Here is a 103,593-nt window from a genome sequence, read left to right on the forward strand (position 1 = left end):
CCATCTTGAACTCTTGCCAGAGCTCAGTGAAGAAAGAAAAGAAATATACAGGCGATCACTGTCTGGTGAAACCCAGGAGATTGAGGAAGACAGCTTTGTTCGAAATGATGGAAGGCTGAAGTGGATCAAATGGGCCGTGAGACCTTGGTATTCATCCGCAGACGATATTGGCGGTATTGTTATCTTTTCCGAAGACATAACGCAAAAAAAACTAGCAACAGAGGCATTGACTGAGCAATCATCGCTGCTGGTCCAGGCGGAAAGCATCGGTAATGTGGGGTCTTGGAAGCTCGACCATGTAAGCGGAAGTTCCCGTGTATCTGATCAGGTACTCCGAATGTTGGATATTCAGAAGGGTGACAATAAGTTTGGATTCCGAACCTTCTTGCGTGCCGTTCATCCCGACGACAGAAAGCGATTCCTTAAAGAGATTAAGAGCTCTATTGGCCGGAAAGAAGGGACCGTCAACATCACGCAGCGAATTTTGACTAAACGGGGCATTCGCTTTCTTGGTGAGCGGTTTCAGCATGAATATGACCAATCCGGTGAGCTCTATAGCACTACTGGAATCGTCTATGATATCACCGCAGAGGTTGAGCGTTCCCAGAGCATATCGTTGGAAAATGAGCGGGTCCAAAAGCAGAAGGAAGCCATAACTGAACTTACGTTCAATATCCTTTCAAGTCAAAAGGGTATGCAAGAAAAGCTATATGCCATCGCCGCTGCCGCCAGCAACGTCCTCCAAGTATCTCGCGCTAGCATCTGGATATTCTCAGATGACCGTAAAGTTATGGACTGTTATACGCTGGTTGAGCATGGTAACAACGTTGATGATTTACCAAATGCTCTGGTGCTTGACGACTATCCCATCTATTTTCAATCGCTCCGTGAGTCCACGCGCATTGATGTTGAAGATACACAGTCAGATCGCCGTGTGTCTGAATTGCTCCACGCCTATCTACTACCTCTCGGGATTCGTTCGATGTTGGATGTTCCCATCACGCGAGATGCAAAAATGGCCGGAGTCTTATGTCTTGAGCATAAACACGATGTGAGAAAGTGGCTTGCAGATGAGGCGTTGTTCGTTAATACCCTCGCCGTACTTACTGGCCAGACGCTCGAAGCTCAAGATCGATCTGATTATATGATGCGCCTTATCAAGCAAGATGAGGATAGAGAAAAAATCATCAACGCCATGGTCGACGCTGTGATCACGATCAATGATCAAGGAAGGATACTCTCTGCCAATGAGTCGACGGCGAGACAGTTTGGATATGCTGTGTCCGACCTTATCGGTGGTAGTGTCAACCAGATTATGTCAAACGAAACTGCTAAGAATCATGATTCCTATCTCCATAATTACATCACAACAGGGGAGGCGAAGGTCATTGGCGTTGGGCGCGAGGTTATGGGGAAAAAGAAAAATGGAGAAGAATTTCCAGTCCGTTTGTCCGTAGCAGAACTCAGTTCCACAGATGAAGACGAGCGAATTTTTGTCGGCACATTACATGACCTCACCGTTGAGAGAAAGCAGCAGGAGCAGATTCAGAGAACACAGAAAATGGATGCGTTAGGACAGCTTACTGGCGGCATTGCTCATGACTTTAATAATATCTTGGGGATAATGCTCGGATACACGGAAATGCTTCTTGAGTTTATACCTGAATCTGAGAAAGATTTGATCAATTACGCCAATCAAATTGACAAAGCCGGGGAGCGCGCAAGAACACTGATTCAGAAGTTAAGGGCATTCTCCAAAAAGGACACAGGAGCTCAAGAGCCGGTAGTGATCAATGAACTGCTGGAAGATCAGAGGCTCATGCTTGAGAAAGCAGTTACATCCAAGAATCGAGTTGTCTTTGAGCTTGGGGCAGACCTCTGGAAGGCTTCTATTGATGAATCCGACTTTGAAAACGGCATCCTAAATCTCTGCGTTAATGCGATGCATGCCATGCCTTCTGGCGGAACAATTGACATTGCCACAAACAACACAATCCTCAGTTCGGAAGACGCCGATACTCTCGGTGTGCATCCTGGAAAATATGTTCTCCTGGAAGTGGAGGATGAAGGAAAAGGGATGGATGAGTCCACCTTGAGTCGAATCTTTGAACCCTTTTTCTCGACAAAAGGGGACAAAGGGACAGGACTGGGCTTGTCGCAACTTTACGGATTTATCAAGCGATCCCATGGCGCAATACAAGTTGAATCTGAGCTGGATGGGGGGTCGAAGTTCAGAATCTACTTTCCCAAAGCAGAGGAAAAGATAATTCCCCTGATAATAGAGAGTAAAGCAGATGAAAACCCTGGCGAGTCATCCAGTTGCAGTGTACTAGTTGTAGACGATGAGGCACAGTTGAGGGAACTACTGTGTGAGAAATTACGCCTAAAGGGCTTCCGTGCCATAGCCGCCTCCGATGGAAAAGAAGCGATGTTGATTCTTGAAAAAGAATCCGTGAATGTCGTTCTTTCCGATATCATCATGCCCAATATGGATGGTGTGGAGCTGAGTAATCAAATAGCGCGAGATTTTCCGGATATTGAAATTCAACTGATGAGTGGTTTTAGTGACCAGTTTCAAAGTCGATTAAAAGATCAAAACCTATTTGTCAATCGACTGATCAAACCGTTCAGTTTCTCTGACCTCGAAGAACGGATTTTTGGTCTCCTGGCTAAAGCACGCGAGACGGAAAGTCGCGATAACTGATTCGAAACGAAAGAAATCGCTGACCCCGAAGGTAATATGTGGAGTTTGACAATGAACGGATCCAAAGGGGATCGAAATCCATTTAATACTCAATCAAACGTTGATGATGGTGGATTGGTGGGTATGCCCGGAGGTGTGACTATTTCAATACTGCTGATGATTGTATTACTGATGTCAACGTCAGCCACTACGGTTTCCGAAGAGCTGATTCTAGTCGCCGACGAATGGTGCCCCTATAATTGTGCCCCTGGATCAGACAGGCCCGGGTTTATGGTAGAGATCGCCCAACATGCTCTGGCGAAAGAAGGTCATACCGTTGTTTACAAGACGGTACCATGGGCGCGAGCAATTGCGAATGCACGCCTGGGTCTATATCAGGGAATCATTGGAGCCGGCCGCGAGGAAACCCCAGACTTTGTCTTTCCGGAAATCGAGTCTGGTCATTCCACACATACCTTCTATGTCAAAAGGGGAAATGCATGGCGATTTGAGGGATTGGAGTCGCTAGAGTCAGTTAACTTGGGTGCGATTATTCATTACTCTTATGGCGGCCTTTTTAGCGACTATATACTTCCCAATAAGGATAAGCAAAATGTCCAGGTGATAGGAGGGGAGAACACACTAGGTCGAAACATCAAGAAGCTGATAACCGGAAGAATCGATGTTTTGATTGAGGATAAGGCTGTATTTCAACATCATCTATTCATCACCAGTACACTGGATCAATTTCAGGTAGCAGGAGTTTCTCAGAAAGAGAAGGTATATATCGCATTCTCTCCCAATAATGGTAAGTCGAAACACTATGCACAAATCATAAATAGCGGGATGAAAGAACTTCGAGAATCCGGTCGCCTCAAGCGAATTCTGGAGAAATATGGTGTTTCTGATTGGCGATGAAATTCAGACTGGTTATCAGTGATACAATACTAGAATCAACTCCAGATCATTGCTCCTAATCAAGAGCTTTTTGAGGGAGGCGATTCAGGCCTTTATTAGGCATTAACATTTTTTGTTATTGCTGATGCGTTACACCATACGCGAACCTTCCCGAGGGTTTTCAGAGAAGCTTCTACGGGGCAATCCTACAACGGGCCACTTATCAAAGAAAGTATTCAGGTACAACAGCGGCATAAGCAGCGAAAATTGACCCGCCAAAATTCCCAATGCAGGAACCCCCAGGCCTAGATCGTTCGCACCAAATGGTAAGTATGTATAGATTTGAAGCCATACCAATCCCCAAACGGTCCCACCCACTAACCAGATAGAGATTCGAGCGCCAATTCGTCTGGCCTGATTGGAAACCCGCTGCTGGTTGGGATAATCATCAAACAGGTGATGCCAGGCGAGCATAAACACGATAACAGACAACTCCAGCGAAGCCACGACTACATCTGGTGGTACCCCTGGCAGGATATCAAGCGGGATAATGATCATCTTCATTAGTGGGGGGACAGTTAATCCCGCAAACACGGCTATTGCAAAACCAGTGAGCCCCATAAGGGGTTGTCTCTTGGAAATTAATTTCATTGGATAGTTCTCGCCACCTTCAACCGGCAGGATGGCAAAAATTATGTATGCCTGACAGAAGGCGATAAAGGCGGGCCAGCGGCCAAACGGAGGTGTTACAACGCCTTTGCCTGCAAGAGAAAGATCCATCCAACTTGGAACGATCAGAGCCATCCAAACTATCCAGGTAACAGCGGTTCCCAAGGAGAGTACGCCGATACTATCGTAAGGCGGCTCAGCGTTGCCTCCAAATGGCCATTTATGAAACAGGGAAACCAGTGGGATTTGGGCGATGATTACCGCTAATGCGTAGAAATTGGCCGTATCCCAGGCCAAAATTGCCAACCGTATTTGGGCCTCATTCGCTGGAGTAAACATGGTGGCGAGATTAAAAGGATGCCACCAAATACCCAGAAAGCTAATCAGTATCAAGAATGCAACAACCCCCAAAACCCAGCTACACAGCGTGTACCAAATTCCAGCGATCGGTTGCTTGTCGGTAAAAAGGTTCTTACCCGGGTTTCCCAGTACCAGCGTAAGCCAGATCCAGCTATTGATCATCATCCAGAAAAAAGTTCCTTCAGATACCACTTTGATCAGCTGCGATACAAGAGAAGGTTCAACGGTTGTAAGGACATCTCCGGCAATTTGAAAATAAATTGACTTGACGGATAAAGCCCATATGGGCCAAAGGGCACACGCAATACTGAAACCAAGTAGTGTTAAGGAGATTCCCACAATAAGTGGGTGGCGTGAGAGTCTTTTGGATTTATTCGATTGCATTCAAAATACCTGACGGGTGCACGACATTGAAATCTTATTATTGATTTGCACAGGAGATCCCAGCAAAAACAAAGCTGCCAAATCAAATCTGGTAAAGAGGTTGAAGTCTCAACCGGATCGGAGTTTGAAACGCTGGATTTTCCCAGTCGCCGTTTTTGGTAGCTCGCTGATAAATTCAATCAACCTCGGGTATTTGTAGGGGGCCAGTCGCTCTTTGGTGAATGACTTCAGCTCTTCTTGCGACACACTTTGCCCCGGCTTACAGACCACGTAAGCTTTGGTTTTTGTCAGCCCTGCATCGTCTTCGACCCCCACAACAGCTGCTTCGAGCACGGCGGGGTGTTCCATAACAGTGGCTTCCACTTCAAACGGAGACACGTAAATACCGCTCACTTTGAGCATATCGTCGCTGCGTCCAGCGTAGGTGTAGGTACCTTCCGGGTTATGAATGTATTTGTCGCCGCTTTTTACCCACCGCCCCTGAAAGGTATCTCGGGTCTTTGCACGATTACCCCAGTACATCATAGCTGCGGAAGGCCCAGAGATATAAAGATCACCAGGCTCACCATCTTCAACAGACTCGCCATCGGGTCCGCGTAGCTCGACTTGGTAACCCTCGACCGGGTGGCCGGTGGTGCCATAATGGACATCACCCGGGCGGTTGGACAGAAAAATGTGCAGCATTTCCGTTGAGCCAATACCATCAATGATGTCTACGCCAAAGTGCTCGGAAAAACGCTTGCCAAGCTCTGGTGGCAGAGCCTCACCCGCCGAAGATACAAGACGCAGTTCCACTTCAGATCGATCAGGCAAATTGGTTGATGCGAGCATGCCGGCAAAACCGGTGGGTGCGCCGTAGAAAATGGTAGGTTTACCGGACGGTGTTGAGTTTGTCAGACGCTCGAAGACCGCCTCGGGTGTCGGCCTCTCAGCCATCAGAATCGAGGTAGCGCCAACTCCCATCGGGAAGGTCAGACCATTACCAAGGCCATAGGCAAAAAAGAGTTTTGCCGCCGAGAAGCACACATCGTTTTGGGTAAGATTGAGTACTCCCTTTGCGTAGTGTTCAATGGTCCAATAAGGATTGGCGTGGCTATGAACAGTACCTTTTGGGCGTCCGGTAGAGCCGGAGGAATACAGCCAAAAACCCGGTGAATCACCGGTGGTTTTGGTTGGTTTGGATTGTTCTTGACTGTTTTCGACAAAGGGCTGCATGTCGATCTCGGACGGGTGAAGAGGGCTTTCGGGTCGAGAAACCACCACTTTCTGCACAGAGTGATCGGCCCGTGCGAGGGCAGAGTTAAGGGTGGGCAAAATGCCGCCACTCACGATCAGGGCGCGAGCGCCACTGTGCTCAAGCATATAGGCGTAGTCGTCAGCGGTCAGCAGGGTATTTACGGCCACCGGTACTATGCCGGCGTACATGGCGCCCAGAAAGGCCAAAGGAAAGTCGATGCTATCTTGCAATACCAGCAAAATCCGCTCTTCACGTCTAACGCCAAGGCTTTGGAGCCCTGCCGCTACACGACGAATACCCTGAAACAGCTCGCCATAAGAGATTTGGCGAACGTCATCGATAAAGGCTGTTTTGTCGAATCGCCCCTGATTGATCTCCATCAGGTAGTTGGCGAAGTTGAATGCTTCGCTGGTGTTGACCATTGTTTGTACCCCTTTCCAATTATTCTTGTATGAGCAGGACGGCATAATACTGCATTTGATTTTTATCAAATGTAATATAGTGCATGTCTCGGGTCAAGACATTCGCCTGTTTTTGCTAATTTTGCTCTAACTTTAGCCCATTGAACCCCGCATGGAGTTTGAAGAGAATCTTTTCTATTCGCAGTGAACGATCAACGTTGACCGTTAACGCCGGTCCTTTTTGTTCAGTACATGGCAAAAGCGGCTGAAATTTTATAAATTAACCCAGTTAGGTAAAGCTATGTCCTATATTCCTGAGATTCCCTATGGTGCCTATTGGTCAACACCGTTCACCAAGTGGCAGGGCAGTCTGGCGCATTGTCATTCGATTGAGCTTGCCGCCCACGTCGCCAAGCTCGAACTGGAAAAAAGAAATATATTACCTGCTGATTTTGACCACGGTGTCTTGGGAACCACGGTGCCTCAAAAGAGTGTCTTTTACGGTACGCCATGGTTGATGTCTATGCTGGGAGCGAATCAGGCAACGGGCCCAATGATTGGACAAGCCTGTGCGACAGGCATTCGCTCTGTTTCCAATGCGGTACAAGAAATCTCTGCCGGGCTGGCCACATGCTCGCTGGTTGTAACCGCCGATCGTTGCTCCAATGGAGCTCATCTCTACTACCCCAACCCGACGGCTCCTGGTGGGACCGGAGACCACGAGGATTGGGTGATGGACAACTTTAATTGTGATCCGGTGGGTCGACACGCCATGATCAATACAGCGGAAAATGTTGCCAAAAAACACGATATCAGTACCACGCAGCAACATGATGTTGTGTTGATGCGCCAAGAGCAGTACGCCATGGCTCTCTCCAAAGATCATGCTTTCCAAAAGCGATATATGACATTGCCTTTTGATATTCCAACGGCCAATTTCAAAAAGACGCGGGGCCAATTGAGCAGAGATGAAGGTGTTGTCCAGTCTAGCGCTGAAGGACTGCAGAAGCTGCGTCCTGTGTTGCCGGAGGGTACGGTTACTTTCGGTGGTCAAACCCACCCTGCCGATGGCAATGCCGGCATGATCGTGACGACCCCGGAAAAAGCCCGAGAAATGAGTTCAGACAACAATGTTCGCATCCGCCTGCTAGGATTCGGGTCTGCGAGGGTCGAGCTAGCTCATATGCCGGAAGCCACGGTGCCTGCCGCCAAGCAGGCACTGGCTCAGGCCGGTGTTGCTATTAAGGAAATCGATGCCGTTAAGTCACACAACCCGTTTGCCGTAAACGATATTCTTTTCTCAAAACAGACCGGTGTCGCACTGGAACAAATGAATAACTACGGTTGTTCACTGATTTGGGGACACCCTCAGGGGCCGACCGCTCTACGTTCGCTGATAGAGCTCATTGAAGAATTGACCTTGCGTGGAGGCGGTAAAGGCTTGTTCCAGGGGTGCGCGGCCGGCGACAGCGCCATGGCGGTAGTGGTATCGGTCGAGGTCAGCGACTAGCCCGCCTGACTCGACGTTAATCCATAATTTGAATTGGTGAATTCTATGTCTAACACGTTTTCCACACCTATTACCAAGGTGGCTGTTATTGGCGCCGGCACGATGGGTGCCGCGATTGCCCAGCATTTTTTAATGAAAAATCTGGACGTGGTCCTGATTGATGTTCAACAGCAAGGCCTGGAACGCGGGGTCAGCAACATCAGCGAATCCCTGGATGCTGCTGTGCAACGCAAAATACTCAGCGCTGAGCGCAAAGAAGCCATGATGCGCGGACTGAAGGCCAGCACCGATTACGAGACGCTCGCGGATCGACACTATGTGGTAGAAGCGGTGTTCGAAAACAAAGAGGTGAAGCAAAAGGTCTTCAAGAGTGTCGAGGCACAGGTCAGCGACAGCTGCTTGATCGCATCCAATACGTCCTCGTTTTCCGTGACTGAGCTTGGATCGGTACTGAAACATCAGAACCGCTTTGTTGGCGCACATTATTTCTACCATGCCGCCAAGAACAAGCTGATTGAATTGATCCCAGGTGCCAATACCCGTCCTGAAGCCATTGATGCCTTGACCAAATTCTACTATGAAAACGACAAAGCCCCCATTACCGTGGGCGATGTCTACGGGTTTGCGGTAAACCGTTTCTTTGTCCCGTGGCTCAATGAAGCGGTGCGCCTGTACGAAGAAGGCCTTGGCAGCATCGCTTTTATCGACGAAGTGGCCGTAGATGTTTTTAAGGTTGGCATGGGGCCGTTTGCGCTTATGAACGCAACGGGTGTGCCCATTACCTTGCACGCTTCACGCACGCTGGAAGAAAACTTCGGGCCCATGTACGCCCCGGCGGGGCGTTTGATCGAAACGGTTGACGCCGCGCAGCAGTGGGATTTGTCCGACGAGACCAGCCCTAAGAACGACCGCGAAGCGGTAACTAACCGTCTGTTGGCCATGTCGCTGGGTGTGGCCGCGCAAATGGTCAGCGAAGGTGTCACCGGGGTGACGGAAACGGATTTGGGCGCGCGCTTGGGACTGCGTTGGCCGATTGGTCCCTTCGAGCTGATCAATCAGCTTGGGGTAACGACAGTCAAAGATATTGTCTGTCACGAGTTTGGGAAGTACGATCAAAAAGTACCTGCCATTTTCGAACAGGCCGACCTGGATCAAGGTTTTGCTGTAGAGCACGTGCGTGCTCATGTGGTGAACGGTGCGGGATTGATAGAGTTTAATCGCCCCGATGCCATGAATGCACTGAACCCCGCAGTGATGGTCAGTCTGGAAAAGGCGATTGACACCCTCGAAGATAACCCCGCCATTGATAAAATCGTTCTGTTTGGTCGAGGTAAGGCATTTATTGCCGGAGCGGATATCAAATTTTTTATTGACAATATCAAAGCCCAAGCGTTGGAGAAGGTACAGTCTTTTACCGCGTACGGGCATCAGGTACTTAGCAAACTGGCCACATCGAAGAAGCAAACCATCGCCTTTATTGACGGTTTGGCGCTGGGTGGGGGATTGGAACTGGCCTTGGCTTGCCAAAACCGAGTCGCCAGCCCTCGAATGGTAGCCGCGCTTCCGGAAACCGGCATTGGAATTTACCCTGGCCTCGGCGGAACACAACGCAGCAGCCGTGTGATGGGAAAGGCGAGAGCCAAGTATCTGGTGGCAACCGGTAAGCAACTTAATGCCGAGCAAGCTCTGGCTTTTGGCTTAGTGGATAAAGTGGTCGATTCGTCCAGTGATATGCAGGAAATTGCGACTATCTCTGTTGACAGAAGTCACTCACAATCTGCTTCTGCGGCAAGCGCAACGATTGCTGAGGCCCACTTTGAGCACTTTGATGGCGACATCTCCTCAGTGCTAAGCCAAACCGCGGACTTCGAGCCCCATCGAAAGGTGCTGAGCCGAAAGGCCCCTTTGGCATTGCGCAAAGCGATGCAGTTGATCGATGAGGGCTATGACCTATCCTTGGAAGAGGGCTTGGCGATGGAACTGGAGGCACTGCAAGGCATCTTCTCCACTGACGACGCCCTCAGCGGTCTGGAATCTGTGAGCGGTGGGGCCGCCGCGCAGTTTCAGGGGCGGTAGTTGAAGCGAAAATCATCCGATACCAGTTCATCTCCTATGGTGGTCTGGTGCCGGTGCAAACAACATCTTCCAAAAGTATCGGATCAGTTTTCAGTAGCGCCAAGGGGATAATCATGAATAAGCAACCGTCGTCGCTCTTTTTAGCACCGGATATATCTTTCAGAAAAGGGAAAGAGGGCACCTATTATCTGGAATCGAATACGCCATTGCCGCAAGCACCGGCCTCAGTACTCGCGTATCTGGAACGATGGGCCAAAGACACACCCGACAGCGTTTTTTTGGCGGAAAAAAGCCAACAGCGTGACCAGGGGTGGGAAACGATCAGCTACGCTGAGTTTCGAAACAAGGCGCTTCGCCTGGCGGCGGGGTTGCAACCTCTGGGATTATCGGTCGATAAACCCCTTATGCTGGTCAGTGGCAACAGTATCGCCAACGCGCTGATCATCTTTGCTTGCTACTATCTGGGTGTTCCTGCCGTACCTGTATCTCCCTCTTATTCGTTATTGTCCAAGCGATATGAAAAGGTTCACTATATTCAGGAGTTGACGGGTTCAAGTGTGGTCTTTGCACAAACCTATCAAGCTTTTGCGGGTGTCTTGGAGGCGCTGGCAAGCAAGGGAGTCAGCGTCATTACCGCCGACGAGACACCTTGCGAGACGGGACAGAGGACAATAGATCAGCTAGTTACAGCTGGTGTCGATGCAGCCTTTGAACCCACAGATCCGAAGCCGGATTCGATAGCAAAAATACTGTTTACCTCTGGATCCACCGGCATGCCAAAAGGGGTAATCAATACCCACCAAATGCTCACTTGCAATCAGGAGGCCATGGCAACCATTTGGCCATTCTTGAACCAACAGAAACATGTACTGCTCGATTGGCTGCCGTGGCACCATACGTTTGGAGGAAATCACAATTTCAACATGGTGTTGCGCAACGGAGCGTCACTCTATATTGACGACGGTAAACCGACGCCAGAGGGTATCGTCCAAACACTGGAGAACCTGAAGACCGTCTCGCCGACCATCTCTTTTAATGTGGCCATGGGTTATGATCTTCTGGCGACTGCGTTGGAACAAGACGCGGACGCCGCAAGGCGGTTCTTCAGAGAACTCCGCTTGATTTTCTTTGCCGCCGCTGCCTTACCGGAATCCATATGGAAACGGTTGGAAGCGTTAATAGAGGTTTATGCCAAGGAGCCAGTTCCCATTACCAGCAGCTGGGGGCAGACGGAAACTGCGCCAGTGTGCACGTCGGTGTATTTTGGTAATCGGGTGTCAAATAATATTGGTTTGCCGATTCCTGGTACGAGCGTCAAGTTGACACCGGTTGGTGGGTTAATGGAGCTGCGAGTCAAGGGGCCGAATATCATGCCCGGTTACTATAACCAGGCGGATAAGACCCTGGACGCGTTTGACGATGAAGGCTATTTGCGTAGCGGAGACGCTGTCGAGTTATACGATGTCAGCCAACCCGAACTTGGGTTGGTATTTAAAGGCAGAGTGAGCGAAAACTTCAAGCTGTTGTCCGGCACTTGGGTAAATGTTGGGGATCTTCGGGTGGCATTGATCGCCAGATTGTCTCCACTGGTCAGCGATATTGTAGTTTGTGGCCACAATGAAAAGTTCATTGGCATACTGATGTTTCCTAACAAACAGGCTTGCGAAGAGTTTGTGGGCGAGCCGATTACCGGCAATGATGCCTTCTCTCACACCGGTCTGACGGACAAACTTCGTCAAGCGTTGCAGGCACATAACTTGGAAAACGGGGCTTCTTCCAAACGGGTGGCAAAAGCGCTGTTGCTGGCCACTCCGCCATCTTTCGAACACAGTGAAATCACTGACAAAGGTTACTTAAATCAACGGGGTGTCATCTCCAACAGGAAGGCAGAGGTTGATAAGCTCTATGCGGGTACCGATATGCCCGGTGTGATAAGCCTGTAACCTGCTAACCTGTCATTAAGCGATAGACATATTATGAATGAATACACACCCCCTCTTGAAGATATTAAGTTTGTGATCGATGGCTTGCACGATTACTCCGCCATCACAGAACTGCCTCCATTCCAGGAGTACAGCAAGGACATCGTGGATGCCGTTTTGGAAGAGGGAGGACGGATGCTTTCCCAGGTATTGGCGCCCCTTAACCGGGCGGGTGATATTGAGGGCTTGCGTCTGAAAGAATCGTCGGTAACCATGCCAAAGGGTTTTTCTGAGGCCTATTCGCAACTGGTTGAAGGCGGATGGTTGTCAGTGGGGTTTCCCACCGAATTAGGTGGTCAAGGCTTTCCCACAGCAGTGGCATTGGGGCTGACAGAAATGATGCAGTCGGCCAATCTGGCATTCAGCATGTGTCCAACCCTGTCCGTTGGGGCGGTACATACGTTACATAAATTCGCCCATGAAGCCATCTCTTCAGTCTATGTGCCAAAGCTGGTCAGTGGCGAATGGACCGCAACCATGGCATTGACAGAACCCCAGGCGGGCTCTGATCTGTCGCTGATCAAGACCAAAGCGGTGAGAAAGAACGATCACTATCTTCTGAAGGGGCAGAAGATATTTATCAGCTTTGGTGATCATGACATGGCGGAGAACATTGCTCACTTGGTATTGGCGAGATTGGATGGTGCACCGGAAGGCGTCAAGGGGATTTCACTGTTTGTGGTGCCCAAATATTTGCCGTCTCCTGAAGGCGAGTACAAAGTGCTGAACGACGTCAAGGTGATATCCATTGAACATAAGCTCGGGTTGCATGCCAGCCCGACCTGCACACTGAACTTTGGAGACGAAGACGGCGCCGTTGGCTATTTGGTCGGTGAGGAGAACAAAGGCTTGGCCTATATGTTCACAATGATGAACCATGCGCGGCTACAGGTGGGACTCCAAGGCGTTGCCTTGACGGAACGAGCTTATCAGGATGCCCTTAACTACGCCAAAGAACGGATCCAAGGCAATCGAGAGGGCCGGGCGGTGGCAATCGCGGAGCACCCGGACGTGCAAAGAATGCTACGTCTGATGAAATCGGGCAAAGACGCCATGAGAGCAATGGCCTACAGTGTGGGCGTCTCGATGGATCTGGCGGATCATAGCGAAGATGAATCAACCCGACATTTGCACCAGGTGAGAGTCGACTTGTTAACGCCGGTGGTCAAGGGATGGTCCACAGAGTTGACCCAGGAATTGGTGCGGCTCTCTGTACAGATTCATGGTGGTCTGGGGTTCGTGGAAGAAACGGGTGTGGCGCAATATGTGCGTGATGCGGGCATTATTACCATTTACGAGGGCACCACCGCCATACAGGCTATGGATTTGCTGCAACGGAAGTTGCTTCGGGACGAGGGCACGGCATACAGGACGTTAGTCAGCGACATAGAGCAATCGCTGAATAAGTGCAGAGATCGGGGTGAAGAGATCACCGTGTTGGCAAATCGTGTGACGGAGTCACTCACCTGCTTGAAGCAAGCCGTTGATCATGTCTTCAGTGTCGCCGACGACGGTAACAGGCTGGAAGCGATTGCCTATGATTTTATGATGCTGTTCGGGTATGTCACAGGTGCTTGGTATCTGTTGCAGTCGGCATTGGCGGCTCAAAAATTGACCTCTGACCAGCAGCGACCATTCTGCCGTACAACGTTAAACACGGCGAAATTTTATATGAGTTTTCTGTTGCCTCGCAGTTCTGCACATCTGCAAGCGGTGTTAGCAGGCTCCGCCGTTGGCACGCTCGAGGTTGATCAACTCTAAGACCGCCGGTATTGACCGGGCGGCACGCCGGTCCAACCTTTAAAGGCCCTGACGAAATCTCCCGGTTCGGAGTAACCCACCTTGAGGGCGATTTCGCCGACACTGATGGGTGGCACCTGGGTCAGGAAGTAAATCGCCATGTCACGGCGCACAATGTTTTTGATCTTTTGATAGGAAGTGCCTTCCTCTTTGAGCCGTTGCCGCAGCGCATATTTACTCATCCCGAGAACGCCGGCAACGGCGTCCAGGCCCGGCATACTGTGACTGGCATGAGGCTCCAGGACTTGTCGGACGCGAGTGGCCAGGCTGTTATCTTGACGATACAGTACAAACAAATTCGTTGGACAGCCTGCGATAAAGGCTTTTAGCGATTCGTGCGATTGCACCACCGGCCTCTCCAGATAACCGGGGTTGAAACTGAAGCTGTTGACGGCTTGATCAAAGCGGTGAATACAGGGGAACAGGTATCGATACTCGTCGACCCTCGAAGGAGCAGGATAGGAAAAGCGGGTTTCCTTTAGTACGATTTGCTCGTCAATTAGCCAGCTGGCAATTCGGTGCCAGGTCAGTATCAGCAGTTCAGTTAACAGGTTATCCTCATCTAACTCCGGTCGTTTTAGATCCACCTGGATCGTTGCCGTTTCGTCCGTTTCTTTGAGTGTGATCTGAAAATCATCCTGGACCAACCGATAGTACTCTATGCCTCTATGCAGTGCTTTGCCCAGTGTGGGAGCGTGAACACAGAGCTTGCCCATCATATGAAAATTACCGGGCTTAATGGGGTGTGAGCTGAGTCCCATGTTTTCGTCGTTCAGCCCACTCCAGATCAAATGAACCAGGGCTGAGACTTTCTCGGTCGGAACGCGGGCACGTGCCGCGTTTAGTAGGTCGGGGGCAATCCCGGCAAGTTCCAGCAGTTGATCCGCATCCAGTCCTTTGCGCGAGGCAAGGGCATACAGGCAGGAAACATAGTGATTGCTGGAGGTAAACTTGGCCACACAAAGCCCGGCTATGTTTCAGTGCTTATCGCCCACAGAGTCATCACGACAAGGACGCTTCTGCAGAGTTCATTAGTGTGGTCTGCTGTTGTACGAGCGCAAGCAACTCCGTGTAGGATTGCTCCACCGTTTTCCCGGAGGTATCGAGCACGGCATGGGCTTTTTCGTAGTAAGGCGTGCGCTCTTCGAGGATCCGGCGCAGGTCCGCCATGGAATCATCGTTATTGGCCATGGGGCGCATATCACCCTGGGCAACAACGCGCCCCATGTGCTCCTCCGGTGACGCCTTGACCCAGATGACCAGACAGGTGGTTAACAATAGATTCAATTCTTTCAGTTCAGAAACAATACTGCCGCCGGTCTCAATGCAGACGGATTCATAATCGTTCAGTGTTTTGAACAGCGCTTTTTCTTCCAGGCGACGGTACCCCGCCTGGCCGGAAAGCGCCAGTATCTCAGAGACTGCCATGCCACCAATGGTTTCGATTTCATCGACCAGGCGGACAAAGGGTAACTGCTGACGCTCTTGCAGCAGGTGACCCAAAGTGGATTTGCCGGCGCCCCTGAGGCCGACAAACGCGATCCGGGTGCGTTGCCCTCCCAAGCTTGAAAACTCCTGATGAAGCAGTTGTAGAGCCTTCTGCTGCTCCTCACGGGTCAGGCGACCCACAAATTCGTTGATGAGCGATTGTTCTGGCGTCTGTTGATGGCCACTGGGCAACAGCTCTCCCAGGTCAGCCCTTAAGGCGCCTGCCACCTTGCGCAGTAAGCTGATGGAGATATTACCCTTACCCTGTTCCAGGTTGGCGAGATAGCGCTCCGACACCGAAGAGTCATTGGCCAGCATTTTACGGCTCATGCCTCGGCTCGCTCGCAATCCCCTGACTCGATTGCCCACCTGTTGCAAAAAGGCTTCGTTGGATTGGGTAATGTCTTCCTGATTTTCCTGCATAATTCACTCTATCGGACACATTCAGCACGCCATTCATCCAACCGGACAGTGGGTACTTACAGTGAGTACTATAGTGCAGTCAGCGGTGACGACAATGGTTTTATCTTACCACATGACTACAAAAAACCGCTTATACTACTTCAGAGTGAACAAAAATGCAGCCCTCCCCTAAAAAGGCTAGGGCTGCCAATCCCCTATGCAACTGTTAGAAGAGGTACTTGAGGCTTAAGGACCACTCACGGCCCCTGGCGTAGGTGACCTCTGAGTAAGACGAGGCCTCCCGGATTGCGGTATTACCTGCCAGACGATACAGCTCGTCAGTCACATTACTCACGGATGCGGCCACCCGCCAGGACTCCGAGGGGGAATCCCAGATCAGGGACGCGTTGACAATATCGTAGGCTTCCTGAGCGATTTCCTCTGAATTTAAGGCATCGAACACCACATCGTCTCGGTAGGACCAATCAATTCGAGGCGTAATCACGCCGGCATCCCCCAGGTTGAAACTATAGGCGACACCCAGGTTGGCACTCAGTTTGGGCACGTGAGGCATGTCGTTGTTCAGGGAAACACCGCCGCTCTGGAGTACATCACTCAGCTCTTTGTATTCAGCGTCGACAAAACCGATTCCCCCCACGACTTGAATGTCGGGGGTGGGTACCCAGGTCCACTCCAGTTCTACGCCGTCGATCTGAGCTTCACCGGCGTTAAAGATAATGGGGGCAAAGTCTTCACGAATCACAAACTGTAGGTCGGTATAGTCGGTGGTAAATATCGCACCGTTCAGACGTAAGGTGTTGTCGAACAGCTCCGCCTTGAACCCCAGTTCAAACGTTTCTGCGGTTTCCGGCTCAAACGATCGAACGGCAGCACCGGGCTTGATGTTGCGGGCATTAAAACCGCCGCTTTTAAAGCCTTCGGAGTAACTGGCGTAGAGCATGATGTCTTCATCTAACTGGTAGGACAGGTTGACCATGGGGGTGGTGTCGGAATAGGTTTCATCCTGCCATACCTGAGGGAAGAACAGCGTGCCCGCCGGAACAATGGCTGTCGTGCCTCCACCACCCAGGGTGGGGTAAGTATTGCCATCAAAGGGGTGGACGTAGCCCGCCAGGCCGTCAGATTCGCCTGGCGTAATGGGGAACAGGTATTGAGTTTCCGCAAACTGCAAGGGCTTGAACGCTTTGTTCTCTTCAGTCCAACGCAAACCAAGGGTCAGGCTGAGGTCATGGGTCAGATCGTAGCTGAGTTGGCCAAATACCGCTTTTGAGTCGTTCTCAACCAGTCCGCCGGAGTTAAAGGTGCCCACGGCAACGGGAACAAAGTAATCGTCCGAGGCGCTTTCTTCAAAATAGTAGAGCCCCAACAGCCAGTTGAGCCGGTCGTCAAACCCGGTGCCGGAGAACTGAAACTCCTGGCTGAACTGATCTTGCGTATCATCATTACGCGTGTGCAGAATCGTCAACGGTGTGTTGTCCGCATCTCGGGAGCCGGTCCATTCCATATCACGATAAGCGGTTATGGATTTAATGCTAAATGCCTCCAAATCCCATTTAACCGTCAGGCTGCTGCCCCAGCTCTCAAAGTAGGAATCCACCGCAAAGGTGCCGTAGTTGGCGTAGGGCCCGGCGTCCCAATCCCGAGAGGCGCAGCGCGCTTGCAGCGACGGATCGAGACCACCACAGCCGCTGCCGACCAAAACGCCACCCGCGGCGAGATTGGCAAACAGGTTCGGCGCGAGACCATTAAAACTGATGGGGGCGCCGTTCTCTTCTTCTTTGACATAATCGGCGGCGAAATAGACCTCAATGTTGTTGGTGGCATTCCATTCGAGAGCCACGCGACCACCCATGCTGTCGTCGTTGCCGAGATCGGTGCCGTCCAGAACACGAGTGACGTATCCATCGCGCTTTCTGGAGCCGACGGATACTGCCGTACGGAGCGTATCGCTGATGGGCATATCCAGCGATGCCTGTACATCCAGACGATCATCGGTACCAAGCTTGACCTCAAGGCTACCGCCAAATTCTTCCGCGGGGCGTCGGGTGGTCAGGTTGATGGCACCCCCGATGGTGTTTCGTCCAAACAGGGTTCCCTGGGGACCTCGAAGAATTTCTATCTGTGCCAGGTCCACAAAGTTCAGTGTGGCACCGACGGAGCGGGCCATGTACACCTCATCAATGTAGAGGCCGACGCCTGGATCGGTGGACGGCAGAAATTCCGTCTGACCGATGCCTCGGATAAAAATTTGGGAGGAGGCATTGTTTCCCGCCGAGGGTGCGTGGGATGAAAACGACAAATTGGGGGTTACCTGAGTTAACTGATCCGATGAGTCGATTTGGCGATTGCTCAGATCATCGGCCGTAAATGCGGCCACAGAGATGGGGGTGTCCTGCAGACTCTCTTCCCGCTTTCGTGCGGTAACGACTACCTCTTCGATGGCAAAACCGGTCTTCGCGGCCTGGACTCCGGCAACGGGCAACATTGCTGGAATCAGGACGCTGGACAAGGTCGCCACCCGGCTGCTACGGCCGAGAGCATCAAATTTTTGGAGTAGTGTCATGAATAGACCTCACTTAAAGGTACGCCCATGGTCAGGGCGGGTTGGGTTTCTTAATTATTGGAGTTATTTTTCTAAAGTGCAATATAATGCACTTAATAATGAAAGATACACCCATCTATAAGTAAGTTCAATTCATTTTTCTACCGTTTATGGATAATAAACTGCATTTTTATGCGTTATTTGGATGAGAAAATTTTGCAGAGTTGATCCAAATCAAGTTCGAAACTAGGCATATGCACTATATTGCATATTCCGATAGGGTGAGTTTAACGCAATGAGGAGCTTCAACATGGGAGCAATTGAACAAAAAGACGTCGTCTTCGAAGTGAATTACGAGGATCGTATCCCCAACAACATCAATTTGTCTGAAGACAAGCAATTACAACGAGCACTTGAAGCCTGGCAGCCCAACTACCTGGATTGGTGGCGGGACATGGGTCCGGAAGGGTTTCAGGAAGCGGATGTCTATTTGCGCACAGCGGTGGGTGTGGACCCGGATGGCTGGGCGGTGTTTGATCACGTCAAAATGCCGGACTATCGCTGGGGAATTCTGCTGGCACCAAAAGAAGAGGGAAGGACGATTCCCTGTGGTAAGCATAAGGGAGAGCCCGCCTGGCAAGAAGTACCCGGTGAGTACCGGGCGCTGTTGCGTCGTTTAATTGTGGTTCAAGCCGATACCGAGCCGGCGTCCGTAGAGCAGCAGCGATACTTGGGTAAGACCGCGCCTTCACAATACGACATGCGCAACCTGTTTCAGGTCAATGTGGAAGAAGGACGCCACCTATGGGCCATGGTGTACCTATTGGTGAAGTACTTCGGTCGCGATGGCCGCGAAGAGGCGCAAATGCTGTTGGAGCGCCGTTCCGCTGATGAGGACAAGCCACGAATCCTGGGGGCATTCAATGAGGAAACCCCAGATTGGTTGTCGTTCTTCATGTTTACCTACTTTACCGACAGGGATGGAAAAATGCAGCTGGCGGCCTTGGCGCAGTCCGGGTTCGACCCACTGTCACGCAGTTGCCGCTTTATGTTGATGGAAGAAGCACATCATTTGTTTGTGGGAGAGACCGGAGTGGGCCGGACTATCGAAGCGACATGTGCGGCGATGAACAAGGCGGGCATTACTGATCCCTACGACATCGAGGCCATTCGAAAGCTTGGCGTGGTGGACTTGCCGACGCTGCAGAAAAAGGCAAATTTCCATATGTCAGTGACCCGTGATTTGTTTGGATCTGAAATATCAACGAACGGTGCCAATGCATTCACTGCGGGTCTGAAGGGGCGATATGAAGAAACCAAGCTGGAGGATGATCACCAGCTGCATGACGATACTTACCCAGTGATGCAGGTAGAAGACGGTACCTTGGTGATTAACGAGGTTCCTGCACTCAGCGCCATCAACAGCCGCTTGCTCGATGATTATATTGCCGATTGCCAGGGTGGCATCAACCGCTGGAATAAAATTATCGAAAAAGCCGGCATTGATTTTACGTTGCAGCAGCCGCACAAAGGTTTTAATCGCAAAATCGGCGAGTTCGGTGAGTACCACATTACCCCGGAAGGCGAGCTGGTGAGCGAGACGCAATGGCAGCAGAATAAAGACAATTGGTTACCCAGTGCCGCAGACTATGAATTTATTCATCAATTGATGCAGCCTTGTGCCGAGGCGGGTCAATACGCCAGCTGGATTGCTCCACCACGGGTTGGGATTAATCAGCAGCCGGGGGATTTTGAATACGTAAAACTAGGCTGAATAACGCGCATTCCCCGAAGGTAATCGGGGAGTGCCGTTGCGCATTGTCAAGAACTAAAGCACACAGTCAGGATCGAAATTGGCCGCGCGTTTATCTTTGGTGGCACTCAGGCCTTCTTTTATGTCCGGCAGGCGAAAACCGAGCATTTCCAACGCCAGCGAATTGTCGAAGGTCGGCCCCATCATGCGCAGCCAGTTGTTCAATGCGTGCTTGGTCCAGCGCACAGCCGATGGGCTGGACGCCGACAACTCGACCGCAATCTCCAATGCCGTTTCATACAGGTCTTCTTCATCAACGCAAAGAGAGACCAGCCCCAGGCGCTCTGCCTCCTGACCGTCGATGGGGCGACCGGTCAGAAGGTGGTATTTGGCTTTTGCCATGCCGCAAAGGATGGGCCAGATGATTGCGGCAAAGTCCCCGGCGGCAACGCCTAGCTTCGTGTGACTGTCGATGAGTTTGGCTCTTCTGGCGGCGACGGAAATATCCGCCAGTAGCGCCACTGCCAAGCCGGCCCCCACGGCAGCACCGTGTATGGCGGAGACTACCGGTTTGGAGCAGTTGATCATGTTATAGACCAGATCTTTGCCTTCCTTCCAAACACTGAGCAGTGCTTCGTCGCTGTCGATCATGGTATTGACAAGTTCAAAGTCTCCGCCGGCGCAGAAGCCCTTGCCCGCTCCTCGCACCAACACTGAGCGCACGCTCTTATCGCGATCAATGTCGTTCCAGACGTAGGCGGTTTCCCGATGCATCGACGCATTCATGGGATTCATTGAGGTGCCGGTGTCAAAAATCACTTCCAGTACGCCGTCGGAAGGGGTTTCAAAACAGAGGCTACTGAATGTTTCTCGGTAGTGTTCGATATTCATAGCAACAGGTAACCCATAGAAAGTAGGTAATGGAAAATGTTATTGACGGGTAAACTCGATCTCGCCCTGGGGTAATAAATAGAGCACCAGGGCTTTTCCTTGTGTGACAGTAGGGCTGTGTGCACTGCCGGGGCCGTAGACCAGCCATCCGGCGCTGCGATTGTCGAATTGCGCCTGCGCATCGATCGGCATAATCAAATCGATTTCACCTTTTGGATGGGTGTGATGAGGGCCGGCAACCGATTCCATATCAACAACATCGACACTGTAACCCTGCAACCCTGCGTTAGGCTTAATGACGCGGCCATACTTGATGCCACCGGCTTCGTATTTGCAGAGATCGCCGCTTTCAATGCCGGCAATACAGCAGTTACGAATCGCCTCGAAGTGTTCACCATCGGCGGGAAAAAGCCGATTGAGTTTGTCTTCCAGTGACTGGTTCAGGGCGTTGTCTTTGATAACGTCAGTAACGGTTTGCAGAAGAGACTGAAAGTGATCGAGAGTAAAGTTGCTCATCATCGGGACCCTTAGTGGTTAAGAGCGAGGCATTATAATTCTGGACCTCATTGATCTCAATCAGATATTGCAATATAGTGCATTTTTGAGATTATTCGAGAATATGTTGTTGGATTGACTAAATGTTGCCAAATGCCTTACCCACCCCCTTTATCCATTGGCGAATGGTGTTGTTCGGTGATACCGATTCCGCCTCCATTGTCTATACGCCACGGTTTTCCCATTTCTGCATGGAGGCTGCTGAGCTCTGGTTTCGCGACTGTGTAGGGTTCGACTGGTATCAAATGAACGTTGAGGAGGGTAGAGGCACACCAGTGGTTCATATGGAAACCGATTTTGTTGCCCCGCTTCGGGGTGGCGATCGGTTGGGGGTGATCGTTCGTGTTGAGCGGCTGGGCCGATCCACCGTGACGCTGCTGTTTGAGGGGATCAGGCAGAATCCGTCCGATGATACACACCTCACGACCTTTACGGCCCGTTTCATATTTTGCTTTACGGATCAATCCCAAGGTGGCGCCGTGCCCATCAACGATACGCAACGGGAATTAATAGAAGCCTATAGAGAGGCTTGTAGTCCTGAATAAACCATAGCAAATCAAAGGTAATGACATTGAAACTGCAAAACTATATCTGTGGCGATTGGGTGGAAGGCCAGGGGCAAGGTGCCGCGCTGACCAATCCGGTTAATGGTGAGGTGTTGGCTTATGCCGGGTCTGAAGGCGTGGATTTGGGGGCTGCTCTGGCTTACGCTCGTGACCAAGGCCGTAGCGGATTACAAGCGCTGAACTATGGTGAACGAGCGCAACTGCTTGAGAGCATGGCTCAAGTCCTGCAGGAAAACCGCGAAAAATACTATCAGATCGCCTACCAAAACTCTGGCAATACCAAAGTCGACGCAGCCATTGATGTCGATGGCGGTATCGGCACTCTGAAGTATTACGCTGTCATGGGCAAAACTCTGGGAGATGCCCATTTCCTGTGTGAACCAGGCACCGACCGCCTGGCAAAGGACAAGGCGTTTCAGGCTCTGCATATCCTGACACCACTCACCGGTGTGGCGATTCACATCAATGCGTTTAATTTCCCGTCTTGGGGGCTGTGGGAGAAGGCGGCAGGTTCTCTCTTGGCTGGTGTGCCTGTTTTTGCCAAACCGGCGACGGCTACCTCGTTGTTAACGCAAACCATGATCAGAGATCTTGTGAACGCTGACATCTTGCCCAATGGCAGTCTGTCGATCATCTGCGGCGGTGGCCACGACCTGATGGATTACGTTCAAACCGGAGACGTCGTCCTGTTTACCGGCTCGGCGGACACGGCTCAAAAGTTGCGTACCCACCCCAGGGTGATCGAAACCGGTATCCGCTTCAATGTCGAAGCGGACAGCCTCAATATGGCGCTGTTGGCCGAGGACGTAACAACGGACTCACCCTTGTTCGAGGCGTTTGTCAAAGAAGTCGCCAAAGAAATGACCACCAAAGCCGGGCAGAAATGTACCGCCATCCGGCGCATTCTAGTGCCGGCGGCTTCCATTGATGCGGTCGCGGATGCCTTGACGGCGCGTTTGGCCAAAACGGTGATCGGTGATCCGGCCAGCGACGGTGTTCGTATGGGGCCACTGGTCAACCGGGCTCAACAGCAGGCGGCTTGGGAGGGCATAGACATCTTATCGCGGGAGGCGGAGATTATTTTCGGCGGTGACCGCCAATTCGCTGTTCAGGGTGGTGATGTTGATTCTGGGTGTTTTGTGCAGCCGACGTTGTTGCGTTGTAACAAGCCAATGAACGCAGAAAGAATTCACGACACTGAAGTGTTTGGCCCGGTCGCCACCCTGATGCCCTATAGCGATGAGGCGTCCATTTGGGCTCTGGCCAGTTTCGGTGGTGGCTCTTTGGCCGGATCGGTATTCACCAATGACGAGGGCTTCTTTGCCAGGGCGGCGGTGACGCTGGCGGCGCATCACGGACGACTGCTGATGGTCGATGAGACGGTCATGAATGGCCATACCGGCCACGGCATAGCCATGCCGCAATGCGTGCACGGCGGGCCGGGTCGAGCTGGCGGGGGCGAAGAGCTGGGGGGACTGCGCGGTTTGCGGATCTACCATCAGCGCACGGCCATCCAGGCCAATATATCGCAGCTGGAAAATTTGCGAGCAGCAACGGTGGATTTTTCGTCCTGATAGAGCGGCGCCTGGAATCTTCTCTCACAATCCAATGTGAAAAGCCCGACTCGTGACTGAGTCGGGCTTTTTTGTGCATGAGCCGCCGTCCTTGGGGCAACTTCATAAGCGTTTGCGCTTGATCAATGCTAAATGGGTAGAGTGAATTATATTGCAGTATGGGGTTGTATTCCTGTTTATGTGCATTATAATTCACTTCATGCAATAAATAACCTTCCCAACGCAGGTGACCAAGCAATGATTGATTTTCAGACCAGCCCCGATAACTACAAGCATTGGAAGCTGTCTTTCGATGGCTCCGTAGCCACTCTTACAATGGATGTGGACCCCTCAGCCACTTTGTTTGATGGCTATGAGCTCAAGCTGAACTCCTATGACTTGGGTGTCGATATTGAGCTTTACGACGCGGTACAGCGCCTGCGCTTCGAGCATCCGGAAGTCAAAACCGTGATCATGAACTCCGCTAAAGATAAAGTGTTCTGCGCTGGGGCCAATATTCGCATGTTGGGTGGGGCCGCCCATGCCCACAAGGTGAACTTCTGTAAATTTACCAATGAGACCCGCAACTCCATTGAAGATGCCAGTGACAATTCTCAGCAGCGTTATCTCTGTGCGGTAAGCGGTACCGCTGCAGGGGGTGGCTACGAGCTGGCCTTGGCCACCGACTACATCATGATGGCCGATGACGGTAACTCAGCGGTATCTCTTCCTGAGGTACCTTTACTGGCCGTATTGCCCGGCACCGGTGGTTTGACCCGTGTTGTGGACAAACGCAAAGTGCGTCGTGATCACGCCGATGTCTTTTGTACGATCGAAGAGGGGGTTCGTGGTCAGCGCGCAGTGGACTGGCGATTGGTGGACGAAGTGGTGCCCGGTTCCAAGTTCAATGAGGCTGTACTGGTTCGTGCCCAGGAAATCGCAGCGACCTCGGATCGCCCGGATAATGCCAAGGGCATTACTCTGCCTGAACTGCAAAAAGATCTGCAGGCTGACAGCTTGACCTATGATTTTGTAGACGTGCAGATTGACCGTAATAACCGTGTCGCCACCGTCACCGTGAAGGCCTCGGAGACGGCAAATCCGGCCGGTATGTCCGTTGAAGAAGCGGAAAGCCTCGGCGCTGATTTCTGGCCGCTGGCCGCTTGTCGTCAGCTCGATGATGCTATCTTGCACCTGCGGTTCAACGAGATGGAAATGGGCACCCTGATCTTTAAGACCGAGGGTGATGCGGACATCGTTGAAGCCTACGACGAGTTTGTCAATAAAAACCAAAACAACTGGCTGATGCGTGAAATCGCTCTCTACTGGCGTCGTACGCTCAAGCGCGTTGACTTAACTTCGCGCACCTTGTTGGCTTTTGTTGAGCCCGGCAGTTGTTTTGTGGGCGTACTGGCGGAATTGTTGTTTGCTGTCGATCGCTGCTACATGCTCGAAGGCCAGTTCGAGAATGACAGCCGACCCGCACCCACGGTTCGCCTGACGGCCTCTAACTTTGGGCCCTACCCAATGTCCAATGGTATCACCCGTTTGCAAACCCGTTTCCTGGGTGAGCCGGAATCCGTCGATACCTGTGAAAATGCCAAGGGACAACGCCTCGACGCCAAGGCTTGTGAAGAGCTTGGGCTGACGACCTACTGCCTGGACTTTATCGATTGGGACGATGAGACCCGAGTCTTCCTGGAGGAGCGTGCGAGTTTCTCTCCGGACTGTCTCACCGGTATGGAAGCCAACCTCCGCTTTGCCGGTCCAGAGACCATGGAAACCAAGATCTTTGGTCGCCTGACAGCCTGGCAGAACTGGATTTTCCAGCGCCCCAATGCGGTAGCGGAAAAGGGCGCTTTGCAGCTGTATGGTACCGGTGCTCGTCCAGAGTACGACCTCAAACGTGTATAAGCCGACTGACTAAACAGAGAAATTAAGGATTTGGATATGAGCAGCGTAGAAGATGCCATTGTAGAAGTGAACTACGACGAACTGATTCCCAACAACGTAGACCTGGCCAACGATGCCCGACTCAAAAAGGCGCTGGAGAGCTGGCACCCAAAGTATATCGACTGGTGGAATGAAGCCGGACCGGAAGACACCCAGGAACTGGAAGTGTATTTACGTACTGCCGTCGGGGTTGACCCTAAAGGCTGGGCCAAGTTTGGTCACGTTAAAATGCCAGAGTACCGCTGGGGTATTCTGTTGGCGCCAAAAGAAGAGGGGCGGACTATCCCCTTTGGTAAACACAAGGGCGAGCCCGCTTGGCAGGAAGTGCCCGGTGAATACCGAGCTATGCTGCGTCGTTTAATTGTGGTGCAGGGAGATACTGAGCCAGCTTCAGTGGAGCAGCAGCGTTATCTCAGTAAAACCGCGCCTTCGCTTTATGACATGCGCAACCTGTTTCAGGTCAATGTGGAAGAGGGTCGCCATCTGTGGGCCATGGTCTACCTGCTGGTGAAATACTTTGGCCGTGACGGTCGCGAAGAAGCCGAAGCCATGCTGGAGCGTCGTTCTGCCAACGAAGATAAGCCGCGTATCCTGGGGGCGTTTAATGAAGAAACGCCCGATTGGCTGTCGTTCTTTATGTTTACCTATTTCACGGATCGCGACGGAAAAATGCAGTTGGAGTCTCTGGCGCAATCTGGCTTTGATCCTCTGTCTCGCAGCTGCCGTTTTATGCTGACCGAGGAAGCGCACCATATGTTCGTCGGCGAAACCGGTGTCGGCCGTGTGATTCAGCGTACCTGCGACGCGATGAACGAAGCGGGTATCACTGACGCCAATGATATCGAAGCGGTTCGCAAGCTGGGTGTCATTGATTTGCCGACGTTGCAAAAGAAAGTCAACTTCCACGCGAGCGTAACCTACGATCTGTTTGGCGCTGAGGTGTCCACTAATGCGGCGGCAGCGTTTACCGCTGGCATCAAAGGGCGTTTTAACGAGAATAAGCTGGACGATGATCACGTATTGACCGATGCGGTCTATTCAGTAGATCGTATCGTGGACGGAAAGTTAGTCGTGGAGGAAGAGCCTGCTTTGAATGCTATCAACGGTCGCCTGCTGGATGACTATATCAAGGATGCCACCGGGGGTGTTGGACGCTGGAACAAGATCATTCAAAAATCTGGAATTGATTTCGAGCTTAAGCTACCTCACAAGGGCTTTAACCGAAAAATCGGTGAATTCTCCGAAAATTCTGTAACCCCGACCGGCGAGGTGATCAGTGAAAGTGAATGGTCAAGCAATGAATACGAGTGGCTCTGCTCCGAGGCCGATGGCGACTATATCAACTCGCTGATGGTGGCTTGCAGAGAGAAGGGTCAATATGCGGGCTGGATTGCCGAACCTCGTGTTGGTATCAACAATCAGTCCAGTGATTTTGAGTACGTTAAAATCAACTAAGCCTGGATAGCGGGTGTCTGCCCAGAAGTAAGCTCTGTGGATGCTTTTGGATGGGCACCAGCTAGTTGAGCCTCCGCTGCACTGCGGTGTCAATCCGCTTTTCCGAAACTGGCAAGGTTCTCTCCAGGGCGCCAGTTTCGGCTTTTTATGAACTTTCCATGGTTAGCTGCTATGAATTTAATACGCCAACACCTTATAGATCCAGAGATCTGCATTCGCTGCAATACCTGCGAAGAAACCTGTCCCGTTGATGCCATCACACACGATGATACGAACTATGTCGTTGATATGGCCAAGTGCGATATGTGCATGGATTGTATTTCTCCCTGTCCTACGGGGTCGATTGATAACTGGCGTATGGTGAGTGAAGCCTATTCCGTTGAAGAGCAATTGTCTTGGGAAGAGTTGCCAGACGAAATTGGCCATGGCGAAGTCGCGCAGGAGCCCGTCCAGCAGGAAGCCAACGAACTGGAGGCCAGCGCCATTTTGGAAGTTGCCCATTCAGGGCAGGGTGGCAAGGTGTTACCCCCTTATTCCGCGGCACACCCATACATTAATCTTTATAACCGTGATAGCCCAATTACCGCACGAGTGGCGGGTAACTACCGTATCACCGATACGGATTCTGAATCCGATATCCACCATATTGTTCTGGATTTCGGCGCTCAGACGTTTCCGGTTCTGGAGGGGCAAAGTATTGGGATCATTCCGCCTGGAGAAGACGATAAAGGTCGCCCCCACCTTGTTCGCTTGTACTCGGTAGCCAGCCCCCGCGACGGTGAACGTCCTAGCACCAACAATCTGTCGTTAACAGTCAAACGGGTTCAATTTGAAGAAAACGGGGACACCGTGTTGGGTGTGGGTTCCAACTACGTCTGTGATCTCAAGAAAGGTGATGAAGTGGCTGTGACAGGTCCCTTTGGTTCGACCTTCTTAATGCCCAACCACGCAGAAGCAAACATTATTATGATTTGCACGGGGACGGGCGCGGCGCCTTTTCGAGCAATGACCGAATATCGCCGCCGGTTTATGCCCGAGACAACTGGCAAGCTCAAGCTCTATTTCGGTGCGCGTACACCGGGAGAACTGCCGTATTTTGGTCCCCTCAAGAAACTGAGCGACGACTTTATCGATAAACAACTGGTGTTTTCTCGACTGCCGGATCAGCCCAAAGAGTATGTGCAGCACCGAATGCTTCAGCAATCTGACGAATTAGCGGCGTTGATGACGTCGGAAGAGACCTATGTATATATCTGCGGCTTAAAGGAGATGGAGCAAGGCGTCGAGGAGTCCTTCGAGAAAATCTGCAATCAAGGTGGACTGTCGTGGGATGAGATCAAAACCGCCATGAAGAAGTCTGGGCGCTATCACGTGGAAACTTATTAAGATTAGTCTATGCCTTACGACCACAATTACGAAACGATCGATTTCCGCATTGAAGAAGATGTGGCAACTATCGTACTAACGCGGCCGAAACGTTTTAATAGCTTTACCGAGCAGATGCATATAGAACTGAAGTCCGTATTGAAGCGGATTTCGGCTGACCGACAACTGCGTTGTTTGGTCATTACTGGTTCAGGACAAGGGTTTTGCACGGGGCAGGATCTCAATGACCGGTACCAATCGGTAGCGCAGGAAAACGCCAATCTAGGGGCTTCTTTAGAGAAGCATTACAACCCGTTGGTACGATCGCTTAAGTCACTCGATATTCCCGTGATCTGTGCCGTCAATGGCGTAGCTGCCGGGGCAGGCGTCAGTCTGGCGCTCGCTTGCGACATTGTTATTGCGGCTCAATCGGCTTCTTTTGTCTTTGCCTTCTCCAAGGTAGGATTGGTTCCGGATGCCGGGGCGACCTGGTCTTTGGTAAAGGCGGTTGGTCTGCCCAGGGCTAATGCGATGGCATTGATGGGGGAGTCGATGCCAGCTTCAGAAGCGCAGAAAATCGGGTTGATTTGGAAATGTGTCGCCGACGAAGATATTGAAACGGAGACGGCGTCTGTCGTCGAGCGTCTGAGTTCAAACCCGGCCCAGGGCTTGACGCTTACCAAACGGGCGCTCCAGAAAGCGGCTGACAGCGAATTTCACGAACAGCTTACCAACGAGGCGCACTATCAAACCCTTGCTGGCCGTAATCCGGACTATAAGGAAGCGGTATGCGCCTTTGTTGAAAAAAGAACTCCTGACTTCAGTCATCAGTTTCACGTGCATTGGGGGGAATAATGTTGGAACCGGGATTCGGGTTATGACCATTGCACAAACACTAGACAATGTACAAAGTGAGACTTCGTTTCTCAAGGTTGACGGGGCTACGCTAGAGGTCAAATCGATAATGGGGCGTAACATCGATGCGCCAACCCTGATATTCTTGCATGAGGGACTAGGGTGCACAGATCTCTGGCACGATTTTCCGGAAAAGCTCGCCGCCGCAACGGGGTGTTCCGCTTTGTTGTATAGCCGCAAAGGCTATGGTCGTTCAGCTCCCTGCGATGTGCCTAGACCGCTCAACTATATGCATATCGAAGCCATTGAGGTGTTACCCAAATTACTTAAAGCAGTATCTTTCGATGAGCATATTCTTGTGGGGCATTCCGACGGAGGTTCCATCGCGCTGATCTATGCCGGGGCTTGCGCAGAGCCGGGGTTAAAGGGTCTAATCACCATGGCACCTCATGTGTTTTGCGAAGAGCTTACGGTAAATTCGATTGCACAAACCAACAGCGCTTTCGAAGGTGGCAAACTGCGAGAGGGACTCGCGAAATACCATCATGACAACGTTGACTGCGCTTTTTGGGGATGGAATAAAGCCTGGTTGGACCCCGAATTCCGCAACTGGAACCTTGAAGAGTTCCTTCCCGGGATTCAAGTGCCTCATCTCTTACTGCAAGGCCTGGAAGACCAATATGGGACCGTTGCTCAGGTCGAATCTGTGCAAGCAAATTCCAGTGGGCGTGTTGAAGTGCAAATGCTGGAAGAATGTGGGCACTCACCCTACAAAGAGCAGGAAGGTCAGACTTTAATCGCAGCAAGACGGTTTATAAATGATATCCTTTCGCTCTGATATCGAGGTGAGTGGGATGAGCAATGAACAAAAGACAGTATTGTCTGGATCGCATGTACAGAGTGGTTCGCGATCAAGTGGGCTTTACGAGCGCAGACTGGCGATTATTTGCGCCCTTTTTGAACATTAGGGAAGTTGATTCGAGGCATATCCTGCAGGCGACGGGGGAGTCAGCGAATAATCACCATTTTGTTGTCCGGGGGCTGGTTCGATTCTTCTACATCACTCAAGAAGGTAAAGAGCTTAACAAGGGTTTTTACGGTGAAGATTATATTGTAGGTAGTCTAAGCTCCGTCATTCTCAATGAACCCAGTCGGTTTTCCATTGCAACTCTTGAGCCTTGCACCCTGGTAGAGCTACGTTTGGATCAGCTACAGAAGCTGCAAGGCCGCTGTGCCAGTTGGGATCGGTTGTTTGAATATTGCTGTCAGATGATGCTGGTACGTAACGAAAGGCGAGAAGCAGAATTACTGACCTTATCGGCGAAGGAGCGATTTCAGCGATTTGTGCACAATTTTCCGGGTTATATTCAGCGAATTCCTCAATATCATATCGCCACCTACTTGGGTATAACGCCTGAGGCGCTGTCTCGGTTCAAAAAGCAATGGTTGAGTGAGGATCGAGGAAATTGACCTAGTTTAATGACACTCCTTCGCCAGATTACTAGTCTAGTGACCTTGTATCTAATCTTTGTCGAATATCCTATCTTGGAGTACCTGCATGTCGGAGAAGAATCAATATTCCCTCTTATTTGAACCCCTGGATCTGGGTTTTACACGTCTCAAGAACCGTATATTGATGGGTTCAATGCATACCGGGCTCGAACACGACGGCGATGAGGGCTACCAGCGCTTGGCAGCCTATTATGCCGAACGCGCCAAGGGCGGTGTGGCAATGATCATTACCGGCGGAACTTCGCCCAACATGGCTGGAATGGCTGGCGGAGATGCGGCTGAGGTATTCAACTCGCCGCAGCAGGTGCCAAACCATCGTTTGGTCACTAATGCGGTCAAGGCCGCTGATCCCGACTGCAAAATATGCTTGCAAATCCTTCATGCCGGGCGTTACGCGCCGACACCGGATCTGGTGGCTCCGTCACCGATCAAGTCGCCGGTTATCACGCCCTACCCACCAAAAGAATTAAGTACAGAGGAGGTCGAACAGACCATCGACGACTTCGTCAACTGTGCACAGCTTGCCAAGCAAGCGGGCTACACGGGCGTAGAGGTTATTGGTTCTGCGGGCTATTTAGTCAGTTCGTTCTTGCTGGAAAAGACCAACAAACGTACAGATGAGTGGGGCGGCAGTTATGAGAAGCGCATGCGGTTTGCCGTCGAAATCGTCAGACGCATCCGCGAGCGGGTGGGCAAAGACTTTATCGTTATCTACCGCATTGCTGCCATGGAAATGATGGAGGATGGCAGCTCTTGGGAAGAGGTGGTGACTCTCGCCAAAGCCATCGAAGACGCCGGTGCCACCATTATCAGTACTCACTTTACCTGGCACGAGGCCCGAGTTCCAACCATCGCCACCCGTGTTCCAAGAGCTGCTTTTGCGCAGGTGACCGGTAAACTGCGTAAACACCTGTCGATACCGGTGATTACCAGTAACCGCATCAATATGCCGGATGTGGCTGAAAAGGTACTGGCAGAGGGCTGTGCGGATATCGTCTCCATGGGGCGCCCAATGTTGGCTGATCCGGAGTTCGCCAACAAGGCCAAACAGGGTCGCGAAGATGAGATCAACACCTGCATTGCTTGTAATCAGGCTTGTTTGGATCATCACTTCAAACATAAACAGGTGACCTGCCTGGTAAATCCACGGGCCTGCAACGAAACAGAGCTTAATTACTTACCAACAAAGGCGCCCAAAAATATCGCAGTGGTAGGTGCTGGACCGGCCGGTCTGGCATTTTCTGTCACTGCTGCTCAACGGGGGCACAATGTCACTCTTTTCGAAAGCAACATGGAAATTGGTGGGCATTTCAACCTGGCAAAACTGATCCCGGGAAAAGAGGAATTCTACGAAACGCTTCGTTATTACCGTCGCCAAATAGAGCTACACAACGTTGATCTCAGGCTTGGTCAAAAAGTTACGAAGGAGCAGCTGCAGATCGGCGACTGGGACGAAGTAGTGATCTCCACTGGTATTACTCCTCGGATTCCAGCAATAGAAGGCGTTGGCCATACCAAGGTACTCAACTACCGCGAAGCGATCCTGGGCGAGAAACCGATTGGCAAAAGAGTGGCCATTATTGGTGCGGGCGGTATAGGGTTTGACGTAGCGGAACTGATTACCCATAGTGGTCGATCCGCAAGCCTGGACGTTAACGTGTTCGCTAGAGAGTGGGGCATTGATTTTGAAAATCACCCCCGGGGTGGTGTACAGGGCATTCAGCCAAAGTTAGAAGTGGCCGATAGAGAGGTATTTTTGTTGCAGCGTAAAGCCACTTCTCTGGGCCGTGGTTTAGGTGTGACGACAGGATGGGCACATAAACTTAGTCTCCAGCGCAAAGGGGTTCACATGATCGCGGGGGTAAACTACCAGGGTATTGACAGCGACGGATTGCATATTACGGTCAATAACGAACCAAGAACCCTTAATGTTGACACGGTGATTATCTGTGCGGGACAGGAGAGCCTGCGAACGATTTACGATGAACTCAATGAGTCAATTGAGAATCTGCACTTGATTGGCGGTGCAGAGGTTGCCATGGAGATTGATGCCAGACGAGCGATTGATCAGGGTTGTCGATTAGCGGCGAGTCTTTAATCACTGATTGATTTTGCTTGAATGGCATAGTTTCTCCCAGTTGATTATTCCATATTCACGGTTAACGCCCTTCATAAGAAAATTTGTTTCCGAGGGGCTGCTGTAGATGAGCGCTATTTCACTTGAAGGCAGGTGTTTTTTCGGTCAGTCATCGCGAGGCTGACTGCAATGCTCCATCAGCAACGCTTTAAGCCACTGATGGGCCGGATCACGATCCTTGCTATTATGCCAGGCTAGGCTCAAATTCAGTAATATGGGCAGGGGGCCTTCTTCTACAATGGCGATAGGCATATAACGTTGCATATAGCGGGCGATCTTACGAGGCAGTATAGCAGCACACCCTGTTTCTATAGCGACCACCGGCAGCAGGCTGAATTGTTGTATTTGCATGACCGGTTTGTGGCCCTGTGGGCTCTTACCACTAAGCGTGTTGAGTAGATTGTTATCGACCGGAACCATTGCTGGGTAGTAAGTGATGTAGTCCTCCGCCAGCAGTTCTTCCCGTGAAGGATTTTTATTGGATGCCAAGGGATGCTCTTTGGACACTACAGTCACAAAATCGTCCTGAATAAACGGTGTCGAACTCAGCGTTGGGTGGGCACCGGCACTGAATACAGTCTCCGGGACAATAAAAAAATCGGCGCGGTTCAATTCAGGGTTCCACCCCAAAAGCCTGATCCCGTTCAAAAATTGGACAGGCTGACCGATTTGCAGTCGGTATCCATGAGGTAAAATGCTAGATTGTTATCCTGATTAACGGAACAACCGACTGTGAATATTGCTCTCTCCTCAATGGCCCTCGCGAGTGCCAAACCGATGCCTTCGAACCAAAAGAAGCGCGTTGCACTCGATGCGATTGGCGGCGAAAAAACTATAACGCACATTGCCCGGGAGAATAACACCAGTCGCAAGTTCGTTCGTCGACAGGCCCGGATTCTGCAAACGGCACTGGATAAGGAATTCACGTCAGTAAGTAGGTCTCCCGACGACGTCATATACCATTTGCCCGTCACTAAACACTGGATAGAGCAGCTGGTGTTATCATTGATGTTGGTTGCTCACGCTTCCTATCGCAATATCATGACGATATTGAAGGATGTGCTGGACTACAACCTGTCGTTGGGTTCAATCCACAATATTTTCCGCAGCGCGGTCGAGAAAGCCAAGGAGATTCATGTAGCAGAAAACCTATCCGGTATCGAGGTCACCGCCAATGACGAGTTGTTTCACCGCAATAAGCCCATCTTGTCAGGCATCGACAGTCGATCACTCTACTGTTACTTGCTATCAGCAGAAGACCGCCGAGATGAAGAAACCTGGGCTATTCACTTATTGGATGCGCAAGACAAAGGGCTATGTCCGTACAGAACAATTGGCGACGATGCCAGCGGGCTGGTGTCAGGCCACTCTATGGTGTTTCCGTACACTGATTTCGAATATGACAATTTCCATCTTTCCCGGGCACTGAAGGATCTTCGACGATATTACCGCAATCGATTGAAGTCTACGATTACTGAGCGAAACGCTTGTGAGGCCATGACGCGAAAGAGAGTTGGAGACCTGGATTGTGTTGATAAAGCACTGTTAGCACGGTCGGAAGAAAAGAGAATTCGACATATTTCTTCAACAATAGATACTTTAGTAAGCTGGTTGGAGCACGATATTCTGAACAAGGCAGGACCAACACCCGATGATCGTCGCGAGCTGTACGATTTCGTGGTTCTGGAATTCAGAAATCTTGAAAAGATTGAGACACACCGAATCAAGTCCGTTCGCATCACTCTCGAAAACAAGCGCGACGTGGTGCTACGTTTCAGTGATGCACTGGCTGAAAAGTTCGAAAAGATCAGTCAACGATATAACCTTCCGATCGAGATCGTATGGGCGATGTGCCGTTTGCAGCGATGTGATGCCGGTGGCGATCAGTACTTCTTCCGGTCGTTGCCGCTCCAGGAATCGTTGAGAGATCGTTATGACGATATCGAAGAAGCGGTGATAGAGTCCATGGACAAGACAGAAAGAACCAGCTCCATGGTGGAAAACCTCAACGGTCGGGTGCGAGTCCACATCAGACATCGTCAGGAAATCGGTTCGGGTTATCTGGACTTGTTGCGATTCTTTATGAACCACAGTCCGCTTGTTCGCAGCGCCAGAGTCGAGAGACAAGGTAAGTCACCGGCTGAGATCCTGTCGGGTAAGCCTCACCGGCATTGGCTCGAGATGTTGGGTTACCAGCGGTTTCATCGCGTCGCTTAAACTGAACTATTGATCAAGATTTATAGGCACTGATGCCCAGGCCGGCGGAGGTGGGTAAAAACTCGTCAATTGGAACCCAAAACCCCTGGTTTTTGAACCGTGCCAATCATCACGATTTCACCCTCTAAATCATCAACATAGTCGATACTCTGTCAACTATATGGCGTTGAAATACGGAATATGATATTTGGTATTAAGTACCTCAATAATTTGATTGGGCAAAATCATCGATAAATCAAGCGAATTACGAAGCCGATTCTTGGGTTCAAGAATTTCTTTTCTGCAGAGTGAACTTTAGCTGGTATTGAGGTGGTCCGTAGGATCAAGAAGCATCAGATGAAAAACAGGCGGGAGTATCACAAAACTCCCGTCGAGTCGTTCTATAGTCTGTCACTCTAGAGTTTAAGATAGATTGGGTATGTCTCGCCTCGGGGAAAGGCTGCAACAAAACCGATAAAAGACTGGCTCACTCCTGCCAGCTCGAAAAATGGGAAACCAAAAAATTGATGGCAAGCCGCGCCCGCATCGGCAGAAAACGACGGTTCTGATATACAATCCAACTGCCTGATCCTCTGCCCCAGAAAGGCTTCAGCACCGGCTCCAATTTCCCCGATTCCAGCGCCTCTTTGAAAGTGCTCCGGGGCAAATAAGCAATGCCAAGCCCCCGTTCACAAGCTTGTATTACGGCGTTGCCGTTATTGCTTTTCCAGCGACCACTGACACGCACACTGAAGGGCTGTTGGCCCACTGCTTCAAACAGCCAATTGTTATTGTTGGCGACGATACAACTGTGATTGCGCAGCTGCTGTGGATTTGTGGGCTCACCGTATTGTTCTAAATAGGCGCGGCTCGCGGCTGCCGCCATGGGTCTATCAACCAGCTTTCGAGCCACCAAGCCTGAAGTCTCGAGGTTGCCATAGCGGATGGCAAAATCGATCCCGTCTTCGACAAAGTTCACCATCTTGGAGGTGAAATCTATTTCAACACTTAACTCCGGATAGCCCTGGGCAAACTCAATTAACGCCGGTACCACATACTTCTCCGAAAAGGCCCCGGCGGCACTTACTCGAAGGGTGCCACTCAGTTGTATTTGCTCCTCGTTCAAGTGCTCATTGGCGATCTGCAGACCCGTGACCAACTCTTTACAGCGCTCGTAATAGGCTTGCCCCGGCTCGGTCAGGCTGACCAGACGCGTAGTACGGGCAAACAGAGCCACGCCCAAGCGTTGCTCCAGGCGCGAGACTTGCCGGCTCACATGACTGGTGCTGCAACGAAGCTGAGTCGCGGCAGTGGAAAACCCCTTTGTCTCAGCCACTGCCACAAACTCGATAATGCCTTCAAAACTGTCCAACCCCACAACCTTTGCTAATTAGCAATAATGTTTTCCTATTTTAGCCAATTATCGCCATATGGAAAATAAACTACTATTTGGCCATTCACAGCAGCTCACCAGATCGAGGTAACGCAATGAAAAAGATACTGATTCCCGTCACCAACCACGCCACCCTTGGTACCACCGAACAGGCCAATGGTACCTACGCACCGGAACTGACCCACGCCCTTAAGGAAATTATCACAGCGGGATTTGACTACGAGATCGCATCCGTTGAGGGCGGTCAGGCCCCACTCTACGGAACAGATATCGAGGAAGATGCGGTAAACGCCGAGATTTTGGCCAGTGAAGACTTCCAGAACCGCATCAAAAACACCATCCCGGTCCAGGAAATCAACGCGGATGACTACGACGCCATATTCTACCCCGGCGGCTTTGGCCTGCTGTCAGACTTGGCTGCGAACCGGGACTTTGCGGCCATTGCGGCACAACACTATGAAAAAGGAGGCGTCATCGGTGCTGTCTGCCATGGACCCGGTGCCCTGTTGCCCATTACCCTGAGCAGTGGCGATGCTCTGCTAGCAACAAAATCCATCACCGGATTTACCCGAGAGGAGGAGATCGACTTCGGCACCATCAACGATATCCCCTTCCTGCTGGAAGAAGCCTTGGCTCGCAAGGCGGCGCGATACTCTAAAGTTCAACCCTGGCAGGAACTGGTTATTGTGGACGAGCGTCTGGTCACCGGGCAAAACCCGGCCAGCGCTCATGGTGTGGGCAAAGCCATTTTAGAGTTACTGGGTAGCGGTGAATAATATTAACGATTAAGACTAGTAGCCCACAAAAGCCACAATCATTAAAGGCTTTTGTGGGGTTGCCAGCGGCAGTCTACTGATTACCTAGCCTTAGCTTCCACTCTTCAAAACCGCCGTCCACACTGTAGGACATCTTGAAGCCCATATTGTAGAAATACTCCGCTGCGTTTTTACTGCTATTGCCGTGGTAACAGTAGATGATCAACGGCTTGGACTTATCCGCGGTATTGATGATTGTCTCAACATTGTCATTGGTGACATGAATGGAATTCTCAACATTCCCCTGCGAGAAGGACTCCGGATCTCTGATATCCAGAATGGTGGCTCCACCTTGGTCGATTATCTCTGTGGCTTGGTCAATGGAAATACACTGATAGGTCATATCTGTTCGCTTTCTAATCCAGCGGGCTGTTAACTGTATACTAGCATTTTGCCTATAACAGTCCTCAATACTTTTTATTCAAGACACCGCGTTCAATGACAAAGGTTGGCACCGGCTCCATTTAAAGCAGCTGACGGTACTACGTTTCAGCGGCGAGCTCGCGGAGAAGTCTGAAGACATTCATCGAAGTTACGACCCTCCGATTGAGTCCGTATGGGTGATGTACCGCTTAGGATTCAATGTGCTTCCTGTGTTCAATGTACGCTTTGCGGTATTGAGGCCCTCATTTGGCAAAGCAACGGCTTGGTATTTAAATTACTCCATCCTGCTGACAATGAAAATAGTGGATAGGGATGGCTGTGATGTCCGCAATCTTATCGTGTGGGACAAGGCGTGGGCGAGCCCCTAAGTATTCCCCATAGGAAGCTATCTTCTGGATACCGGCAAAAAGGTCTTCAAGATATCGATCGGCTTGTTGATCAAAAATCAATCTTTCGCGCCGCTTCTTTATTCCGACCTTCCTGCTGCCGCGCATAGATCCGGGTGGTATTGATGTCCGAATGCCCAGCCATTGACGCCACTGTGCCTATATCCACGCCTTCGTTGAGTAAGTAAGTGATGAAACTGCGGCGCAGGTCGTGGGGGGAGGCAGCCCCGATCCCAGCCTGTGCGACCCGTTTTTTGACGATATTGTAGACTGCACGATCGGTTAAGCGCTGATTTCCCAGGTTGCCCCAGCGATCAATCCGAACGAATAGGGGGCCATCATGATCGCCACGTTCTCGCAGCCAGAACTCCAAGGTTTCCTTGGTTCTGGACGGCAGTTCCAGCTGACGTTCTTTAGCGCCCTTGCCGACGACTCGTATTTCACCCCGTCCCAGGTTCACACCACCGATATCAATGCTCACCAGCTCTGAGCGTCGAGGACCACAGCCAAAAAGGAGGGCAAGAATGGCGGCGTCGCGAACCCCGGCAGGACCATCCTGGCACAGACAATGATCCATCAGCTCGCCGATTTCTTTGAGGGCCAGATCTCGGCCCTTGGGCAGGCGATGAACCGATACCGACTTCACCAGGCGAATGCGCTCGTAGTCATCAGACGACAGCTGTTTGGAGAGGTACGCCTCTTTAGCGACACCTTTGATGGCGGCCAGGTAAAGATTGCGGGTGCTTTCCGAACGGCCTTCATGGATCAGGGTTTGCAGAATCCGGAACACAGATTCCCGACGTAACAGCGACCAATCCACGGCATACAGATCCTTCTGACCGGTCATCTTGGCCACCTGATTGAGTACACGCCTCATGGTCTGTTGGCTTTTGGGGGACTGGAGGGCGGTCAAGTAAAGCACTGCAGCATTGGTACCTCGGGCGAACTCGTCCGCAGAGGTGCCGTGGTCGAATAGGGCTAGGGCATGGGCGGGTTTGGAGGTCAGTTCTAGAGTCATGTTTTAAGTATGATGTTCCGGATTTCTTTAGTCAAATATCGTAAAGACGTATTTACGGAAGTTAGAAAACCGATTTTTCGCTGTTTGTTACGTACCGTTTTGTTCCGTTTCGATATATACTTTATCCACAATCTTTGGAGAAACCCCATGGCACGATCTGGCAATTCCGAATATCGCGTTCACAAAGCAGCCGAAGAATTGAAGGCCCAAGGTATTGAGCCCACGGTGCGTAAAGTGCGATCTATGATTGGGGGCGGAACGGAACTGATCATGCAGCACCTACGTACCTGGCGGGAGCGCCAGCCACAGGTGTTGGCGGATGAGCCTAACGCGGACCCCATTCAGCTGGCGGTGTCAGCGGTATACGATCAGATCTTGAACCAAGTGCGGGAAGAGCTGCTCAAGCTAGGCGCGGAACAGGATCTAGAGTTGACGAATGCCGGCGAGCGACTGGAAGCTGCCTCACTGTCTATGGCTGATGCACAGACACAGATCACCGACCTTCAAGATCGCCTTAATGCAGAAACGGCGCACGTCGTCGACCTCCAGACCCAATTGATCGAATCAGATAAACAGCTGGCAGTCGCGCGTACACAGATCAATTCTCTTGAAAAGGTGAGGGTCCAGCTGGAAGAGCGAGAATTCGAAAAACGGGAACTGATCAGTTCACTTGATGGTGAGAAATCCAAAATTCGGGACCTGGAACAGCAAAACTCCAGGCAGCGGGAACAAATGTCCGAACGGGTAGCGGACAGCAGGCTTTTGCAAGTCCGGATCGATCGATTGACAGAGGAATCCGACTTGCGTCAATCCTCAGTTCAAAAACTTGAGGCGGAAAATGAGCGTCTGCAACTGCAGCTTTCGGAAATGGAGATACGTCTGGCCGAGGGATCTCAAAATTATCAAGCTGACCGTGAACTCTGGCAGCAGAAAAACGCTCAACTCCAAGCAGAACAGGCGCTGCATGTGCAAACCATAGCGCAGCACGAAGCGTCCTTGTTGAACAAGAGCGCCGAGATCGAACAGCTCACACAGAGGCTTGCAAATCAGGCGCAGCAATCTGAAAGATCACAGGCAGCCCAATTGGAAAACCTGGCAGATACCGTTGCCGGTCTGTCTCAGCAACTTTCAGTCCTCGGAGAAAGCCGGAACCATCAGGTCGTGGATGAAGACAGCGCCGACAATGCGACCTAATTGGGGCGATATACACCTGGATCACATTAGGTCGAGGTAGAAACCCGTGAATGACGTGGGATGGAACAGCATCAGCTGGAAGCTGGTTGATTCCTAAAGCAATAACTTTTTCTTCTACCCAGAATTCCTTGGAGTTGCAGGGTAGTCACTCAAAGAGAGCTGACTCCACCAAATCTGCCATGAACCTAGTGAAGGGTGAAATTTCTTGGTGAACACTCGCTGCCTCCAGTGCCTGCATATATTCCTCTCGACGCTCGACGGGAATCACGGTCCAGGGATAACCGTCATTAAATCAATGAGTTAGGGCAATTTTAGAGAGTTCTGTCAAAATCCCGGCCACCCTCTAGTAGTATTTTGCCTAAATTTTCCATGCTGTGTATAATTATCCGCCATATGGAAAATTTAGGAAAGTTCTCCGTGCCCAGTACTAAAGCTTCCCCCATTGATTGGCACTATGCCCGCCCCGAATTGGCACAAACTTACCTGACCAGTGTCACTCAGGGCATTATGACCCGCATGGCTCTATTGGGCGTGCGCCGGGTAGGTAAAACCGAATTTCTGTTGCGTGACTTCTGCCCAGTAGCGCTCGACAACGGATACCTTCCCATTTATATGAATCTTTGGTCGGAGCCCGAGCAGCCACACCTCACGGTCCTGCAGGCCCTGCAATCGACCCTGGCCGCAGAGGGCACTGATAAAATCAAACAGGTCCTAAGCACCGAAGTACGAAAGCTGGAGCTGGGCAATAGTCTCCTGGGAAAGGTCGGAATGGAGTTTGCCGGTTCGGCAGAAAAGGCCAGTTCTCAGGAACTACTGACAATCGGCACTTGCATCGCCGAGCTGGTTGAGGCTCCCAAACTCACCCCGGTTCTGGTGATTGATGAGGTCCAGCATCTGGCTGAGAATGAAGCATTCTTACCTCTGCAGAGTGCGCTCCGCACTGCCTTCGATACAGCCGGGCGAGAGCTGGCCGTCGTTTACGCCGGTTCTTCACGCAACGGCATCCGTGCTATGTTCTCGGATAGTAACAAACCATTCTACAACTCCGCCTACATGGCCGAGTTCCCGGTGCTGGGGCGGGAATTCACTGACCACTGTTGCCAGATCTTGCGTGAGCGCTTCAATCTGCACTACGACCCCCTAGAAGTGTACGATGTGTTTCGTCAACGCTTCGACGATTCACCCTTTTGGATGACCAAGTTGATCCAGCATCTTCTGGTGCATCAATGTAGTGTGCAAGAGGCTGTGGAGGTAGTGCGTGATCAACTGGCGCTGGATGGCGACTTTATGGGTATTGCCAAGGCCTTGAACAAAACCGATAAAACCATTCTGCTGCTTATTAAAGCGCGGGCGGGGAAGCTGTACTCTGACCAAACGCAGGCAGACGTAAAGGCACGCTTTGGATTGACCCTGACGGCAAGCAAAATCAACGCCTCCTTGAAAAAGCTCCAGCGCCACCAGCTAATCACCAAATCTGGCCGCAGTGATTACCTGATCGAGAATGCGGGCTTTGCTGACTTCTTGCAGGAAGAAGTTAACTTGTAGGTACTGGCCGACTTCATCTGCTGTACGTGCTGAGGCTTGAATAGACATTCAGAAGTCGTTCGTCCTGTCTATCCGTACCGGCGAAAGTGACTGCTAATTGCCTATGTAAGTCGCCAGAGCCTCCGCCGTGATAACACCCTCACGAACCCCTTGCCCAATCTCAGCGAGGTCTCCCAAAAACTGATCGATCACGATCTCGTCAACGGGTTCGGCCGAAGGGTGGACGTACATCGGGTCAAACGTTCCCCAGGGGAAATAACCACGTTCCACCAGACCCCCAAAGACATTGAGCATCTCCAGGCTGTTTGAACGGAATGGCACCAGCAGTGATTCATTACGAAGTACCTTAAAATCTTCAATGCTTTCAATGCCCGCGATCATTTTTTCCTTAATGGCGAAGGTTTGGCGAGTGATATCCATGTAGCCCTCTTCACCCAGGTAACTCATTACCGCCCAAGCAGCGGCAACGGCCGAGCCTGGTCGGCTACCGACCACACCGTGGGATTTGTACATGCCGCACTGCCAGTTATCGATGGCAACGCCCGTATTGTGGTATTTCTGTAGGGCTTCTGAGCGGTAAGAGACGGTCGAGGCAGGTTTTGCCGCAAAGCCATGCTTGTGCAAATCGGCAGAGATTGAACTTACTGCTTCAAGGCGAAAATCAAATACCGGCAGCGTCATGCCAAGGCGTTCCATAAACGGCAGAAGAAACCCCCCGACACAGCAATCCACATGCATCCACAGACCGTGTTTTTCAGCAACGGAGGCGATCTCCGGGATAGGGTCCACCAGGCCAAATCCCCAGCAAGGTGCAGAGCCCACAATCATAATAGTGTTCGGCGTAACCGCGCTATCGAGCGCATCCACATCGGCCCTGAAGTCGCTGCCGGCCGCAATGCGGTTCATCTTGAGCCCAAGGTAGTGTGCGGCTTTGTCGAACGCAGCGTGTGCTGTGCGAGGCATAACGATTTCATAAGGTTCTTTGGCATTGGGCAGGTTCTCACGTGCCCACTCTCTGGCGGCGTGTACCGCACAAAATATGCTCTCGCTGCCGCCGACCATCATATTGGCTCGCCCTTCCGCACCCCCGTTCAGCAGGCCCACCGTCCAGCGCAAGACGTCGTTTTGCATTTGGCCAAGGCCCTGTTCCATATCCGCCAGTACGGCGTTGGTGTGAAAGTACTCGTTGTAGGCCGCGCGGCATACCTCGTGAACTTGCTGACTGCCTTTATGGATGCCAGTCATCAGCCGGTTGTTGGGTTTGGTGCACATATCCAGGCTCTTGAATTGTCTGATGTCGGCTTCTACTTCATGTCGTGTGCGTCTCAATTTGGGAAAAGATGTTGAGCCGGTCATAGAGGGGTCCCTCGAAAGTGGTTGCAGTATCTGTGAGTCGATCACCATGATTAAAGTGATAAATTATCACAATAAAGTGATACTTAATCATATAATGGTTCGGTCGTCAATTCTGCGATTCAAATTGTGATATTTCCTCATCTTTTGCTGACATTACTATCGAGCTGGTTTAATATGCTTTATTCATAGACACACGGAATATGGCTTATTGGAATGTCGGCTGAATTATTACAGGGGCGTGAGCCTCGTCAGAAGCGCGCTATTGAGCGGGTTAAACTCATTCTTGATACTGCGGTAGAGATGATACTGGAAGGGGATGTCAACTCCCTGAAGTTAAATGATCTTGCGGATCGAGCGGGCATCCCCGTGGGATCGGTATATCAGTATTTTCCCTCTAAGAGTGCCGTCATCAAACGCTTGATGGATGATCAGTTCGAAGAGGTGAGGGCGATGGCCCGTGAAAACTACGAGCGGATTACCAGTAAAAAGGGGTTTGTAGGGGCCATCGTCGCTGGTATTCAAGCGATCTACAAATCAAAACGTGATGATCGCCTGATTCAGGAAATTTGGGCGGGATCACAGGCGGATGGGCTTATCCGCCACTTGCATGACGAGGACAACCAGTATCATGCCGATCTCATGTTTGAGAAGGCCACAGAGATCATGCCCGATATTCCGGCTGAAGATCTGAAGACCCGATGCCTGCTCTGTTCGGTGTTGGTCGATAGTGTCATCCGTATGGCCATCAATATGGATGAGAAGCAAGGCCAGTCCTTGGTGGACGGGTCTGTTCGTATGGTGATGCGAGAACTCGGTCTTACTCGGTATTTATAATTTCTTTACCTGGCTAACTCCATTGGTTGCTTCGCCCTTGGGGTCGGCATTTTCCTGCCTATTTTGATCTAATATTTTTCAGCGCTGCCTTATCCGTTTGGCCAACTCGCGCACATAATATTCTCACGTCTGAACACCAAATCCTTAACCCGCAGTGCCTTCTTAAACTTCGTTTTAGGTTGCAGGCCAGTCTTGTCTGCCTGTTGACATCAAAAAATGATGGTATATCATATTTAAAGTGATTAATTATCACATACGTAATGGGCCCGCGCTCATTCTATGTAGATGGTTCCAGCATGAATAATAAGTCCACACCTCAGAGGTAGGAGAGCAATATGAACAACGCTACTTATATCAAGCGGTTGTTACCGGCCGTGATTGCCATAAACACCTGTATGGTTACTCAGGCAAAGGACGATCTGGGATTTGTGTTAGAAGAGGTAATCATTACTGCGCAGAAACGCGAACAGAGTTTGCAAGAGGTGGGCGTTGCGGTTAGCGCCTTTACCGGTGAGTCGCTCGAAAATCAAGGCATTACCCAGTCCAACCAGGTGGGGGCTCAGGTGCCCAACTTGACAATCGCCACCAATGGCGGGCACGACGGTGCACCGGTATTCTACATCCGTGGGGTAGGCCTTAATGACTTTTCAGTTGCAAACAGTGGCCCTGTGGGTGTTTACCAGGACGAGGTTTATATCAAAAACCTGTGGGCCCAAAACTTTACGATGTTTGATCTGGCCCAGGTTGAAGTCTTGCGAGGGCCACAAGGCACTTTGTTTGGTCGCAATACGACTGCGGGCGCAATGTTGTTTCACTCACGCATGCCGACGGAAGAGCTTGAAGGGCGCCTAAGGTTAGAGGCGGGGAGTTTTGACACTTATACCAGCGATGTTGCGATTGGGGGCGCCCTCGCTGAGGGAGTCTCAGGCAGACTGGCATTGCAGCATCTAAGCACTGAAGGCTATCTCGATAATAAAACGACTGACCGACGTTCACCCAGAACAGAAAAATGGTCGTACCGGGGTACTCTGCAGTTCGATATCAGCGACACGCTAACAGCCAGAGTGAAATATCAAGGAGGCACCAAGCAGGGCGTTTCGGTGGCCACTAAAGCGCGCGGTATGTTGGACCCGCTGAGAGGAACCCCTTGTGAGCTCGATAGAATAGACCATTATCAGTGCGCCAATGCACTGGGTACGGTTAACCTCAATGATGATATCACTGAGGCACACAACGACTTCGAGCCTAAGCTGGATACCGAATACAATGCCTTGATGACACGGTTTGACTGGGACATATCAGACAGCGTGACATTAACCGCTATCAGTTCCTTTGATAAAACAGAGAGCCATCTTGGGGCGGACAGTGACGGTGCCAGCGACGATATTCTTACCATCATGTTTGACGATGAGTCAAAACAGTTCTCTCAGGAATTTCGTGTGTCTGGTGAAGGGCAGGATAGCAATTGGGTCGTTGGCGTTTATTATCTTAACGATGAAATCGATGGCTTAACCCATGCGTCGCTATTAGGCCAGCTTGCACCTGTTGTGGCACTGCCTGAAGAACTCACGGGTATTAGTGATGCAAGTGCGTTGAGTGTGGTATCGGCCACCTCTACTTTTCAGCAAGAGACAGTATCCTACGCTGTCTTTGGTCAATATGAGAAAGACCTCACTGACGACTTGCACCTTACGTTGGGTCTTCGGTATACCAAAGAGGAGAGTGATCTGAATAACTACCAAACACTTGGGGATTTCGCTGGATTTCCGGTGGCACCAGGCATGCGGGTGCCATTGAGCGGTGTTCCGTTGGTGATCTACGATGACTCACTTGAGGACGATAACCTATCCGGGAAAATAGGCCTGGATTACCACCTCACCAATGACATTATGCTCTACGGCCATGTGAGTACGGCATTTAAGGCTGGTGGATTTAACAGCGCCATATTGACCGATCAATTTCAGGCGAAGCCTTATGAGCCGGAAACCAGCACCGCCTACGAGTTGGGTGTTAAGGCAACGCTCTGGGGTGATCGCCTTCAGCTTAATGCGGCGAGCTTCTTTTACGATTATAACGACGCCCAAGTGTTTACCAATATCAGTTCGTCGACTGGCAGTCCGGCGAGGGTGTTAACAAACGCGCCCGAATCAGAAATGAAGGGGTTTGAGGCAGAACTTTTAATACTGCCTATGGAGGGTTTAACGGTTCAGCTTGGATTGGGTTATGTGGATTCAGAGTTGAAAGACTTCCGCACCGAAGAGGTCCTGTTGGGCGGTGATCTTCTGGTGACGGATTTGTCTGGCAATACCACACCGGTAACGCCCCAGTGGACCTACAACATTCTGGTGAGTTACGAATGGCGTTTGACACAAGGAGATGCGCTTTTTCAGGTGGACTACAACTGGCAAGACGACATATTTTTCAGTAGCGAAAACATTGAACCCGTCAGTCAGAAAGCTTATGGCATTGTTAACGCAAGATTGGGTTTTGTCAGTGCCGATGAGCAATGGCAGATGGCGCTCTGGGGGCGTAACCTGGCCGATCAGGAGCATCGCATTTTTGTTTCCGATCTTTCAGACTTTGGCACCTTTACTGATGATCACGGAGCACCTCGGAGCTTTGGTGTCGAATTTACTTATCATCTTTAATGATATCCAGAGGTCAATCCATGTTAGGTAACTTATCCGGTAAAGTGGCTATCGTGACTGGAGCCGGTCGAGGCATCGGCAGGTCTATTGCTCTGCGTTTGGCACAGGCAGGAGCAGCTGTCGTTATCGCCAACCGAAGTGAAGACCACGGCCTGAACACACTGTCTCTCATTGAAAGACATGGAGGAACAGGTGTATTTCAACAAACGGATGTTGCGATTAAATCGGATATCGACGAACTCGTTAATTTGGCCGCCGAGAGATTTGGGCGCCTTGATATCTTGGTGCATAACGCCGGCATATTTCCAGAGCAGCTCATTGACGAACTTGAAGAGGAGGTGTTGGAACTGACACTGTCCGTCAATCTAAAATCCGCTTTTTGGCTTGCCAAGGCTTGCGCCCCGCATTTTCGCCAAGTAGGGCAGGGCCGCCTGCTGTATACCTCGTCCGTGACCGGGCCTAAGGTGTCCTTGCCAGGGCTTGCTCACTATGCGGCCTCTAAGGCAGGCTTGAATGGCTTTATTCGCACGGCAGCGCTGGAATACGCCCGAGACAACATAACAGTTAATGGTGTAGAGCCGGGTTTTATCGCTACCCCGGAAATCGAAGCGCTTTTGTCTCCGGAAATGTTGAAAGACATCGTACGCGTAATACCCAACGGCAGATCGGGAATGGGGGAAGACATCGCCAATGCGATGTTGTTCCTCGCTTCAGACGAATCGGGCTATATCAATGGGCAAACCATCACTGTCGACGGTGGAATCACATTGCCGGAATTCCCTGCGATGACCACGCAGTTTTACGAGTCACGCAACCCTGACCAAGCGCACCGATAGAAGGAAACAATTATGAAGAACGTCATGACCGTATGTGGCCCGATTGCGCCGGATGCTCTCGGCTTTACGTCGATGCATGAGCACGTGCTGACCAACTGTGACTTCTATATGGAGGACTTTGTGCCGATGCTGGGTGATCCACCAGCGCAAGTATTTCCAGCTCCGCCGCAAGCGCCGATAGAGTTAAAAGACCTTGCCTATATGAATCATGGCTATTTTGTACGTCATCCCGACGTTTGGGACTTAACTGACGAAACCCTGATGGCGGCAGAAGTCAGTGATTTTCACGCTTGCGGAGGACGGGCTATTCTCGAATGCAGTGCCCCGGGTATTCGAGGCGACGTAGAGGGCTTGAAGCGAATATCTGAAGCCACTGGCGTCCACATTATTGCGAGCACGGGTCTTTACGCAGAGAAATCCTGGCCTGAGCGATTTCAGGCGATGAGTATGCACCAGTTTACTGATTATTTGCTCGATGAAATCAATAACGGGATGGAGGGTACGCGCGTTAAGCCAGGCCAAATCAAGGTTGCCTCCAACGGCAATACCCAGCGCCAACTGGATTTTCTCAGTGCTGCCTCTCATGCATCGAAAGAGACAGGCATTATGGTGACTGCGCATCTGGGGGTTGGCACCGGTCAGGAGGACAGTCGTGTTGTTTACCAGACCTTGTTGGAAAACGGTATGTCGCCCGATCGGTTGTTGATGTGCCACATTCAAAGTCACGTGCAGATCACGAGCCTTGAGGCATTGTTGGATAACCCTTGCGCCTGGGCGCCACAATTGGACTACATTCGCGAAGTTTTGGACCAAGGCGTTAATGTTTGTTTTGACTGCTTCGGGATGACCTGGGACACCGAAGCGATCGGATCGGTGAAGGATTCCGATACCTACAAGATTGCTGCCATTTATCAGCTATTGAGAGAGGGCTACAGTGATCAGATTGTTGTCGGCACGGATGTGTTCGTAAAGAACATGACTCGCCGTTACGGTGGACACGGGTACGTCCGTCTGCAGAACTATGTCGTCCCGACCTTGCAACGCATTGGTGTGGAGGATGGCTTAATTGCTAAGCTTGTGGAGAAAACCCCGGCGCGGTTGTTGGCGTTTTAGATGTATCACCCCAGCATCAAAGTGCTGATGGTGAGGCGCCGCCATTTAACTCCAGACCCGCCAGAGAATATTGCCAACGATCACACAAACAATGCATTTGTACGCAAGTCGATAGACCGATGCATTGACTGCGCCGGCCAATTGCCTGCCCACATATGACGCTGGTATGGCGCCACAGGCGGTAACCAAAATGATGCCCAAGTAGGGCCCGTAGTTAAAACCAAGCAGAGAATAGGATGTGATTTTCATGAGCTCCAGCGCCAGGAAACAACTGGCCAGAGTGGCGGTAATCTGTTGGTTGCTCAAAGGTGTGCGCATCATGGTTGCCTGGAACAGACCGCCGTATCCAAATAAGGTCGATAGAAATGCGTGCAGCTTCCCGACCCAGTAAAACGGATAGCGGATTTTCCACTGTAGTCGGTTTACCGGGGTCAGGAGTGTGGCGAGGATCAGTAGAGAAAGCCCGGTGCCAATGACCTTTTCTGACAGAGAGACAAACAGCAGAGATCCGGCGATCACACCAACAATACTTCCCGGCACGAAACTGCGAATGGTCTCGGTGTGGATGTGGTGGCGGAAAGCCAGGGTGCGACTGACATCGATACAGGCAAGCACGACTGCGAGCACAGGCACTAATGTGGTGGTCGGCAGCAACGCCGAGAGTATCCCCAAAATGATAAAACCGCCACCGACGCCAAGCAGGGAGCCCGCGAGAGTCGCCAGGGCGCTGCCACCTAACAGCAGCAGATAATGATCCAGGGTAAATTCCATGATCACAGTCACCGGGTCAAGGATAAAGGTTATAAGAGCTGTTTAATCTGCTCAATAAACTCCAGCGTCGGTTGAGACACAATGGTGTTTTCTCTCTGGATCACGTAGAGGGGCCAGTGAATGCGTTCTGTGTTTACGGCCACAACCTGAAGTTCAGACAACGTTTGCTCAAAACAACTGGGGTGATACGGGATCGCTGCCAGATAAGACCCCTGATCCAGTAGTGAAAAAGTGATCTGGCGGTTGGCAATGGTCAGGGCATTGTGTGGTATCCGTGCGTTGACCCGGCGGAACGCTGCGCGTATCAGCTGATAAGGCAGGCCGCCCTGGCCGGGCAACAGCCAATCGTATTCCTCGAGTTCCTTAAGGCTGGGCTGTTGCAGCTGCAAGGCCGGATGGCCTTTACTGGCGACAAAGATGACTTCAATCTCCATCAGTTTTTCGTAGCTGACACCCAAAAGACCTTCGTTTTCGTTGAGGACGGTAAACAACAGATCGTATTCGCCGTCGAGAAGCGCGGTGATCTTGTTCTTCGGGTCGTCTTCGAGCAGGCCGGCCAGTTCGACGTGGGTATCGGGGTGGCTGCTCTTAAACAGATTGATGGCCTTCGGGATCAGTTTAGGCAGCAATGCCGGAGAGCAGTTGAATTTGAGGCTGTTCTTGTCGTACCGACTCATCAGGTGGATTTCTTCCCTCGCTCGCTGCAGCTCCGCTTTGGCCGCCTTTGCGCGCCTGAGCAAAATGGCTCCGTTGCGGTTCAACACCAGTCGATTACGTGAGCGATCAAACAGCGGGGCTCCAAGATCCTCCTCCAGGTTGCTGATGCTCTTGGTGATCGCCGGCTGGGTCAAACAGAGCCGCTCCGCTGCGCCGACCACCCCATTTCCCTCGGCGGTGGCGATAAACGCCTCTAACTGATTGAATTTCATGAGCTTATCTCCGAACAAAGGCACCACAGAGGCGTGGGGTGGTGGCCGTGATTGAGCCTTGGGGCATGATAATTCCTTCAGAGTATGACTAATAGTTATGCGAATATCAAAAAATATAAATATTATTTTATTTGGGGCTGATCTACTCTGCCTACTGTTCCAACAGTTAATAACAAACAGCGGGCGCCCTGAGCCCCCTATGGAGAGCATCAATGAAATTACCCAGTCTGAATTCCATGGCAAGTGCCCTGGTCGTGATGTCGGTGGCGGCGCCCGCAGCCTATGCCTTTGAACTGGAGGAGGTTGTCGTTACCGTCAATAAGCGCGAGGAAAGCCTGCTGGACGTTGCCGGTTCCGTCAGCGTTATGGGTGCGGAGACCTTGAGTGATTTCAAGTTGGACGACATGGACGCCGTTATCGACTTCGTCCCCAATGCCACCTTCAATGCGGCACCGAGCGGAACCCCAGTGCTGGCCATCCGGGGGATAGGCACGAGGGCCGGCGGTGCCATGCTGGAACAGGACGTGGGCCTGTTTGTGGATGGCGTCTGGGCGGGGCGTAACAACCAACTGCAAGCGGCAATGTTTGACCTCGATCGAATCGAGGTGCTTAAAGGCACCCAAGCCAGCCTCTACGGCCGCAATACGCTGGTGGGGGCCGTGAGCGCCACCACCCGCAAACCCGGCGACACCCTTGAGGGTTATCTCAGTCTCGGTTACGAGTTCGAGTATGACTCCTCGACTCTTGAAGGTGCCATCAGCATTCCGGTTACCGATCAGTTCTCACTGCGCCTCGCGGCTATGTACGAAGATGCAGGAGGCTGGGTAGAGAACCAGGGCGTCAATCGAGATGAGGCGCAATCGGAGAACAGTGCCTTTCGCCTCACCGGTGTATACAACACCGACAACGATTGGGTTATTACAGCAAAGGCACAGGTGACCAGCCAGGAACGTGAGGGCAACAGTTTTGTGCGCCTGCTCGAAGGGTCTTTCAGCGAGTATGACGGCACCGACGAATTTACCCCCGCACCCCCACCGGCATCGGCGGCACTGGGTTACGATGAGGTCGCCTTTGGTACCCGTTTTCAGGTGCCGGTGCTAACCAATGAAGACATCGGTTCTGAGCGGGACTTTAACGACTTCTCGCTACAGATCGATATCCCCATTGGCGATCACACCCTGACATCGGTGAGTGGCTACAGTGACATGGATTACCAATCTGTGTTTGATCCCAGCATTCTGAGCGGACCGAGAGTGGTGACCTGGTACGACGAAGATTACGAGCAGTTCTCCCAAGAGTTGCGTTTGACCTCTCCGGCGGGAGAAGCGTTCGACTATATCGTCGGTCTCTACTACGTTACGCAGGACATTGACCGCCTGAATTTTCAGTACCTGAACGACGACAAGCGTTTCTGGTACGGCGAGCAGCAAATGGACGCCGCGTCTGTCTTTGGCAGCGGCACTTGGTCCCTGAGCGATACCTTGCGGCTGATTGTCGGTGCACGCTATACCGATGAAGAAAAGGAAGCGGACATTATCGTGCTGGGCAGCAATGAAGATCCTGATTTGATTGAGGCGGCCAGTGACCGAGTGGATGAACAAACCCTGGATGGCTCTATCACCTTCGAGTGGGACGCCACAGACACCGCATTGGTGTTTGCCGGCATCGCCAAGGGTTCCAAAAAACCCGGCCTTGCCAGTGGTAATCCGGTCAACAACGCGGACTTTGTGGGTGCCGAGTCGCTGTTTATTCCCCTGGAGAAAATTGTCACCTTGGAGGCCGGCGTCAAGTACGAGTTGGAAAATGGCTATATCAATGCCACGATCTTCAACATGGATATCTCCGATTTTCAGAATGCCTCCTTTACCAATGGCAATTTGTTGATCAGCTCCTTTGATGTCACCAGCCAGGGCATCGAGGTGGATGCCTTTATGCATCTGAGTGACGAGTTCAGCCTGACCGTGGGACTGGGTGTGATGGAGGTTGAAAACGACGATGCGGGTCCCGGGCAAAATGCTGAGGTGTCGGGTGCGCCGGAGTTCTCCCTCAACAGCACACTGACCTACGAATCAGAAGGGCTTATCAAGGGGTTTGCCTCTCGCGTCAGCCTGAATCTCAATCATAAGTCAGCCCATTGGCTTAATGCCACCTCCGGTGCCGCTAATAGGTACAACGAAATCGATGCGGTCACGCTGCTCAATACCAATCTGTCCCTGACGCATCTGGATTCCGGTTTCAAGGTGGCGCTGATTGCAAAAAATCTCACCGATGAGGAATACGCGGATTTCTCCTACAACGCTCCGGGGCGCAACAACGACTATATGTACAGCGTGGCTCATGGGCGTACGTTCGGGCTGGAGGCCAGCTACAGCTTCTGAGTTAATGCCTCATGGGGGAGCCCTTAGGGCTTTCCCCTTGCTCCACTCACCAACAATTCGCAGTACCAGCTTGCAGAGGTCTTAATGTCCAGCGGCATGACTTTTTCCCATTTTCATTTTCGTGTGTTACTCGGGCTGCAGCTACTGTTACTGACGTCCTGGGTGCAGGCACGAGATGTGCCGAGTGAACGGCCCAATATTTTACTGATTGTGGCCGATGACATGGCCTATACCGACATCGGAGCGTTTGGCGGTGGCGACATCCAGACCCCGAATCTTGATGAGTTGGCGAACCGAGGGATGGTGTTTTCCAGATTCTATGCCGGCGCTTCCTGCTCCACAACACGATCCATGCTTCTGACCAGTGTCGACAATCATCGTGCCGGTCTGGGTACCATGGTGGGGGCTTACGCCCGACCCGCGCCCAATCAAGAAGGGCAACCCGGCTACGAGGGACATTTGCGCGATGATGTGGTGACGGTGGCGAGCTTGCTTCAGGCATCGGGTTATCACACCTATATGACGGGCAAGTGGCATCTGGGGGCCAGCGCTCACAACCGCCCCAGTCGCCGCGGCTTCGACAAAACTTTTGCGATTCAACAAAACAGCGATTACTTCGACGATCAAATCGGTTCCTTCGGTTTTGGCAAACGCGACTATTGGCGCGACGGGCAAGTGGTTGAGCAGCTTCCGGAAAATTTTTACCAAACCCGCGCCTTCGCCGATGAGATGATTCAGTACATTGACAGCCACAAAGATGACGGCCAGCCGTTCTTCGGGTATTTGGCGTTCACCGCACCTCACTACCCGCTGCAGGCGCCAGAGGACATTATCGACAGTTACCAGGGGCGCTATGACGAGGGCTATGACGTTCTGCGCCAGAAGCGAGGACAGGCGCTGCTGCAATCGGGGCTGATTGGCGCGGCAGCGAGCTACAGTGCCGAGAGGGCGGATGTCCAACCCTGGGAGAGCCTGACGCAACAGGAGCAGGCAGTATCCGCCCGCGCGATGGAAATCTACGCCGCTATGGTCGACGAAATGGACCGAAACATCGGCAAGGTGCTGGCCTATCTAAAACACAACAATCTTTATGACAATACCCTGGTCGTTTTCCTGTCCGACAACGGTGCTGAGGGTGCCTCGGCCACCCGCGGCCACGCACCGGCGCTGTTGCCCCTGGCCAGGAATATCGATAATCGCCTGCAAAATATGGGACGCCGAGGCTCCGTGGTGCTTTATTCGCATACTTGGGCGACAGCCGGGCAGGGGGTGTTCCGCGATTATAAATTTTCCGGGGCCGAAGGTGGTGTCCGAGTGCCAGCGATCATCAGTTGGCCCGCCGCAGGTCTCAAACCCGGGATCAGTCATGCCATTACCAGTGTTCTGGATTTTCTGCCCACGGTCGCAGAGCTGGCGGACGTTCAACATCCGGCTCATGGCCAGCAAGATTCGCCTTATCAGGCCCCCGAAGGCAAGTCGCTACTCCCCCTGCTGAGTGGAGCAGTCGACGCCGTCAGGTCTGAACACGATTACCTGGGGTTTGAGCTCTGGTCCGGGCGCGGCGTGGTGGCGGGAGACTGGAAATTGACCGGAGGCTATAACCAGGATCTGGGGCAGATCGAGCCGTGGCAACTGTTCAACCTGGCGCAAGATCCCGGCGAACAGCACGATCTGTCTGATCAGGAACCGGCGGTATTTCAACGTATGCTGGGGTATTGGCTGGACTATGTGGAGCGCAATGGCGTTGTTATCGCCGCGCCCGATGTGCCCGCGCTGAGAAAACCCGCCGTCAGCGTATCATCCAGGCATCCGTAGGGGGCGCAGCATGAATCCATTTAAGAGCAGGTGGTTGCTGGTCGGCCTGATGATGGTAACCGGCTACTGTCTGGCTACCGAAAGCCGGCGGCCCAACATTCTTCTTATTGTTGCCGATGACCTGGGTTATTCTGACCTTGGTGTCTTCGGCGGTGAAATCAGCACCCCCAGACTCGATGCGCTGGCGCAGGGCGGGGTGCAATTCACCAACTTCTACGCCGCTCCCACCTGCTCCCCCAGCCGTGCCATGCTGCTGTCCGGCACGGACAATCACCTGGTGGGGCTGGGTACGCAAAAGTACTATTGGTCCGAGGAGCAAAAAGGCCGACCCGGGTATGAAGGTCAACTTAACCGGCGTTTTGTGACCGTCGCCACCCGTCTCAGGGACAGTGGCTACCACACCTATATGGCCGGCAAGTGGCATCTGGGCTATGACCAAGACAGCTACCCCTCGGCCCGGGGATTTGAGCAAACTTATGCCTTGCTCGAAGGCGGTGCCAGTCATCTGGATCAGCGCGGAGTGATTCCCAAGGCGCCCACAGCCAATTATCGTCGCAATGGCCAAGCGGTGAATCTGCCTGAGCCGTTTTTTTCCTCCCGTTTTTTTACCGATGTGCTGATTGACAATATCGAAAGCAATCGCGAAGACGGTAAACCCTTTTTTGCCTACGCGGCCTATACCGCCCCCCATTGGCCACTGCAGGCACCGCAAGCCTTTATCGAACGCTACCGGGGGCGTTACGACGCGGGATACGAATCCACCGCTGCCGCCCGGCTTCACAAAATGAAGCGACTCGGCGTGGTGTCGGCGGACGTAGGCCTGGGTTCTCCACCTGGGTTCTATCCGCTCTGGAACCAGTTGTCGAACGAGCAGCAGGTGCGCGAGTCTCGACTGATGGAGATCTACGCGGCCATGGTGGAGGCCTTGGATTTTCATATCGGTCGCCTTGTCGACTATCTGAACGAGATTGGCCAGCTGGAAAATACGCTGATCGTCTTTATGTCGGACAACGGTGCCGAAGGCAGTAACCCGCTGGATATTCACGCCGGCTCGATCCCAAATGCCCAATGGATACCGGAAAATTTTGATAACCGCTTGGAAAATCTGGGTAAGGTGGACTCCTACGTTTCCGTCGGACCCGGTTGGGCTCGGGTGAGCAGCACGCCCTACCGATTGCAGAAAGGATTCACCACGGAGGGCGGGCTGAAAGTTCCAGCGCTTATCCATTACCCGGCCATAACGCCCATGAGTGGACTCTCCCATGAATTTATCACCGTTAGAGACATCGCTCCCACTGTGATGGAGATAGCGGGTCTGGATCCATCGGATCAACACCATCGCGGACGAAGGGTGCTGCCGATGACCGGCAAAAGCCTGCTGCCTTATCTGCAAGGCAAGGATTTATCCGTCCACGGCGAGGGTTTTACGGCCGGCTGGGAGTTGTTCGGGCGCAGAGCGATTCGCCACGACGACTGGAAACTGCTGTGGTTGAACAAACCCTGGGGGAAACAACGCTGGGAACTCTACAACTTGGCGACGGATGTGGGGGAAACTCAGGATCTGGCTTCCCGGCGACCGGACCTGGTTCGCAAACTCGATGCCCATTGGCAAGAGTACGTCAGGCAGAACGAAATGGTGGTGGTGGACAAAGTGGACATTCTCTACACCAACGGCACATCCCATTATCAGGACGGGGTCGAGCGCCCATAGTCTATGCAGAGGAAAATCCATGACATCCAATTTGATTGAGCGATTGCAAAACGACCCCGACTTTCATGTCTTGTCCAGGGAACGGCATAAATCCCGAGTGTTTATGGCGGGGGCCATGATACTGGTGCTGGCATTTTATTTGATTTGCTGGGCGTATTTTCCCGCTCTGATCAATGCGCGAATTCCGGCGCAGAGCAGCGTCAGTCTGGGTGTCTGGTTTACGGTAGCGGTTGTTCTGATCAGTATTGGGCTCTCTGGCTACTACACCTTGGTAGTGGGGCGACGTCATGATCAACTGAATCAAAAGCTGTTAGGTGAGGAGCGCCCATGAACGCCGTGAACAGACGTCGATTGATCAGCCGTAGCCTGGCCCTGTGGGGGCTTATTCCCGCAGCCGTGGCTCCCGGCCTGGCTGTCGCTGCAGGCAGTGTGTCCGGAAGTGTCGAAACTCAGCCGCTCAATCTGTCGGCCATTGTTATTTTCCTGATGTTTGTGGTGGTGACCTTGGGTATTACCTATTGGGCCGCGTCGCGAACGCGCTCACGCAGTGATTTTTATTCCGCAGGCGGCGGCATTCCTGCGTGGCAAAATGGTGTGGCGATATCCGGTGATTTTCTGTCTGCCGCCACGCTGTTGGGGATCACCAGCAGCATCTATAGTATGGGCGTCGACGGTTTAACGATCATTGCCGGTACCCTCGGAGCCTGGCCCATTGTTTTGTTCCTTATCGCCGAGCGCCTACGCAATCTGGGTCGTTTTACCTTTATTGATGTGGTGTCTTTCCGTCTTTCCGCCAAGTCCATTCGGCCGGTGGCGGCGGTGGCCTCTCTGTTTGTCCTTGTCTTCTACCTCATTGCGCAGCTGGTGGGTGCCGGCAAGTTAATTCAGCTTCTGTTCGGTCTCGACTACATTCTGGCAATCGTTTCTGTCAGTCTGCTGATGGTGTTCTATGTTGCCTTTGGCGGCATGCTCGCCGCTACCTGGGTACAATTTATCAAAGCGGTTCTGTTGGTGGTGGGCGGCACACTGATGGCGCTGCTGTTATTGAATCATTTCGATTTCAACATGAGTAGGATATTTACACGCGCAACAGAAATACACCCCATGAAAGACGGTTTGATGGAGGCTGGAGCCTGGCTGAAAAGCCCCGGCTCGGTCTTATCCGTAGGCTTGACTCTGTTGTTTGGTTTTATCGGCTTGCCTCATATTCTGATGAGACTGTTCACGGTAAAAGACGCCGCCAGCTCCAGGAAATCCGCGTTCTATGCCATCTCCATCATTGGCTATTTTCAGTTGCTGATTATCCTGATCGGGTTTGGTGCGGTGGCGTTGATCATGGGCAATGACACTTACCATGATGCCCAAGGTTCCATGATCGGTGGTGGCAATATGGTGGTGCTTCATGTCACCCACTATCTGGGGGGTGATCTGTTGCTGGGCTTTATCGCCGCCGTCACCTTCGCGACGATTCTGGCCGTGGTATCGGGACTGACCATCTCGGCTGCTGCAACCATTGCACACGACCTCTACGCCGAATCCATTGCCAAAGGCAAGGTATCGGAGCAGTCGGAAATGCTGGTGTCGAAAATGGCGGTCATCGGTATGGGGGTGATTGCGATTGTATTTGGCATTATCTTTGAACATCAGAATGTGGTCTTTATCTCCAATCTCGCCATGGCCATCGCCGCCAGCGCCAATGCACCGGTGCTGTTAATGGCCATGTACTGGAAAGGCCTGACCACACGTGGCGCCCTGGCGGGAATCCTGGTGGGGCTGATTTCCTCTGTAGTCTTTATTTTACTGGGGCCTCAAGTGATGGTCGACATCATGGGAATGGAAGCACCGCTGTTTCCCTATGCCTATCCGACGGTGATTTCCGTGCCGCTGGCTTTCGCATCACTGTGGTACTTCTCAGTGACGGACGTGAGTGTTCGTGGCGTCAAGGAGAAGGAAGCATTCAATGAACAGATGGTGTTGTCCGAGACGGGTATTGGCGTCAGTGAGGCGGTTTCTCACTAGGCTCCGTTGTTTGACAGGTTGCCTGGGGATCCCGATCTTCATTATTTTTGGCGTGATTGTCATGCCTGGTTGAGTCGGTGTAGTATTCTTCCCCCCAGGCCTCCGACCGGAACCAAACCCATGACTGCCACTCTTTACTATGTTCACGATCCCATGTGCTCCTGGTGTTGGGCCTTTCGTCCGGTGTGGGATCAGGTCAAGCAGGCTCTACCCACTGCCGTCAAAATAGAAAATGTCACTGGTGGCCTGGCACGGGATTGTGACAACCCTATGCCCATGGAAATGCAGCAAACCATTCAGGGTTACTGGAGGGAGATCCAGGCACAATTGGGTACCGAATTCAACTTCGATTTTTGGACGTTAAATCAACCCCGTCGCTCCACCTACTTATCCTGCCGCGCGACCATTGCCGCTGGCATGCAATCGACAGAGCCCGCCACGGGCCAGGATCGTATGATTGATGCAATTCAACGCGCCTATTACCTTCGAGCCATGAATCCATCGGAGACCAGCGTTTTGGTGCAACTGTCCAAGGAGCTGGGGCTGGACCCTCTACGCTTTGAGAAAGACCTGTGCTCGGAATCGGTGGAATCGGAATTCCGCCGCCAGCATCGACTGGCCCGCCAACTGCCCATTGACGGCTTTCCCTCCCTGGTATTGAAGACCGAAACTCAAACCAAACGGTTGGTGCGGGAATACCAGCATCCCCAAACCATTGTTCAAGACCTGCTCAGCAGTTTGGAATAGAGGGGCATTGAGGCGTTCGATTTCGATGCCCGTTCTCTCAAAATATCATCGTCAACGGTGGTGGTGATGTCATCCTGGAACCGAATAGATTCACCCAGACGGCGGGATATTTTGATTTGCATTCTGGCAATCTGCAAAGCCCCAAAAAACCATTGCCCGGAACGTTACTGGTGTAACCCTTGGGTATTAACGCAAAGTCATTGGGCGTCATTGACCTTGAACTTTATGCGCCCGAAGAGGTCTCCATATCCGTAGCCATTCGAACGACGCTCGGTGTTACAACCTATAGGGGTATCTCAACGAGTGTTATTATCCGGCACTTAACAACAAGGGATGCCACCATGGAATTTACTCATCGTAGAACGGTCCAAATCACATCGTGCCTGCTGCTGGCGTTAGCGCTCACGCAGGCACTTTATACAGCCCTCTACATCGCAGGGCTTACCCCGCCACGACAACTTCTCTGGGGACTCGAAAGCTTACTCTTCACTTTTCTCGCCGCCTTTGCTGGAGCGGCCATGGTGCAGGCCAATCACTATCGGGTTGGATGGTCCGCCATTGCGATTAGCGCGGTTTTTAACCTCGTGCAAGTGAGCATTGGCCTCACCATGTTCGGACCATTTCGCGAAGCTGCCAGTCAGCTCGAGGCCCTCGGACCTGCGACAGGCGCGGTCGTTGCCTTGTCCTTTATGATCTATTACGCCGCGAAGCTCTTGCTGGGCTTTGCAGCGCTCATTGTCGGAATGGCCAAAATGACCGAAGGCTCCAAGGCCTTGGGGAGTGTAACGGCGCTGGTCGGTGTTGTGGCCATGCTCGCCAATGCGATGTTGATGGCATTTGGACGTGATGCTTTTTTGCCCTCGCCAGTCGCTGGCGGATCGGGCGTCCTGGCCACCTTGCTGCTGGGGCTTTGCTTGATGAGTGCTGAACGCGAAGACTGAAGGGGCCTCATGCACGATCGGCGAGACCAGCGGCCGGTATATCGTTACCGTATACCGGCTACAGAGCTGCACGCTGATTGTTCAAGCAATCAAAACAGCTGACATTTGAGGGTGCGGAGACTTTCAGCCATGAACGGGAGTTGAAAGGAAGGCTACTTTGAGTTCGGGAAATGTCAGCAATAGCCTACTCTTGGCTTGAAGAATATCCTTTCTATCCAACGAACGCTTGCTGGTATTGAATTGGTCCGCATGATCAGGAAATATCAGGTGAGAAGTCAGCCGGTTGTTTCACAAACTCCCGCTGAATTGTTCTATGGCCTGGCATCCAGAAATCAAGTTAGGCTCTTAGTATACCTCATTCGCTAAGGCTGGATGCGACAATACACTAGCACTCATGCGTCCCTGGAATGTATCTTATTCAATTTCCTCTTCTTATATTTCAGCCCCGAATAGATACACTATTTACCAAGCGTTGAGAGTTCCTCTTCAACAATTCTCTCCAGCGCCACAGCCCATTCATTACCAGGCACCAATCCATCTACCGGAGCACCTGTTATGAAACACTCAGCCCTGATCGGAACCCTTGTTCTCACCCTTGCCAATGTCACTTATGCAGAAGCTGATGCTTTTAAGGAAATCACCAGTCTCGCTCTGTCTGCCAGTTTCGCCCGTGAGAAACTGGAAGCTCTAAGCGATGGCAGCCATCAAAAGCACGATCTGCCAAAACCCAGTCTCATGGGCCAACGTCACAACCTGCAAAAATTGATTTCGGAAAAAATGGCGAAACAACTGGAAGAGCAATTCAACAAGGATCTGGAAAATGCCGTCCAATAGTCAGCATGCCCGGGCTACCAAACGATAAACCCGGGCGTTTTATTTTTTTCCGCCTTCCTTATACCCCCTGCCACTTTCCAGCACTTGTACATCCTGCCAACTCAACCCTCCTGTCCTTGAAGTATTGTCACCAGCTTCTGTGGGTCAAAGCGCTTGCGAAAATCCACGTCCACATAGCGAAACGCCACTGTTCTATCCGGGCCAATTACATAGGTAGCCGGTAGCGGTAGTTCCACCCGCTCACTGCCGTGAAGTTGGGCGAGATCCAAACCCCAGTTTTCGAACATCTCCCGGTTTTGTTGGGACAGCGTGTAGTGAATACCAAAAGAGCGGGCGATACGGTTGTCGATATCCTTGATGTTGCAGTAAGCTGACAACTCTTGTCGCTCCGGCCCTGCTGATTTATCCCCCTCTCCCTCGGGCGAGATCGCAAGGTAAGTGACATTCAGCTTGGCGAGTTCCGGCAGCACCTGAGTGAAGGCGCGCAGCTCTGCACGACAAAAACCACACCAGGAACCACGGTAAAAATTGATCACCACTCGCCCCAGCTGCAACAACTGATACAGCGAGCTATCTTCTTCTGGCCTGGGAATTGCAAAATCGGGGACGGTTTCTCCCTCTTGCAGACTGCGCTCCAGGATTCCGCTCTTGCGCAATATCAACACCGTCTTTTGTAGAATCGCCAGTTCTGAGGCCTTGAATTGACTGCAAATGGTGCGATTTAACTCCGACAGCTGGGCATCAAACCCCATAGGCGACTTCTCCTGAGCCTTTTTATAACTTCTGTTTATAACCCTTGCAAAAGGTAAGCTCAATCTACGAATGACAGGTGCAAATGCCGACCATTGTTGCTGAATCAGTGTATCGCGTTCTTTTGACTACAATAATACCTGTAGCAGGAATAGTATTAATTCTCGGAGGGAATATATGAAGGCCATCACCCCGTTATTCGCTTACGGGCCTGATTACAGGAAGCAACCTCTATGGACCGTTTGACTGCCATGTCGATGTTTGTCCGGGTTGCCGAGGCCGGCAGTTTCTCTTCCGTGGCCAAGGAAATGGATACCACTCAGCCCACCATCAGCAAAAATATTGCGGAGCTGGAAAAGTCCCTGGGCGCCAAGTTGCTGAATCGCAGTACCCGGGCACTGCATTTAACCGAGGCCGGCGCCGACTACTACGAGCGCTGTATCAACATTTTAATGGATATCGATGAAGCCGAACAGAGTGTCGGACAACTGCAAAGCCAACCCAAGGGCACGGTGCGATTGGCGGCACCCGCCGCCTTTGGGCAGCTGCATGTGGTGCCGGCGCTGGCAGCGTTTTTTAAAAAATACCCGGATATCAAAGTCGAGCTGCTACTCAATGACCGCAACGTCGATCTTGTGCAGGAAGGTGTGGACCTGGCCCTGCGGATGGGCAAACTTAGTGACTCTTCCCTGATCGCTCGCCGCATCACCAAGAGCCCGGTGGTGACTGTGGCTTCACCAGTTTTTCTGACCACCTACGGGCAACCACAACATCCTCTGGAACTGAAGAATTACAGCTGCATTATCTTCACTGGTTATGGCAACGCCAATGAGCTGCATTTTTTCGAACAGGGCAATCAGATCACTGTGCATGTGGACGGCAACTTCCTTACCAATAGCAGCGACGCGGTACGCAAGGCGCTACTCACCGGTCACGGTATTAGCCCGGCACCGCGGTGGCTAGTGGGTGACGCCCTCAATGCCGGAGAGTTGATCGAAATTCTGCAACCGTATCAGCTGCCGCCACTGGCCATCAATGCTGTTTACCCGTCGGGCAGACACTTGCCGTCCAAGGCCCGCTGTTTGATTGATTATCTGGCCGAGCGATTCTCCTGCTGTAGCAACATTGGTTCAGCACCATAATGCAACCACTAAAACAACGGTGAAAAAACAGACGAAAATTCAATTGGTTTTGAGGAAAAGAGTGAATTTTGGGTACCTATATTGTTGAAGACCTCTTTATACGCGCGACTTGGATAACTACCTATCTTCCGTAAACGATCTTGAGGCCGAGGTCGGCGTAGATCTGCTCAGTGTCTTGGATCAAGTATCCAAGCAAGACATAGAATCACCTGTCCAGCCTAAGCATTGGAAGTAGCCGACCTTTTTCTTTTGGCCATAGAAAAAGCTGACGTCTGGCGCTACCACCGCTTTCAGCCATGAGCCGACGTTGCTGCATTTCTCTATTGATGGGTTTTCTTCTGGCAGCAACCGAACTAAAAGCAGTCATAGAGATGAAGTTACTCTATGAGCACTAGTGACGGGTGTCATTTCCTCTTCGGAAATTTAGTTCTTCTGTGCCAAAGGTCACATTGGTAAATTCCTCGCGTTCTAATATTCATATAACTGGTTGACAGGAGTTACTACAAATCCCGCCTAGCTGATGGAGGTAACTCGAAAATCGAGTATTTCTTTGAGCCTGATTAGCTAGACCGAAAAGGTGCCATCCGGATTCTCCCCCGCGAAGTCATCTATCTTGCTTTGCTCATGAATTACTTCAGGTAATGGAATCATGATGAAAAAGCGTTTGTTGTTCAATTTGTTCATGGGTAAATTTCTGGAACTCATCTAAATAACAGGAGTTAGCATGTCAAAATTGGCAATCGTTACAGGAGCCGCCGGAGGCATCGGTAGTGCTACAGTTCGTAGACTAGTATCAGATGGCTACAAAGTTGCCGCGCTCGACATTAATGAACAGAGTTTAGAAGAGGTAAAGGCGGAATCTCCAGCCAATATCGAAATCTATCCTGTAAATCTGACAGATGTAGAGTCCACCCGCGCTGTTGTGCAACGCATTGAAAGTGAAATGGGTCCTATTTACGCGTTGGCAAATGTCATTGGTTGGACTGCAACCTCGAAGTTCGTGGACGAAGCCCCTGAATACTGGGACAAAGTGATCGATATCAATTATAAATCAGTGTTGTATATTACCCATGCTGTAATTCCAGCGATGATAGAGCGGAAGGTTGGAAGAATCGTTACAGTAACCTCTGATGCCGGCAAAGTTGGAACGAGCGGCGAAGCGGTATATGGAGGTACAAAAGGCGCTTTGATAGCGTGGAGTAAATCTATTGCACGTGAACTAGCCAGGTACTCGATAAATGTTAACTGTACAGCTCCTGGACCTACCAATACACCTTTAGAGGCAGAGCAGGCAGCTCAGGATCCGGAAACCTTTAAGCGAAGACTAAAGGTGATACCATTCCGCCGATTGGCTGAGCCCGCTGAACAGGCAGCTATGATCTCTTTCCTTTGTTCGGACGATTCTGAATACATCACAGGACAAGTGTTCAGCGTAAGTGGTGGATTGACGATGTCATGAGCAAATTCACACAGATAAATAGGGATTACGAAAACCTCTCCCCGGGGGAAATTCGTGATTTGCAGTGGTCAAAATTGTCTGCCATTTTGCCAAAAATATGGGAAGAGAATCCATATTACAGGAAAAAATGGGAGGACGCTGGGATTAATTTGAGTAAGGTCAATTCTATAGAAGACTTTGCAGAAATAATGCCCATGGTCAACAAAGCTGACTTCATCCAAGACCAGGAAGAGAATAGCCCTTATGGATTAAGGCACGATGCAATCTTAAAAAGTGGAATAGGGCATGTTCCAATTACAACCAGTGGTACGTCAGGTCAGGGTGTTGAGCTCCATCTTCAGAGTCAGGAGGACGTCTCAAATCATGGTGCAGTCAATGAGTACTATTTTCGTTGGGCTGGATTGAAGCCAGGCGATTCAGTATTCCTGATGATGCATGTATCTCTACTTGCGGGTGGTCGATGTGAGTACCACGCGGCTCTGGATTACGGGCTTTCCGTTTACCCTGTTGCGATGTACGACACGCAAAAGAGAGTAGAGCTGATGCAGCGGTTCCGGCCGAAGGCCATATTGGCAACTACTTCCTACCTAGGATATCTTTCTGCCAAAGCGGGGGATGAACTTAAAGACGCTGGCGTAGAGAAACTACTTTGTGGCGCTGAAGCTGCAAGTCCAAAATGGTTTCACCGGTTGGAGAGTAATTACGGTGCAAGGGCGTTTGATCGATATGGCTTGTCACAAATGGCAACCGATCATATGTTTTCATGCGAATACGGAGTGGGTGATTTCGATACCCCAGGGGTGGTTCACAATATTGACCCGTATATTCTTCTTGAAGTAATTGATCCAGAAACCGGACAACATGTTTCTGATGGCGAGCGAGGAGAAATAGTTCTTACTAGCCTTTATCGTCAGATGGTTCCAATGATTCGTTGTAAAACCAATGACAGCGCAATATATAGAGCCCCTAGAAGCTGTAAGTGCGGCCGCCCCTTTTCGGGGATTCAAATTGGAAGTGTTCAGAGAATAGATGAAGTCAAGAAAGTAAAGGGAATCAATATCTGGACTCAGGCGATGGATGAAGCCATGTTCAGTTTCTCAGAGGTGCATGACTATCAGGTTACATTAATGAGTGACGAGTCGTCTGCCGACGTCGCAGTTGTTGCTTTCGTGCCCACTGTGGATCTAGCAGAAAACGAATCTAAGGAATTGGCGGATCGAATTATACGACATCTACGGCAACGCATTGGAATTGGCTTCCAAGTTAAGTTGGCTGAGGGTGAATTTGAGAGAAGCGCTAGTCAAAAAAGCCGCCGCTGGATTGAGAAGCGTGATCATGTTATTCAGAGCGCTAGTATCGCGAAGTGATGCTAGAGAAAATATAGGTTAAATGATATGTCAAAACCAATCGATATTTTAGGGCACCTGTTCACGCCAGAAGCCATCAAAACACACTTTATTGATGATCCTGAAGAGTCTGAAGTTTTTGAAAACGTAGGGCGTCTGGATTCACTTCGTGGATACACAGTTGAGGAGTTCCGTTCTTACGCAGAAGAAACCGGACTTGGCAAGGTACATGTAGCGGCTTTTTATGGATGGAGTTTCCGAGAACAGCGGCCGTACCTGAGGGTCACTCCTGAGGAAGTATATGAAATTTCCAGGCAATTACCTGGTCAAGTTCACGGGTTGTTTGGTGTAAATCCTTTTGATGCACTTAAAGGTGTAAAGCACCTCGAAAAAGCTGTAAAAGAGTACGGCTTTGTAGGTATTCACGTGCACCCTCACGGTTTCGATCTGGGTCCTGATGATGCTTATTATTATCCCTATTATGCCAAGTGTGTCGAGCTCGGCATTCCGGCTATGTTCTCTATGGGGCATACTTTGGATTATATGCCAATCGAGAACGGACGACCTGCACGCCTGGACAAGATAGCACTCTACTTTCCTGAACTGAAAATAGTCTGTACCCATACTGGATGGCCTTGGGTAGAGGAAGCGATCGCCTTGGCGTCTAAACACCCTAATGTATATCTCGGTACATCTGCTTACGCGCCCAAACATTGGAAGCCTGAGATGGTAAAGTTTATTAACTCTTGGGGACAAGATAAAGTCCTATGGGGATCTGACTTTCCTTTATTGAAGCACCCAGAAGCGCTCGCACAACTGGATGCTTTGGATCTGCGAGAGGGACCCAAGAGAAAACTCCTGTGGGAAAATGCGATGAAGGTATTCCCCTATGAGCGTTGATACCATTCTTGATGACTCTGATATTCGCCTGACATTGGATCAGAATGTCGCGGAATTAACAATTAATCGCGACCGACGTCGAAATAGCTTGGACAACCCTGCGCTTGAAGCGATGATAGGTGCTATTGAGCACCTATCTGCCTTGAATGTACCCGTTTGCATTGTCGCATCAGAAGGCACACGAGCTTTCTGTGCGGGTTCTGATCTCAAAGCACTGGTCGACTATAATATACGTGATAAGGTACGTCACACGAGCTTATTCCAGAAAGCTATGATGGCAGTGGATGAAGCTCCATTTGCAACTATAGCTGCGATAGAGGGATTTTGTTTGGGAGGAGGCTTAGAGCTTGCGTTAGGTTGTGATTTGAGAATCGCAAGTGATGAGGCGACCTTTGGTTTTCCAGAAATCACAGTGGGGGCGCTGCCCACCGGTGGAGGTACTCTGCGAGCGCCCCGTGCAATCGGAATGGCCCGAGCTAGAGAAATGTTGGTTTTCGCGGAACCGGTGGATGCACCAACTGCTCGTGATATCGGCCTTATTAGCAAGACTTGTAGCCCGGGTACAGCTCGGTCGACTGCAAGAGAGATTGCCAAAGACTATGCCAATCGAGTTAGCAGCCGATCTGTTGCCTTGTTGAAAGGCCTTCTCCACAATGGTTATGCTACTCCCGAGCGAACGACGGCAGCGATGGCGGCGCTATCTGACCAAATCCTACTTGAATCAGAAGAGTCAAAAGAGAAAATGGGATCGGCGTTAACATAAGGTTAATTGATAAGTCTCACTGAGGTGTACAAGATATGACGCGAAAATTTGGAAAAAAGGATGCATTGATTATTGTCGATCTTCAGAATGATTTTTGTGAAGACGGAGTTTTTGCTCTAAAGGGTGGCAGTGCGATAGTTGAACCTATCAACAACGCAGCAAAGCAGTTCGAAAATGTGATCCTGACACAGGATTGGCATCCAAGTGGACATTCGTCATTCGCTTCCTCTTATCAAGACAAGGAGGACTTTTCATATGTCGAAATGTCTTACGGAACGCAACCGCTTTGGCCAGAGCATTGTGTGATGGGCACGTGGGGTGCAGACTTTCATCCGGATCTGGACACAACCGTTGCTCAGATGATTATTCGGAAGGGATTCCGCCCGGAAATAGATTCTTATTCAGCGTTCTTCGAGAACGATCGGAAAACAACCACGGGCTTGTCGGCTTGCCTGAAGGAGAAAGGAATTACACGGCTGTTTTTCTGTGGGATAGCAACCGATTTCTGCGTAGCGTGGTCTGCATTGGACTCCATCGCATTGGGGTTCGAAACCATTCTCTTTGAGGACCTTTCCATTGGAATTGATTTGGATGGTTCCTTGGATGAGAAGAGGAGCAAAATGAAAGAACAAGGTGTCGCAATCGAGAAGTATTCAAACTTCTCATAAGAGAAGATATAAATCTAACCAGTAATACTGTTCGGGGTAGGAGAAATCGGCTGCATTTTCCTATTCCCGACCGTCATGACATATTCTTTGTCGGACCGAATCCCAATTCCTTTCTATAATCTACATTTTGACATTCCAGTGAATGGAAATAGCCTTCCTGAGTTCTCATAAAAAATTCAATACATGATGCAAAGTTATACGTCCATGATGACAAAGAATTGGTCATAACTTTCTTATATGAGTATCTTTTATCGGGCGTACTACACTGAACCAAAAGTCAGGCAGTAAGTGAGCCATAACAAGAGCAACTCATTAAAAATGCCGAAGGAGGAGTATAGATGACATCCACCGAATTAAGAGCGGACAATCGAGATTCGTACTGGCCAGATGATTGGGGGCTATTGTTGTCAGCTTTCGCCACGGCTTACGGAATAGGTCTACTATCTCTACTGGCACTGCCGTTCCTGATTGGGTCAGCAATGGCTACATTATCGTTGAACGCGGCACAGGCGGGTATGCTGAGTACCTTAGAGTTTGTTGGTATTACAGTTTCCTCCCTGACAATAGCTCCGAAGATGGACACCATTAATCGAAGAATAGTTGCATATTCAGGGGTTCTTATTGCTCTGACCGCCAACATATTATCCGCCCTGGTAGATTCATATGAAATGTTAACCATGTTGAGGCCGCTGGCAGGTATAGGTGCTGGCTTGGCAATGGCCTGTGGTAATGCGACGGTGTCCAATTCCAAAAATCCCGAACGCTTTGCCGGACAAATGTCAGTACTTTGTGTGGGTATGGTGATTCTGGTGGCGTTGATTTTTCCCCGTTTGAGTGCCAACTGGGGGCTATCAGGAATTTATACGGGTATGGTTGTGACTATTATATTAATGGCTTTTCTTATGCGTCGCTTGCCTGCCAATGCTGGGTATAACGGGAGGCAATATGTGACTGATGTTGGTGTCTCCGAAGGTAGTTCGAAGTTGCCCGCACTTTTTGTTCTTGCTGCATTCATCGCATTCTCATTACGCGATACTATGGCTTGGACATTCGTTGAGCGTATAGGGACTGAGGTTGGTTATAGTAGCATAGAAGTAGGTAATCTTTTGTCAATGCAAGCTATCATTGGAATGATAGGCCCTTTGATAGCCTCTATTGTTGGTGCCAGATATGGACTCAAAGCTCCGGTATCAATTGGTGTATTCCTAAGTGGTGTAGTTACCTATGTTGTTAGCCAATCTTCAGGTTCTCAATTGACCTATACGGTTGCTGTCATGTGTTGGGCTGGTACGTATTTCTTTACCTTGCCTTACCTGACAGCGCTGGCTGCAGAGATTGATGTGAAAGGCCGTGTGGTTGCGGCGTCTGGGAGCGCGCTAATGATGGGTATCGCCATCGGGCCTGCAATTGGAGGTGAACTGATAGTCGCAGCTAATGGCTATGACCTTGTGGGGTTGGCAACAATTATATGTGTGATTATGACTTACCTATGTGTTCTGGTGCCTCTAGTGTCGCTTTATAAAAAACAAAGCTACCAGCTTACGACGATCAATGACTAGGATGCTTAGCTTGTATAAGAAAGTTAAAGTCCATTGGCCGGGGTCTCACCCTTCAATGCCTATTATGGCGTCAGTATTAGTCACTTTCTTTGTCCTGTTTACAATTGTAAACGGTGGGCTGGCGAATGAATTGTATTTAGGAATCAAAGTCTGGATCGAATCAAAATTGGGATGGTTTTATATATTATTCGTCAACATAGCATTGCTATTTTGCCTGTGGCCATTAATGGGGCGCGTCGGCAATATTCGGCTCGGAGGGAAAGATGCCAAACCGGACTTTTCTCGTTTTACATGGTTCTCCATGTTATTTAGTGCTTCAATCGGCATTGGGCTGATGTTCTGGAGTATTGCTGAGCCCATCTACCATTTTCAAGACAATCCGTTTATGGAGTTAGAGGGAGTTACCTCTAACACTATGGGAGCGGCACAGTTGGGGCTGAGGCTAACATTCTTTCACTGGGGGGTTCATGGTTGGGCTATATTTGCTCTGACAGGGTTAAGTTTGGCCTATTTTTCTTACAACAAAGGATTGCCTCTTGCCATTCGATCAACTCTATACCCTCTACTCGGTGAACGAATTTATGGACCGTTTGGAAATTCAGTCGACCTACTAGCGGTATTCGGTACAGTATTTGGTGTCGCTACTTCTTTTGGTTTGGGCGTTTCGCAAATGAATACTGGGTTTAGTTATTTGTTTGATATAGAGATCTCAGTATTTAACCAGGTGCTGATAATTGCGTCTGTGACAACAATTGCAACACTTTCCACTGCTTCTGGTGTTGAAAAGGGTATGCGGTTTATCAGTGAATGGAATATAAAGTTGAGTGCTGTTTTACTTGTATTTTTTCTTATCACTGGACCCACGTTATTCTTACTTGATTTATATAAGAGTAGTGTTGGTGATTACCTGGCTCATGTTATTCAGCTGGGTTTCTGGATTGATCCACGTGAAAGTCCCAACTGGCAGGGGGCGTGGACTATCTTCTATTGGGGATGGTGGATTTCTTGGTCACCTTTTGTTGGAATATTCATAGCTCGTATTTCCAGGGGAAGAACGATCAGAGAGTTTCTCGTAGGTGTGATAATAGTTCCTTGCTTTCTCACATTCTTCTGGATCTGCGTCTTTGGCGGTACTGGAATTCATATGGAGATATTTGGTGAAGGCGGAATTGAGGATGTGATAAACACAGATTTAACAATGGCGCTATATCGTACTATTGAATTATTGAACGTTGATCAGTTGACATGGATAGTTTCCGCTCTGGCTACGTTTCTTATTTTGACTTGGTTCGTCACGTCTGCAGATTCAGGTACGCTAGTCGTGTGCACTTTGTTGTCAATGGGGGATAGGCATCCAACTCAACGGTCTCGCGTATTCTGGGGAATAAGTATCGGTCTAGTTGCAGCGGCATTGCTCCTTGCTGGGGGACTCGAAGCATTGAAAAGTGTATCCACAATAGTAGCACTTCCCTTTTCAATGGTGTTGTTACTTATGGCGGTAAGTCTCGCAAAGAGCCTAAAGAAAGATGAGTTGTAAGTCGGAAAATAGCGAAAATATATAACCAACTAGAATAGTGTCACACATCAATTTGATAAATTCAGGAGAATGTAATGTTCAAAGCAATTAAAGTGGATAAAGGTAACAGTGGCTACACGGCGACCTTAGAAGAAATAGATGAAAAAATGCTCCCTGAAGGGGAAGTAACTGTGTCTGTCGAGTACTCTACACTCAACTATAAAGACGCTTTAGCGATCACTGGAAAGAGCCCGGTGGTACGAAGCTTTCCTATGGTACCGGGCATTGATTTTTCTGGGACAGTAGTCTCTAGTAGAGATTCGAAGTTTTCAGAGGGCGATCGCGTATTATTGAACGGCTGGGGAGTCGGTGAAAACCATTGGGGAGGACTTTCCCAACGCGCAAGGGTTAAAGCTGATTGGCTGTTGCCATTACCAGAGGAACTTTCCACTGAGGATGCTATGGGGTTGGGTACAGCGGGTTATACTGCGATGCTTTGTGTGAAAGCGCTGGCGGAACATGGAGTCAGGCCCGAGCATGGTGACATACTGGTGACAGGAGCTGCTGGTGGCGTGGGTAGTGTAGCGCTATATCTGTTAGCAAAGCGAGGATATAGAGTGGTAGCGTCGACTGGTCGCTCCGCAGACAGTGAATATTTAACAGAGTTGGGTGCCAGTGAGATAATTGATCGAGAGGAACTTAACAAACCAGGCAAGCCTCTCGGTAAAGAGCGTTGGGTTGGTGCGGTTGATGTAGTTGGCAGCCATACTTTGGCAAATATCTGTGCCTCTACAAAGTACGGTGGTGTGGTCACCGCGTGTGGACTGGCCCAAGGGATGGAGCTACCCGCCTCGGTGGCCCCTTTCATCCTGCGAGGAGTTTCACTGGTGGGAATAGACAGCGTTTATTGCCCATTGGAAAAACGGAAAGCTGCTTGGGCTGACCTCGCAAAAGAGCTGGACGTAGTGCGTTTGCAGAGTGTAACAGAAACAATTGGGTTGTCTGAGACAGTTTCTAAAGCTCAGGCATTGCTCGATGGGAAAATAAGAGGGCGACTTGTAGTGGATGTTAACCGATAAGATAATGCATTGAGTAATTAACGGCGTCCCGATTGAATCCACTTCTTATGTCAGAAGCTGGATTCAATGGTTTATCAATAACGGCTCATAAAGATGCGAGTTGCCAAATTGTGACTGTGGTTTACGTTGGTATAGGTAGCAACCTTAATAGAGAAAGTAATATTAAAACTGCGAAAACTCATATTGAAGATAACTTCGAAGTCACCAATTTGTCCTCAGTATATGAAAGCGAAGCAGAAGGTTTCAGTGGGAACAGGTTCCTAAATATCGTTGTGGAGATCAATACAAATCTTGATAAAAAGGATCTCATAAGTCGACTAAGGAAAATAGAGTTCGATTGTGGTCGTAAAGAAAGTGATCGCAAGTATGCAAACAGAAGTATAGATATTGATTTGTTGACTTACGGTGACCAAGTCGATGCTTCGGGTGGAGTATGTATTCCTCGTAAGGATATACTCAGATACGCCTTTGTATTAGCTCCCCTTGCTGAAGTTGCTCCGAACGGCATTCATCCGGTAACTATGGATACCTATGATCGCCTATGGAGTAAGAATCGAGCACGTATGCAGTCAACGTGGATTATCGATTTTAATTGGGGATGAATAACACACAAAGCTCATTATGAATTCTTCCGTATTAGTTTAGCTTGCGAGAGAATCCAGTTTGAAAAAGCTTCGGCACTAGCTCCTAAATTATCCGGATCTGGAAGAAACAGACTGTAATCAAGGGGAATCTCGTGATTCTCACCCATTGGCGCCGTTAACAATCCAGCATCAAGATAATTCTGGAAAAATAGCGGCGGTGCAAGCATGACGGCTTGGCCACCGAGTGCAGAATCTATCAATACGAGGGGATCATCAAATATAGGTCCGTCTCTTACTGTCTCAGATTGTAGCCCTGCGATGTCATACCACTTCCGCCACCATCGATGGTCTATTTCGTGAGCAATTGGCAAGTCAAGAATATCTTTGGGCTGTAGTGGCAGTTGCAGTTCAGAAACGAGGGTAGGATTGCACATTGGTACCATATTAGCTGTAAACAGGTAATTCTTGGACCAGCCTGGCAGGTTTTGCTCCACATAGGAGATAATCGCAGTATTTTCAGGGCTAGCTGAGACATCGGATAACTCCAAGCGGGCCTGTGTATGCTTAAGCTTTAGATTTATATTTGGGTGTGCGGTTGAGAACTCAGGCAAACGTGGAACTAGCCAGCGACTTGAAAAGAATGGCGTGACCATAAGCTCCAAATTACGGAAACTGGTGCTTGGATTAAGTTGCTCTGTGGCATGGGCAATCTTTGAGAACGCTACGGATACTTCGCTGAAATAGAATTCGCCCTGCTCTGTCAAGGACAGCTTCCTAGGTCGACGCAGAAAAAGCTCATATCCTATTTCTTCTTCAAGCATCTTTATGCGGTGGCTGATCGCTGATTGGGTAACACAAAGCTCGTCGGCTGCCTTTGTAAAGCTCATGTGCCGTGCTGCTGCTTCGAAATATCGAAGGCTTCGCAATGATGGCAGATTGCTCATAGGTAATTCCTAACCAGTTTGGCATGACCTCAAGTAATGATAGTGTGTCATGCTGGTAATTTCCATGATTTTATGACTCAGCTTTTTTAGTCAACTGCGGCATATATTGAAGGTAGCTTATGCATATTATGCATATCTAAGATATCTCAAACGACTACCAAGATCAGTGCTAGGTAACAACCTCAGAAACTCCTGCCTGATGCATAAAGCCTGATAATGAAGGCATGACAATAAAGCATTCGATACACGGAATTTTTATGCGTAGCATGGAAACTGAAAACAACATAAATAGTTATGTAAAAACCTGAGGAAAGACATCAATGAAAATACCAAGTAACCTAAATCTGGGTATCTTTCTGTTACCCGTAGCCACCTCTATCGCTTGGCCGTTAACCACTATTGCGGATGGAGGGTTGCTAGAAGAAGTAATAGTTACGGCTCAAAAACGAGAGGAGAGTATTCAAGATGTCGGTGTAGCGGTTACTGCTTTTAATGGCGACGCTCTTCGAAGCCTAGGCTGGTCAAATAGTGAGGATGTCGCCGCCCAAACTCCTGGTTTAGTGGCAACCTCCTTTAGTGGAGATTCGTCTGTTTCTTTGTTTAGTCTGAGAGGTGTAGGCCAAAATGATTTCGCCGACCATCAGGAAGCCCCAACCGCAGTGTATGTTGACGGAGTCTATGTCGCAGCTACTGGTGCGGCTGGTGTTCAAATGTTTGACACGGAAAGGGTAGAGGTACTTAAAGGACCACAGGGAACGCTGTTCGGTCGCAATGCGACGGGTGGGCTTATTCATATTGTTTCGCGTCAACCGACAGATGAATTCGAGGGGTATTTGGATGCTACGATTGGTTCCTATGGACAGATTCGTCTGGAAGGGGTCGTCAGTGGTGCGATATCGGAAAATGTATATGGACGTTTATCAGTAGTAAATGAAGAGGCTGACGGTTACTTCAGAAACACTATCGGCGATGATATCAGAGAGAAAGATTTTACCAATGTCCGCGCACAGGTTGATTACAAGCCGACGGATAATACTAGTGTAGACTTGACTCTATGGAGTGCAGTCACAGACGATGTCACAGGTGGTGCATATGACATGCGCCCATCGGTGTCTGCAATTGGCGACGTACCCTTTGATTGGAGTGGTAATCCTGATAATTCCAAGCCAAACGAAGGGGCGGTATCAATCGTTGGGCATCTTGATAAAGAAGCGTATGGTACCGATTTAACAATAGTGTCAGAGTTCGACACCTTCACATTTTCGTCAATTACAAGTTATAGTGATTTAAAGAAAAGTTTCCTTGAGTCTGACCCCGTACCTAATCCAGCTTATACATACGCTACAACGCAAGATGCATCACAATTCTCACAGGAAATTCGATTTAACGGCGAGACAGATCGAACTCGCTGGCAGGCGGGGTTGTACTATTTATACTTGGATGGCGATTACTCTGGCGATGATCAGCTGAATACTTTTGGTGGCGCTACAATCAACAATTTTTCATTGAAGACTAAGTCTTGGTCTCTATTTGGACAAGGCGAGTACGATCTTACTGAAAGATTGACTTTCATACTCGGCCTGCGAGTAGTTACAGATGAAAAGGAATTTTCACTAAATTCTACTTGTCAACCTGTAGATGCACTCGAGGTCGGTGAAATCGAACCGACGTTCGGCCTTGCCAATGATTGTTCGATCTTTACTTCAGGCGATCCTGAAAACCCCCTAGTATTGGATGTGGTTGGTGATACACATTTAGACATGAAAGATACGGAGGTAGCAGCCAATATTAAGTTAAATTACAACCTTGGCGAGGATGTACTTCTGTTTGCGGGAGTTAGTCGAGGGGTAAAGGCAGGTGGGTTTACCGCTCCTGTTGATGGCTTTCTAACACCTGGTGAACTTGCTTATAAACCAGAGATATTAATGAGTTACGAGGTCGGAGTTAAGTCAACGTTGGCTGATGGTCGCGCCAGATTGAATGCGACAGCGTTTTATTACGATTACGACGATTATCAAGCATTTCTATTCCAGGGAACGACGGCTGCGGTTATTAACCGAGATGCCCAAATTGCCGGTGCAGAGGTTGAGCTAATTGCAAACCCTGCGGACGGATGGGAAGTCTCACTGGGCCTTTCAATCTTGGATGCGACAGTTGATGGCGAAGCGGCAGGAGATCAAGATATGATCACCGCCCCCGATCTCACCGCTAACTTCCTAGTCAGCAAAGAATGGCAACTAGACAACGATTCTCTAAAATTCCAGGTTGACGGATACTACGTTGATGAGCAGCAGTATAACAGCTTAAACAATGCACCATTTACTGTTGGGGATTCATACACACTGTGGAATGCACGATTAAGCTACATCCGAGATCAAGGTGACTGGGAAGTTTCATTGTTTGCAAAAAATCTGACTGACGAAGAAAATGTGGTTTATCAGTTTGATATGACAACCTTTACAGGAACAACCTATCTGGTGTACGGCCCCCCTCGGTGGTTGGGCGCTCAGGTCCGATATAACTGGTAATCAGTCAAGATTCACCAGTACTTTACTCAAGCAGCCAGAACGGCTGCTTGAGTCTTTTTGTATTTGATATTGGAGCTCGAAGGTGTCTAATTCTAAAAAATTCTCATCTGTAATGGATACTCTAAAGCTTGAATTTCTAGCGCCGGATTTATATATGGCAAGAGTTGATCCAGAAGAGGAGGGAAGGCTATACGGGGGCACAATAATAGCAAAATCCATTTTGGCGGCTCATGGCGATCTGTTAATCGATGATGCCTTTATGCACTCCATGCACGGTTATTTTTTACGGCCAGGACAACCGGATTTTCCTATTTTCTTCGAATTAATGCTAATTCGGAAAGGACGTAGTTTTGCTACGTACCAGATAACCGCGAAGCAGGACGGGAAGGAGATATTTCTGTTGGTGGCATCTTTTCAGGTAAGGGAATCTGGCCTGGAGTTTCAAAATGATATGCCGAAATACGTAGGTCCTCATGATCTTCCTGCGCTGGAAGAGTTTCGTAGAAATGCACGTCCCAAAAGATTCCTGCACTCGGAAATTGATATCCGACCGGTCAATAAGTACGATCTTTATCAAAACTCGGAGATCCGTGACTCGAAGGCGACATTCTGGGTGAAATCAAAGTTGCCCGTAAAAGAAGAGCCGGGTTCTCACGAGGCGTTTCTTGGTTTCGTTTCGGATATGTACTTGCTAGACATTAGTCTTATGCCTCATGGTCTCAATCATGAACTTAGTAATCTGAAAGTTGTAAGCCTGGATCACTCCATGTGGTTTCACAGAAGTTTTCGTACAGATGAATGGTTGCTAATTGAAGTTGAATCGATGATAACCGCCGGGGCTCGAGGTTTCAATCTGGGGAGGGTCTATAGGTCGGATGGTACTCTCGTTGCTTCTTTGGCGCAGGAGGGTTTGATTCGTGTTTTAGATGAAACTTGACTTCGATCAAAAAGATAAAGCAATAATAACTTGCCGCTGGAAGAAAATAGGGCCTGTATTGAAAACTGAATATCGAGGTGAGAAGCTGGAAAGAAACTTTGATTCGCCATGAGTTAAACCGACAACAAGTGCTGATGGATCGGATCGATAACTGAACGAAATACTTCTAGTTTAGCTAGGATATTTACCCTCTGAGTAACGGGATTTCGGTGATTGCAGTTAGTTTTATGAGATAGAGGTAGTCTATATGGAGAGTATGACAAGTTTCATTGAGAGAACTCTTGACGTAGAGCATCCTTGGTTTGTTAGTAACGTTAAAGTCAATAGCCGAACTGGAGCCTGGGCGGCAGAATTGCATTACGTTGGATTAGATGGTGAAAAAGCCTGTCCAAGCTGCCATTCTTATTCTACCTGTCAATCTCCAAATTATCAGAGAATTCGCTATTTCCTGGATAGCAGCCACGATAATGATTGCTCCGTTGATGTGCTGTTACCAGAATTTTTATGTGATTCTTGTGGTAGGAAATTTCAACTTGATGAGCTAGGGATGAATTTTCTGACTACATAAATGATCTATTCAGGGTTTGCAGCTATTGCTTGAAACTGTGCGTTATTATCTAGTCGATTTTTTCACTAGTTTAACCCATTACTCTGGCCTTCGAACGTATCCAATTTGAAAATGCCTGTGCACTGGCACCTAGTTTTTCTGCTTCTGGCAAAATCAGATAGTAATCAACAGATATACTGCGCTTTTCTCCCATCGGCTTTATCAACAAGCCAGCATCCAGGTAGTTTTGAAATAGTAATGGTGGTGCCAAAACCATTACCTGGCCGCTGAGTGCAGAGTCTATTAAAACCAATGGATTATCAAGAATGGGGCCTTCCCTAACTATTTCGGTGTCTAAGCCAGTTAAATCGTACCACTGGCGCCACAACCTATGATCGCACTCGTGTGCAATTGGTATGTCAAGTATATCTCGAGGTTGTAGAGGCTTGTTCTTTTGTGAGATTAACGAAGGATTGCACATAGGTACTAGGTCTGCTGAGAATAAGTACTCTTGAGTCCAGTTGGGCTGTGTGTGCTCCATGTAAGAGATGATTATCAAGTTCTCTGATGATCCAGATACATCCGAGTAATCAACACGCGCCTGAGTGTGTTTAAGGTTAAGCTTAATATTCGGATACGCAGAAGAGAAAGAGGGCAGTCTCGGAATCAGCCACCTGCTGGAAAAAAAAGGCGTCACCATAAGATCAAGCTGGCGCGAACCTGCTTTGGGGCTGAGTTGCTCAGTGGCATGGGCAATCTTGGAAAAAGCTATCGATATTTCGGAGTGATAGAACTCGCCTTGCTCTGTAAGCGACAGCTGACGCGGTCGCCGGACAAAGAGAGAATACCCGATCTCTGCTTCCAGTAACTTTATACGATGGCTTATTGCAGACTGTGTGACGTGAAGCTCATCTGCCGCTTTTGTAAAACTCATGTGACGTGCAGCTGCTTCAAAGTATCTAAGACTTCTTAGTGAAGGTATATTTCTCATGAAAAAATCCAAATTAAATCGAAACTTCTACAGATAATAGTAAATTGTCAAATGCGGATTTTCCATAACTTCTGACAATTAATTCATGTGCTGCTACTGATTAGAACAACTCATCTATCCATGATGATTAATCGCTTGTCCGAACGTAGGGCCAAGAAATAATATTTGTGTTGAATGAACTATTAGTTTGTTAATGGATTTCATCCAGGCCTTATTGTTTAACAAACGAAATACTAACCAATTTAAAATATTAGAAGAGTCGTTGCTTATGAAGTCACATGTTAAAGCAGTAGTAGTTGGCGGAGGAATTTTTGGTGTTAGCTCACTGTATCACCTTGCTAAGGAAGGGTGGGATGATATTGCGTTGATTGAAAAGGGAGAACTCACGTCCGGTACAACTTGGCATGCGGCGGGGTTATGTCCCCTTTTTACGGGTAATGAAAGTTTTGCTCACCTGCACCATTATGGTGTGAAATTGTATCAATCCCTTGAAGAAGAAACAGGAGTTCCCACTGGTTGGCATGGGTGTGGCGGCATTAGATTGGCACGAGATGAGAACGAGCTTAATTGGCACAAATATTTCGCGGATGTTGCTAATAGAGTTGGCTACGAAATGCGGATTCTTACACCTGAACAGATAAAAGAGCTCAACCCTCACGTTGAGTTACATGGGTGTGTGGGGGGGTCGTATTCGCCTGACGAGGGCCACGTAGATCCAAATATGGCAACGAATTCGTTGGCGGCGGGAGCACGCAAGCTAGGTGCTGAAATTTATCGAAATACATTCGTCAAAGGCTTCGAACAGTTAAGTTCCGGCGAATGGAAGGTAATGACAGACAAAGGAGATATTACATGTGAGCACTTGGTGCTCGCTACAGGATTCTTTAGTAAGCAGGTGGGCCGTTGGTTGGATCTGGATGTGCCGTTCGTCAACGTTGTCCATCAATATCTTGTAACAGAAGCAAGTCCGGTAACGGACCTAAGTGAGAAAGAATTACCAGTGCTCAGGGACCCTGCTTCTTGCTCGTATGTCCGCCAGGAACAAAAAGGGCTTTTAGGTGGCCCGTATGAGCCGGACAGCTTACAAACTATCTATGATGACAAAGATGTTGAATGGACATTTGATTTCGACCTGCTAGAACCCGACCTGGAACGGGTTGAGCCATGGTTGGAAAAAATGGTAGAGCGATTTCCTGCCTTCGGAGAAGTGGGCATTAAGAAGGTCATCTCCGGCTTCATTGCACACACCCCAGACTTGTCGCCAATTGTAGGCCCAGCTCCAGATCACAAAAATCTCTGGTTAGCCGGGGGCTCAGCGATTGGTATCTCTCAGGGCCCAGGCTGTGGCAAATACTTGGCTCAGTGGATGGTCCATGGTTCTGTAGAGAGGTGTGCCAACTTTCTTGATCCTCGTAGGTTTGGCTCGATTTACGATTCTGAGTGGGTTCGGGAGCGAACAGTAGAAGTAACCTGTGATATGTATAACCAGCACCCTCCGGGGTACACCTACAAGTCTGGGCGACCACTAATCAAAACGGATATTTATGACAATCAAAAGAACAAGGGGGCTGTGTTTGAAGATGTTTTAGGGTGGGAGCGCCCCAAATGGTTCAGCCGAGACGGAGAGGGAGAAAAGCCAAGTTGGTCGAAGAACAATTCATTCGAATCCGTTAAACAGGAATGTCTAGCTGTACGGAATAGTGCCGGATTAACCGACCTCAGCGCATTTTCTAAGTACATGGTTTCAGGTGAAGATGCTTCTGATTGGCTAAACGGAATTTTTGCCAACCGTATGCCTGAAAAAATCGGGGGCATGTGCCTAGCTCATATGCTTACTGATGACGGCTATTTCTTGGCAGAGATGACAATTACGAAATTGGAAGACAATCGTTTCATTCTGATTGGCCCAAGTTCGGCGCGATATCGTGATTTGGACCTTCTGTCGAAGTCTGCGCGTCATCATGATGGCGTCGAAGTTACCGATGTTACTACTTCTTATGGGTGTTTAGCGCTGTGTGGGCCCAATTCTCGTCAAATCCTCAGCCAGATCACAAATCACCCATTGGATAATGCTAGTTTCCCGTGGTTGAGTAGTAGAAACATTACGATCAAGGGGGTCCAGGTAATTGCCTTGAGGGTTTCCTATGCCGGTGAACTCGGGTGGGAGCTTCACATACCTATTGAAGGCATGGGCGCTGTCTACGACGCGTTGTACGAAGCAGGTGGCGACTTGGGGCTGCTTGATTTCGGTACCTATGCGCTGAACTCTCTGAGAATGGAAAAGGGCTATTGGGCTTACGGTACTGAGCTAACTGTGGAAATGACGCCTTTAGAGGCTGGTGTTAATCGGTTTATTGATCTCAATAAGCCCGATTTTGTTGGCAAGCGAGCTTTAGAGGAACGCAAAGCTAAAGGGGTAGAGCAGAAGCTCGTCTATATGGAAATAGATGTTGAACATTTGGACGTTATTGGTGGCGAGTCTATATACCAAGACGGAGAAGTGATCGGCGTGATTACTTCGGGAGCATACGCGCATTATTCCAAGAAGACCCTAGCGTTCGGTTATGTGCAAGTAAATGAATACAAAAGTGATCAGCCGATTCAAGTACGTATGCTCGGTGACAACTTCTCAGCGAGTATTCTTACAGGCCCAGTTTATGATCCATCAAATACTAAGCTTAAGAGTTGAGGAGTAGCTATGAAAGTTGTAGTGATGGTTAAGCGAGTTGCTGACCCAAACGTTAATATTAGAGTCAAAGAAGATGGTAGCGGAGTAGACTTAGAGAATGTCAAAATGGCTATCAATCCCTTCTGTGAAATCGCAGTTGAAGAGGCCATTCAGCTGAAGGACAAGGGACAGGCTAAAGAAGTAGTTGCTGTTTCCGTCGGAGGAAAAGATTCTGAGGATCAACTGCGTACAGCCCTAGCAGTCGGTGCCGATCGTGGAATTCTAGTCGAGGCGGAACGGGATCTAGAACCTCTCGCGGTGAGTAAATTGATTGCTAAGGTATTGGAAGAAGAAAATCCTGATTTGGTTATTCTTGGAAAGCAAGCAATCGACTCGGAAAATAGTCAAGTAGGTCAGATGGTGGCGGCCTTAATGGGTTTTTCTCAAGGCACGTTTGCATCAGAGCTTACATTAAAAGATGGAGAGGTGGAAGTTACTCGAGAAGTGGACAGTGGTCTGCAAACTCTTTCACTAAAGCTGCCGGCAATAATTACCGCTGATCTTCGGCTCAATGAGCCTCGCTACGCCTCTTTGCCAAATATCATGAAAGCAAAGCGTAAGCCAATTACCACGGTAAGTGCTGAAGATATGAGTGTCGATATCACTCCTCGAATACAAACTCTACAGGTAGAGGCTCCCACGGATCGAAAGGCGGGAAAAATACTTAGCAGCGTTAAAGAACTGGTCGAAAAACTGAGAACTCATGAGGAGCTGATATAAATGAATATTCTTGTGATAGCTGACCATGATAATCAAGAGCTGAAGGAAACAACTCTAAACGCAGTCGACGCCTCCTTAAAGATAGGTGGAAATGTCGATCTTCTGGTAGCAGGGGAGAACTGTGATGCTGTCGCACGGGCGGCGGCGAAGATCTCTGGTGTCGGTAAGGTGCTCAAGGCCGACAATCCGGCATACAGAAATCAATTGGCAGAAAACATTGCACCACTGGTGGTTGAACTTGCTGGTGAATATAGCCACATTCTGGCAGCTAGCACCACAAACGGCAAAAACATCCTCCCTCGGGTTGCTGTGGGGCTCGATGTAGCTCAAATTTCAGATGTAACCAGCATTGAAAGCAGTGATACCTTTAAGCGAAATATCTATGCTGGAAACGCAATAGCAACAGTTAAATCCACAGACTCCATTAAGATTATTAGTGTTCGAGCATCTTCCTTTGATAAAGCGGATCTATCCGGCGATGCCAGTATTGAAAGCATTGACCATGTGTTTGACGCTGGTCTGTCCAGTTTCATTAAAGAGGAGCTTGGTGCAACCGATAGGATAGAACTGACTTCGGCACGTATTGTGATCTCTGGTGGGCGCGGTATGCAGAGTAGCGAAGGTTTTGAGCTTCTCCATAAGCTAGCCGACAAACTAGGGGGGGCCGTTGGAGCTTCTCGTGCCGCCGTGGATGCCGGATACGTTCCGAATGATATGCAAGTTGGACAGACTGGAAAGATCGTCGCTCCAGATCTATACGTTGCGGTGGGAATTTCCGGTGCCGTCCAGCATATCGCAGGTATGAAGGAGAGTAAGGTCATTGTTGCAATCAACAGTGACAAGGAAGCACCGATATTTCAGTATGCTGATTATGGAATCGTTGCTGATCTATTTGATGCAGTTCCTGAATTTGAGAGTTTGGTGTAACAACCTAGCTAAATAGAAAGCTATTAGAAGAGAAGTACTCATGCGGGAATCCATGGAGTTTGATGTTGTAATTGTTGGTGCTGGTCCTGCGGGGTTGTCCGCAGCATGTCGTCTGATGCAGAAGGCAAAAGAATCTGCCCGGGAGATGTCCATCTGTGTGGTGGAGAAGGGCTCTGAGGTCGGTTCCCATATTCTCTCCGGTGCTGTAATTGAGCCCAGAGCATTAAACGAACTTTTTCCAGACTGGCACGAACGCGGTGCGCCTCTGAATTCCCTGGTCTCCCGTGATGAAATTTACTTGTTGCAGGATTCTGAAAATGCCAGGAAGTTGCCCGACTGGATCGTCCCCCAGACGATGCACAATAAAGGCAACTATATTATCAGTTTAGGAAACTTATGTCGTTGGCTAGCTGAACAAGCAGAGGCTTTGGGTGTTGAGATCTTCCCCGGTTTTGCTGCCACAGAGATCCTCTATAGCGAAGATGGCGCTGTACGAGGGGTCGCTACTGGTGATATGGGGGTTGGTGTTGATGGCCGGCCAAAGGACGGCTATATGCCGGGCATGGAGTTGTGCGCAAAATACACGATTTTTTCTGAGGGCTGTCGGGGTAGTCTCGGTAAGCAGGTTATTAATGAGTTTAATCTAGACGCTAACTCTGATGTACAGCACTACGGCCTTGGTTTCAAGGAGATATGGGATGTAGATCCTGATAAACATCAGCCGGGTCTCGTGGTGCACTGCGGTGGATGGCCTTTAGAAAAGGGGACCAATGGGGGCTCTTTCCTTTACCACGGTGACAATAATCAGGTGGTGGTGGGTTTAGTCGTTGACTTAAGTTACAGCAATCCATACACCAGTCCGTTTGACGAGTTTCAGCGGATGAAGCAGCACCCTGTTTTTAAATGTACTCTGTCAGGAGGGAAGAGAGTTGCTTACGGTGCTCGCGCTATTGCGAAGGGAGGGCTAAACGCGTTGCCTAAAATGTGCTTTCCCGGCGGTCTATTGGTAGGTTGTGATGCTGGTACGCTGAACTTCGCGAAAATTAAGGGAACTCATACAGCAATGAAGAGCGGTATGCTGGCCGCCGAAACGATATTTGAAGCCTTGTCCGCTGGTGATCAGGGAGGGCGGGAACTTAGCGAGTATACTAAAGCATTTAGATCGTCATGGGTTTTCGATGAATTACAAAGAGCACGAAATTTCGGTCCTGCAATACACAAATTTGGGACTCTAATGGGGGGCGCCTTTAACTTTATAGACCAAAATTTGTTTAAGGGCAGGCTGCCTTTCACGCTACGAGACAAGGTCCCAGATCACTCTCTGATGAAAGAAGCATCAGAGTGCCGATCAATCGATTATCCCAAGCCCGATGGTAAAATTAGTTTCGATAAACTTTCCTCAGTATTTCTTTCTGGTACTAACCACGAAGAAGATCAGCCCTGTCACCTAAAGTTGGCGGACGAGACCGTTCCTCTCAACATAAATTGGGAGGTTTATCAGGGACCTGAGGCCCGTTTCTGTCCCGCAGGTGTTTATGAGTATGTTGAGGACGCCCCGAGCGGGAACAATAGATTTCAGATTAGTGCCCAGAATTGTTTGCACTGCAAAACTTGCGATATTAAGGATCCGACACAGAACATAACGTGGATAGCCCCAGAAGGTTCGGGCGGGCCAAACTATCCGAATATGTGATCGACAACTTTTGTCGGACAATGAACAGCGATATTGTAATAACTCATCGGGAGTATTTAGTGTGATTGACGGTAAAGCTATAGCATCTGAATTGCGCGACCGAATTTCATCAGCGGTAGCTGTATTGAAGGAAGATCATGGCCTTATACCCGGCTTAGCGGTAGTAATAGTCGGCGAGGACGCAGCAAGTCAAGTGTATGTTAGAAATAAAACTCGACAGACTCGTGAAGCTGGAATGAACAGCTACGAATATAAGTTGCCAGAAGACACTAGTGAAGGTGAACTTCTGGGGGAAATTGACCGACTTAATAACGATTCGAACGTCAATGGGATCCTCGTGCAGTTGCCTTTGCCAGAGCACATTGATGAATCTGCAATCATAGCTGCGATTTCGCCTGAGAAGGATGTAGATGGATTTCATGCGGTTAATTCGGGTCGATTAATGATTGGAGAAAATGGGGCGCTAGTACCTTGTACTCCTCAGGGCTGTGTTATTTTGGCGAAAAGGCATTTGGGCAGTGATTTGTCCGGTAAGCATGTAGTTGTTATAGGTCGTTCTAATATTGTAGGTAAGCCTGTAGCAATGCTCTTATTGCAAGAGAACTGCACAGTGACAATAACGCATTCAAAAACCAGAAAATTGGAAGAGATTTGCAAAGAGGCGGATATTGTTATAGCCGCTGTTGGCCGTGCGAAAATGGTTAAGGCTGATTGGATCAAACCAGGCGCAACAGTAATTGATGTAGGCATTAATCGAACTACTAACTCTGATGGAAGAGCAAAACTGGTTGGCGATGTCGATTTCGAGGAGGCGGTCGAAGTTGCGGGAGGAATTACCCCAGTACCGGGAGGCGTTGGTCCTATGACGATTGCCTGCTTGCTTCGTAATACGTTTAAAGCAACTTGCCATCAAAACAATATCTCTGGGATAGATGTTTAGCTGATCGAAGCGGATGGAATCCAAATTTGAATTGAAATATTTATAGGTCTACGTTATGTCAAGAAATTCAGGCACCATAAACTCTTTTGTCCTTACAGTTAGCTGTGAAAGCTCACCCGGTATTGTCGCTGGGGTTTCATCCTATCTGGCTAATAGTGGTTGTGATATAGTCGAGCTGTCTCAATTTGATGATAAAGCCAGTGGCAAGTTCTTTATGAGAGTGGTATTCGCTTTCCTTCCGGAAGTAGAAAATACGATTGAAAGCATGCGTTCTGGGTTTGTCGAAATAGAAGACGAATTTGGCTTAGAGTGGGCGATGTATGAGGAAAGACGTCCCTCAAAAGTGCTGATAATGGTGTCAAAGTTCGATCATTGTCTTGATGACCTTCTCTATCGTCATCATAAGGGGGAACTGAATATTGAAATCACAGCGGTCGTGTCAAACCATTTAGATCTTCGACCTATGGTCGAGCGTGAAGGTATTCGATTTGTATACTTACCGGTGACAAAGGAAAATAAACTGTCTAAGGAAGAAGAGCTATTGAACATTGTTGAGGAAACCGGTACAGAATTGGTAGTTCTAGCACGGTATATGCAGGTGTTATCTGATCAGTTATGTGAACATCTCCATGGTCGAGCAATCAACATTCATCACTCATTCTTGCCCGGATTCAAAGGTGCCAAGCCCTATCATCAGGCATTTGAACGTGGAGTAAAATTGATAGGTGCCACAGCGCATTATGTTACCGCTGAGCTGGATGAGGGCCCCATTATCGAGCAATCTGTTCAATCGGTTGATCACGCATATTATCCAGATGATCTGGTCGCTCTAGGCAGAGATACCGAGACGATGGCTTTGGCGCGTGCGGTGAAATTGCATATAGAACATAGAGTCTTTCTTTCAGGAAATAAGACGGTTATTTTTAAGTAGGGATAAGAGCGTCTGGAATACTGTGATGAATATGAAGGTTCACCTTTGAGGAAATAACAGATAGCTGTTTGAAGCAATATGGGGCAAAAGCTACTTTCTTGTAAAGATGGCACTTGCCCTTTTTTATAGCCCAGGCAGTAGAAGGCATTGGAAGCAGTAGATCAAAAGTGGTTATCGGAGAAGCTGGTGAGTGAGTGGTGTATTAAACTACAGCTCGAACTTACTAGCAGCTCTTTCAATGGCAGGTATTGGTTACATACCTGAACTTTATTCTCCAAAGCAGAATTGTGCATTGTAGTTTGCACAAGTCCGCTTCGGGTAGACTCCGGAAGTACATTTACGCAATGTTGCTTGAGGCAGTCTTTCAGAAGTCTAGCGCTCTTCAAATATGGGGGCTAGTTTTAACTACAATATAACCCCAGCGCGCTACGCCGCTGCGGTGTAGCGCGCTGGGGGGAGCAGCTAGATCTCAATTCTCTCCGCGATATCAAACGCGTCGTCTACTTCTATTCCTAAGTATTGAACTGTAGATTCAAGCTTGGTGTGACCTAGCAGCAACTGTACCACTCGAAGATTTTGGTACGTCTGTAGATCAATGCTGCTTTCGTGCGCCGAAGTGAATGGGTTCCATACTCAGATGGGTCAAGCCCAATAGCCGTAAACCACGAATCGACTATTCTAGCGTATTGTCGAGTAGAGAGGTGAGGGCGACATTTTATTCGACTGGGAAATAGGTAGTCGCTTTCCGCGAGTCCCGCATGCTGGATCCATTTTCCCACGGCTTCACGAGTTTGACTGGTGAGTTCAAATTGAACCGGGTGATGGGTCTTCTGCTGGATGATCATTGCCCTTTTCAGCACGTGGCCGCCGCGGGTGACATCCTGAACTCGCAGAGCCAACAAGTCACAAGAACGCAGTTTGCTGTCGATGGCCAAGTTAAACATCGCTAACTCACGGACCTGGTTGGACATCTGAAGACGAATCCGGATTGCCCACACATCCTGTTGTTTTAACGGTGGTTTCTGGCCAACGATTTTTCCCTTATTCCAGGGCTTTCGAGCTACTGCGGTTACACTGTCATCTTTCATGGTTGGTTCCTCCTATACGGATAGAACTCCATTATGGGGAGGAGCTCGACCACTCGGCTTCTTTGCACTTCAGTTGACCCAAGGTTTTGGTGGTGGAACTCCGAGCTGAATATCGACTGCTAGGGAATATGGAGCTTCCACGACCTACTAATGCTAAGAATTGTCTGGGTAGGTGATAACGACTATTTCAAGGCGTATCGCTAACTTGCTGATTTTATGAAGGTTTTTCGATTGATTGAGGTGTGGCAGGATAGATTATCTATGTGCTATCATAAGGGGGTACATTCATATGGTGTAGTTGTTATGAAAACGATAGGTATCCGTGCACTGAGAGAGAACCCTGGTGTCTTGAGCCAATCTGCGGCGGCAGGGGAGTTCGTCCTTGTCACTAATCGCAGTGACCCGATATCGCTTTCAGTCCCCTTTGACGATGAGTTACTCCGTGCTGGAGTGCATGTAAATATGGCCATAAAACTCTATGAAGATGGACTGCTGACCATGCCCAAGGCGGCACGATTGGCGAAGATGTCGGTAGAAGAGTTCATGAGTCGGCTTGCAGTTCTTGACATCGTTGTAGTTGATCAGTCATCTGAGGAGCTGGCGTCCGATTTGGATGCCCTGAATGACTAGGATCATTGTATCGGATACGGGACCGCTGATCGCCCTAGCATTGGTAGACTTACTCCGGGTCTTGCCAAAACTGTTTTCTACGGTCTATGTGCCGGATTGCGTTATGAAGGAGGCCACTCAGGATGCAACGAGGCCCGGCGCCAAAGCGATACTTGCTGCCGCGGAGGAGGGGTGGATTGTCCGAAAGTCGGTGGAGGTCTCTGAAACTTACCAGACACTGGCTGCGGTCCTCGATCAGGGTGAGGCAGAAGCTTTGGCCTTGGCTGAACATCTAAATGCGATTGCATTGGTAGATGAACGCCGTGGGCGAAAAGTTGCGATCAAACGCGGGATTGCTGTTACTGGAACAGCTGCAGTGTTGATCAAGGCCAAAAAGTTAGGCGAGATTGATCTTGTGAAGCCTTTTTTGCAACGAATGTCTCAATGTGGTTATCGACTTTCTGTCTCGCTGTTAGATGAAGTCTTAAAATTGTGCGATGAAAGCTAATCAAATAACAGATTCTACCTGCCAGCATTTGGTTTCTGAGAAATCGGTAGCAAGGTGAGAATGAGCCTTCAGAACTCAGTACGTTTCTGAGTTGTTGCTAAAATCTCACTTTCCAATCCAAGCATCAACTGCCCGTTGTCGATAAATTTGATCTCTCTATCGGGAAGATTATACGTCTTTGGTGATTTCTACCTAGATCCAGAAAACTGCCATTCTGGAGTAAATCTTACACTCTCGATTTTTTGATGGTCCATAAATAGCGGAAGTTCCGCTCTACCACGGCTGTCAGCCATGAGCGGAAATAGCTATATCGTTTTAATGATGAAATTATAACGGAAGGAGTCAGGGCTAAAGCAGTCGTAGAGGTGCTGCGAATTGAGGTAACCATATGGCTGGATTCAGTCCAATCGCAGAAATTGATCTTACCTGGTGCGGATTATCCCCGATACTATAGCAGCCAATATCTCAAGTTGAGTTCTCAGAAACCCCTCATGCTTTGGCAACGGCCCCCTGTGTCAGGATTGATGTCACCCCCTAAATTGTTGGTAATTTGAACAGGGGGCTGATGAGGAATGATTGAAACACTATTCACCAGAAAGGAAAGAAGCGGTACTTAAGAAGCTGTTGCCACCATACAATATGACTGTAGCAGAGGTATCAACGCAGGAAGGATCAGGAATATTCTGTTGGTTTCTGAAATTTTCTTAAGGAATAAACGCAAGTTGGTCAAATATTCCAAATTCCATGGAAGGCTTACCGCATAGTCTACAAAGTCCTCTAGTAATTTTTGGCGGAAGCTTCATGCGACTGAAGTTGGTGGCACTGATGTCGATCAGTTTAACATGTTTTTTCCTTGCAATAGCGACATCTGAATATGGCTCTCCTGTATATCGTTGACAAACTGTACAATGGCAAATGAAGCGAAAAATGGGAGTTGAAGTAAGTCTGTATTCATTCGAGCCGTATGCACAGAAAATGCAGTGTTTTTCTTCATGTCATGGTCCTTTTCAGAAACGTCAACAGTCTTCGGATACGAACAAGTTACTTCCTACCTATTCTTTTGAACTGTGGCTCAGCGTGATGAGTTCACTTCCTCCAGTAGCGGCTACATGAATCAAGATTAATTTTAAAATACTGGTCTATTCTGAAATCACTAGATTTCTCTGTGTACCCAGATTGATTTTTCTGTCGGCACTGACAATCGTAGACTCAATTAAGTCATTTGGTTGAAGATACTTATCATTCTTGGACTGTTTATTGATAAATGCCTTCCACTTTATCGTGTCTGGTAGCAGTCCCAGTAATTTAATTAGAATACCGGAGGGAACGGTTAAAGCACATCCTCCTGGCGATCCAGTAAGAAGCAAATCTCCCGGTTTTAAGTCTGAAAATTTAGATAGCTCACTCAGCGTTTCGTGGGGTGAATAAATCATATTACCACTGGTATCAGATTGCCGGAGTTCACCATTAACCGTCAGTTGCAGGCTCAGTGACTCCAAGTAGTGCATTTCATCCGGCCCAAGTAGGCATAGAAAGGGGCCAGTGGGGCAGAATGTTCGGTAGCTTTTTCCCTTAAAGTACTGACCCTGAGGTATTTGGATGTCACGGGCAGTAACGTCGTGAACCATAACGATTCCTGCGATAAAACGGTGTAGATTGTCTTTCGAAAGCTCTACAGCGGTGCTGATATCTTCGCCAATTACGATTCCCAGTTCAATCTCGTAGTCTAACAGCTGGACATGCGATGGCCGAATAATGTCTGAGGTTGGACCGGTTATACTGGTATCGGATTTATGGAAAATGGTGTTAAAACTCTTATCGTTAGGGTCCATCCCGGTTTCAATGCGACTTTGAGGGTAATTGGATCCCTGGCATAAAATTCTGCACGGTTTTGAAATGGGTGAGAGCACATTGATAGCGGCTATGCTAATGAGTTTATGTTCATAGTTCCGTAACTGACTAGCCATGGAGAAAGCCAGATCTTTACCATGTCGAAGGAACGACTGTGTGTCATCATAATTCCCCTTGATCGCATAGAAGCATAGGTCACCACTTGCTTGGGTGTCGACGACGGCCCACCCGATATCGCCGTTTTTAATGTGTTGATATCTAGCAACATGACAGGGCATATTCTAATTTCCTTCCTAAAGTCATTCGACGTTTATATCGATAATTTGTGGGATGGCCGTTAAGCCTCTCTTCTGTACGAAAGTGGTGGAGTCAAGTATTTTCGATTTCGGTAGGTGAAGTCCCCCACCATTTCTTAAATGCTCTTATAAAGCTGGCTGATTCGGAGTAATTCAAGCGTTCAGCGATCACTTTAACCGGTAACCTGGCCGTTAGAAGCAATTCCCTGGCAACCGTCATTTTGGTACTCAAGACGATCTCACTAAACGTGTGATGCTCTTCTTGAAGACGTCGTTTTAGCGTTCTCTCACTCATAAACATCAACTTCGCAACCTCTGACAGCTTAGGGGTGAAATTCTTTTCGTTGAGAATAAACTCCCGAATTCGTTGAGCATGGTCCGGAAGTTGCTTTTGTACTCTGAGCGCACCCTCGCATTCGGCAATAAAATGGGCGTGCACTAGAGGATCAGTCGATGGGAAGGGAGTGCTTAACAGCTCTTTAGAAGCTATGATCGAATAATTAGGTTGAGCAGGTAGAATCTTAAGTCGGATCATATCCCCTAGCTGTTTTTCATATACAGGATCAGAAAAAGGCAAACCGATTTGGAAGCTCGAGATGTCGTAGCTCGGAATCACCTCCTTCAAGAAATTTACCGTGGTTGCGTAATAACGCTCAAACATAAAGCGATGTATTGATTCCGGAAGATGGCTCATTTCCAATACAAAAGCCACTTGATCCTGGGATTCTCTGAATTTCACTTTGGATAACATACTTGATAATTCAGAAAAATGAGACATGGCCTCAAAGGCGGAACGAACATCGGGACTGGTTAGTACGGCCAGCCCCCATATTCCGAAATTGGTGAGGCGAAGCGGCTGTCCAGCCTGGATTCCGTAGCCCGCTTTCTTCGGGAGATGGGCTACGGCATTCTCGATAACGGCTACTTCAGTGGAATCCGAAATAGTGGCATCCAGCTCGAAGAGGCTATCAACCGTTAAGGACGTTCCCTGCAGACACAAACATGGTGCAATACCCTCTCGCTCGGCAATATTAACAATAGCCTGGATTGCCAGTTTGGCACGGCTATTCTCTTTCCAAGACACTTCGACTTATCCCAAAGGCTCTAAAAGAGCCCCTGTATGCTGATGGCGATGGCGGAATCGCCTTCTACGTCGATATCGCCTTCCATCACCGCGCCCATTGGGTCGATTTCCGCGTTGACTATCTTTTCGAAGACCTCTATCGACATGCTTAAGGTGCAGTTAGCCTCTTTGTCTTGCGTTGAGATGTCCTGTCCGTGTATATGAATCACGTGATCTGGGCCCAGACGGAATTTTACCGGCTCAGGGAATCCACCAAATTTTTCGACCGCTGGTGTAAAAGTGTTGATGATGGTTTCTATATTCATAGCGAGATCCAATGCAATATTACGGGGATGATTTCTGTTAATGGCGTTAACAACCGGCTTTATCGGCAATAGTCGTGCGGTGAAGCTCTCGTCGATGACCTTCGAATCCACCGGTGGCTTTGTGTAACACACTGCGGTTGTCCCACATTACGAACATGTCTTTTTCCCACTTGTGTCGATAGACAAAACGTTCCTGAACCTGCCATCTTTGCAGCTCCATAACCAAGTCCATACCCTCTTTTTGCGGCATGTCTTCGACGCCCACAATATAGGCAATGGCCGAGCCGTAGATCGATTGCTTACCACTTTCCGGGTGCTTGATGATGAAGGGGTGAGTTTCTGACTCCAGAGCCTCATCAGAGGCGTTGATTTCCATACTATGACTCTTGAACTTGTCGCCGTAGGAACCCTTTTTCGAATAGCCCATTTTGGCCGAATGTATAGCGATCCTGCCTTCGAGTTTATCTCGCAGGTCTTCAGGCATTTGTTCAAGGGCCATCACTTGATTGGCAAACAGCGTGTCACCGCCGGTTGGTGGAATGTCAATTCCAAACAGGCAAGTTGCGAACGGCGGATCTGCTTTGAATGTCCAGTCGGCGTGCCAGATGTCGGCGAAAATCGGACTGGTCTCGTCGGCTTCGCGTTTGATGGCAATCATATGTTTGCGTCCGGGTATTGGAACCACGAAAGGATCAACCGCCAGGTGGCCAAAATACCCGGACACTCGCTCCAGGTCGTCGTCGTTCATGGGCTGTTGACGAAAGATGATTACGTGGTGTTCGTTCCACGCTTTTCGGATATCTCGAATTTGATCGCTATCGAGCGGTTTTGTTAAGTCAACGCCCTCAATATAAGCACCACAGGCTTCACCGGTAGGAACTACGGTAATTGTCATTTTCACTGTCTCCTTTCTTTTACTTGTCTGTGTCAAATGCGCATTTCAATACACGAGCGGTGCTCAGAATAGTCCAAGTTTTAAAACTGCCACAGGACTCAAGGGGCCAATCGATTGATGTTTCAGGCCAAATCGACTTGCGTAAACGCTTTCTGAGGATCGAACCACCCAATGATTTTTCAATAAATGATGACGTAAAAAAAAGGGCTCAACTGGCTGCCTGAGCCCTAAAAACGAGCGAAAAGTGCGCTATTGTATTACTGCGCGGATGTTCTCTTAAAGGCGTCGAGTTCGTTAAATCGCGTGGAAAGTGCCGAGAGTTTGGGACAGGTTTTTTCATTGACAACTTCAGGGTCTACCATGTGCGCAATCGGAAAAATCAACCCAACGGCAATGTCGGCGTGCGTCATACGGTTTTCGAAAAGGTAATCAGCCCCTTCAGCAAAGATATGGGGGTTCTCTTCGACTTGCAGAACACCTCCGAGCAGTTGACTCTTGAGATGCTCAGCCCATTCATCCCACACCAGGTCCTTGGGGCGACGATGTGCTTCGTAGAACCAGGCGGTTGCCTTGTCCATCGCGCCGGTCAAACAAGCCAGTACCTGCCCATATTGTCTTCGGTTACGGGGCTCTTTCGGAATCAGCCGATCTGCTTCAGGCGCCAGTTGATCCAGTTCCATCAAAATTTGGTCGCTGTCGATCAGAACGTCGCCGTCATCGAGTACCAAAGAGGGAATCCTGGCCAGCTTGCTGTGTTCACGAATCAGTGTTTGATCTTTGACAACAGAGACTTCCAATAACGTATAGTCCATTCCGTACAGATTGAGTGGAATAGCGACTCGACGAACGAAGTGGGAGAGGTAGCTACCAACCAGTTTCATTCAAAAGTTCTCCGTTGCTGTGCGAACATCTATTTCGTGAGTCCAGGCTCGCGAAGGCTGCTGTTCGAGCATTTCGTAGATATCGACGATCCCCTCAATATCCACCAATCCCTCTTTGCCCAGTGCTTCAGCCACTTCGGGTCTGCCTTTATTGATTCGATCGCCGTCAATGGCACCATCAATGACCACGTGGGCAACATGAATGCCCTTGGGACCAAACTCTCTGGCCAATGACTGCGCCAGTGCCCTCAGGCCGGCTTTGGCAGAGGTAAATGCCGAAAAGAAGGGCTTGCCCCTCATTGACGCGCTGGCGCCCGTAAAGAGCAGCGTGCCTTCTTCGTTCGGAGCCATGTGCTTGAGTGCAAGTTGGCTGAAGAGAAAACCACCGAAGCAGGCGATACGCCAGCACTTCTCGAAATAGCCAGGTTCCATTTCCAGGAAGTGCCCGGGCATGTTGTTGCCCGCGTTGTATATGGCCAGTTTTATTGTGCCAAGATCACTGGCTGTAGAGAAAAGCGCTTCCAACGTGTCTACTTCGGTCGCATCACAGACCACCGCCGTGGCCCTTCCACCACTGGCCGTGATGGTCTCAGCCACCGTTTCAATCTTTGCCGCGGTCCTGCCCGCTACGACTACGTGATAGTTGGCGGCTGCAAAGCGTCGGCACAGGCTGGCTCCCATGCCATTTTCCGGACCGACACCGATAATTACGGCGACTTTTTCGTTCTGAGAACTCGTCATGATTGTGACTCCGAGATTGAAGTGGATTCCTGGGTTCGTAACCAGATGTCACAATCTTAGCGTGTGGTTCGACACTCGCGCCAATAGTTAGATTTTGCAGGGGGGCAAAAAGAATTGTATAGCCGCGCGCTAGATGCTGCTCACAGGGCGGTTCCAGGCAGGTCATATTCGCGAAAAACATCAATAATCCGGCGAATGACGGGCAGGCAGGCATTGGAGGCCAGAGCGATACAGGCCGCGTACCAACGAATCGGCACTGGCAACGAAGTAAGTACAATCTTGCCGTTAGCGACCTCTTCGCTAAAAATGGCACTTGGCCCTATAGTGACCTGATCAGACCGCTCGACCACGTCCTTGATAATGGAATAATTGTCGCAAATGATCCTCGAAGCATTCAGGTCCTTTAATGCCTCCATTTGATCAATCATGTACTGGGGAATGTGCGGGGCAATCAGGGGAAAACTAAAAAGCTCATCGAGCGGAATCGGCCGCCCGCCGTGGTATTTTTCGACAAGCGGGTGGTGCGCTCTGGTAGCGATCATCAGAGGTTGACTGGCAATCGGGAAAATCTGGTATTCTTCGCGGGTGCTGCTCTCCTCAAATGGACCTACAGCGATATCCACCAGCCCTTCGAGCAGAAGCTGCTTAAGGTCGTCTGACTTTTCCGTTCGGATGGTGATATTGAGATTGCTGGTCGGGGAATTTGTCAGCTGCAGGATGGAGTAAGGGAAATACAATTGTTCTACGATAGGACCTACGCCTATCCTGAGCTCGCCCGCTTCCAGCGTGTTCATCAGCTCTATGTGTCGTTCGATACTCTGTATTTTGGTTTTTATGGGTTCCGAACTCTCGATGATGAACTTGGTGTGATCGGTGGGCGATAGTCCATTACTGCTGCGCAGAAACAGGGAAGTGGCCAACTGGGATTCAAGCCGACTCAGACGCCGACTCAGAGTTGGCTGGGTAACATGCAGAATTTCTGATGCTTTGCTGATACTGCCATATTTGGTAATGGCCTCAAGCATCGCGATATCAGAAATATCCATAGTGTTGTCTCTCTATAGAACTTAACGGTATTAAATCGCTTCTCTAAATCATAGAACAATTAACCTGGGCTAGCCAGCGGCATTCTGTTATGCATCTGTTTCTGTGGTGCTCATAAAAAAACGCATCGCCGGGATCGTTCTTTGAGCTATACACATTCTTTGCCCCTCCTACAAAAAATGGTAAGTCCTACCGCACACAGATTTCATGTATCGTTGGTCGTATCAAAAGATGTTAGAAACGTTGTGAATTAAGAGTCTGTGGAACTATGGTGATTAACCGATTTGTTCGTCTGGATAGGCAACCTGTGGGGGCGCCCTCGGCAGAGTTGTTTTCCCTGCACAGCGAGGGGATGCCTGAGCTCGCCAAAGGGCAATACCTCATCAAAAATCAATACATCGCAATGGACCCGGCCTTGGTCGGCAGGCTGCGAGCGGAAAACAACTACGCCGATCAGGTAGAACCGGGAAGCGTGATGCATGCATATTGTGTGGGCAGAGTGATGGCCAGTCGTAACGAGCGGTTTGAACTGGGCCAAATGCTGTACGGTCAATTCGACATGCAGCAGTACAAACTCGCCGATGACACTACGCTCAGTATTCCCGTCGATGACGGCGTAGACCCATCAAGCCTCTATCTCGGCGTTTTGGGAACCACCGGAGCCACCGCCTATTTTGCTCTGCAGGAGTTATGCGAACCCAAAGCAGGCGAATGTATCGTAGTGTCATCGGCGGCCAGTTCCGTTGGAGCCACAGCGGGTCAATTGGCAAAGCGTGCGGGTTGCCGAACGGTGGGAATCGTCAGCTCTCAAGCAAAAGCTGATCATGTGAAATCGGCTTATGGCTATGATGATGTCGTGTGCTATCGGGGAAAGACGGTTCAAGAGCTCTCCGAGGCGCTATCGGCCGTTTGTCCAAGTGGTATCGATATGTACTTCGACAATACCTCCGGTGATATCTCCGAGGCCTTGCTCGACCTGTATAACGATCACGCCCGAATTGCCGTTGTGGGCCGCATGGGGCTGTCGCATTTGGAAAACACCTGTCAAGACTCAGGGCGCCGCGACAACAGCGTGATTCTATCCAAGCGAATCAAAAAGCAGGGGTTCGTTGTCCTTGACTATCTGCATCGCATGAGTGAAGCGCTTTCCTGTCTCAAGGAGCTTGTTCAAGCTGGAGAGCTGACTGTCGAGGAAGACATTATGGAGGGCATAGACAATGCACCAAAGGCGTTCATGAGAATGATAAAGGGCGAGAATCTTGGAAAGCAACTGGTCAAGATTTGAATTCCAGGTGATCAAGAAATCCTGAACAACTACAGATTTCCAACAGTGAATTTTATAGAAAATTGATAGGTGAACAATGACTTACTGTATCTGCCTGCTACAAGAAGGCCAAATACCAGAACATCAGGTTGCTGACCTTGGTAACGGTATCCATGATATTGCTGCAAAACACTCTCTGGGAACGGAACCCAACATCAGTTGGATTATTGTACCGAAGGGGCAGGGCTGGACGGCGGGACAACCGTCTACCTCTTCAGTAGTGACCATGATGACCTCGTCAATGGAGCAAAGTCAAAGGGTTAAGATCCTAAATGACATTTGTAACCTGTGGACGGAACGCACCGGGTGCCACATCAACGAAATCATCGCCACCGTTATGCCCGTGGAATAGGAGAAAATCATGCCACTTTATCTTTGCAGCTCGAAGTCCGGATCCATTCCTGAAGACAAAAAACAACGTATTTCCCAAGCCATTACCGAAGTTCACTGCCACGTTACCGGTGCGCCGCCGACATTTGTTCACGTTTTCTTTTTCGAGGCAGATCAACTTAGCATTTTGCAGAGCCTTTGGGGTGGTGGTGACTCTGACTCTGAATATCAGTTGTTTGGCAATATCCGATCGGGGCGAACCGACGCTATTAAATCAATGTTGGTTGGTGGTATGCGACAAGCTGTGGCCGAAGTGCTCGAAACGGAGCTGTCTGAGGTCACCATGGCCACTAAGGATATCGAAGCCAAGTGGGTGATGGAGGGCGGTGATTTACTGCCGGAACCTGGCGAAGAAGAGGCCTGGCTCGAGAGGCACAATCAGAAAATGGCGGCAGCAAATCAGGCGGTTTGAGAAAGGTACCCTAGCTATGAGCGTCGTTAGCATGATCACACCCAGCAGCAACTGCGATGATCTGGGAGATGTTTTCCAAAGGCAAAAGACCGCGTTTGATCGTCATCGGATGCCGTCGCTGCAAGAGCGTATCAGACGTCTCGATCTCCTGCACAATGCCGTGCTGGATTATCAGGACCGGCTGATCGCAGCGGTGAATAACGATTTCGGAAACCGAAGTCAGGCTGAAACTCGACTGGCAGAGATTTTTCCGATCCTTGAAGGCATTCACTATTGCCGGAAAAACCTCAAACGGTGGATGAAGCCACAACGCCGCAAGGTACCACTACTGGTGATGCCAGCCAGTGTCCAGTTGGTACCCCAGCCTGTGGGCGTGGTGGGTATCGTTGTGCCCTGGAATTTTCCAATTTTTCTGGGACTGTCGCCACTGCTTTACGCGTTGGCCGCCGGCAATCATGCGATGTTGAAGATGTCGGAGTTTGCTCCGCAAACCGGCGAACTCATGTGCCAGATGCTGAGCGAGGTATTCCCCGAAGAACAGGTTGCCGTTTTCAATGGTGATGTGGAGGTTGCGACCCGGTTTACCAACCTTCCTTTCGATCATCTGGTGTTTACCGGCTCGACCCAGGTGGGCAGAACCGTGATGCGCAGCGCCGCTGAAAATCTCACACCGGTCACTTTGGAACTGGGTGGAAAGTCCCCCGCCATCATTCACCGGGAATTCCCCGTTCGCGAGGCTGCCAAACGTATTGCTTTCGGCAAGAGCATTAACGCCGGTCAGGTATGCGTCTCTCCAGACTATGTGCTCTGCCCCAGAGAGCATGTCAATGACTTCTGTCGTGAATTTATCAAGGTTCTCACAGAGAGCTATCCAACCATCAAGCGCAACAAGGACTACACAGCCATCATCACAGAGCGCCAGCGCGACCGACTAAAGTCCTACGTTCGAGATGCACGGGAAAAGGGGGCTCAGGTCATGGAAGTTAATCCCGCGGGTGAGTCCTTCGACACCGACAGAAAGCTGCCTATGACGCTCCTGCTGAATGTTAATAATGACATGAAAGTGATGCAGGACGAAATCTTTGGTCCTCTTCTCCCCGTATTGCCCTATGACAGTCTCGATGAAGCGCTAGCCTATGTAAATGGTCGTGATCGTCCGCTTGCTCTGTATTACTTCGACTGGGACGGGAAAAGAGCACAAAAGGTTCTGGAAAATACCCACTCAGGTGGAGCCTGCGTCAACGATACCATGAGCCACGTAATGGCTGATGATATTCCCTTTGGTGGCGTGGGACCATCTGGGATCGGTCAGTATCACGGCAGAGAGGGGTTTGAGACCTTTTCCAATCTAAAGGGCGTTGTCAAAAAAGGGCGACTCAATGCTTCGGACTTTGTCGGCGCACCTTGGGATAGACCAATCTTTAACATGCTGGTTGCTTTTCACGGGTTAAAGTTTCGAAAAAGAAAGATCAAGGGTGACATCGCATGATTAAGGAAGCAACCCTGGAGGATACCTACGACTTTGTTATTGTAGGCAGCGGGTTTGGTGGATCTGTGAGTGCGCTGCGTTTGGCTGAAAAAGGCTACCGTGTTCTTGTGATCGAAAAGGGGACCTGGTACAACGAAGTCTCTTTGCCCGGAACCACCTGGAAATTGGGTAAGTGGCTTTGGATGCCGTCTGTCGGTCTACGAGGCATCATGAAAATGACCCACCTTCGTCACGCAACCGTTATGTCCGGTGTTGGTGTTGGTGGTGGCTCGTTGGTTTATGGTGCAACCTTGCCAACTCCAAAGAGTGCGTTCTTTAATTCAGGCTCTTGGTCAGATTTAGCTGACTGGGAGAAGACACTGAAGCCCCATTATGCAACGGCACTGAAAATGCTGGGAGCAAGACAAAACCCGACACACTCGCCGGCTGATGAGGTGATCAAGACTCTGGCGGAAAATGCCGGAAAACCCGACAAGTTTGAGCCCTCAAAGGTGGGTATCTTTTTTAGCGATGCCGACCGGGAAGGCGAGTTGGTTGATGATCCGTATTTTGATGGTCAAGGCCCCAAACGCAGGGGCTGCATTCAGTGTGGTGAGTGCATGACCGGCTGCAGACACAACGCTAAGAACAGCCTGGATAAGAACTATTTGTATCTGGCTCAAAAAATGGGTGTGAAAGTTCTTGCCGAAACGGAGGTTGTGGATATTTCTCCTTCAGGTTCCACCGTTGGTGACGAAGGTTACTTCGTTACGGCACGCACACGACAGTCCGCTTTTAGGTCTGTTAAACGGACGCTGTCTGTAGGAGCGGTGATTTTTTCGGGAGGGGTAGTAGGCACGGTTCCGCTTCTACTCAAGTTGAAGCAAAGAGGCCGGTTGCCACGGCTTTCCGCTAGACTGGGGCAGGATATTCGAACCAACAATGAGTCCTTAACAGGAGTGACTTCACTAAAAGACGACAAGGACTTCTCTCGAGGCATTGCGATTGGGTCCATCCTGAGCACAGATGAACACAGCCATGTCGAACCGGTGCACTACGGAGCTGCGTCTGGAACTTGGCGATTTTTGCTGGGCCCATTGGTCACGGGCGGATCCCTGGCAAAGCGGTTTCGGAACTTTCTGCAGGAGATGGTTCAGTCACCAGCAGAAAACCTCAACGTCTTATTTAGAAGAGGCTGGGGTCACCGAACCATTTACCTCCTATTTATGCAGCATTTGGACAGTACTCTAAGCTTGGAACTTGGGCGCTTTGGTCGGATAAAGTCAAAGCTGCCTGCCACTGAAGGTACCCAGGCACCCTCTTGTGATATTCCAGAGGCGATTGAGGTCACTCGAAAGGTTGAGGAGATTATGGAGGGTAAAGCAACCCGCTCATTGACCGATCTGCTAACCGGAGCTCCGTCAACGGCTCATGTGTTGGGTGGGGCTGTGATGGGTAAGGATGAACATTCCGGGGTTGTCAATCAATTCGGTCAGGTATTTAACTATGACAACCTCTATATCTGCGATGGATCGACAGTTTCGGCCAATCCCGGGGTTAACCCTTCGTTAACCATCACGGCTATTACTGAGCATGTGATGAGCCATATTCAGTCAAAGTCCAAAAAAGACGAGTAAATGCCCGGCACTTTAGCAATTCTATATTTGCTCATACAATTTATTGCGAGGAGCTCAAAATAATCAGCATGACTACCTTTTAATGGCCCGTGTTAGGATATTGAAAGGTTAGAAATTGGCCGAAAAGATTATATGCATTAACGGAAGTCAGTAACTAAAGCTGATTCTAGAATAACTATATTAAACGTGAGGAAGGTCCAAGTGAATAACAGCATTCGTACATTTTCCAAAAGCCTAATAGCAAGTGCAGTGAGTTTTGCAGCGTTGGGTAGCACTAGCATCCTGGCGGCGGATTTACCAAAGTCATTCGCACTTGAAGAGATAGTAGTTACTGCAACCAAGCGTTCAGAGAGTTTGCAAGATGTCTCTATCTCTATGCTGGCCACCGATGGAGAGGCCATTAGCGATATGGGCATCACTCGTGGCTCCGAACTCACAGCCAATCTACCGGCAATTACCATTGCACAGAACCCGGTTGGTAATTTTATCTTTATCCGTGGTATTGGCAGTTCGGGCGCCAACCAAGGTATCGAACAGTCAGTATCCATCTTTCACGATGGCACTTACATGGGAAGACATCAACTGTCCCGCGCACCGTTTTTGGACATAGAGCGCGTAGAGGTACTGCGTGGTCCACAAAGTATTCTTTTCGGTAAGAATACCATTGGTGGTGCCATTCACGTGATCGGCGCCAAACCCACCGATGAATTCGAGGGCTCAATCAGCGGTCTTTATGGAGAAGACGGCGAGAAGGAGTTTACAGCGGTCGTTTCCGGTCCTATCACCGATTCTTTGAGCGGTCGACTGGCCTACCGCGGGTATCAAATGGACGGTTACATCGACAATATCCTGACTGACGACGATGGCCCTGAGCGCGACGATGAAACCCTGCGTCTGCAGCTGTCTTGGACATCGCCCAATGATAACCTGAAGGTTCTCGGTAAATGGGAGCATAGCGAGTTTGAAACCAAGGGTGGTTCCGTTCAGGTCAGCACAAGCGATCCTACTGGTAATGGTATTGCCTTCGACGCCCTAAACCGAGCGCTTGTGGGCGCAGCGGTTGGTTCTTCCACGCTTTATGAATGGGATGAACAGCGTGCAATGCTTAATGACGGCGGAGAGCTATTGGGACTGGTGTTACCCGAATACGCCGGCATGCCCGGGTTTCCTGATATCAACGACGCTACAGACAATGAAATGGATACGGGTTCGCTGACGGTTAATTGGTACATCGGTGAACACACCCTTACCTCAATCACGGCCTACGCCGGCTATGAATATCAAGACCTCTGTGACTGCGATTTCGTCGCGTTGCCCCTGCTTCAGGTTGATGCCATTGAAGATTACGAACAATACAGTCAGGAAATCAGACTGACCTCCCCAGGCGGAGAAAAGCTCGATTATATCGTCGGACTTTACTATCACAGGAGTGATCTGACCTACAGTGCCAACGACGGATTTGGTAGCAGTTTGGCGTCCGGGCTGATTGGCCAACCTTCAGCGATCACACCCAATCTAACTCGCAGTTACACCTTGGAGCAGGAACAGGAAATGTGGTCGGTGTTCGGTCAGGCCACTTACAGTTTCAGCGAAGAGACCCGCTTAATTCTTGGAGCGCGGTATTTTGAGGAAACCAAAACTGCCGATCACATTCTGGATACATCTTTCGCCGACGGTTGGGACTATAGCGCGGCCGCAGGATTACCCGCAGGTTCCCTTGCTTACGGCAACACACCAGAGGAGTATGATCGATTCCTGAGCGAGGTCGCTGGGACCCCGCTCGCGGGTTTCGCGACCATCAGTGAAACTATCTTCAGCGCTCTGCTGGGAACCTTTGAACACTCCATTGTCGACCGCGAGCGCGATGAAGAAGATTGGATGTTTTCTCTAACCGTGGAGCACAACATATCCCCCGATACCATGGTGTTCTTCACAGCTGCTACCGGAACGAAGGGTGGTGGATTTGATGCAAGATTCCTGAAAACAGCGGATAATCCCTTCTTTGAATACGACGAAGAAACAGCGACAAACTTCGAACTGGGTCTAAAATCCTATTTATTCGATAATCGGATGTCACTGAATGCAACGGTTTTTCATACCACAGTTGAGGATTATCAGGTCAGTATTTTTGACGGTGCCACTGCGTTCTTTGTTCAAAATGCTGCCGAGCTTGAAGCCAAAGGTGTCGAGGTCGACGTCCGTTGGGCAGCGACTGAAAACCTTACCATTAGCTTTGCCGGTAGCTATCTGGTTAACGAGTATGCCGAGTTTGGCAATGCACCCTGTTGGACAGTATCGGGCAGTGAGCCCGTGGATCGTGGCAATTGTGTGGATCGCGGTACACCTGAACAGTACCGTGACGCAGAAGGTGAGAGCCGGCCCCGGAAATATGGACAGCTCCATAAGTGGAATCTTCGCCTGATTTAGGGCACGGTAGTGCCCATGAACAGGAGATTTACCATGGCTAGACGACCACGTCGTAACCACTCACCCGAATT

Annotated in this window: 84 protein-coding genes (1 of these 84 cut by a window edge); 58 read left to right on the forward strand and 26 right to left on the reverse strand. The window is 49.8% G+C overall.

Features of this window, described 5'->3' with window-relative positions; all coding sequences use genetic code 11:
• Together HBA55_RS27855 and HBA55_RS27860 are read left to right on the forward strand one after the other, a co-directional pair.
• Window positions 1-2,704, forward strand: partial view of a PAS domain S-box protein gene (locus HBA55_RS27855; RefSeq protein ID WP_166998248.1) — the 3' portion only. It extends 2,210 nt beyond the left edge of the window; only the last 2,704 of its 4,914 coding nucleotides appear in the window; the start codon falls outside the window, past its left edge; its stop codon occupies window positions 2,702-2,704.
• Between the two features lie 51 nt (window positions 2,705-2,755).
• Window positions 2,756-3,601 (forward strand): substrate-binding periplasmic protein, encoded by an 846-nt coding sequence (locus HBA55_RS27860; protein ID WP_166998250.1) that lies wholly within the window; start codon window positions 2,756-2,758, stop codon window positions 3,599-3,601.
• Window positions 3,602-3,730: 129 nt separating this feature from the next.
• On the opposite strand, the gene HBA55_RS27865 is transcribed toward HBA55_RS27860, so the two are convergent.
• Both HBA55_RS27865 and HBA55_RS27870 read right to left on the reverse strand, forming a co-directional pair.
• Complete coding sequence (locus tag HBA55_RS27865) at window positions 3,731-4,993, reverse strand: hypothetical protein (RefSeq protein WP_166998253.1); 1,263 nt, start codon at window positions 4,991-4,993, stop codon at window positions 3,731-3,733.
• 108 nt (window positions 4,994-5,101) lie between these two features.
• Window positions 5,102-6,652 carry a benzoate-CoA ligase family protein gene (locus HBA55_RS27870; protein WP_166998254.1) on the reverse strand — a complete coding sequence of 517 codons (1,551 nt, stop codon included), beginning with the start codon at window positions 6,650-6,652 and terminating at the stop codon, window positions 5,102-5,104.
• A gap of 280 nt (window positions 6,653-6,932) precedes the next feature.
• Between HBA55_RS27870 and HBA55_RS27875 the strand changes: the two genes are divergently transcribed.
• The 4 genes from HBA55_RS27875 (at window position 6,933) to HBA55_RS27890 (ending at window position 13,960) form a co-directional block, all read left to right on the forward strand.
• Window positions 6,933-8,141 carry a thiolase family protein gene (locus HBA55_RS27875; RefSeq protein ID WP_166998256.1) on the forward strand — a complete coding sequence of 403 codons (1,209 nt, stop codon included), beginning with the start codon at window positions 6,933-6,935 and terminating at the stop codon, window positions 8,139-8,141.
• Between the two features lie 45 nt (window positions 8,142-8,186).
• Window positions 8,187-10,217: a 3-hydroxyacyl-CoA dehydrogenase/enoyl-CoA hydratase family protein gene (locus HBA55_RS27880; protein WP_166998258.1), complete on the forward strand. Its 2,031-nt coding sequence runs from the start codon at window positions 8,187-8,189 to the stop codon at window positions 10,215-10,217.
• Between the two features lie 113 nt (window positions 10,218-10,330).
• Window positions 10,331-12,160, forward strand: a complete 1,830-nt coding sequence (locus HBA55_RS27885) for a feruloyl-CoA synthase (RefSeq protein WP_166998260.1) — start codon at window positions 10,331-10,333, stop codon at window positions 12,158-12,160.
• A gap of 33 nt (window positions 12,161-12,193) precedes the next feature.
• Window positions 12,194-13,960: an acyl-CoA dehydrogenase gene (locus tag HBA55_RS27890; RefSeq protein WP_166998262.1), complete on the forward strand. Its 1,767-nt coding sequence runs from the start codon at window positions 12,194-12,196 to the stop codon at window positions 13,958-13,960.
• Here HBA55_RS27890 and HBA55_RS27895 read toward each other — a convergent pair.
• The 3 genes from HBA55_RS27895 to HBA55_RS27905 all read right to left on the reverse strand — a co-directional run bounded on the left by HBA55_RS27895 (window position 13,957) and on the right by HBA55_RS27905 (window position 18,473).
• On the reverse strand, window positions 13,957-14,958 hold the full coding sequence (locus HBA55_RS27895) for an AraC family transcriptional regulator ligand-binding domain-containing protein (protein ID WP_166998264.1): 1,002 nt from the start codon (window positions 14,956-14,958) through the stop codon (window positions 13,957-13,959). The two genes, HBA55_RS27890 and HBA55_RS27895, sit on opposite strands and share 4 nt — an antisense overlap.
• Window positions 14,959-15,001: 43 nt before the next feature.
• Window positions 15,002-15,910 carry a helix-turn-helix transcriptional regulator gene (locus tag HBA55_RS27900; protein ID WP_166998266.1) on the reverse strand — a complete coding sequence of 303 codons (909 nt, stop codon included), beginning with the start codon at window positions 15,908-15,910 and terminating at the stop codon, window positions 15,002-15,004.
• 205 nt (window positions 15,911-16,115) lie between these two features.
• Window positions 16,116-18,473, reverse strand: coding sequence for a TonB-dependent receptor (locus HBA55_RS27905; RefSeq protein WP_166998268.1), 2,358 nt, complete (start codon window positions 18,471-18,473; stop codon window positions 16,116-16,118).
• A gap of 289 nt (window positions 18,474-18,762) precedes the next feature.
• Between HBA55_RS27905 and boxB (HBA55_RS27910) the strand changes: the two genes are divergently transcribed.
• Window positions 18,763-20,226: a benzoyl-CoA 2,3-epoxidase subunit BoxB gene (gene boxB, locus HBA55_RS27910; RefSeq protein ID WP_166998270.1), complete on the forward strand. Its 1,464-nt coding sequence runs from the start codon at window positions 18,763-18,765 to the stop codon at window positions 20,224-20,226.
• A 54-nt stretch (window positions 20,227-20,280) separates the two neighbouring features.
• Here boxB (HBA55_RS27910) and HBA55_RS27915 read toward each other — a convergent pair whose 3' ends face one another.
• Both HBA55_RS27915 and HBA55_RS27920 read right to left on the reverse strand, forming a co-directional pair.
• A complete protein-coding gene (locus HBA55_RS27915; RefSeq protein ID WP_166998272.1) occupies window positions 20,281-21,096 on the reverse strand; it encodes an enoyl-CoA hydratase/isomerase family protein in 816 nt (271 codons plus the stop codon).
• A 39-nt stretch (window positions 21,097-21,135) separates the two neighbouring features.
• Window positions 21,136-21,615: a 4-hydroxylaminobenzoate lyase gene (locus HBA55_RS27920; protein ID WP_206020010.1), complete on the reverse strand. Its 480-nt coding sequence runs from the start codon at window positions 21,613-21,615 to the stop codon at window positions 21,136-21,138.
• A 119-nt stretch (window positions 21,616-21,734) separates the two neighbouring features.
• Here HBA55_RS27920 and HBA55_RS27925 point away from each other — a divergent pair, with 119 nt between their 5' ends.
• The 9 genes from HBA55_RS27925 (at window position 21,735) to HBA55_RS27965 (ending at window position 33,008) form a co-directional block, all read left to right on the forward strand.
• Window positions 21,735-22,196 (forward strand): acyl-CoA thioesterase, encoded by a 462-nt coding sequence (locus HBA55_RS27925; protein ID WP_166998274.1) that lies wholly within the window; start codon window positions 21,735-21,737, stop codon window positions 22,194-22,196.
• 26 nt (window positions 22,197-22,222) lie between these two features.
• A complete protein-coding gene (locus HBA55_RS27930) occupies window positions 22,223-23,791 on the forward strand; it encodes a 3,4-dehydroadipyl-CoA semialdehyde dehydrogenase (RefSeq protein WP_206020011.1) in 1,569 nt (522 codons plus the stop codon).
• Between the two features lie 237 nt (window positions 23,792-24,028).
• Complete coding sequence (gene boxC, locus HBA55_RS27935; RefSeq protein WP_166998278.1) at window positions 24,029-25,684, forward strand: 2,3-epoxybenzoyl-CoA dihydrolase; 1,656 nt, start codon at window positions 24,029-24,031, stop codon at window positions 25,682-25,684.
• Between the two features lie 36 nt (window positions 25,685-25,720).
• Entirely contained in the window at window positions 25,721-27,178 is a 1,458-nt protein-coding gene (gene boxB / locus HBA55_RS27940) for a benzoyl-CoA 2,3-epoxidase subunit BoxB (RefSeq protein WP_166998280.1), read from the forward strand.
• Between the two features lie 171 nt (window positions 27,179-27,349).
• Window positions 27,350-28,564: a benzoyl-CoA 2,3-epoxidase subunit BoxA gene (gene boxA, locus HBA55_RS27945; RefSeq protein ID WP_206020012.1), complete on the forward strand. Its 1,215-nt coding sequence runs from the start codon at window positions 27,350-27,352 to the stop codon at window positions 28,562-28,564.
• Window positions 28,565-28,573: 9 nt separating this feature from the next.
• Entirely contained in the window at window positions 28,574-29,398 is an 825-nt protein-coding gene (locus HBA55_RS27950; protein ID WP_166998284.1) for an enoyl-CoA hydratase-related protein, read from the forward strand.
• Between the two features lie 22 nt (window positions 29,399-29,420).
• Window positions 29,421-30,236: an alpha/beta fold hydrolase gene (locus HBA55_RS27955; protein WP_166998286.1), complete on the forward strand. Its 816-nt coding sequence runs from the start codon at window positions 29,421-29,423 to the stop codon at window positions 30,234-30,236.
• A gap of 23 nt (window positions 30,237-30,259) precedes the next feature.
• Window positions 30,260-30,868, forward strand: a complete 609-nt coding sequence (locus HBA55_RS27960; protein WP_166998288.1) for a Crp/Fnr family transcriptional regulator — start codon at window positions 30,260-30,262, stop codon at window positions 30,866-30,868.
• An 88-nt stretch (window positions 30,869-30,956) separates the two neighbouring features.
• Window positions 30,957-33,008: an oxidoreductase gene (locus HBA55_RS27965; RefSeq protein WP_166998289.1), complete on the forward strand. Its 2,052-nt coding sequence runs from the start codon at window positions 30,957-30,959 to the stop codon at window positions 33,006-33,008.
• 144 nt (window positions 33,009-33,152) lie between these two features.
• Here HBA55_RS27965 and HBA55_RS27970 read toward each other — a convergent pair whose 3' ends face one another.
• A complete protein-coding gene (locus HBA55_RS27970; protein ID WP_166998291.1) occupies window positions 33,153-33,659 on the reverse strand; it encodes a LysR substrate-binding domain-containing protein in 507 nt (168 codons plus the stop codon).
• Between the two features lie 165 nt (window positions 33,660-33,824).
• On the opposite strand from HBA55_RS27970, the gene HBA55_RS27975 reads away from it, so the two are divergent.
• Complete coding sequence (locus tag HBA55_RS27975) at window positions 33,825-35,264, forward strand: hypothetical protein (RefSeq protein WP_166998293.1); 1,440 nt, start codon at window positions 33,825-33,827, stop codon at window positions 35,262-35,264.
• Between the two features lie 466 nt (window positions 35,265-35,730).
• On the opposite strand, the gene HBA55_RS27980 is transcribed toward HBA55_RS27975, so the two are convergent.
• Complete coding sequence (locus tag HBA55_RS27980; protein WP_338109475.1) at window positions 35,731-36,621, reverse strand: LysR family transcriptional regulator; 891 nt, start codon at window positions 36,619-36,621, stop codon at window positions 35,731-35,733.
• Window positions 36,622-36,731: 110 nt separating this feature from the next.
• Between HBA55_RS27980 and HBA55_RS27985 the strand changes: the two genes are divergently transcribed.
• Window positions 36,732-37,412 carry a type 1 glutamine amidotransferase domain-containing protein gene (locus HBA55_RS27985; RefSeq protein ID WP_166998295.1) on the forward strand — a complete coding sequence of 227 codons (681 nt, stop codon included), beginning with the start codon at window positions 36,732-36,734 and terminating at the stop codon, window positions 37,410-37,412.
• A gap of 73 nt (window positions 37,413-37,485) precedes the next feature.
• On the opposite strand, the gene glpE is transcribed toward HBA55_RS27985, so the two are convergent.
• Window positions 37,486-37,794, reverse strand: coding sequence for a thiosulfate sulfurtransferase GlpE (gene glpE / locus HBA55_RS27990; RefSeq protein ID WP_166998297.1), 309 nt, complete (start codon window positions 37,792-37,794; stop codon window positions 37,486-37,488).
• Between the two features lie 479 nt (window positions 37,795-38,273).
• Entirely contained in the window at window positions 38,274-39,239 is a 966-nt protein-coding gene (locus tag HBA55_RS27995) for a tyrosine-type recombinase/integrase (protein WP_166998299.1), read from the reverse strand.
• A 147-nt stretch (window positions 39,240-39,386) separates the two neighbouring features.
• Between HBA55_RS27995 and HBA55_RS28000 the strand changes: the two genes are divergently transcribed.
• Together HBA55_RS28000 and HBA55_RS28005 are read left to right on the forward strand one after the other, a co-directional pair.
• On the forward strand, window positions 39,387-40,433 hold the full coding sequence (locus tag HBA55_RS28000) for a DNA-binding protein (protein ID WP_166998300.1): 1,047 nt from the start codon (window positions 39,387-39,389) through the stop codon (window positions 40,431-40,433).
• 417 nt (window positions 40,434-40,850) lie between these two features.
• A complete protein-coding gene (locus HBA55_RS28005; RefSeq protein WP_166998302.1) occupies window positions 40,851-41,978 on the forward strand; it encodes an ATP-binding protein in 1,128 nt (375 codons plus the stop codon).
• Window positions 41,979-42,071: 93 nt separating this feature from the next.
• On the opposite strand, the gene HBA55_RS28010 is transcribed toward HBA55_RS28005, so the two are convergent.
• Window positions 42,072-43,334 (reverse strand): pyridoxal phosphate-dependent decarboxylase family protein, encoded by a 1,263-nt coding sequence (locus tag HBA55_RS28010; RefSeq protein ID WP_166998304.1) that lies wholly within the window; start codon window positions 43,332-43,334, stop codon window positions 42,072-42,074.
• Between the two features lie 213 nt (window positions 43,335-43,547).
• Here HBA55_RS28010 and HBA55_RS28015 point away from each other — a divergent pair, with 213 nt between their 5' ends.
• From HBA55_RS28015 to HBA55_RS28030, 4 genes are all read left to right on the forward strand, one after another.
• Window positions 43,548-44,168 carry a TetR/AcrR family transcriptional regulator gene (locus HBA55_RS28015; protein ID WP_166998306.1) on the forward strand — a complete coding sequence of 207 codons (621 nt, stop codon included), beginning with the start codon at window positions 43,548-43,550 and terminating at the stop codon, window positions 44,166-44,168.
• A 335-nt stretch (window positions 44,169-44,503) separates the two neighbouring features.
• Window positions 44,504-46,816 (forward strand): TonB-dependent receptor, encoded by a 2,313-nt coding sequence (locus tag HBA55_RS28020; RefSeq protein ID WP_166998308.1) that lies wholly within the window; start codon window positions 44,504-44,506, stop codon window positions 46,814-46,816.
• A gap of 20 nt (window positions 46,817-46,836) precedes the next feature.
• Complete coding sequence (locus HBA55_RS28025; protein ID WP_166998310.1) at window positions 46,837-47,652, forward strand: SDR family oxidoreductase; 816 nt, start codon at window positions 46,837-46,839, stop codon at window positions 47,650-47,652.
• Window positions 47,653-47,664: 12 nt separating this feature from the next.
• Window positions 47,665-48,765, forward strand: coding sequence for a phosphotriesterase family protein (locus HBA55_RS28030; RefSeq protein WP_166998312.1), 1,101 nt, complete (start codon window positions 47,665-47,667; stop codon window positions 48,763-48,765).
• A 45-nt stretch (window positions 48,766-48,810) separates the two neighbouring features.
• Here HBA55_RS28030 and HBA55_RS28035 read toward each other — a convergent pair whose 3' ends face one another.
• Together HBA55_RS28035 and HBA55_RS28040 are read right to left on the reverse strand one after the other, a co-directional pair.
• Window positions 48,811-49,536 (reverse strand): sulfite exporter TauE/SafE family protein, encoded by a 726-nt coding sequence (locus tag HBA55_RS28035; protein WP_166998314.1) that lies wholly within the window; start codon window positions 49,534-49,536, stop codon window positions 48,811-48,813.
• Between the two features lie 29 nt (window positions 49,537-49,565).
• Window positions 49,566-50,465 carry a LysR family transcriptional regulator gene (locus HBA55_RS28040; protein WP_166998316.1) on the reverse strand — a complete coding sequence of 300 codons (900 nt, stop codon included), beginning with the start codon at window positions 50,463-50,465 and terminating at the stop codon, window positions 49,566-49,568.
• Window positions 50,466-50,677: 212 nt separating this feature from the next.
• Between HBA55_RS28040 and HBA55_RS28045 the strand changes: the two genes are divergently transcribed.
• From HBA55_RS28045 to HBA55_RS28080, 8 genes are all read left to right on the forward strand, one after another.
• Entirely contained in the window at window positions 50,678-52,843 is a 2,166-nt protein-coding gene (locus HBA55_RS28045; protein ID WP_166998318.1) for a TonB-dependent receptor, read from the forward strand.
• 84 nt (window positions 52,844-52,927) lie between these two features.
• Entirely contained in the window at window positions 52,928-54,658 is a 1,731-nt protein-coding gene (locus HBA55_RS28050) for an arylsulfatase (RefSeq protein ID WP_166998320.1), read from the forward strand.
• Between the two features lie 10 nt (window positions 54,659-54,668).
• Window positions 54,669-56,369, forward strand: coding sequence for an arylsulfatase (locus HBA55_RS28055; protein ID WP_166998322.1), 1,701 nt, complete (start codon window positions 54,669-54,671; stop codon window positions 56,367-56,369).
• Window positions 56,370-56,388: 19 nt separating this feature from the next.
• On the forward strand, window positions 56,389-56,700 hold the full coding sequence (locus HBA55_RS28060) for a DUF485 domain-containing protein (RefSeq protein WP_166998324.1): 312 nt from the start codon (window positions 56,389-56,391) through the stop codon (window positions 56,698-56,700).
• On the forward strand, window positions 56,697-58,388 hold the full coding sequence (locus HBA55_RS28065; RefSeq protein ID WP_166998326.1) for a sodium:solute symporter family transporter: 1,692 nt from the start codon (window positions 56,697-56,699) through the stop codon (window positions 58,386-58,388). Before HBA55_RS28060 ends, HBA55_RS28065 begins: the two co-directional genes overlap by 4 nt.
• Window positions 58,389-58,508: 120 nt before the next feature.
• Entirely contained in the window at window positions 58,509-59,135 is a 627-nt protein-coding gene (locus HBA55_RS28070) for a DsbA family protein (RefSeq protein WP_166998328.1), read from the forward strand.
• 179 nt (window positions 59,136-59,314) lie between these two features.
• Window positions 59,315-60,076, forward strand: coding sequence for a thiamine biosynthesis protein ThiC (locus HBA55_RS28075; protein ID WP_240946330.1), 762 nt, complete (start codon window positions 59,315-59,317; stop codon window positions 60,074-60,076).
• 555 nt (window positions 60,077-60,631) lie between these two features.
• Window positions 60,632-60,910 carry a hypothetical protein gene (locus tag HBA55_RS28080; RefSeq protein ID WP_166998330.1) on the forward strand — a complete coding sequence of 93 codons (279 nt, stop codon included), beginning with the start codon at window positions 60,632-60,634 and terminating at the stop codon, window positions 60,908-60,910.
• A gap of 101 nt (window positions 60,911-61,011) precedes the next feature.
• On the opposite strand, the gene HBA55_RS28085 is transcribed toward HBA55_RS28080, so the two are convergent.
• Complete coding sequence (locus HBA55_RS28085) at window positions 61,012-61,662, reverse strand: peroxiredoxin-like family protein (RefSeq protein WP_166998332.1); 651 nt, start codon at window positions 61,660-61,662, stop codon at window positions 61,012-61,014.
• Between the two features lie 231 nt (window positions 61,663-61,893).
• On the opposite strand from HBA55_RS28085, the gene HBA55_RS28090 reads away from it, so the two are divergent.
• From HBA55_RS28090 to folK, 10 genes are all read left to right on the forward strand, one after another.
• Window positions 61,894-62,802 carry a LysR family transcriptional regulator gene (locus tag HBA55_RS28090; protein ID WP_166998334.1) on the forward strand — a complete coding sequence of 303 codons (909 nt, stop codon included), beginning with the start codon at window positions 61,894-61,896 and terminating at the stop codon, window positions 62,800-62,802.
• 724 nt (window positions 62,803-63,526) lie between these two features.
• The gene (locus HBA55_RS28095) at window positions 63,527-64,261 is read left to right on the forward strand and encodes an SDR family NAD(P)-dependent oxidoreductase (protein WP_166998336.1); all 735 of its coding nucleotides are present in this window, start codon (window positions 63,527-63,529) and stop codon (window positions 64,259-64,261) included.
• Entirely contained in the window at window positions 64,258-65,628 is a 1,371-nt protein-coding gene (locus HBA55_RS28100) for a phenylacetate--CoA ligase family protein (protein WP_166998341.1), read from the forward strand. The genes HBA55_RS28095 and HBA55_RS28100 overlap by 4 nt, the downstream gene beginning before the upstream one ends.
• A 27-nt stretch (window positions 65,629-65,655) precedes the next feature.
• Entirely contained in the window at window positions 65,656-66,507 is an 852-nt protein-coding gene (locus HBA55_RS28105) for an amidohydrolase family protein (protein ID WP_166998343.1), read from the forward strand.
• A complete protein-coding gene (locus tag HBA55_RS28110; RefSeq protein WP_166998345.1) occupies window positions 66,497-67,270 on the forward strand; it encodes an enoyl-CoA hydratase/isomerase family protein in 774 nt (257 codons plus the stop codon). Before HBA55_RS28105 ends, HBA55_RS28110 begins: the two co-directional genes overlap by 11 nt.
• A 35-nt stretch (window positions 67,271-67,305) precedes the next feature.
• On the forward strand, window positions 67,306-67,938 hold the full coding sequence (pncA, locus tag HBA55_RS28115) for a bifunctional nicotinamidase/pyrazinamidase (RefSeq protein WP_166998347.1): 633 nt from the start codon (window positions 67,306-67,308) through the stop codon (window positions 67,936-67,938).
• Between the two features lie 338 nt (window positions 67,939-68,276).
• Window positions 68,277-69,497, forward strand: coding sequence for an MFS transporter (locus tag HBA55_RS28120; protein WP_166998349.1), 1,221 nt, complete (start codon window positions 68,277-68,279; stop codon window positions 69,495-69,497).
• 10 nt (window positions 69,498-69,507) lie between these two features.
• On the forward strand, window positions 69,508-71,034 hold the full coding sequence (locus HBA55_RS28125) for a BCCT family transporter (RefSeq protein WP_206020014.1): 1,527 nt from the start codon (window positions 69,508-69,510) through the stop codon (window positions 71,032-71,034).
• Between the two features lie 74 nt (window positions 71,035-71,108).
• Window positions 71,109-72,092 carry an acrylyl-CoA reductase (NADPH) gene (acuI, locus tag HBA55_RS28130; protein ID WP_166998353.1) on the forward strand — a complete coding sequence of 328 codons (984 nt, stop codon included), beginning with the start codon at window positions 71,109-71,111 and terminating at the stop codon, window positions 72,090-72,092.
• A gap of 47 nt (window positions 72,093-72,139) precedes the next feature.
• Entirely contained in the window at window positions 72,140-72,694 is a 555-nt protein-coding gene (gene folK, locus HBA55_RS28135; protein WP_166998356.1) for a 2-amino-4-hydroxy-6-hydroxymethyldihydropteridine diphosphokinase, read from the forward strand.
• Window positions 72,695-72,711: 17 nt separating this feature from the next.
• Here folK and HBA55_RS28140 read toward each other — a convergent pair whose 3' ends face one another.
• A complete protein-coding gene (locus HBA55_RS28140) occupies window positions 72,712-73,620 on the reverse strand; it encodes a LysR family transcriptional regulator (protein WP_166998358.1) in 909 nt (302 codons plus the stop codon).
• Window positions 73,621-73,940: 320 nt separating this feature from the next.
• Here HBA55_RS28140 and HBA55_RS28145 point away from each other — a divergent pair, with 320 nt between their 5' ends.
• Together HBA55_RS28145 and HBA55_RS28150 are read left to right on the forward strand one after the other, a co-directional pair.
• Window positions 73,941-76,148 carry a TonB-dependent receptor gene (locus HBA55_RS28145; protein ID WP_166998360.1) on the forward strand — a complete coding sequence of 736 codons (2,208 nt, stop codon included), beginning with the start codon at window positions 73,941-73,943 and terminating at the stop codon, window positions 76,146-76,148.
• An 82-nt stretch (window positions 76,149-76,230) separates the two neighbouring features.
• Complete coding sequence (locus HBA55_RS28150) at window positions 76,231-77,085, forward strand: acyl-CoA thioesterase domain-containing protein (protein ID WP_166998362.1); 855 nt, start codon at window positions 76,231-76,233, stop codon at window positions 77,083-77,085.
• Window positions 77,086-77,723: 638 nt separating this feature from the next.
• On the opposite strand, the gene HBA55_RS28155 is transcribed toward HBA55_RS28150, so the two are convergent.
• Window positions 77,724-78,623: a LysR family transcriptional regulator gene (locus tag HBA55_RS28155; protein ID WP_277345726.1), complete on the reverse strand. Its 900-nt coding sequence runs from the start codon at window positions 78,621-78,623 to the stop codon at window positions 77,724-77,726.
• 268 nt (window positions 78,624-78,891) lie between these two features.
• Here HBA55_RS28155 and HBA55_RS28160 point away from each other — a divergent pair, with 268 nt between their 5' ends.
• The 6 genes from HBA55_RS28160 to purU all read left to right on the forward strand — a co-directional run bounded on the left by HBA55_RS28160 (window position 78,892) and on the right by purU (window position 86,562).
• The gene (locus HBA55_RS28160; RefSeq protein ID WP_166998366.1) at window positions 78,892-81,312 is read left to right on the forward strand and encodes an FAD-dependent oxidoreductase; all 2,421 of its coding nucleotides are present in this window, start codon (window positions 78,892-78,894) and stop codon (window positions 81,310-81,312) included.
• Between the two features lie 9 nt (window positions 81,313-81,321).
• Window positions 81,322-82,071: an electron transfer flavoprotein subunit beta/FixA family protein gene (locus HBA55_RS28165; protein ID WP_166998368.1), complete on the forward strand. Its 750-nt coding sequence runs from the start codon at window positions 81,322-81,324 to the stop codon at window positions 82,069-82,071.
• Window positions 82,072-82,998: an electron transfer flavoprotein subunit alpha/FixB family protein gene (locus HBA55_RS28170; protein ID WP_166998370.1), complete on the forward strand. Its 927-nt coding sequence runs from the start codon at window positions 82,072-82,074 to the stop codon at window positions 82,996-82,998.
• Between the two features lie 40 nt (window positions 82,999-83,038).
• Window positions 83,039-84,691, forward strand: a complete 1,653-nt coding sequence (locus HBA55_RS28175) for an electron transfer flavoprotein-ubiquinone oxidoreductase (RefSeq protein WP_240946331.1) — start codon at window positions 83,039-83,041, stop codon at window positions 84,689-84,691.
• 61 nt (window positions 84,692-84,752) lie between these two features.
• Window positions 84,753-85,631 carry a bifunctional methylenetetrahydrofolate dehydrogenase/methenyltetrahydrofolate cyclohydrolase FolD gene (gene folD, locus HBA55_RS28180; protein WP_338109476.1) on the forward strand — a complete coding sequence of 293 codons (879 nt, stop codon included), beginning with the start codon at window positions 84,753-84,755 and terminating at the stop codon, window positions 85,629-85,631.
• A 55-nt stretch (window positions 85,632-85,686) separates the two neighbouring features.
• The gene (gene purU / locus HBA55_RS28185) at window positions 85,687-86,562 is read left to right on the forward strand and encodes a formyltetrahydrofolate deformylase (protein ID WP_166998374.1); all 876 of its coding nucleotides are present in this window, start codon (window positions 85,687-85,689) and stop codon (window positions 86,560-86,562) included.
• Between the two features lie 548 nt (window positions 86,563-87,110).
• Here the strand turns inward: purU and HBA55_RS28190 are convergent.
• On the reverse strand, window positions 87,111-87,650 hold the full coding sequence (locus HBA55_RS28190) for a tyrosine-type recombinase/integrase (protein ID WP_240946332.1): 540 nt from the start codon (window positions 87,648-87,650) through the stop codon (window positions 87,111-87,113).
• Between the two features lie 303 nt (window positions 87,651-87,953).
• Here HBA55_RS28190 and HBA55_RS28195 point away from each other — a divergent pair, with 303 nt between their 5' ends.
• Both HBA55_RS28195 and HBA55_RS28200 read left to right on the forward strand, forming a co-directional pair.
• A complete protein-coding gene (locus tag HBA55_RS28195; RefSeq protein ID WP_166998376.1) occupies window positions 87,954-88,280 on the forward strand; it encodes a UPF0175 family protein in 327 nt (108 codons plus the stop codon).
• A complete protein-coding gene (locus HBA55_RS28200) occupies window positions 88,273-88,767 on the forward strand; it encodes a PIN domain-containing protein (protein ID WP_166998378.1) in 495 nt (164 codons plus the stop codon). The genes HBA55_RS28195 and HBA55_RS28200 overlap by 8 nt, the downstream gene beginning before the upstream one ends.
• Before the next feature lie 704 nt (window positions 88,768-89,471).
• On the opposite strand, the gene HBA55_RS38245 is transcribed toward HBA55_RS28200, so the two are convergent.
• From HBA55_RS38245 to HBA55_RS28240, 8 genes are all read right to left on the reverse strand, one after another.
• Window positions 89,472-89,744 (reverse strand): GFA family protein, encoded by a 273-nt coding sequence (locus HBA55_RS38245; protein WP_166998428.1) that lies wholly within the window; start codon window positions 89,742-89,744, stop codon window positions 89,472-89,474.
• A 162-nt stretch (window positions 89,745-89,906) separates the two neighbouring features.
• Window positions 89,907-90,896: a fumarylacetoacetate hydrolase family protein gene (locus HBA55_RS28210; RefSeq protein WP_166998380.1), complete on the reverse strand. Its 990-nt coding sequence runs from the start codon at window positions 90,894-90,896 to the stop codon at window positions 89,907-89,909.
• Window positions 90,897-90,987: 91 nt separating this feature from the next.
• Complete coding sequence (locus HBA55_RS28215) at window positions 90,988-91,998, reverse strand: AraC family transcriptional regulator ligand-binding domain-containing protein (protein ID WP_166998383.1); 1,011 nt, start codon at window positions 91,996-91,998, stop codon at window positions 90,988-90,990.
• 20 nt (window positions 91,999-92,018) lie between these two features.
• The gene (locus tag HBA55_RS28220) at window positions 92,019-92,303 is read right to left on the reverse strand and encodes an SCP2 sterol-binding domain-containing protein (protein WP_166998385.1); all 285 of its coding nucleotides are present in this window, start codon (window positions 92,301-92,303) and stop codon (window positions 92,019-92,021) included.
• Window positions 92,304-92,349: 46 nt separating this feature from the next.
• Window positions 92,350-93,198: a TauD/TfdA dioxygenase family protein gene (locus HBA55_RS28225; protein ID WP_166998387.1), complete on the reverse strand. Its 849-nt coding sequence runs from the start codon at window positions 93,196-93,198 to the stop codon at window positions 92,350-92,352.
• A 257-nt stretch (window positions 93,199-93,455) separates the two neighbouring features.
• On the reverse strand, window positions 93,456-94,079 hold the full coding sequence (locus HBA55_RS28230) for a glutathione S-transferase family protein (RefSeq protein ID WP_166998389.1): 624 nt from the start codon (window positions 94,077-94,079) through the stop codon (window positions 93,456-93,458).
• A complete protein-coding gene (locus HBA55_RS28235; protein WP_166998391.1) occupies window positions 94,080-94,820 on the reverse strand; it encodes an SDR family NAD(P)-dependent oxidoreductase in 741 nt (246 codons plus the stop codon).
• Window positions 94,821-94,960: 140 nt separating this feature from the next.
• Window positions 94,961-95,866 (reverse strand): LysR family transcriptional regulator, encoded by a 906-nt coding sequence (locus HBA55_RS28240; RefSeq protein WP_166998393.1) that lies wholly within the window; start codon window positions 95,864-95,866, stop codon window positions 94,961-94,963.
• 266 nt (window positions 95,867-96,132) lie between these two features.
• On the opposite strand from HBA55_RS28240, the gene HBA55_RS28245 reads away from it, so the two are divergent.
• The 6 genes from HBA55_RS28245 (at window position 96,133) to HBA55_RS28270 (ending at window position 103,522) form a co-directional block, all read left to right on the forward strand.
• Complete coding sequence (locus tag HBA55_RS28245; protein ID WP_166998395.1) at window positions 96,133-97,149, forward strand: NADP-dependent oxidoreductase; 1,017 nt, start codon at window positions 96,133-96,135, stop codon at window positions 97,147-97,149.
• A 76-nt stretch (window positions 97,150-97,225) separates the two neighbouring features.
• Window positions 97,226-97,540, forward strand: a complete 315-nt coding sequence (locus HBA55_RS28250) for a hypothetical protein (protein ID WP_166998397.1) — start codon at window positions 97,226-97,228, stop codon at window positions 97,538-97,540.
• 9 nt (window positions 97,541-97,549) lie between these two features.
• Entirely contained in the window at window positions 97,550-97,990 is a 441-nt protein-coding gene (locus HBA55_RS28255; protein ID WP_166998399.1) for a tautomerase family protein, read from the forward strand.
• A 16-nt stretch (window positions 97,991-98,006) separates the two neighbouring features.
• Window positions 98,007-99,479: a coniferyl aldehyde dehydrogenase gene (locus HBA55_RS28260; protein WP_166998401.1), complete on the forward strand. Its 1,473-nt coding sequence runs from the start codon at window positions 98,007-98,009 to the stop codon at window positions 99,477-99,479.
• Window positions 99,476-101,095 carry a GMC oxidoreductase gene (locus HBA55_RS28265; protein ID WP_166998403.1) on the forward strand — a complete coding sequence of 540 codons (1,620 nt, stop codon included), beginning with the start codon at window positions 99,476-99,478 and terminating at the stop codon, window positions 101,093-101,095. The genes HBA55_RS28260 and HBA55_RS28265 overlap by 4 nt, the downstream gene beginning before the upstream one ends.
• Window positions 101,096-101,296: 201 nt before the next feature.
• Window positions 101,297-103,522 carry a TonB-dependent receptor domain-containing protein gene (locus tag HBA55_RS28270; protein ID WP_206020015.1) on the forward strand — a complete coding sequence of 742 codons (2,226 nt, stop codon included), beginning with the start codon at window positions 101,297-101,299 and terminating at the stop codon, window positions 103,520-103,522.
• The last annotated feature ends 71 nt before the right edge of the window (window positions 103,523-103,593 follow it).

This window comes from Pseudomaricurvus alkylphenolicus (genome assembly GCF_011683955.1).
Classification (GTDB): domain Bacteria; phylum Pseudomonadota; class Gammaproteobacteria; order Pseudomonadales; family Cellvibrionaceae; genus Pseudomaricurvus; species Pseudomaricurvus alkylphenolicus.

Coding starts and splice junctions, on each gene's coding strand:
- HBA55_RS27860 (WP_166998250.1), top strand. CDS start 2,756: ATGAACGGATCCAAAGGGGATCGAAATCCATTTAATACTCAATCAAAC.
- HBA55_RS27865 (WP_166998253.1), bottom strand. CDS start 4,993: ATGCAATCGAATAAATCCAAAAGACTCTCACGCCACCCACTTATTGTG.
- HBA55_RS27870 (WP_166998254.1), bottom strand. CDS start 6,652: ATGGTCAACACCAGCGAAGCATTCAACTTCGCCAACTACCTGATGGAG.
- HBA55_RS27875 (WP_166998256.1), top strand. CDS start 6,933: ATGTCCTATATTCCTGAGATTCCCTATGGTGCCTATTGGTCAACACCG.
- HBA55_RS27880 (WP_166998258.1), top strand. CDS start 8,187: ATGTCTAACACGTTTTCCACACCTATTACCAAGGTGGCTGTTATTGGC.
- HBA55_RS27885 (WP_166998260.1), top strand. CDS start 10,331: ATGAATAAGCAACCGTCGTCGCTCTTTTTAGCACCGGATATATCTTTC.
- HBA55_RS27890 (WP_166998262.1), top strand. CDS start 12,194: ATGAATGAATACACACCCCCTCTTGAAGATATTAAGTTTGTGATCGAT.
- HBA55_RS27900 (WP_166998266.1), bottom strand. CDS start 15,910: ATGCAGGAAAATCAGGAAGACATTACCCAATCCAACGAAGCCTTTTTG.
- HBA55_RS27905 (WP_166998268.1), bottom strand. CDS start 18,473: ATGACACTACTCCAAAAATTTGATGCTCTCGGCCGTAGCAGCCGGGTG.
- boxB (WP_166998270.1), top strand. CDS start 18,763: ATGGGAGCAATTGAACAAAAAGACGTCGTCTTCGAAGTGAATTACGAG.
- HBA55_RS27915 (WP_166998272.1), bottom strand. CDS start 21,096: ATGAATATCGAACACTACCGAGAAACATTCAGTAGCCTCTGTTTTGAA.
- HBA55_RS27920 (WP_206020010.1), bottom strand. CDS start 21,615: ATGATGAGCAACTTTACTCTCGATCACTTTCAGTCTCTTCTGCAAACC.
- HBA55_RS27925 (WP_166998274.1), top strand. CDS start 21,735: ATGTTGCCAAATGCCTTACCCACCCCCTTTATCCATTGGCGAATGGTG.
- boxC (WP_166998278.1), top strand. CDS start 24,029: ATGATTGATTTTCAGACCAGCCCCGATAACTACAAGCATTGGAAGCTG.
- boxB (WP_166998280.1), top strand. CDS start 25,721: ATGAGCAGCGTAGAAGATGCCATTGTAGAAGTGAACTACGACGAACTG.
- boxA (WP_206020012.1), top strand. CDS start 27,350: ATGAATTTAATACGCCAACACCTTATAGATCCAGAGATCTGCATTCGC.
- HBA55_RS27950 (WP_166998284.1), top strand. CDS start 28,574: ATGCCTTACGACCACAATTACGAAACGATCGATTTCCGCATTGAAGAA.
- HBA55_RS27955 (WP_166998286.1), top strand. CDS start 29,421: ATGACCATTGCACAAACACTAGACAATGTACAAAGTGAGACTTCGTTT.
- HBA55_RS27960 (WP_166998288.1), top strand. CDS start 30,260: ATGAACAAAAGACAGTATTGTCTGGATCGCATGTACAGAGTGGTTCGC.
- HBA55_RS27965 (WP_166998289.1), top strand. CDS start 30,957: ATGTCGGAGAAGAATCAATATTCCCTCTTATTTGAACCCCTGGATCTG.
- HBA55_RS27975 (WP_166998293.1), top strand. CDS start 33,825: ATGCCTTCGAACCAAAAGAAGCGCGTTGCACTCGATGCGATTGGCGGC.
- HBA55_RS27985 (WP_166998295.1), top strand. CDS start 36,732: ATGAAAAAGATACTGATTCCCGTCACCAACCACGCCACCCTTGGTACC.
- glpE (WP_166998297.1), bottom strand. CDS start 37,794: ATGACCTATCAGTGTATTTCCATTGACCAAGCCACAGAGATAATCGAC.
- HBA55_RS27995 (WP_166998299.1), bottom strand. CDS start 39,239: ATGACTCTAGAACTGACCTCCAAACCCGCCCATGCCCTAGCCCTATTC.
- HBA55_RS28000 (WP_166998300.1), top strand. CDS start 39,387: ATGGCACGATCTGGCAATTCCGAATATCGCGTTCACAAAGCAGCCGAA.
- HBA55_RS28010 (WP_166998304.1), bottom strand. CDS start 43,334: ATGACCGGCTCAACATCTTTTCCCAAATTGAGACGCACACGACATGAA.
- HBA55_RS28015 (WP_166998306.1), top strand. CDS start 43,548: ATGTCGGCTGAATTATTACAGGGGCGTGAGCCTCGTCAGAAGCGCGCT.
- HBA55_RS28020 (WP_166998308.1), top strand. CDS start 44,504: ATGAACAACGCTACTTATATCAAGCGGTTGTTACCGGCCGTGATTGCC.
- HBA55_RS28025 (WP_166998310.1), top strand. CDS start 46,837: ATGTTAGGTAACTTATCCGGTAAAGTGGCTATCGTGACTGGAGCCGGT.
- HBA55_RS28030 (WP_166998312.1), top strand. CDS start 47,665: ATGAAGAACGTCATGACCGTATGTGGCCCGATTGCGCCGGATGCTCTC.
- HBA55_RS28035 (WP_166998314.1), bottom strand. CDS start 49,536: ATGGAATTTACCCTGGATCATTATCTGCTGCTGTTAGGTGGCAGCGCC.
- HBA55_RS28040 (WP_166998316.1), bottom strand. CDS start 50,465: ATGAAATTCAATCAGTTAGAGGCGTTTATCGCCACCGCCGAGGGAAAT.
- HBA55_RS28045 (WP_166998318.1), top strand. CDS start 50,678: ATGAAATTACCCAGTCTGAATTCCATGGCAAGTGCCCTGGTCGTGATG.
- HBA55_RS28050 (WP_166998320.1), top strand. CDS start 52,928: ATGTCCAGCGGCATGACTTTTTCCCATTTTCATTTTCGTGTGTTACTC.
- HBA55_RS28055 (WP_166998322.1), top strand. CDS start 54,669: ATGAATCCATTTAAGAGCAGGTGGTTGCTGGTCGGCCTGATGATGGTA.
- HBA55_RS28060 (WP_166998324.1), top strand. CDS start 56,389: ATGACATCCAATTTGATTGAGCGATTGCAAAACGACCCCGACTTTCAT.
- HBA55_RS28065 (WP_166998326.1), top strand. CDS start 56,697: ATGAACGCCGTGAACAGACGTCGATTGATCAGCCGTAGCCTGGCCCTG.
- HBA55_RS28070 (WP_166998328.1), top strand. CDS start 58,509: ATGACTGCCACTCTTTACTATGTTCACGATCCCATGTGCTCCTGGTGT.
- HBA55_RS28080 (WP_166998330.1), top strand. CDS start 60,632: ATGAAACACTCAGCCCTGATCGGAACCCTTGTTCTCACCCTTGCCAAT.
- HBA55_RS28085 (WP_166998332.1), bottom strand. CDS start 61,662: ATGGGGTTTGATGCCCAGCTGTCGGAGTTAAATCGCACCATTTGCAGT.
- HBA55_RS28090 (WP_166998334.1), top strand. CDS start 61,894: ATGGACCGTTTGACTGCCATGTCGATGTTTGTCCGGGTTGCCGAGGCC.
- HBA55_RS28095 (WP_166998336.1), top strand. CDS start 63,527: ATGTCAAAATTGGCAATCGTTACAGGAGCCGCCGGAGGCATCGGTAGT.
- HBA55_RS28100 (WP_166998341.1), top strand. CDS start 64,258: ATGAGCAAATTCACACAGATAAATAGGGATTACGAAAACCTCTCCCCG.
- HBA55_RS28105 (WP_166998343.1), top strand. CDS start 65,656: ATGTCAAAACCAATCGATATTTTAGGGCACCTGTTCACGCCAGAAGCC.
- HBA55_RS28110 (WP_166998345.1), top strand. CDS start 66,497: ATGAGCGTTGATACCATTCTTGATGACTCTGATATTCGCCTGACATTG.
- pncA (WP_166998347.1), top strand. CDS start 67,306: ATGACGCGAAAATTTGGAAAAAAGGATGCATTGATTATTGTCGATCTT.
- HBA55_RS28120 (WP_166998349.1), top strand. CDS start 68,277: ATGACATCCACCGAATTAAGAGCGGACAATCGAGATTCGTACTGGCCA.
- acuI (WP_166998353.1), top strand. CDS start 71,109: ATGTTCAAAGCAATTAAAGTGGATAAAGGTAACAGTGGCTACACGGCG.
- folK (WP_166998356.1), top strand. CDS start 72,140: ATGTCAGAAGCTGGATTCAATGGTTTATCAATAACGGCTCATAAAGAT.
- HBA55_RS28140 (WP_166998358.1), bottom strand. CDS start 73,620: ATGAGCAATCTGCCATCATTGCGAAGCCTTCGATATTTCGAAGCAGCA.
- HBA55_RS28145 (WP_166998360.1), top strand. CDS start 73,941: ATGAAAATACCAAGTAACCTAAATCTGGGTATCTTTCTGTTACCCGTA.
- HBA55_RS28155 (WP_277345726.1), bottom strand. CDS start 78,623: ATGAGAAATATACCTTCACTAAGAAGTCTTAGATACTTTGAAGCAGCT.
- HBA55_RS28160 (WP_166998366.1), top strand. CDS start 78,892: ATGAAGTCACATGTTAAAGCAGTAGTAGTTGGCGGAGGAATTTTTGGT.
- HBA55_RS28165 (WP_166998368.1), top strand. CDS start 81,322: ATGAAAGTTGTAGTGATGGTTAAGCGAGTTGCTGACCCAAACGTTAAT.
- HBA55_RS28170 (WP_166998370.1), top strand. CDS start 82,072: ATGAATATTCTTGTGATAGCTGACCATGATAATCAAGAGCTGAAGGAA.
- HBA55_RS28175 (WP_240946331.1), top strand. CDS start 83,039: ATGCGGGAATCCATGGAGTTTGATGTTGTAATTGTTGGTGCTGGTCCT.
- purU (WP_166998374.1), top strand. CDS start 85,687: ATGTCAAGAAATTCAGGCACCATAAACTCTTTTGTCCTTACAGTTAGC.
- HBA55_RS28190 (WP_240946332.1), bottom strand. CDS start 87,650: ATGAAAGATGACAGTGTAACCGCAGTAGCTCGAAAGCCCTGGAATAAG.
- HBA55_RS28195 (WP_166998376.1), top strand. CDS start 87,954: ATGAAAACGATAGGTATCCGTGCACTGAGAGAGAACCCTGGTGTCTTG.
- HBA55_RS28200 (WP_166998378.1), top strand. CDS start 88,273: ATGACTAGGATCATTGTATCGGATACGGGACCGCTGATCGCCCTAGCA.
- HBA55_RS28210 (WP_166998380.1), bottom strand. CDS start 90,896: ATGCCCTGTCATGTTGCTAGATATCAACACATTAAAAACGGCGATATC.
- HBA55_RS28220 (WP_166998385.1), bottom strand. CDS start 92,303: ATGAATATAGAAACCATCATCAACACTTTTACACCAGCGGTCGAAAAA.
- HBA55_RS28225 (WP_166998387.1), bottom strand. CDS start 93,198: ATGACAATTACCGTAGTTCCTACCGGTGAAGCCTGTGGTGCTTATATT.
- HBA55_RS28230 (WP_166998389.1), bottom strand. CDS start 94,079: ATGAAACTGGTTGGTAGCTACCTCTCCCACTTCGTTCGTCGAGTCGCT.
- HBA55_RS28235 (WP_166998391.1), bottom strand. CDS start 94,820: ATGACGAGTTCTCAGAACGAAAAAGTCGCCGTAATTATCGGTGTCGGT.
- HBA55_RS28240 (WP_166998393.1), bottom strand. CDS start 95,866: ATGGATATTTCTGATATCGCGATGCTTGAGGCCATTACCAAATATGGC.
- HBA55_RS28245 (WP_166998395.1), top strand. CDS start 96,133: ATGGTGATTAACCGATTTGTTCGTCTGGATAGGCAACCTGTGGGGGCG.
- HBA55_RS28250 (WP_166998397.1), top strand. CDS start 97,226: ATGACTTACTGTATCTGCCTGCTACAAGAAGGCCAAATACCAGAACAT.
- HBA55_RS28255 (WP_166998399.1), top strand. CDS start 97,550: ATGCCACTTTATCTTTGCAGCTCGAAGTCCGGATCCATTCCTGAAGAC.
- HBA55_RS28260 (WP_166998401.1), top strand. CDS start 98,007: ATGAGCGTCGTTAGCATGATCACACCCAGCAGCAACTGCGATGATCTG.
- HBA55_RS28265 (WP_166998403.1), top strand. CDS start 99,476: ATGATTAAGGAAGCAACCCTGGAGGATACCTACGACTTTGTTATTGTA.